At 59.0% G+C, this 113,601-nt stretch carries 107 protein-coding genes, 2 tRNA genes, 2 pseudogenes and 1 riboswitch (1 of these 112 only partly in view); of the genes and pseudogenes, 52 read left to right on the forward strand and 59 right to left on the reverse strand.

All coding sequences use genetic code 11. From position 1 onward, the window contains the following. Nucleotides 1-2 precede the first annotated feature (2 nt). Nucleotides 3-77, forward strand: a tRNA-Glu gene (locus tag AC2FFD_RS16935). 61 nt (nt 78-138) lie between these two features. Here AC2FFD_RS16935 and AC2FFD_RS16940 read toward each other — a convergent pair. The 9 genes from AC2FFD_RS16940 to AC2FFD_RS16980 form a co-directional block, all read right to left on the reverse strand. After that, entirely contained in the window at nt 139-291 is a 153-nt protein-coding gene (locus AC2FFD_RS16940) for a hypothetical protein (protein ID WP_368040370.1), read from the reverse strand. Between the two features lie 60 nt (nt 292-351). Continuing rightward, nucleotides 352-714 (reverse strand): DeoR family transcriptional regulator, encoded by a 363-nt coding sequence (locus tag AC2FFD_RS16945; protein ID WP_496873620.1) that lies wholly within the window; start codon nt 712-714, stop codon nt 352-354. 131 nt (nt 715-845) lie between these two features. Beyond that, nucleotides 846-2,687: a V-type ATP synthase subunit A gene (locus tag AC2FFD_RS16950; RefSeq protein ID WP_496873621.1), complete on the reverse strand. Its 1,842-nt coding sequence runs from the start codon at nt 2,685-2,687 to the stop codon at nt 846-848. Continuing rightward, on the reverse strand, nt 2,684-3,376 hold the full coding sequence (locus AC2FFD_RS16955; RefSeq protein ID WP_257600421.1) for a hypothetical protein: 693 nt from the start codon (nt 3,374-3,376) through the stop codon (nt 2,684-2,686). Before AC2FFD_RS16955 ends, AC2FFD_RS16950 begins: the two co-directional genes overlap by 4 nt. 1 nt (nt 3,377) lies before the next feature. After that, nucleotides 3,378-4,055: a hypothetical protein gene (locus AC2FFD_RS16960; protein WP_496873622.1), complete on the reverse strand. Its 678-nt coding sequence runs from the start codon at nt 4,053-4,055 to the stop codon at nt 3,378-3,380. Continuing rightward, nucleotides 4,055-4,498, reverse strand: a complete 444-nt coding sequence (locus AC2FFD_RS16965; protein WP_152457528.1) for an ATP synthase subunit C — start codon at nt 4,496-4,498, stop codon at nt 4,055-4,057. Before AC2FFD_RS16965 ends, AC2FFD_RS16960 begins: the two co-directional genes overlap by 1 nt. After that, on the reverse strand, nt 4,495-6,291 hold the full coding sequence (locus tag AC2FFD_RS16970; protein WP_496873623.1) for a V-type ATP synthase subunit I: 1,797 nt from the start codon (nt 6,289-6,291) through the stop codon (nt 4,495-4,497). The genes AC2FFD_RS16965 and AC2FFD_RS16970 overlap by 4 nt, the downstream gene beginning before the upstream one ends. Further along, nucleotides 6,288-6,893, reverse strand: coding sequence for a V-type ATP synthase subunit D (locus tag AC2FFD_RS16975; protein WP_170346518.1), 606 nt, complete (start codon nt 6,891-6,893; stop codon nt 6,288-6,290). The genes AC2FFD_RS16970 and AC2FFD_RS16975 overlap by 4 nt, the downstream gene beginning before the upstream one ends. Then, a complete protein-coding gene (locus AC2FFD_RS16980; RefSeq protein ID WP_496873624.1) occupies nt 6,871-8,232 on the reverse strand; it encodes a V-type ATP synthase subunit B in 1,362 nt (453 codons plus the stop codon). The genes AC2FFD_RS16975 and AC2FFD_RS16980 overlap by 23 nt, the downstream gene beginning before the upstream one ends. A 243-nt stretch (nt 8,233-8,475) precedes the next feature. Between AC2FFD_RS16980 and AC2FFD_RS16985 the strand changes: the two genes are divergently transcribed. The 8 genes from AC2FFD_RS16985 (at nt 8,476) to AC2FFD_RS17020 (ending at nt 16,035) form a co-directional block, all read left to right on the forward strand. Further along, nucleotides 8,476-10,215, forward strand: a complete 1,740-nt coding sequence (locus AC2FFD_RS16985; RefSeq protein ID WP_170346516.1) for an ABC transporter substrate-binding protein — start codon at nt 8,476-8,478, stop codon at nt 10,213-10,215. A gap of 83 nt (nt 10,216-10,298) precedes the next feature. After that, complete coding sequence (locus AC2FFD_RS16990) at nt 10,299-11,348, forward strand: ABC transporter ATP-binding protein (RefSeq protein ID WP_170346515.1); 1,050 nt, start codon at nt 10,299-10,301, stop codon at nt 11,346-11,348. A 1-nt stretch (nt 11,349) separates the two neighbouring features. Further along, nucleotides 11,350-12,426, forward strand: a complete 1,077-nt coding sequence (locus tag AC2FFD_RS16995; protein WP_480684665.1) for an ABC transporter ATP-binding protein — start codon at nt 11,350-11,352, stop codon at nt 12,424-12,426. Continuing rightward, complete coding sequence (locus AC2FFD_RS17000; protein WP_257600416.1) at nt 12,423-13,286, forward strand: carbohydrate ABC transporter permease; 864 nt, start codon at nt 12,423-12,425, stop codon at nt 13,284-13,286. Before AC2FFD_RS16995 ends, AC2FFD_RS17000 begins: the two co-directional genes overlap by 4 nt. Beyond that, entirely contained in the window at nt 13,283-14,080 is a 798-nt protein-coding gene (locus AC2FFD_RS17005; protein WP_170346512.1) for a carbohydrate ABC transporter permease, read from the forward strand. Before AC2FFD_RS17000 ends, AC2FFD_RS17005 begins: the two co-directional genes overlap by 4 nt. Nucleotides 14,081-14,088: 8 nt before the next feature. Further along, entirely contained in the window at nt 14,089-14,490 is a 402-nt protein-coding gene (locus tag AC2FFD_RS17010; RefSeq protein ID WP_496873625.1) for a DUF2160 domain-containing protein, read from the forward strand. A gap of 65 nt (nt 14,491-14,555) precedes the next feature. Then, entirely contained in the window at nt 14,556-14,951 is a 396-nt protein-coding gene (locus AC2FFD_RS17015; protein WP_170346648.1) for a BlaI/MecI/CopY family transcriptional regulator, read from the forward strand. After that, nucleotides 14,938-16,035: a M56 family metallopeptidase gene (locus AC2FFD_RS17020; RefSeq protein ID WP_496873626.1), complete on the forward strand. Its 1,098-nt coding sequence runs from the start codon at nt 14,938-14,940 to the stop codon at nt 16,033-16,035. Before AC2FFD_RS17015 ends, AC2FFD_RS17020 begins: the two co-directional genes overlap by 14 nt. A gap of 10 nt (nt 16,036-16,045) precedes the next feature. Here the strand turns inward: AC2FFD_RS17020 and AC2FFD_RS17025 are convergent, their stop codons facing one another. The 5 genes from AC2FFD_RS17025 to xylF all read right to left on the reverse strand — a co-directional run bounded on the left by AC2FFD_RS17025 (nt 16,046) and on the right by xylF (nt 22,108). Beyond that, nucleotides 16,046-17,401, reverse strand: coding sequence for an MATE family efflux transporter (locus AC2FFD_RS17025; protein WP_170346647.1), 1,356 nt, complete (start codon nt 17,399-17,401; stop codon nt 16,046-16,048). Nucleotides 17,402-17,599: 198 nt separating this feature from the next. Next, complete coding sequence (gene xylA / locus AC2FFD_RS17030; protein ID WP_496873627.1) at nt 17,600-18,907, reverse strand: xylose isomerase; 1,308 nt, start codon at nt 18,905-18,907, stop codon at nt 17,600-17,602. Nucleotides 18,908-18,917: 10 nt separating this feature from the next. Further along, the gene (locus AC2FFD_RS17035; protein WP_171614469.1) at nt 18,918-19,715 is read right to left on the reverse strand and encodes an ATP-binding cassette domain-containing protein; all 798 of its coding nucleotides are present in this window, start codon (nt 19,713-19,715) and stop codon (nt 18,918-18,920) included. Continuing rightward, entirely contained in the window at nt 19,715-21,013 is a 1,299-nt protein-coding gene (locus AC2FFD_RS17040; RefSeq protein ID WP_496873715.1) for a sugar ABC transporter permease, read from the reverse strand. Before AC2FFD_RS17040 ends, AC2FFD_RS17035 begins: the two co-directional genes overlap by 1 nt. Before the next feature lie 75 nt (nt 21,014-21,088). Beyond that, a complete protein-coding gene (gene xylF / locus AC2FFD_RS17045; protein WP_170346506.1) occupies nt 21,089-22,108 on the reverse strand; it encodes a D-xylose ABC transporter substrate-binding protein in 1,020 nt (339 codons plus the stop codon). 153 nt (nt 22,109-22,261) lie between these two features. On the opposite strand from xylF, the gene AC2FFD_RS17050 reads away from it, so the two are divergent. Then, the gene (locus tag AC2FFD_RS17050) at nt 22,262-23,479 is read left to right on the forward strand and encodes an ROK family transcriptional regulator (RefSeq protein ID WP_496873628.1); all 1,218 of its coding nucleotides are present in this window, start codon (nt 22,262-22,264) and stop codon (nt 23,477-23,479) included. 1 nt (nt 23,480) lies between these two features. Next, the gene (locus tag AC2FFD_RS17055; RefSeq protein WP_496873629.1) at nt 23,481-24,980 is read left to right on the forward strand and encodes a CRTAC1 family protein; all 1,500 of its coding nucleotides are present in this window, start codon (nt 23,481-23,483) and stop codon (nt 24,978-24,980) included. Here AC2FFD_RS17055 and AC2FFD_RS17060 read toward each other — a convergent pair whose 3' ends face one another. Genes AC2FFD_RS17060 through xylB form a run of 3 tightly spaced genes read right to left on the reverse strand, consistent with a single transcriptional unit; the run spans nt 24,981 to nt 28,680 of the window. After that, nucleotides 24,981-26,279, reverse strand: a complete 1,299-nt coding sequence (locus AC2FFD_RS17060) for a cytochrome-c peroxidase (RefSeq protein ID WP_496873630.1) — start codon at nt 26,277-26,279, stop codon at nt 24,981-24,983. Continuing rightward, on the reverse strand, nt 26,276-27,223 hold the full coding sequence (locus AC2FFD_RS17065; protein ID WP_496873631.1) for an aldose epimerase family protein: 948 nt from the start codon (nt 27,221-27,223) through the stop codon (nt 26,276-26,278). The genes AC2FFD_RS17060 and AC2FFD_RS17065 overlap by 4 nt, the downstream gene beginning before the upstream one ends. Next, nucleotides 27,223-28,680, reverse strand: coding sequence for a xylulokinase (xylB, locus tag AC2FFD_RS17070; protein ID WP_496873632.1), 1,458 nt, complete (start codon nt 28,678-28,680; stop codon nt 27,223-27,225). The genes AC2FFD_RS17065 and xylB overlap by 1 nt, the downstream gene beginning before the upstream one ends. A gap of 318 nt (nt 28,681-28,998) precedes the next feature. Between xylB and AC2FFD_RS17075 the strand changes: the two genes are divergently transcribed. Beyond that, nucleotides 28,999-31,428, forward strand: a complete 2,430-nt coding sequence (locus tag AC2FFD_RS17075; protein WP_496873633.1) for a GcvT family protein — start codon at nt 28,999-29,001, stop codon at nt 31,426-31,428. A 31-nt stretch (nt 31,429-31,459) separates the two neighbouring features. Next, nucleotides 31,460-32,464, forward strand: a complete 1,005-nt coding sequence (locus AC2FFD_RS17080) for an Ldh family oxidoreductase (RefSeq protein WP_496873634.1) — start codon at nt 31,460-31,462, stop codon at nt 32,462-32,464. A 62-nt stretch (nt 32,465-32,526) separates the two neighbouring features. Here the strand turns inward: AC2FFD_RS17080 and AC2FFD_RS17085 are convergent, their stop codons facing one another. The 13 genes from AC2FFD_RS17085 to AC2FFD_RS17145 form a co-directional block, all read right to left on the reverse strand. Next, nucleotides 32,527-33,234 (reverse strand): ABC transporter ATP-binding protein, encoded by a 708-nt coding sequence (locus AC2FFD_RS17085; protein ID WP_496873635.1) that lies wholly within the window; start codon nt 33,232-33,234, stop codon nt 32,527-32,529. Further along, nucleotides 33,234-33,965: an ABC transporter ATP-binding protein gene (locus tag AC2FFD_RS17090; protein WP_496873636.1), complete on the reverse strand. Its 732-nt coding sequence runs from the start codon at nt 33,963-33,965 to the stop codon at nt 33,234-33,236. The genes AC2FFD_RS17085 and AC2FFD_RS17090 overlap by 1 nt, the downstream gene beginning before the upstream one ends. Next, entirely contained in the window at nt 33,962-34,909 is a 948-nt protein-coding gene (locus tag AC2FFD_RS17095; RefSeq protein ID WP_496873637.1) for a branched-chain amino acid ABC transporter permease, read from the reverse strand. The genes AC2FFD_RS17090 and AC2FFD_RS17095 overlap by 4 nt, the downstream gene beginning before the upstream one ends. A 1-nt stretch (nt 34,910) precedes the next feature. Beyond that, nucleotides 34,911-35,762 (reverse strand): branched-chain amino acid ABC transporter permease, encoded by an 852-nt coding sequence (locus tag AC2FFD_RS17100; RefSeq protein WP_496873638.1) that lies wholly within the window; start codon nt 35,760-35,762, stop codon nt 34,911-34,913. A 65-nt stretch (nt 35,763-35,827) separates the two neighbouring features. Then, a complete protein-coding gene (locus tag AC2FFD_RS17105) occupies nt 35,828-37,108 on the reverse strand; it encodes an ABC transporter substrate-binding protein (protein WP_171170476.1) in 1,281 nt (426 codons plus the stop codon). Between the two features lie 96 nt (nt 37,109-37,204). After that, nucleotides 37,205-37,615, reverse strand: a complete 411-nt coding sequence (locus tag AC2FFD_RS17110; RefSeq protein ID WP_496873639.1) for a Rid family hydrolase — start codon at nt 37,613-37,615, stop codon at nt 37,205-37,207. After that, complete coding sequence (locus tag AC2FFD_RS17115; RefSeq protein WP_496873640.1) at nt 37,612-38,793, reverse strand: malate dehydrogenase; 1,182 nt, start codon at nt 38,791-38,793, stop codon at nt 37,612-37,614. The genes AC2FFD_RS17110 and AC2FFD_RS17115 overlap by 4 nt, the downstream gene beginning before the upstream one ends. Beyond that, nucleotides 38,793-39,416: a BMC domain-containing protein gene (locus tag AC2FFD_RS17120; RefSeq protein WP_496873641.1), complete on the reverse strand. Its 624-nt coding sequence runs from the start codon at nt 39,414-39,416 to the stop codon at nt 38,793-38,795. The genes AC2FFD_RS17115 and AC2FFD_RS17120 overlap by 1 nt, the downstream gene beginning before the upstream one ends. Then, nucleotides 39,413-40,792: an aldehyde dehydrogenase family protein gene (locus tag AC2FFD_RS17125; RefSeq protein WP_496873642.1), complete on the reverse strand. Its 1,380-nt coding sequence runs from the start codon at nt 40,790-40,792 to the stop codon at nt 39,413-39,415. Before AC2FFD_RS17125 ends, AC2FFD_RS17120 begins: the two co-directional genes overlap by 4 nt. Next, nucleotides 40,792-41,976, reverse strand: a complete 1,185-nt coding sequence (locus tag AC2FFD_RS17130; RefSeq protein WP_496873643.1) for a hypothetical protein — start codon at nt 41,974-41,976, stop codon at nt 40,792-40,794. The genes AC2FFD_RS17125 and AC2FFD_RS17130 overlap by 1 nt, the downstream gene beginning before the upstream one ends. 22 nt (nt 41,977-41,998) lie before the next feature. After that, the gene (locus AC2FFD_RS17135; protein ID WP_298846428.1) at nt 41,999-42,307 is read right to left on the reverse strand and encodes a BMC domain-containing protein; all 309 of its coding nucleotides are present in this window, start codon (nt 42,305-42,307) and stop codon (nt 41,999-42,001) included. A 40-nt stretch (nt 42,308-42,347) separates the two neighbouring features. Further along, nucleotides 42,348-42,614, reverse strand: a complete 267-nt coding sequence (locus AC2FFD_RS17140) for a EutN/CcmL family microcompartment protein (protein WP_171228436.1) — start codon at nt 42,612-42,614, stop codon at nt 42,348-42,350. Next, on the reverse strand, nt 42,614-43,906 hold the full coding sequence (locus AC2FFD_RS17145) for a glutamine synthetase family protein (RefSeq protein WP_496873644.1): 1,293 nt from the start codon (nt 43,904-43,906) through the stop codon (nt 42,614-42,616). Before AC2FFD_RS17145 ends, AC2FFD_RS17140 begins: the two co-directional genes overlap by 1 nt. 91 nt (nt 43,907-43,997) lie before the next feature. Between AC2FFD_RS17145 and AC2FFD_RS17150 the strand changes: the two genes are divergently transcribed. Next, on the forward strand, nt 43,998-45,137 hold the full coding sequence (locus tag AC2FFD_RS17150; protein WP_496873645.1) for an FAD-dependent oxidoreductase: 1,140 nt from the start codon (nt 43,998-44,000) through the stop codon (nt 45,135-45,137). Here AC2FFD_RS17150 and AC2FFD_RS17155 read toward each other — a convergent pair. The 5 genes from AC2FFD_RS17155 to AC2FFD_RS17175 all read right to left on the reverse strand — a co-directional run bounded on the left by AC2FFD_RS17155 (nt 45,134) and on the right by AC2FFD_RS17175 (nt 49,327). Next, complete coding sequence (locus AC2FFD_RS17155; RefSeq protein ID WP_496873646.1) at nt 45,134-45,484, reverse strand: YjiS-like domain-containing protein; 351 nt, start codon at nt 45,482-45,484, stop codon at nt 45,134-45,136. The genes AC2FFD_RS17150 and AC2FFD_RS17155 overlap by 4 nt on opposite strands. Nucleotides 45,485-45,571: 87 nt before the next feature. Continuing rightward, complete coding sequence (locus AC2FFD_RS17160) at nt 45,572-46,267, reverse strand: type 1 glutamine amidotransferase (protein WP_496873647.1); 696 nt, start codon at nt 46,265-46,267, stop codon at nt 45,572-45,574. Beyond that, nucleotides 46,264-47,688: an FMN-binding glutamate synthase family protein gene (locus AC2FFD_RS17165; RefSeq protein WP_496873648.1), complete on the reverse strand. Its 1,425-nt coding sequence runs from the start codon at nt 47,686-47,688 to the stop codon at nt 46,264-46,266. Before AC2FFD_RS17165 ends, AC2FFD_RS17160 begins: the two co-directional genes overlap by 4 nt. Then, complete coding sequence (locus AC2FFD_RS17170) at nt 47,673-48,386, reverse strand: GltB/FmdC/FwdC-like GXGXG domain-containing protein (RefSeq protein WP_496873649.1); 714 nt, start codon at nt 48,384-48,386, stop codon at nt 47,673-47,675. Before AC2FFD_RS17170 ends, AC2FFD_RS17165 begins: the two co-directional genes overlap by 16 nt. After that, complete coding sequence (locus tag AC2FFD_RS17175; protein ID WP_496873650.1) at nt 48,383-49,327, reverse strand: class II glutamine amidotransferase domain-containing protein; 945 nt, start codon at nt 49,325-49,327, stop codon at nt 48,383-48,385. Before AC2FFD_RS17175 ends, AC2FFD_RS17170 begins: the two co-directional genes overlap by 4 nt. 128 nt (nt 49,328-49,455) lie before the next feature. Here AC2FFD_RS17175 and AC2FFD_RS17180 point away from each other — a divergent pair, with 128 nt between their 5' ends. The 3 genes from AC2FFD_RS17180 (at nt 49,456) to AC2FFD_RS17190 (ending at nt 55,145) form a co-directional block, all read left to right on the forward strand. Next, nucleotides 49,456-50,127: a GntR family transcriptional regulator gene (locus tag AC2FFD_RS17180; RefSeq protein ID WP_496873651.1), complete on the forward strand. Its 672-nt coding sequence runs from the start codon at nt 49,456-49,458 to the stop codon at nt 50,125-50,127. A 252-nt stretch (nt 50,128-50,379) separates the two neighbouring features. After that, on the forward strand, nt 50,380-50,772 hold the full coding sequence (locus AC2FFD_RS17185; RefSeq protein WP_496873652.1) for a hypothetical protein: 393 nt from the start codon (nt 50,380-50,382) through the stop codon (nt 50,770-50,772). Nucleotides 50,773-50,810: 38 nt separating this feature from the next. Then, a complete protein-coding gene (locus AC2FFD_RS17190) occupies nt 50,811-55,145 on the forward strand; it encodes a thiopeptide-type bacteriocin biosynthesis protein (protein ID WP_496873653.1) in 4,335 nt (1,444 codons plus the stop codon). Nucleotides 55,146-55,263: 118 nt separating this feature from the next. Here AC2FFD_RS17190 and AC2FFD_RS17195 read toward each other — a convergent pair whose 3' ends face one another. The 6 genes from AC2FFD_RS17195 to AC2FFD_RS17220 are packed head-to-tail and all read right to left on the reverse strand — an operon-like array spanning nt 55,264 to nt 65,295. Beyond that, nucleotides 55,264-57,486, reverse strand: a complete 2,223-nt coding sequence (locus AC2FFD_RS17195; RefSeq protein WP_496873654.1) for a geranylgeranyl reductase family protein — start codon at nt 57,484-57,486, stop codon at nt 55,264-55,266. A gap of 1 nt (nt 57,487) precedes the next feature. Continuing rightward, entirely contained in the window at nt 57,488-58,462 is a 975-nt protein-coding gene (locus AC2FFD_RS17200; protein ID WP_496873655.1) for a polyprenyl synthetase family protein, read from the reverse strand. Continuing rightward, nucleotides 58,455-58,910 (reverse strand): hypothetical protein, encoded by a 456-nt coding sequence (locus AC2FFD_RS17205; protein WP_425077979.1) that lies wholly within the window; start codon nt 58,908-58,910, stop codon nt 58,455-58,457. Before AC2FFD_RS17205 ends, AC2FFD_RS17200 begins: the two co-directional genes overlap by 8 nt. Before the next feature lie 30 nt (nt 58,911-58,940). Then, nucleotides 58,941-60,338, reverse strand: coding sequence for a S8 family peptidase (locus AC2FFD_RS17210; RefSeq protein WP_496873656.1), 1,398 nt, complete (start codon nt 60,336-60,338; stop codon nt 58,941-58,943). Nucleotides 60,339-60,354: 16 nt separating this feature from the next. After that, nucleotides 60,355-64,584, reverse strand: coding sequence for a PKD domain-containing protein (locus AC2FFD_RS17215; RefSeq protein WP_496873657.1), 4,230 nt, complete (start codon nt 64,582-64,584; stop codon nt 60,355-60,357). 48 nt (nt 64,585-64,632) lie between these two features. Further along, nucleotides 64,633-65,295 carry a hypothetical protein gene (locus AC2FFD_RS17220; RefSeq protein WP_496873658.1) on the reverse strand — a complete coding sequence of 221 codons (663 nt, stop codon included), beginning with the start codon at nt 65,293-65,295 and terminating at the stop codon, nt 64,633-64,635. Between the two features lie 433 nt (nt 65,296-65,728). Between AC2FFD_RS17220 and parE the strand changes: the two genes are divergently transcribed. Then, nucleotides 65,729-67,687 carry a DNA topoisomerase IV subunit B gene (gene parE, locus AC2FFD_RS17225; protein WP_496873659.1) on the forward strand — a complete coding sequence of 653 codons (1,959 nt, stop codon included), beginning with the start codon at nt 65,729-65,731 and terminating at the stop codon, nt 67,685-67,687. Between the two features lie 35 nt (nt 67,688-67,722). On the opposite strand, the gene AC2FFD_RS17230 is transcribed toward parE, so the two are convergent. Then, the gene (locus tag AC2FFD_RS17230; RefSeq protein WP_480684687.1) at nt 67,723-68,367 is read right to left on the reverse strand and encodes a hypothetical protein; all 645 of its coding nucleotides are present in this window, start codon (nt 68,365-68,367) and stop codon (nt 67,723-67,725) included. 399 nt (nt 68,368-68,766) lie between these two features. Here AC2FFD_RS17230 and AC2FFD_RS17235 point away from each other — a divergent pair, with 399 nt between their 5' ends. Then, nucleotides 68,767-69,735: a UDP-glucuronic acid decarboxylase family protein gene (locus AC2FFD_RS17235; protein ID WP_170346487.1), complete on the forward strand. Its 969-nt coding sequence runs from the start codon at nt 68,767-68,769 to the stop codon at nt 69,733-69,735. Nucleotides 69,736-69,818: 83 nt separating this feature from the next. Here the strand turns inward: AC2FFD_RS17235 and AC2FFD_RS17240 are convergent, their stop codons facing one another. After that, complete coding sequence (locus AC2FFD_RS17240; RefSeq protein ID WP_170346486.1) at nt 69,819-70,430, reverse strand: hypothetical protein; 612 nt, start codon at nt 70,428-70,430, stop codon at nt 69,819-69,821. A 210-nt stretch (nt 70,431-70,640) separates the two neighbouring features. Here AC2FFD_RS17240 and AC2FFD_RS17245 point away from each other — a divergent pair, with 210 nt between their 5' ends. Further along, nucleotides 70,641-70,922, forward strand: a complete 282-nt coding sequence (locus tag AC2FFD_RS17245; protein WP_170346485.1) for a hypothetical protein — start codon at nt 70,641-70,643, stop codon at nt 70,920-70,922. A gap of 39 nt (nt 70,923-70,961) precedes the next feature. Here the strand turns inward: AC2FFD_RS17245 and AC2FFD_RS17250 are convergent, their stop codons facing one another. Together AC2FFD_RS17250 and AC2FFD_RS17255 are read right to left on the reverse strand one after the other, a co-directional pair. Beyond that, entirely contained in the window at nt 70,962-71,801 is an 840-nt protein-coding gene (locus AC2FFD_RS17250; RefSeq protein ID WP_480684689.1) for an EamA family transporter, read from the reverse strand. 98 nt (nt 71,802-71,899) lie between these two features. Further along, complete coding sequence (locus AC2FFD_RS17255) at nt 71,900-72,670, reverse strand: alpha/beta hydrolase (RefSeq protein ID WP_496873660.1); 771 nt, start codon at nt 72,668-72,670, stop codon at nt 71,900-71,902. Between the two features lie 103 nt (nt 72,671-72,773). Here AC2FFD_RS17255 and AC2FFD_RS17260 point away from each other — a divergent pair. Further along, nucleotides 72,774-73,529: pseudogene (locus AC2FFD_RS17260) on the forward strand (hypothetical protein); the annotation flags it as partial. A gap of 7 nt (nt 73,530-73,536) precedes the next feature. Here the strand turns inward: AC2FFD_RS17260 and AC2FFD_RS17265 are convergent. Further along, nucleotides 73,537-74,211, reverse strand: a complete 675-nt coding sequence (locus AC2FFD_RS17265) for a TIGR04283 family arsenosugar biosynthesis glycosyltransferase (RefSeq protein ID WP_496873661.1) — start codon at nt 74,209-74,211, stop codon at nt 73,537-73,539. 73 nt (nt 74,212-74,284) lie between these two features. On the opposite strand from AC2FFD_RS17265, the gene ygfZ reads away from it, so the two are divergent. Beyond that, nucleotides 74,285-75,022 carry a CAF17-like 4Fe-4S cluster assembly/insertion protein YgfZ gene (gene ygfZ / locus AC2FFD_RS17270; RefSeq protein WP_496873662.1) on the forward strand — a complete coding sequence of 246 codons (738 nt, stop codon included), beginning with the start codon at nt 74,285-74,287 and terminating at the stop codon, nt 75,020-75,022. Between the two features lie 113 nt (nt 75,023-75,135). Continuing rightward, complete coding sequence (locus AC2FFD_RS17275) at nt 75,136-76,077, forward strand: ABC transporter transmembrane domain-containing protein (RefSeq protein WP_257600394.1); 942 nt, start codon at nt 75,136-75,138, stop codon at nt 76,075-76,077. Nucleotides 76,078-76,131: 54 nt separating this feature from the next. On the opposite strand, the gene efp is transcribed toward AC2FFD_RS17275, so the two are convergent. Further along, on the reverse strand, nt 76,132-76,695 hold the full coding sequence (gene efp, locus AC2FFD_RS17280) for an elongation factor P (protein ID WP_170346480.1): 564 nt from the start codon (nt 76,693-76,695) through the stop codon (nt 76,132-76,134). 218 nt (nt 76,696-76,913) lie between these two features. Between efp and AC2FFD_RS17285 the strand changes: the two genes are divergently transcribed. Further along, nucleotides 76,914-77,234, forward strand: coding sequence for a DUF6280 family protein (locus AC2FFD_RS17285; protein WP_037310273.1), 321 nt, complete (start codon nt 76,914-76,916; stop codon nt 77,232-77,234). Nucleotides 77,235-77,321: 87 nt separating this feature from the next. On the opposite strand, the gene AC2FFD_RS17290 is transcribed toward AC2FFD_RS17285, so the two are convergent. Next, nucleotides 77,322-77,891, reverse strand: a complete 570-nt coding sequence (locus AC2FFD_RS17290; protein ID WP_496873663.1) for a cobalamin biosynthesis protein CobQ — start codon at nt 77,889-77,891, stop codon at nt 77,322-77,324. Between the two features lie 62 nt (nt 77,892-77,953). On the opposite strand from AC2FFD_RS17290, the gene AC2FFD_RS17295 reads away from it, so the two are divergent. Then, the gene (locus tag AC2FFD_RS17295; protein WP_496873664.1) at nt 77,954-79,411 is read left to right on the forward strand and encodes a cobyric acid synthase; all 1,458 of its coding nucleotides are present in this window, start codon (nt 77,954-77,956) and stop codon (nt 79,409-79,411) included. A gap of 3 nt (nt 79,412-79,414) precedes the next feature. On the opposite strand, the gene AC2FFD_RS17300 is transcribed toward AC2FFD_RS17295, so the two are convergent. The 3 genes from AC2FFD_RS17300 to AC2FFD_RS17310 all read right to left on the reverse strand — a co-directional run bounded on the left by AC2FFD_RS17300 (nt 79,415) and on the right by AC2FFD_RS17310 (nt 82,428). Further along, entirely contained in the window at nt 79,415-80,188 is a 774-nt protein-coding gene (locus tag AC2FFD_RS17300; RefSeq protein ID WP_496873665.1) for a hypothetical protein, read from the reverse strand. Between the two features lie 73 nt (nt 80,189-80,261). Beyond that, entirely contained in the window at nt 80,262-81,680 is a 1,419-nt protein-coding gene (locus tag AC2FFD_RS17305; protein WP_496873666.1) for a TolC family outer membrane protein, read from the reverse strand. A 94-nt stretch (nt 81,681-81,774) separates the two neighbouring features. Beyond that, nucleotides 81,775-82,428, reverse strand: coding sequence for a protein-L-isoaspartate O-methyltransferase family protein (locus tag AC2FFD_RS17310; RefSeq protein WP_170346475.1), 654 nt, complete (start codon nt 82,426-82,428; stop codon nt 81,775-81,777). Nucleotides 82,429-82,653: 225 nt separating this feature from the next. On the opposite strand from AC2FFD_RS17310, the gene AC2FFD_RS17315 reads away from it, so the two are divergent. Both AC2FFD_RS17315 and AC2FFD_RS17320 read left to right on the forward strand, forming a co-directional pair. Then, nucleotides 82,654-82,727, forward strand: a tRNA-Cys gene (locus AC2FFD_RS17315). An 83-nt stretch (nt 82,728-82,810) separates the two neighbouring features. Next, a pseudogene (locus AC2FFD_RS17320) lies at nt 82,811-83,351 on the forward strand (DUF6650 family protein). A gap of 57 nt (nt 83,352-83,408) precedes the next feature. On the opposite strand, the gene AC2FFD_RS17325 reads toward AC2FFD_RS17320, so the two are convergent. The 5 genes from AC2FFD_RS17325 to AC2FFD_RS17345 form a co-directional block, all read right to left on the reverse strand. Next, a complete protein-coding gene (locus AC2FFD_RS17325; protein ID WP_496873667.1) occupies nt 83,409-84,788 on the reverse strand; it encodes a Do family serine endopeptidase in 1,380 nt (459 codons plus the stop codon). A gap of 64 nt (nt 84,789-84,852) precedes the next feature. Beyond that, the gene (locus AC2FFD_RS17330) at nt 84,853-85,779 is read right to left on the reverse strand and encodes a YfdX family protein (RefSeq protein ID WP_496873668.1); all 927 of its coding nucleotides are present in this window, start codon (nt 85,777-85,779) and stop codon (nt 84,853-84,855) included. Nucleotides 85,780-85,851: 72 nt separating this feature from the next. Beyond that, complete coding sequence (locus tag AC2FFD_RS17335; RefSeq protein ID WP_496873669.1) at nt 85,852-86,343, reverse strand: Hsp20/alpha crystallin family protein; 492 nt, start codon at nt 86,341-86,343, stop codon at nt 85,852-85,854. 20 nt (nt 86,344-86,363) lie between these two features. Beyond that, nucleotides 86,364-86,762, reverse strand: coding sequence for an Hsp20/alpha crystallin family protein (locus AC2FFD_RS17340; protein ID WP_496873670.1), 399 nt, complete (start codon nt 86,760-86,762; stop codon nt 86,364-86,366). Between the two features lie 15 nt (nt 86,763-86,777). After that, nucleotides 86,778-87,206 carry an Hsp20/alpha crystallin family protein gene (locus AC2FFD_RS17345; protein WP_496873671.1) on the reverse strand — a complete coding sequence of 143 codons (429 nt, stop codon included), beginning with the start codon at nt 87,204-87,206 and terminating at the stop codon, nt 86,778-86,780. Between the two features lie 1,142 nt (nt 87,207-88,348). On the opposite strand from AC2FFD_RS17345, the gene AC2FFD_RS17350 reads away from it, so the two are divergent. The 4 genes from AC2FFD_RS17350 to AC2FFD_RS17365 are packed head-to-tail and all read left to right on the forward strand — an operon-like array spanning nt 88,349 to nt 91,662. Continuing rightward, nucleotides 88,349-89,503, forward strand: a complete 1,155-nt coding sequence (locus tag AC2FFD_RS17350) for a hypothetical protein (protein WP_496873672.1) — start codon at nt 88,349-88,351, stop codon at nt 89,501-89,503. A gap of 25 nt (nt 89,504-89,528) precedes the next feature. Then, nucleotides 89,529-89,855 carry a hypothetical protein gene (locus tag AC2FFD_RS17355; protein ID WP_496873673.1) on the forward strand — a complete coding sequence of 109 codons (327 nt, stop codon included), beginning with the start codon at nt 89,529-89,531 and terminating at the stop codon, nt 89,853-89,855. A 23-nt stretch (nt 89,856-89,878) separates the two neighbouring features. Continuing rightward, complete coding sequence (locus AC2FFD_RS17360) at nt 89,879-90,472, forward strand: NADH dehydrogenase ubiquinone Fe-S protein 4 (RefSeq protein WP_496873674.1); 594 nt, start codon at nt 89,879-89,881, stop codon at nt 90,470-90,472. Continuing rightward, nucleotides 90,430-91,662, forward strand: coding sequence for an Aq_097 family APC-type transporter (locus AC2FFD_RS17365; protein ID WP_496873675.1), 1,233 nt, complete (start codon nt 90,430-90,432; stop codon nt 91,660-91,662). Before AC2FFD_RS17360 ends, AC2FFD_RS17365 begins: the two co-directional genes overlap by 43 nt. A gap of 219 nt (nt 91,663-91,881) precedes the next feature. Here the strand turns inward: AC2FFD_RS17365 and AC2FFD_RS17370 are convergent, their stop codons facing one another. Together AC2FFD_RS17370 and AC2FFD_RS17375 are read right to left on the reverse strand one after the other, a co-directional pair. Continuing rightward, the gene (locus AC2FFD_RS17370) at nt 91,882-92,067 is read right to left on the reverse strand and encodes a hypothetical protein (protein ID WP_496873719.1); all 186 of its coding nucleotides are present in this window, start codon (nt 92,065-92,067) and stop codon (nt 91,882-91,884) included. Next, nucleotides 92,045-92,473 carry a MerR family transcriptional regulator gene (locus AC2FFD_RS17375; protein ID WP_496873676.1) on the reverse strand — a complete coding sequence of 143 codons (429 nt, stop codon included), beginning with the start codon at nt 92,471-92,473 and terminating at the stop codon, nt 92,045-92,047. Before AC2FFD_RS17375 ends, AC2FFD_RS17370 begins: the two co-directional genes overlap by 23 nt. A gap of 74 nt (nt 92,474-92,547) precedes the next feature. Between AC2FFD_RS17375 and AC2FFD_RS17380 the strand changes: the two genes are divergently transcribed. The 13 genes from AC2FFD_RS17380 (at nt 92,548) to cobJ (ending at nt 105,910) form a co-directional block, all read left to right on the forward strand. Next, a complete protein-coding gene (locus AC2FFD_RS17380) occupies nt 92,548-92,952 on the forward strand; it encodes a mercuric transporter MerT family protein (protein WP_496873677.1) in 405 nt (134 codons plus the stop codon). An 11-nt stretch (nt 92,953-92,963) separates the two neighbouring features. Further along, nucleotides 92,964-93,260, forward strand: coding sequence for a heavy-metal-associated domain-containing protein (locus tag AC2FFD_RS17385; RefSeq protein WP_496873678.1), 297 nt, complete (start codon nt 92,964-92,966; stop codon nt 93,258-93,260). A gap of 9 nt (nt 93,261-93,269) precedes the next feature. After that, nucleotides 93,270-93,524, forward strand: coding sequence for a hypothetical protein (locus AC2FFD_RS17390; RefSeq protein WP_425077959.1), 255 nt, complete (start codon nt 93,270-93,272; stop codon nt 93,522-93,524). Then, a complete protein-coding gene (gene merF / locus AC2FFD_RS17395; protein ID WP_425077958.1) occupies nt 93,521-93,730 on the forward strand; it encodes a mercury resistance system transport protein MerF in 210 nt (69 codons plus the stop codon). The genes AC2FFD_RS17390 and merF overlap by 4 nt, the downstream gene beginning before the upstream one ends. An 11-nt stretch (nt 93,731-93,741) precedes the next feature. Further along, a complete protein-coding gene (merA, locus tag AC2FFD_RS17400; RefSeq protein ID WP_496873679.1) occupies nt 93,742-95,175 on the forward strand; it encodes a mercury(II) reductase in 1,434 nt (477 codons plus the stop codon). Nucleotides 95,176-95,564: 389 nt separating this feature from the next. Further along, entirely contained in the window at nt 95,565-97,421 is a 1,857-nt protein-coding gene (locus tag AC2FFD_RS17405) for an SLC13 family permease (RefSeq protein WP_496873716.1), read from the forward strand. A gap of 226 nt (nt 97,422-97,647) precedes the next feature. After that, nucleotides 97,648-97,854: riboswitch (cobalamin riboswitch) on the forward strand. Nucleotides 97,855-97,946: 92 nt separating this feature from the next. Next, complete coding sequence (locus tag AC2FFD_RS17410) at nt 97,947-98,321, forward strand: DUF1636 family protein (RefSeq protein WP_170347195.1); 375 nt, start codon at nt 97,947-97,949, stop codon at nt 98,319-98,321. A 1-nt stretch (nt 98,322) separates the two neighbouring features. Then, nucleotides 98,323-99,378, forward strand: a complete 1,056-nt coding sequence (cobW, locus tag AC2FFD_RS17415; protein WP_496873680.1) for a cobalamin biosynthesis protein CobW — start codon at nt 98,323-98,325, stop codon at nt 99,376-99,378. Nucleotides 99,379-99,383: 5 nt separating this feature from the next. Then, the gene (cobN, locus tag AC2FFD_RS17420; protein WP_496873681.1) at nt 99,384-102,677 is read left to right on the forward strand and encodes a cobaltochelatase subunit CobN; all 3,294 of its coding nucleotides are present in this window, start codon (nt 99,384-99,386) and stop codon (nt 102,675-102,677) included. Further along, entirely contained in the window at nt 102,674-103,795 is a 1,122-nt protein-coding gene (locus AC2FFD_RS17425) for a ferredoxin-like domain-containing protein (protein ID WP_496873682.1), read from the forward strand. The genes cobN and AC2FFD_RS17425 overlap by 4 nt, the downstream gene beginning before the upstream one ends. Further along, complete coding sequence (locus tag AC2FFD_RS17430) at nt 103,795-104,424, forward strand: precorrin-8X methylmutase (protein WP_170347199.1); 630 nt, start codon at nt 103,795-103,797, stop codon at nt 104,422-104,424. The genes AC2FFD_RS17425 and AC2FFD_RS17430 overlap by 1 nt, the downstream gene beginning before the upstream one ends. Continuing rightward, nucleotides 104,421-105,149 carry a precorrin-2 C(20)-methyltransferase gene (locus AC2FFD_RS17435; RefSeq protein WP_496873683.1) on the forward strand — a complete coding sequence of 243 codons (729 nt, stop codon included), beginning with the start codon at nt 104,421-104,423 and terminating at the stop codon, nt 105,147-105,149. The genes AC2FFD_RS17430 and AC2FFD_RS17435 overlap by 4 nt, the downstream gene beginning before the upstream one ends. Beyond that, nucleotides 105,146-105,910: a precorrin-3B C(17)-methyltransferase gene (gene cobJ, locus AC2FFD_RS17440; RefSeq protein WP_496873684.1), complete on the forward strand. Its 765-nt coding sequence runs from the start codon at nt 105,146-105,148 to the stop codon at nt 105,908-105,910. Before AC2FFD_RS17435 ends, cobJ begins: the two co-directional genes overlap by 4 nt. On the opposite strand, the gene AC2FFD_RS17445 is transcribed toward cobJ, so the two are convergent. After that, nucleotides 105,901-106,632, reverse strand: a complete 732-nt coding sequence (locus AC2FFD_RS17445) for a cobalt-precorrin-6A reductase (RefSeq protein ID WP_496873685.1) — start codon at nt 106,630-106,632, stop codon at nt 105,901-105,903. The genes cobJ and AC2FFD_RS17445 overlap by 10 nt on opposite strands. Here AC2FFD_RS17445 and cbiE point away from each other — a divergent pair. The 8 genes from cbiE to AC2FFD_RS17485 all read left to right on the forward strand — a co-directional run. After that, nucleotides 106,631-107,830, forward strand: a complete 1,200-nt coding sequence (cbiE, locus tag AC2FFD_RS17450; protein ID WP_496873686.1) for a precorrin-6y C5,15-methyltransferase (decarboxylating) subunit CbiE — start codon at nt 106,631-106,633, stop codon at nt 107,828-107,830. The genes AC2FFD_RS17445 and cbiE overlap by 2 nt on opposite strands. Then, a complete protein-coding gene (locus AC2FFD_RS17455) occupies nt 107,827-108,207 on the forward strand; it encodes a cobalamin biosynthesis protein (protein WP_496873717.1) in 381 nt (126 codons plus the stop codon). The genes cbiE and AC2FFD_RS17455 overlap by 4 nt, the downstream gene beginning before the upstream one ends. Continuing rightward, nucleotides 108,204-108,998, forward strand: coding sequence for a precorrin-4 C(11)-methyltransferase (gene cobM / locus AC2FFD_RS17460; protein ID WP_496873687.1), 795 nt, complete (start codon nt 108,204-108,206; stop codon nt 108,996-108,998). Before AC2FFD_RS17455 ends, cobM begins: the two co-directional genes overlap by 4 nt. After that, entirely contained in the window at nt 108,985-110,307 is a 1,323-nt protein-coding gene (locus AC2FFD_RS17465) for a cobyrinic acid a,c-diamide synthase CobB (RefSeq protein WP_496873688.1), read from the forward strand. Before cobM ends, AC2FFD_RS17465 begins: the two co-directional genes overlap by 14 nt. After that, on the forward strand, nt 110,304-111,032 hold the full coding sequence (cobA, locus tag AC2FFD_RS17470; RefSeq protein ID WP_496873689.1) for a uroporphyrinogen-III C-methyltransferase: 729 nt from the start codon (nt 110,304-110,306) through the stop codon (nt 111,030-111,032). The genes AC2FFD_RS17465 and cobA overlap by 4 nt, the downstream gene beginning before the upstream one ends. Then, a complete protein-coding gene (cobF, locus tag AC2FFD_RS17475) occupies nt 111,025-111,795 on the forward strand; it encodes a precorrin-6A synthase (deacetylating) (RefSeq protein ID WP_496873690.1) in 771 nt (256 codons plus the stop codon). Before cobA ends, cobF begins: the two co-directional genes overlap by 8 nt. A gap of 58 nt (nt 111,796-111,853) precedes the next feature. Beyond that, on the forward strand, nt 111,854-112,312 hold the full coding sequence (locus tag AC2FFD_RS17480; RefSeq protein WP_496873691.1) for a DUF302 domain-containing protein: 459 nt from the start codon (nt 111,854-111,856) through the stop codon (nt 112,310-112,312). Between the two features lie 78 nt (nt 112,313-112,390). Further along, on the forward strand, nt 112,391-113,601 hold the 5' portion of the coding sequence (locus AC2FFD_RS17485; protein ID WP_480684712.1) for a thiamine pyrophosphate-binding protein. Its footprint extends 409 nt past the window's final position; only the first 1,211 of its 1,620 coding nucleotides appear in the window; it begins with the start codon at nt 112,391-112,393; its stop codon lies beyond the right edge, outside the window.

The raw sequence follows: 113,601 nt of genomic DNA on the forward strand, positions 1-113,601 counted from the left end.
GTGGCCCGTTCGTCTATCGGTTAGGACGCCAGGTTTTCAACCTGGAAAGAGGGGTTCGATTCCCCTACGGGCTACCATTTTCCTGCATCTTCAGCCTTTGACTTCTGATCTGACGATTGGTCTTTTCCAGCGCGTGATTTATGTCACGCTGCATGAGGTTCCCCTGCTGTCCGAGATCGCATCCGTGCTGAGGATCGCAAGATCAAACGCATATCGTTGCAACTGCCTTTGGGTGACGTGGCCGAAGGTGCCCCGCTCATCGCTTTGCAGTTCTCCGCCCAGCAAATGCACACGGTTTCCGTTGATCCCCGCCAATGTCTAGTACAACGCCGATGGAATTGCTGACAACCGTCAGACGGTTGGCCCGGCGCAATTCCTCCGCGACAAAGGCCGTGGTCGAGCCGACATCCAGGAGACCGTCATGTGATCCCACACCATTTTGACCGTACGCACAGCGATCAGACGCTTTTCGTCGGCATGTTGCGAAATACGGCGAAAGAAACCGGGATCACCTTGTGCCCCGGCAAGGTAGGCGCCGCCATGAACGCCTTCGATCATGCCCGCCTTGGACAAGGACTTGATCGTACGTCGCACCGTTTCTTCGGACACACCCAGCACATTCACCAGATCAGAGTTTCGCGCTGCCCCGCCCAGACGCCGCAATGCGTCAAGCAGTTCCAGTTCACGATGGGTGTTTGGGGCTTTTTTCTTCACTGTCGGCTCCGAATACTCGGTTTCGCATCATAAGGGCATGGATCGCTGCATGCGACAAGCCGGTGCAACCTCTGCAACGCGCGGTATTTCCAGCCTTCGGGGATCACCGGAACAATTCGGCGCGACCTGTCTCAGACCCCAAGCTTTTCTCGGCACAGGTTTTCGATCTTTTGCCAGGTGGATTTGTATTCGGGTGTGTTTTCTGCCGCGTAGTGAAAGTTTTTAATCAGCCCGGTCAGTTGCGTGAACACCTGCCTTACCTCGGTCTTGTCGACAAAGACCGCCTTGGATTGCGTCACATCGTACACAAGCTTGAACGTCTTTATCTGCCGTTCAAGCGGCACCGTCGCATCGACTGTGTCAAATGCGTCCTGCTGCAAGTAGACCATATCGACGAACAACGCTTTCTGTTGGGTTACAAAGTCGTCAATTGTGACGCCCTCTTCCCCGGTGACCTGCATCATCTGATCGACCTGTTCGCCTTTTTCGATCAGGGCCAAAAGGGTGCGCACTTTGGCTGTCCACCCCGGCTCGGCGTTCCTGTCATACCAGTCGGACAATTGGTCAGCATACCGGGACCAGCTGAGCATCGGATCGACCGCTGGATAGAACCGCTTGTAGGCGCGTTCGGATGACAACCCGAGGAAACACTTGACCGTCGACAAGGTTGACTGGGTTACCGGCTCGTCAAAATTGCCGCCAGCAGGCGAAACCGTTCCGATCAGCGTCAGGCTGCCAAGATCCCCATCATTCGTTTTCAGCGCCCCGGCGCGTTCGTACAAACCCTTGATCGAGCTTTCCAGATAGGCCGGGAACCCTTCTTCGCCCGGAATTTCCTCGAGCTTGCCAGAGGTCTCGCGCATGGCTTGCGCCCACCGGCTGGTGCTGTCGGCAATCAACAAGACATCGTGGCCCATCTGGCGATAATACTCGCCCAACGTAATGCCGGTGAAGATCGACGCCTCGCGCGCGGCAACCGGCATGGATGACGTGTTACAGATGATGATCGTCCGATCCATCAGGCTGCCGCCGGTGGTTGGGTCGGTCATTTTCGGAAATTCCTCGATGGTCTCGACCACCTCACCTGCACGTTCGCCGCAGGCCACGACGATCACGATATCAACCTTTGCGTTCCGTGCGATCAGGTTTTGCAGCACGGTCTTGCCCGCTCCGAACGGACCGGGAATACAGGCGGTGCCGCCGCGCGCAATCGGAAAGAACGTGTCGATCAGTCGTTGCGACGTCAGAACCGGTTCCGTCGGATACAACCGTTCGGACAGCGCGCGCTTCAGTACATTTTCCGGCAGTGGCCGCCGAACCGGCCATTTCTGCGAAAGCGTCAGCGTATGCTCGCCACCGTCTTCGTCTTCCAGACGGGCCACGATGTCATGGATCGTGGCCGCGCCTTTTTGCACCCAGACCACCTTGTACGCGCCGGTCCAGTTGAACGGCAGCATGATCTTGTGGCTGAGATGGCCTTCGGGTACTGTTCCGATGCTGTCCCCGGCAGTGACCGTATCGCCCACCGTCACCGACGGCGTAAAGGACCATTTCGCATGTTCATCCAAGGGCGCAACATCTGCGCCCCGCGGCAAGAAGGTTCCAAATTCGGCGGCCACCTTGGGCAAAGGCGATTGCAACCCGTCAAACACCTGCCCCAGCAGCCCCGGACCAAGCTCTACCGACAAGAGCTGACCTGATTGCTCCACCGGGTCGTCAACCGCCACCCCATCAGTGCTTTCATAGACCTGAACGTCCGCCATATCCCCACGTACGCGCAGCACTTCGCCCTTGAGCCTTTCCTGACGCCCACCGGGGCCGGAACGCGAAGGCAATATGTAAACCACTTCGTTTTTGACCAGTTGACCGGGGTGGCCGGTCGTGTCCGAATTGGCTTGTATCCGCACAAGCCCTTCCTGAACCAGGACGACACGTGCGGTCGATGAGTGTTTGGCTGAGATTGGGGCTGTCATGCGCTTGCTCCCTCAAAATCGACTTCAGCGAAATCGGCCATGGCCTGTTGTGCCAGTTTCTCAAATCTCTTGGCGGCTTCCGCAGCGCTGCTTTGCGCCCAGCGGTCGAAGATGTTCCAGATCAGAACGTAAATGGCGACCGCCTCGAAATCGAACATGTGACGAGCCGCGTGCCGCTTGAGCTGCTTGTGGCTTATCGACAAAAGCAGACGTTCCAGACCCAGCGGATCTTCGTTTTCCAGCAATTGGGTTGCCTCTTTGATCCAGGGCATGAGCCGTTCCAGCCGAAAGCTGGGATCACTCCAATTGGCGGGAATGTGGCGGCTCCATCGTCCGACCCCGAAAGGGCCTGATGGCGCTGGTTCTCCGCGTTTTCTCAATCGCAATGCCGCGACCGCCGAGCGCAGTTCCATGCGTTCCATGAAAAGCTTGCGCAAGGTGGGCTGAGGGATGTCCAGCATCGCTTGTTTGCAGCGCTGGATCGCCTGAGCGTCGGTGACATCCATGTCGTAGGCGCTCCAGCTCAACGCATGCTCGAGGATCTTCAGAACTTTGCTGTCCTCCGGTGTCAAAGCCGTCAATCGACGGTCCAGCCTGATACGTGACAGGGGCGGCTGCCTGGCAACGAACAGCCGTTCCGAACCCGGAAGGCTGCACATCAACGCGATATAGGCGTCCTGCTTTGACATCTCAGCGGATGACCCCTTCCAGCACGGCGCGGAACCGGGGCTGCAAATGCTCCATCAACAGCGACGCCACCGCCTTATCCGTCAGGTCCAGAACTACACCCTGATCTTCTGCGCGGACTCGGATGCCTTCCTGCACGTCATCGGCTGCGTGCAGTTCGACATTCTCGCGCAGCATCTTCGCGGTCAGCCCAAGAACATATTTCGTCAGCTTGCCGGATTGAATGTCATCGGCATTTTGCTTGATGTCTTCCTGCGTGGCGACCCTGGCAGGCAGGATAACGGAAACCTTGCCGTCCAGGTTTGCACCTGCCCCGGCCCGGCCTACCACCTCGAGGATCATCTGCCTGAGAAGCTCGGGATCGGACATCTCTTTGGTTACAAGGCGTTCGACATCTGCCTTGAAGCGATCCGTCAGACCTGCCTTCATGGTCAGCACGGCATCCCGCATCGCCGTGTTCAATGCTTCTTCCCCGGCAGCCCTGTAACTGTCGGTCTCTGTGCGGGCTTTCTTTTTCAACTCCTCGGCTTCGCGCTTTGCCTCTGCCACGATGCGCGCGGCTTCGGCTTTTGCTTCTGCGCGCAGCTTTTCGGCTTCGGCCTGACCTGCGGCAACCCCATCGTTGCGCAATTTGTCGATCAGGGCATCCACGCCGTGCGAAATCGTTCCGTTCTGTGCCATCAGCTGATCCCCGCACTAATGACCAGTGCAAACACGAAGGCAAAAACACCAAACCCTTCGATGATTGCGGCGGGGGCCAGGGCAAGGCCAAAAATCTCGGGCTTTTCCTTGGTCGCGTTGATCGCAGCCGCACAGGCCCGACCCTGCCAGATGCCGCAATACATCAGCGCAATGCCCGACAGGATGCCGATGCCGAACAGACCGCCCGCGTTTTCAGGCGTCACGTCGCGGTTCAGGGTAAACATGATGACGATCCCATAGATGACCATCGTTGAGGGAAACGCGGATACACCCACGAAACGGCCATAGCCGCCCTCGGTTTCCGTCATGGCCCCGATACTGGCCATCCCGGCGATCGAACACCCTATGGCGCTGGCCGCAGCCCCCAATGCCATTGGCGCATAAATACCCAGCCAACCCAGTGTAAGAACAAGCTCATTCATTCCTGAACCTCCTTGCGGGCAAACGGACGAAAGATGATGCCTTCATCCGGCAGACCCCATTTAAAGAATTCGATGTAATTGAGACGCAAACCGTGCACGACGCCGCTCATCATCGCGAGCGCGAAGTTCAAAACATGACCTATGATCAGGATCAGCAACCCAAACAGAATGCCCGGCCCCTTAAGGGCCTGCATGACCGACACCGCCAGATCATTGAACGTGATCGCCAGCGAGGCCGAAGCAAGGCCCAGCGCAAAAAGGCGCATATAGCTGAGAACATCCCCAAACGCGCCCATCGCCCCGGCAAGGCTTTGAAACCCTTCGATCAAACGCCAGATCCAGTCCATCGGCCTCTGGATGACCCGCTCGCTGGAAAACAGCACAATCGCCACGATGCCGGCGGTCAGAATAGCCGCGCCCGGCACCGGCGATTTGCCGTTCATGTAGCCGAGCCAAAGGACAAACCCGCCGATCAGGGCCGCAATCCAGCCCAGATTGGCAACCGCCTTGCGTTGCCCCCACGCCGCGCGGGCCGCAAGTGCGTTGGCCAGGACAAGGTGTATAACGCCAACGACGATCGAGACCATCATCATCGCGCCGAAATCGTTCAAATCCAGCACCTTGAGCCTTGCCCAAATCGAGCCGGCAGCCGGTGATACCCCAAAATAGCTGCCCACCATGACGCCGTAAAACATCGTAACAGCCGAGATGATCAGACCGAACAGACGCCAGGATCTTTGACCTGCCGTGCCATCCATCCGTCTCCAAAAGGCCAGCACAGCCAGCAGGATGACAGCACCGTACCCGGCATCCGCCACGATCATGGCAAAGAAGATCGCGAAGGACGCCGAGACGATGACGCTGGGGTCCCAGTCCTGATATCCTGGCACCTGATAGAACAGCGCCAGATCGACAGCGGCCCTGCGATTTTCAGGCTGCTCCAGCAAGGTCGGGGGCGTGTCGCCCGGCCCCGGATCTTCAATCAGGACGGCCGAGCCCTTGGCGTTTGCCATGGCAAGAACAGTCTCCACCTGATCCACGGGAACCCACCCCTGCAAAGCAAACACTGCCTCTTCGTCGCGCACTTTCTGCGTTGCATGGGCAAGCTCAGCGGCACTTTCAGCGACGGACAGGTTCCGGCGCATCAATGTCAGATAGCGCGTCAGCGCAACGCGTTCGGCTTCCAACGCCTCGAGGGCGATCTCGGCCTCTTCCAACTGGGCCTCAAGCTCGTGCACAGGCAGCGAGCCAACATGCGTTCGCGGAACAGGAAGAACGCCATCATCGGGTTCGTCAGGTGAAATCAGAACGGCATACAGGTACCGGTGGTCTTCCGCCAATATTGCCCATGGGAATCTGACCTCGGACAGGGCATCCCGGTGCTTCAGCGGCAGCTGATAGAACCACAGCCTGTTGCCAGCCAGCGCATCGGTCGGCGGGAAATCCAAATCACCCCAGGGTCGCACCTGGGCGATGCGATGGGCCAGAAAGTCACGCCGGTCCATCGTATCCCGAATGCGCTGCATGAGGTCGGTCACCTCGCGCACGAAACGGTCCATGTCGAAATCCGGGGCGCGCTTGATCTGACGGCGTGGTTCAGGCACTTCTGCAAGGAAACGCAACGCCTTATACGCATCTCTTGCACCTCGATCGCTGATCTTTTCCGGTTCGTTTGGCGGCGGTACAAGCGGCAAAACATGCATGCAGCCAAGGGTCTGAAGCGCCTCAAGCGTGTCCGCCTTTTTTGCAGCCGGCCCTATCAGGGACATCTTTTTCAAACGCGCAACGCTCATGTCACAGCTTCCTGCGCGTGCTTGCGTTTCGAGATCTTTGACCGCACGACAGCCTGCATCTGTTCGTCGCTCAGGTAGATGCGGATTTTTTTGATGTTGGCCTTGGCGCGCGGGATCAGAACCTTTTCGAACAAGTTGACCCGCTGGGTAATGGTGGCCACCGCCCTTTCGAAGATGCGAACCCGTTCTTCGGCAATTTTCACCCGCACCCGCGCTTCGATAACGTCGTGCAGCAAAAGCGCAGCAGCATCGACCCAATGGGGCTTGGCCAAAACGGAATACGGGCGCACCACCACATCGATCCGATCAAGGTCAGGCAGTTTGACCCCCACCACATTGACCTCTTTGACCTTGTAGTCCCTGAGCGTGACCAGCCCATCCAGAACGACACCCTGCTGGGCCAGCATCGGAAGCCTTTCACCAACCTGTTGCACCAGTGCCTGCACCTTTTGCTCAAGACGGTCGACCTCTTCCCGGGCCCGGGCCCGTTCAGCCATCAACTGTTGCCGCTTCAGGTCCAGCGACGGCAGGAACCGCTCATAGCTTTTCAGCTGTGTCTGTTCGCGTGCAAGCGACGATTTATTCAGCTGCAACCGCGCCATTGGCATCCTTCGGGAAATACTTGTCGATCAGTGCCTGCTTCATCAGCAACTGTTCAGGCGCAAAGCACTCTGCCAGAGTCTTCCAACCCAGATCCAGCGCCTCTTCCAGCGGGATCGAAACATTGATGTCCAAGAACCGAGACCGGAACAGGCCGCCGAATTTCAGCAACTGGTGATCATAGTCTGACAGGTCGAAGGCCATCGCCTGTTTCTGCGCGGCATCGCGGCTTTCAGAATAGAAACGGATCATCGTGTTCATGATCTGCCCGTGATCTTCGCGAGTGGTCTTGCCGATCACGTTCTGCTTGAGGCGCGACAGGCTGCCGAACGGATCGATCACACCGGAATGCAGATAGAACTGCCCTTCGGTGATATAGCCGGTGTTATCAGGCACCGGGTGGGTTACGTCATTTCCGGGCATGGTCGTGACGGTCAGAACCGTGACCGACCCGCCTTTGGCATAGTCACAGGCCTTCTCGTATCGGCGCGCAAGCTGCGAATACAGGTCCCCCATATAGCCGCGCTGAGATGGCACCCTCTCCTGACTGATGCCAACCTCTTTCATCGCGTCAGCATAGGCGGTCATGTCGGTCAGCAGGACCAGCACGCGCTTGCCCTCTTCCACAGCAAACTTCTCGGCCACCGCCAGCGCCATGTCCGGCACCAGCAGACGTTCGACCAAAGGATCCATCGCCTGGTTGACGAACATGACGGTGCGCGAAAACACGCCCGCATCTTCGAACGAGGTGCGAAACGTGTGGTAGTCGTCAAAAATCAATCCCAGCCCGCCAAAGACCACGATATCTGCGTCTGCCTGGATACCGATTCGGCTGAGGAACGCGTTGAATGGCTCTCCTGAAACCGAGAAGATCGGGATTTTCTGGCTCTCGACCAATGTGTTGAACACGTCGATCATCGGCACATCCGTGCGGATCATTCTGTTTGGAACCGCGCGTTCCGCCGGATTGACGGTCGGTCCGCCAATATCGATATGCGGTTCCGCAGACAGGTCGGGACCTCCATCTATTGCCACACCGGCGCCATCAAAGACGCGGCCCAGAATATTGTCCGAATAAGGTGTCTGCATCGGGTGACCGAGGAAGGTCGCCGTTGCTTCGGTCGATATGCCCTTGGTGCCGGAAAACACCTGCAACGTGACGACATCCCGGTCGATGAAGATCGTCTGGGCCAGTGATTTTCGGCCATCCACCGTCTCGATCACAGCGAGGTCGTTGAACCGGACAGTCGGTTCACGAGTGCCCCCGATTGGCACTCGAACCTTGATTGTGTCCCCGACGATTTCCAGAACACGCGTGTACTTCAACAGACTTCGGGACATTGCTTATCCTCACTGTTCCAAGTCGTTTTTCGTAATTCGCGCTGCACGGTTCAGCGGTAATTTTTGTATTAACAATGCCAGCTTACAGCGAATTCAAAAATTGGCAAATGAGTTCAGCCCCCCTCTTTCGGGATGCCTGAACGTCAATTACTAAATTTTTAGTTTGACACATACGCAAGAAATCGCTGATGCTGTCCGGCATCCGGTTTCTGCCGGAGAACCATAATTTTTGGGAGGAGACAGATGCGGAGACATCTACTTTCCGCAGTGGCGGCGGCTGCCGTCATTGCGGGGCACGGTCCTGCTTGGGCCGACGAAGCCGCAGCACAACGTTGGATCGACGACGAATTCCAGCCATCGACATTGTCGAAAGACGAACAGATGGCCGAGATGCAGTGGTTCATCGAAGCTGCACAGCCTTACGCAGGTATGGAAATCAACGTCCTGTCCGAAGGTATCCCGACACATTCCTACGAATCCGAGGTGCTGACCAAGGCGTTCGAGGAAATCACCGGTATCAAGGTCAACCACCAGATTCTGGGTGAAGGTGAAGTGGTTCAGGCCGTTCAGACCCAGATGCAAACGGGTCGGAACCTGTATGACGGCTATGTCAACGACAGTGACCTGATCGGCACCCATTCGCGTTTGCAGCTCGCCTATGCGCTGACGGACATGATGAACGGTGACTGGGCGGCGACAACTTCGCCGACGCTGGATCTGGATGACTTCATGGGCATTCAGTTCACCACCGGCCCGGACGGCAAGCTGTATCAGCTGCCCGACCAGCAGTTTGCGAACCTTTACTGGTTCCGCAAGGACTGGTTCGATGATGAGGCCAACAAAGCCGCGTTCAAGGAAAAATACGGCTATGATCTGGGTGTCCCGGTCAACTGGTCCGCATATGAGGACATCGCCGAGTTCTTCACCAATGACGTGAAAGAAATCGATGGCACCACGATCTACGGGCACATGGATTACGGCAAGCGCGCGCCCGACCTCGGTTGGCGCATGACCGATGCCTGGCTGTCGATGGCCGGTGCCGGCGACAAGGGCGAACCCAACGGTGTGCCTGTCGACGAATGGGGCATCCGCATGGAAGCGGGCACCTGCAACCCTGTTGGCGCTTCGGTGTCGCGTGGTGGTGCTGCAAACGGTCCGGCTGCGGTCTATGCGATCCGGAAATGGGACGAATGGCTGCGGGCCTATGCGCCTCCGGGTGCCGCGTCTTATGACTTCTACCAGTCGCTGCCGGCACTGAGCCAGGGTAACGTGGCCCAGCAGATCTTCTGGTACACAGCCTTCACTGCCGACATGGTGAAGCCGAAGTCCGAAGGCAACAACACCGTGGATGACGAAGGCACGCCGCTGTGGCGGATGGCGCCCAGCCCGCACGGCCCCTACTGGGAAGAAGGCCAGAAGGTTGGGTATCAGGACGTGGGTTCCTGGACCTTCCTGAAATCGACCCCTGCGGATCGTGCTCAGGCAGCCTGGCTTTATGCCCAGTTCGTGACCTCCAAAACTGTCGACGTGAAGAAGTCCCATGTGGGTCTGACCTTCATCCGCGACAGCTCGGTCAACCACGAGTCGTTCACCGAACGCGCACCCAAGCTGGGTGGTCTGGTCGAGTTCTATCGCTCGCCTGATCGTGTGGCATGGTCGCCGACCGGCATCAACGTGCCGGACTATCCGAAGCTGGCCCAGATCTGGTGGCAGCAGATCGGTGACGTGAACTCGGGCGCCTTCACCCCGCAAGAGGCGATGGACCGTCTGGCCGAAGAGATGGACATCACCATGGCCCGTATGCAGGCCGCGGATGAAAGCGCCGGTGTCTACGGCGGCTGTGGTCCACGCCTGAACGAGCCGCAGGACCCGTCTTTCTGGCTGGAAAAGCCGGGTTCGCCCAAGGCCAAGCTCGAGAACGAAAAGCCGCAAGGCCAGACCGTCAACTATGACGAACTGGTTCAGCGCTGGCAGTCTCAGTAAGCCGTTGAAACCCAGGGGGTGCCGCATCAGGCACCCCCACTTCAAGACCAGTGCATTGCACTGAAGGACCGGAACCCACGGACATGATCGAACTTCAAGACGCGACCAAAAGGGTCGGCAACGTCATCCATATCAAGCCCACAAACCTGACCCTTCAAACAGGCCACTTCAACGTGCTGCTGGGCGCGACGGGCTCGGGCAAGACCTCTCTGATCAAGATGATGGCCGGGCTGGACCCGATCGCCTCGGGCAAGGTCCTGATGGATGGGCAGGACGTCACACGGCTGAACACGCAGAAGCGGAAAATCAGCCTCGTGCACCAGTTCTTCGTGAACTACCCACATATGACCGTATTCGACAACATCGCCTCGCCCCTGCGCGTGGCAGGCATGGCGCAGTCCGAGATCGAGGGCCGCGTGGAAGAGGCCGCCGACCTGCTGCAACTGCGCCCGATGCTGCACCGCCGCCCGCACGAGCTGTCGGGTGGCCAACAGCAGCGTACCGCGCTGGCGCGTGCCATCGCCAAGGACAGCCGCGCGGTATTCCTGGACGAACCGCTGGCCAACCTGGACTACAAGCTGCGCGAGGAATTGCGCGAGCAACTGCCCGAGCTGTTCGCCGGGCGCGGGGCCGTGGTGGTCTATGCCACGTCCGAGCCCGAAGAGGCGCTGCTGCTGGGCGGCTACACCGCCCTGATGGAAGATGGCCGCGTGACCCAGTTCGGGCCAACCGCTGACATCTATCGCAACCCCGAGAACATCGCCGCCGCGCGGGTCTTTTCAGACCCCCCGATCAATGTCGCACGCATCACCGTTTCCGCTGCGCAGGCGCAACTGGCCGGTGGAGGTGGCTGGGCCGTCACCGACATGGCCGACGGAGATTACATGGTCGCGGTGCGGCCGCATCGTGTGACGCCGTTCCGTACGTCTGACGCGGACGTGGAACTGACCGGCCGCGTGATCGTGACCGAGCTTTCGGGCTCGGATTCCAGCGCGCATTTCCAGCATGGCGAGGACGCCTGGGTGTCGCTGGCCGCCGGTGTCCATCCCTATCAGGTGGGCGAGGATCACACATTCTTCATGAACCCGGCCCATTGCCGGTATTTCGGCCAAGACGGCAAAAGGGTGGCCTGACATGGCACAGATCAAACTTTCGAACCTCCGCCACAGCTACATGCCGTCGCCAAAAGGCCCCGAGGACTATGCGCTGAAGGAAATCGACGTGACCTGGCGTGATGGCGGGGCCTATGCGCTGTTGGGGCCGTCGGGCTGCGGCAAGTCCACGCTGCTCAACATCATCTCGGGCCTGCTGACCCCGTCCGAGGGGCAGATCCTGTTCGGTGACCGTGACGTGACCGCCCTGCCCCCCGATCAGCGCAACATCGCACAGGTGTTCCAGTTTCCGGTGATCTACGACACGATGACCGTGGGCGAAAACCTGGCTTTTCCGCTGAAGAACCGCGGCGTCGATCCGGCGACGATCAAGCGCCGCGTCGACGAGATTGCCGAGATGCTGGATGTCACCGACATGCTGAACACCCGTGCCAGCGGCCTCAGCCCCGACAACAAGCAGAAGATCTCGATGGGTCGCGGTCTGGTCCGCGACGACGTGAACGCGGTGATGTTCGATGAACCCCTGACCGTGATCGACCCGCATCTGAAATGGAAGCTGCGGTCCAAGCTGAAAGAACTGCACCAGCGCGTCAAGGCGACGATGATCTATGTCACCCACGACCAGACCGAGGCCCTGACCTTCGCCGACGAGGTGGTTGTGATGCAGGAAGGCGAAGTTGTGCAGATCGGAACGCCGGTCGAACTGTTCGAGCGCCCGCAGCACACGTTCGTTGGCCATTTCATCGGCTCGCCCGGCATGAATGTTCTGCCCTGCGAGGCGCGCGGCGACCGCGCCCTGTTCGAAGGGCACGAAGTCATACTGGAAGGTCCCATTCACGGTGATGGCGGCCGCACCGATCTGGGTATTCGCCCGGAATATGTGGGATTTGGCGAGACCGGCATCCCGGCGCATGTGACCAAGGTTTCCGACATCGGTCGCCACTTTGTGGTCAGCGCGATGGTCGGCAATACCGCTCTCAAGGCCGTGACCGAACACAGCGTGCCCGAACCCGGATCACAGGTTTTCCTTCAATTCAAACCCGAACAATCCCGCGTCTATCGGGACGGCTGGATCGCAACCGAGGAGCGGGCCCAATGAGAACAGAAAACCAAAAGGCGTGGTTCTTCGTCCTTCCGGTCCTGGCACTGGTCGCGTTCAACGCGCTGGTGCCGATGATGACGGTGGTCAACTATTCGGTGCAGGAAACCTTTGGCAACAACCAGTTTTTCTGGGAAGGCCTGGGTTGGTTCGAACAGATCCTGCGGTCGGACCGGTTTCAAGCCGCACTTGGCCGACAGTTCCTGTTTACCTTCCTGATCCTGATCATCGAGGTGCCGCTTGGCATCATCGTTGCCCTGTCGATGCCGCGCAAAGGTTTCTGGGTTCCGGTCTGCCTGGTGCTGATGGCCCTGCCGATGCTGATCCCGTGGAACGTCGTTGGGTCGATGTGGAACATCTTTACCCTGCCCCAGATCGGTCTGTTGGGATATTTCCTGAATGACGTTCTGGGCATCAACTATGACATGACGCAACAGCCGCTTTCGGCCTGGATCACCGTCATCGTCATGGATGTCTGGCACTGGACGTCGCTGGTCGTGTTGCTGTGCTACGCGGGCCTCGTGTCGATCCCGGATGCCTACTATCAGGCGGCCAAGATCGACGGCGCAAGCCCATGGTCGGTCTTTCGGTACATCCAGCTGCCCAAGATGAAAACGGTTCTGACCATCGCGGTTCTGCTGCGGTTCATGGACAGTTTCAACATTTACACCGAGCCTTTCGTACTGACCGGGGGCGGCCCCGGCAACTCGACCACCCTGCTGTCGATCGACCTGGTGAAGATCGCGCTGGGACAGTTCGACCTTGGCCCTGCGGCGGCGATGAGCCTGATCTACTTCGCCATCACGCTGCTGGTCTCATGGCTCTTCTACACTCTGATGACAAAGGATGACGCGCAATGAAGAAGCGGTCTCTTATCCCGATCCTCTATATCGCGTTCCTGATGCTGCCGATCTATTGGCTGGTGGCGATGTCCTTCAAGACAACGAACGAGATCCTGTCGGGCTTTTCCCTGTTCCCGCAGACCTTTACGCTGGAGAATTACATCACCATCTTCACCGATCCGACGTGGTATTGGGGCTATATCAACTCGATCACCTATGTGACGTTGAACACGGTACTTTCGGTTTGTGTCGCTCTGCCTGCTGCCTATGCGTTCTCTCGCTACAGGTTCCTAGGTGACAAACAGCTGTTTTTCTGGCTGCTGACCAACCGGATGGCTCCGGCTGCGGTATTTGCGCTGCCATTCTTTCAGCTCTACTCTTCCATCGGTCTGTTCGACACGTATCTGGCCGTGGCGCTAGCCCACACACTGTTCAACGTGCCGCTGGCAGTTTGGATTCTGGAAGGCTTCATGCGGGGAATTCCGAAGGAGCTGGATGAAACCGCCTATGTCGACGGCTATTCCTTCCCGCGTTTCTTCGTGACGATCTTCCTGCCCAATATCAAAGCCGGTGTCGGCGTCGCGGCCTTCTTCTGCTTCATGTTCTCGTGGGTGGAAATGCTGCTGGCCAAGACCCTGACCGCGGTCGAGGCCAAACCCATCGCCGCCGTGATGACCCGCACCGCATCCAGCGCGGGGTACGAATTGGGCCTGCTGGCCGCCGCTGGCACCCTGACCATCATCCCCGGCGCCATCGTCATCTGGTTTGTCCGCAACTACATCGCGCGTGGTTTCGCGATGGGACGTGTGTGAGGTTCGATATGCGCAAACTTCTTCTCACCCTCTTTTTCCTGCCTTCCACCACTTTTGCCCAGCAGGCCGGATGGGGCAGCGTCGGCCAGCCAGAGGAAAAAGGCTTTTCCTGGACGGCCCCACTGTGGCCCGATTTCTGGATGGCCTGGACCCCGGCGACACTGGCCGTATTCATCGGAATCTTTTCGGCCATCGCTGTGATAGGCGTTCTTGAGGGCTTCAAGTATCGCGACGGGATAGAACGGCGCGGCGTATTGGGGCTGACAACCACATTGGGCGACCGGCTTTTCATCACCCTTCTGGGGTCCGCCTATATCTTCCTCGCCTGGCTGGGTCTTGTCGGGCAACCGGTCTGGATACCTCTTTTCCTGTCTATCGGCTGGGGCGTTTTTGTGTTCTGGAAAGTTTAGACTTTGAGAAATCGCGAAAGGATGCTTGTCTGTCAGGCATACTAAACATGACAACACCGAGATCGATGCGAAAGAAAAAGACAACAAATCTGCTGACCGAGGTTGAACTGGAGTTCATGAACGAGCTCTGGGCCCTCGGGCAAGGCTCGGTGCGCGATGTCCTTGACCGCCTGCCTTCGGAACGCAATCTGGCCTACACATCCGGCGCCACGATCCTGCGTATTCTGGACGAGAAGGGTTTTGTGGAAAGCCGCAAGACAGGAAAGACCCTGATCTATACGCCACTTCTGGAAAAGGACAGATATCAGGCCCGTTCTCTGCAAAACCTGTCCCGCACTCTGTTCGACGATACACCCGCCACATTGGTGGCCCGGCTTGTCGATGATGCGGGGCTGAGCGAAGCCGATCTTGAGGAAATTCGAGCGCTGGTAGAAAGGAGACTGCAAAATGACAGCGGTTAGACCGGTTCTCGACACGTTTATCGAACTCAACATCGTGCTGGCCTTGTCAGCCGTCATCTGGCTGGCGGCCCGCGCAGCCCTGACCCGAACAGCCCTGCGCCACAGCTATGTCGCGCAGTTGCGTGCGCTCAAGGCGCTGTGCGTTTGCGTACTGATCAGCCCGTTTCTTGCGTTCGGCGTGTCATCATTCGCCTCTTACGCATGGCCGGGCAGCGCCATGGCGCTTGGTGACATCGCCGTTGCCGCCTATCTGCGCGGCGAAATCGCCATGCCTGCCACGCAGTTCGAGGCCCTGTTGAATACCCGCGAAAGGTGGGTTGATCTTGCATTGTCAGGGCAACAGCCGGTGATCACTGCCCTTGCAACCCTGCTTGTTATGGTCGCAGCGGTGTTTGCGGCCCGCGCGCTGCGGGATGCGATGATGATCCGCCAGACAGTCAAGTCCAGCTTTCTTTGGCGGCAGTCGGCCAAGGTTGACATCCGTCTTTCTGATCGCATCACCGTACCGTTCGCCGTGCGCGGATTGCGCCGTCGCCATGTCGTTCTGCCAAGCCACCTGCTGGATACCCCGCACGAACTGCGCTTTGCGTTGGCGCACGAGCTTCAGCATGTTCGGGCCGGTGACGTGGAATGGGAACTGGGCTTTGAAATGCTGCGCCCGCTGTTGTTCTGGAACCCTGCCTATCTGATGCTCAAGTATCAGTTCGGCCGCTTGCGTGAACTGGCATGCGACCAGTCCGTGGTGGCCCGCAAACGGATCGATGCGCGCGAGTATACCGCGTGCCTACTGGATTATTGCGCACGTACGATCTCGGTTAACAATCCCCGCGTTCTGAATGTTGCCTTTGTGACGGGCGGCAAGGCCAAGCGTGTGCTGCGCCAGCGCGTGCTTGCATTGACCGATGCGCAACCGACGGTGCCCACCCTGCCCGCTCTGTTTCTGGGGATGGCATTGACCTTCGCCACCCTTCTTGCATTGGGGTCTGCTTCGATCCAGCAAACACAGGATTGGAGCCATGATCGCCTGATGCTGTCGACCGTGGTCAACCTGGAACGGCTGGAAGCGCGCAATCAGGGGAACTGATCCGACCTGATCACCATCCGCGACGCCCGAACAGTGAATGGAGTCGACCTTGATCGGAAAAAGGCTCCAGCGCTTGTGAGCGCTCCAACCGTGCCACAACCCGCGCGACCAGAACCCATCCAACACCTGCAAAGATGACGCCTCCGAAAGCCTGACCCAGCAGAACGCCGGAAGCTCCGGCGATCTGTGAACCAATCGTTGCGAAAACCCATGTTCCAATTGTGTGGCGACCCCAGTTTATCCATGTGGAATACACCGGGTGCCCCAAGTTGTTGAAGCTGGCATTGGTCACGAAAATCACACCATTGAAGAACGAAGCCAATGCCAGCGGGCCACAAAACAGATATATCAGACTTCGGGTTTCGCCCTCGGCTGCGAACAGGTCCGCAATCGGTGCGCGCAGCAAAAACAAAATGGCCGACATGCAAAGTACATAAATGGCCGTAAACTTGATTCCAGCCAAAAAGGCAGCACGCACGCGATCGAACTTTTCGGCCCCGAAATTCTGCCCGATGATTGGCCCTATCGCGCCAGACAGCGCGAAGATGACCGAAAACGCCACTGGCAACAGACGCCCAATCACAGCCATGCCCGCAACCGCATCCGTACCATATTGCGCGATCTCCCGCACCACGATGGCATTCCCGATCGGCGTGGCGACATTCGTCAGAACAGCTGGAATTGCTATTGCCCGCACGGGGCGCAAATCCTGTCCCACTTGCTTCAGTGAAGGGCGTGCAAATCCCCGATGCACCCGCAGCGCGGGCCACAATGCCGCCCCCAACATGCACAGCCGCGCCAGGACCGAGGCTATCGCGGCCCCGTCCAGCCCCAACCCGACAGCAAAGATCAAAATCGGATCCAGAACAGCATTCACCACACCGCCATAAATCGTTGCCATCATCGACCGTCGCGCATCGCCGTGGGCGCGCAGCACCGCCATTGCCGCCATCGCAATCGACATCACGCACATGGTGGGAAGGATGATAGACACATATCGCGTCGCCAGCCTCAGAACCTCACCTTCTGCGCCAAGCAAGGACAGCAGGTAACTGAGATTCAACAAGACCAGGCCCGATGTCATCAGCCCGGCAATCAGCCCGATAACGGCCACGCTGGACGCGTAATGCCTTGCCTGTTCAGCCCGCCCGGCCCCGAGTTCGCGCGCAACCAGCGCCCCGGCCGAAATCGACAATCCGATATTGATCGCGTTGGTGAAAAACAGCAGCGTACCGGCATAGCCCACTGCCGCCGCAAGGGCGTCTTTGCCCAACATCGAGATGAAGATCATATCGACAAAGTCGACGGCAAAAATGGCCATCAGGCCAATGCTGGTGGTCAGCGACATGCGGGTCACATGCAGCATCAGGCTGCCGCTCAAAAACACCGCTTTGCCTGCCGATCGATCCGCCAAAACCCAGTTCGCCCCACCTGTTCGACCCGGACGGGCCTCTGATTCCGTTGCGCTCGGCCAGGAAAAACCCCGGCCAACGCTGAAGCAAACTCACGCGTTTCCGGGGCATTGTACACAAGTTATTTTACGGACCGGCGTAACCCACAGGGATCAGACAAAACGGTTCACGTAGTTCTCGAGGATTTCCTGACGCCCCGAGCGCGGTTTTGGATTGAGATCCTCGGCCAGAACCCGTGCGGTGATCTCGTCAAGACCAGAGGTCAGCATCGCCTGCGCCTCGGGCGTATTCCAGCCCGCGTACCGATCAGCCAGCGCCTGTTCCAGTCCGCCATCTTCCATCATCGCTGCCGCTGCTTTCAGGCCCCGGGCACAGATATCCATACCGCCCACATGCGCGGCGATCAGCTCTTCGGCATCAATCGACTGCCTGCGCAGCTTGGCATCGAAATTGGTGCCGCCGGTTGTGAACCCGCCCGCTTTCAGGATGTGGTAATAGGCCAACGCAACCTCGGGCGTGTTGTTGGGGAACTGATCCGTATCCCATCCTGACTGATAGTCGTTCCGGTTCATGTCGATGGATCCCAGCATCCCCTCGGCCGCAGCCACAGCGATTTCGTGTTCGAAGCTGTGACCTGCCAGGATCGCGTGCCCCTGTTCAAGGTTCAGCTTGACCTCATCCTCAAGCCCATATTTGCGCAGGAAACCGATGCAGGTGGCGGCGTCGAAATCATATTGATGTTTCGATGGCTCCTGCGGCTTGGGTTCGACAAGGATCGCGCCCTTGAATCCGATCTTGTGCTTGTACTCGACCACCATGTTCAGGAACCGGCCCATGTGATCCAGTTCGGTTTTCATATCGGTGTTGAGCAACGTCTCGTACCCTTCACGCCCGCCCCAAAGCACATAGTTTTCGCCCCCCAGCTTGTGAGTGGCATCCATGCAGGATTTCACCGTGGCGGCGGCAAAGGCAAAGACATCCGGGTCAGGGTTCGTGCTGGCCCCTCCCATCCAGCGACGATGGCTGAACATATTGGCCGTGCCCCACAGCAGCTTGGTACCGGACGCCTGCATCTTTTCACCGATATAGTCGGCGATCTCGTTCAGAGTGCGTAGATTGTCGGCAAAGTTCCCCTGCTCGGGGCGGATATCGGCATCATGCCAGCAGAAATAGGGCTGTCCCAGAATCTGGAACATCTCGAACGCGATATCGGCCTTCATCTTGGCGCGGCCCATATCATCTTGTGGGTGCCAAGGGCGCTCGAAAGTGGGGCCGCCAAACGGATCTCCACCCTCCCACGCGAAGGAATGCCACCACGCCACGGCAAACCGCAGGTGATCCTCCATGCGCTTGCCCAAGATGATCTCGTCCGGGTTGTAGTGACGGAACGCGAGCGGGTTCTTGCTGTCCTCGCCTTCAAATTGGACTTTTTCAATTCCCTGAAAAAAACCGCTCGTCATTTCATTTACCTCATTCCGTCTTTTCGCCGGGCTTTTTGCCCAGAATGATCATCGACAACAGATCGTCATCGGTGACGTCTGCAATATCAACCGTTCCAACCAGTTGTCCGTTCTTCATGACCGAGGCCCGGTCACATAATTCCATCACCGCGTGCACATCGTGGTCGATCAGGAAAATCCCGATTCCCTGCGCCTTGAGCTGTTGGATCAGGTCCGCCACCATCTGTGTTTCGTGCGGGCCAAGCGCAGCCGTTGGCTCGTCCATGATCAGGATACGGGCGTTGAAGTACACCGCACGCGCGATGGCCACCGATTGACGCTGACCACCCGAAAGGGCCGAGACCGGATCGTTGAACTTCTGAAAGTTCGGGTTCAGCTGTGCCATGATCTTGCGGCATTCCGCCTCCATCGCGGCGTCGTTGACCAGACCAAAGGGCGTGACCATTTCGCGGCCCAGAAACAGGTTCGAACTGGCATCCAGGTTGTCCGCCAGCGCCAGCGTCTGATAGATCGTCTCGATATTGTTGGCGCGCGCGTCGCGGGGATTGTTGATCTCGACCTTGTTGCCGTCGATCAGGATTTCGCCGTGGTCCATCTGATAGGCACCCGAAAGCACCTTGATCAGGGTGGATTTGCCGGCCCCGTTGTGCCCCAGAAGGCCCACGACCTCGCCCGGATAGAGATCAACCGACACATGATCTACCGCCTTGATGCCCCCGAAGGAAATCGAGATATCGCGCATTTCCACCAGCGGAGGCTGGCCCGATCCGCGACCCGAAGCCCGGTTTTGTGTTTCTTGTGCTTGCATCATTTCGCCCCCAGACGTTTGCGATAGACGATGTCGATATAGACGGCCAGAACTAGGACGGTGCCGACGACGATGTTCTGAAACGGCGCATCCACGCCGACCATGGCCATGCCCGATTGCAGCGCCTGCATGATCAGCGCGCCAAGGATTGCGCCGTAGATCGTTCCGATGCCGCCGGACAGCGCCGTTCCACCGATCACGGCAGCGGCAATCACGCGCAGCTCATCCAGCGTTCCGATATCGTTCGAGTGATTGGCCAGACGGGCCGAGGCCACAACCGCCGACAGCGCGCACAGGAACCCCATCAGGGCAAAGATCTTGACGGTCATCAAACGGGTGTTGATGCCCGACAATTCGGCTGCATCCGGGTTGCCGCCAGTTGCAAAGATATAGCGTCCAAAGCGGGTTTTGCGGGCCACAACGGTCAGCGTCACCGCCACAATGATCAGGATCAGGACCGAAATCGGGATGCCGTATCCCACAACCAGCCCTTCCGGCATGGTCTCGCCGCGCGCTTCGAACATGCGTTCAAGCCGACGTGTCGGGATGGCATAACTGTTGACGATAAAGACATAGCCCATGATGGCAATGCCAACGATCCCGGCAAGTGTCGCTTCGGCCCAGACTGGCTTGACAGGGAATCCATGAGCCGCTTTGGACCGGCGACCGCTCCACAACGCCCAGATCGCGATAGCGGTGGCGGCAAGGCCGAACAGGAGGCTGACGGTTGTTCCCAAGGTTCCGTTGGTGCCGCCAAACATCAGAAACGTGCTGTCCAGCGGGCCGATTGTCTGGCCGTCAGTCATGTACCAGGCAACGTTGCGCCAGACCAGAAACCCGCCAAGCGTTACGATGAAAGCCGGAATGGTCAGATACCCCACCATCCAACCGTGGAACGCGCCGATCAATGTGCCAACCACAAGGCCCACCACCAACGTGATCGCCCAAGTCGCCGGGTGGTTCAAACCCATGCCCAGAACATTCGGCAACAGCTCGGTCTGTGTCATCGCCATCACAGCAGATGTGGTCGCCAGAAGTGCGCCGACCGACAGATCGATGTGGCGCATGACGATGATGAACACCATGCCACAGGCCATGATGGCGACCGAGACGGTCTGGATCGACAGGTTGAACAGGTTTCTGGGCGTCAGAAAGCGGCCATCCGTAAAGATGTTGAAGCCGATGCACAGGATGATGAAGGCGCCGATCATGCCCAATAGCCGCATATCCAGTTCCAGTTGCTGAAACAGGTTGGACTTTGCTTTTTGGGGTACCGGCTGAGACGAAGTTTCGGTCATATCCGATCTTTCATGTTCAGCTATGATCTCTGGCCCACCCTTGCGGGCCAGAGATATCATGGTTTGGAACTTGGATTAGTTACAGGGTGCAGGGCCGTTTTCGACGCCCTGACACAGGTCTTCCAACGGAATCCAGCCAGCATCGACCACAACGGACAGGTTGTCTTTGGTGATCGGTACAGGCGCAAGGAAGACCGAGTTCATCTCGGTTCCGCCGGGCGAAGTCCATTTGATGGCGCCTTCAATGTCCTCGGGGCTGGTTCCGTTGCTCAACGCAACTGCAATTTCACCGGCAGCTTTGCCCAGCTCACGCGCATCTTTCCAGACAGAAACGGTTTGCGTGCCCTTGGCGACCCGGTTCAGCGCCGCGTGATCGCCATCCTGACCCGAGACCGGAATGCCTTCCATGCCCTGCGCGGTCAGCGCGGCGACAACGCCGCCGGCAGTACCGTCATTCGAGGCCACGACGGCATCAACGTTGTTTTCGTTCGCAGTCAGGATCTGTTCCATGTTGCGCTGCGCGTTCGCAGGCAGCCAGCCGTCGGTATAAGCTTCACCCACGATGACGATATCGCCGCTGTCAACGGCGGCCTGAATGATCTCTTGCTGACCGCCGCGCAGGAAATCCGCGTTCGGATCCGTGGGCGAGCCCTTGATCATCACATAGTTGCCTTTGGGCATCGCTTCGAACACCGCGCGCGCCTGCATCCGGCCAACTTCAACGTTATCGAATGTCAGATAGAACGCACGGTCATCTTCGATCAGACGGTCATACGCGATGACCGGAATGCCTTCGTCTGCTGCCGCCTGCACTGCCGGGCCGATGGCCTGGGAATCCTGCGCCAGAATGATCAGCGCATCAACGCCCTGGGCGATCAGACTTTCAATATCCGACAATTGCTTGGCAGAAGAAGATTGGGCATCAGACGAGATGTATTCCGCACCGCCCGCTTCCAGTGCAGCCTTGATCGCCGCTTCGTCGGTCTTCCAACGCTCTTCCTGGAAATTCGACCAGCTTACACCGACCGTGGGCTCTGCGAATGCAACTGTCCCCATCAGGACCGCCACAGCAGAGGCGCTGAGAATTCGTTTCATGATTTCCTCCCGGTTTCAATGAGCCATCGTTTCATGATTCGTGGCCCCGACAATTCTGAGTAGCATATTTATTTCAGTCGGTAAAATATTTATGCTATCGGTAACAGAAAAAACCACCTAGGTTGAAACAGAGATTAGATTCGCGAGGGCAAGATGCTGAAAAGCAAAGCTTCTTCAAATGCCACGGACCAAAGGAACATCACTCGCCTGCGCGTTCTGGAAAAAATCCGGGCCAGGGGGGCCATTTCACGAATCGACATCGCCAGCGCGTTGGAGACCAGCCCAGCGACCATCACGTCCGCCACTGCCGATCTGCTGTCCGCTGGTCTGATTGAGGAAATAGAAAGCGAAACACCTTCCAAATCAGCGCGCCGCGGCAGGCCGCGTGTACAGCTGAAACTGAATGGCGCGTCACATCTGATCGCGGGCGTGAAAGTCGCCCGCCAGCAGGTTTCAGTCATTCTCGTGGACTTCGAAGGAACCGAAATCACTTCGCACACGCATCCGCTGGACCAAGCCCGCATGGCCCCGGATGCGTTTGCCGCGAAGATCCGCGCCGTGCTTGATCAGGCCTGCGCCTCGGCAAACCGATCCCTTGCCGATTTGTCCGGTGTCTGCATCGGCATCGCCGGCCTTATTGATGCAAATCAGAACTTCGTGCATTGGTCATCTTCCCTGACGGAACGAAATGTGGATTTGAGCCCGCTGTTGTCCAAGGTGCTCCCCTGCCCTGCCTTCATCGAAAACGACGCCAATCTGGTCGCAAAAGCGGAACAGCTTTTCGGATTGGGAAAGGGGCTGAAGAACTTCTTGGTTGTTACGATCGAGCACGGCATCGGCCTGGGCATCGTTCTTGACGGCAAGCTCTATCGCGGCGAACGCGGATGCGGAGCAGAATTCGGGCACCTCAAAGTTCAGTTGGACGGTGCGTTGTGCCAGTGCGGGCAGCGCGGATGCCTCGAGGCCTATGTGGGCGAATACGCCCTGATCCGCGAAGCGACGATCGCCAGTGAAGCGACGGACCCCCGCACTCTTGTCGATATACTCGCAGCAGCAAAAGCCGGCGACGCCCGATCCATTTCCGTTCTGGCCCGCGCTGGCCAAATGTTCGGCATGGGGGTTTCGAACCTGATCAATCTGTTCGACCCCGAATGCATTATCCTGTCCGGCGCCAGAGGCCGCTTTGACTACCTGCATTCAGACGAGGTGATGGCACGTGTCCAAAACGGTGTCGTCAGCGTCGACGCGCCTTTGCCCGAAATCAAGGTCAACCACTGGGGTGATTCAATGTGGGCAAAGGGGGCAGCGGCTTATGGAATTGAACAGGTCTCTATCCTCAAGGTCAGGGAACTGGCGGCTCATGCGAATTAAGATGACAGTCTTGCTTGCGGTGGCTTCCGCTGCTGCTGCGGAAACCGTTCCTCCAAGCTTTCAAAAGGTGGAAACCCCCAGCCATGTTTACGATGGCGGCTGGGAACATTTCGTCGGCGGGGGGGGCGCGGTCTTCGACTGCAATGATGACGACCGCCCTGAATTGTTCGTGGCAGGCGGATCAAACCCAGCGCAATTGTTCATCAACACATCCGACACAAAAGTCAGTTTTCTTCCGGATACGCCCGGCCCCTTATCCTTGACCGGTGTGACCGGCGCATACCCGGTGGACATTGATGGCGATGGGATCCTGGACCTTGCGGTTTTGCGCGTAGGCAAAGACCTGTTGCTGGGCGGCAAACCGAACTGCGCGTTTGAGCCTTTCACGGCACTGAGTTTTCAATCTCAGGACCATTGGACCACCGGCTTTTCCGCCACTTGGGAAAGCGGGCAAACCCTGCCAACGCTGGCCTTTGGGACCTATGTCGACCGAAGCAATCCGGATGGTCCTTTCGAGGCTTGCGGGCCGACGCTTCTGTACCGCCCGGAAGGGAGCGAATATGGCGATCCTATCCGTTTGGAACCCGGTCATTGTTCCTTGTCCATCCTGTTTTCCGACTGGGCCCGCACGGGTCGCGCGGATCTGCGCGTCAGCAATGACCGCCACTACTATGTGCGTGGCGGACAAGAGCAACTGTGGGCCATGGAAGACCCCCCGCGCCTGTACAGCGAGGACGATGGATGGCTGCCCTACTCGATCTGGGGCATGGGGATTGCCTCGCGGGATTTGACCGGTGATGGGTTTCCCGATGTTTATCTGACGTCCATGGGGGACCAGAAATTCCAGGTTTTCGATCCCGCAAAGGATGGGCCGACATGGCGGGATGCAACCTATGACCGAGGCACTACCGCACACAGGCCACACGCAGGAGGAGACGGCCGCCCCTCGACCGGTTGGCATGCTCAGTTCGGGGACGTCAACAATGACGGGCTGGACGACATTTTTGTCGCCAAAGGCAATGTTGAGCAGATGCCCGACGCGGCGCAGGACGACCCCAACAACCTGTTGATGCAGACCGCCGACGGTCGGTTTGTCGAAACAGCGTCACAAGCCGGTGTCGCGTCCATGGCAAAATCCCGCGGCGGGGCCCTCGCGGATTTCAACGGGGATGGATGGTTGGATTTGGTGGTGGTCAATCGTGGCTCGGACCTTGAGGTTTTTCAGAATGAACCGAAGACCGGCAACTGGCTCATGATTGATCTCGGCCAGAGCCATCCCAACAGACAGGCAGTCGGCAGTTTTATCGAAGTCAGGACGACCGAGGGCATTCAAACCCGTGAAGTGACCATTGGCGGGGGGCACGCCAGCGGAATTGCCGGGTTCCACCACTTTGGGCTAGGAGACTTCGAAACCGCAGAAGTACGGGTGATCTGGCCTGATGGAGAACATGGAGATTGGCAGAAGGTAGATGCCAATCAGGTAATCCACCTCGGCCGTTGATCACTGATCGACGGGCAATCCGCTGGGAACCGATTGAGGAACACCCAGCCGCACTGACGGATCTTCCAGCGTGCCCAGAAAACTCAGGATGGCATCGACCTCGCCCTCACTCAGATTGATGGGCGCCAGATCATTTGACGCTGCTATGGCTTCGACATGCCGGGGGTCCAGCAAAGCCTTTTGATCCTCTGCCCCGTCAAACTCTGGCAGATCAGCCAGTTCGATGGCGTAGTTCCGCAATGCGGAAACCGGATCCAGATGATGGCGCACGACATCCTCAAGCCGTGTGTAGGCACCGCTGTGGCCATATGGCGCCGTCAGGGTCACGTTGCGCAGCGAAGGCGTGCGAAATGCGAACGCATCATCCTTGTCACCGGTGACGCGCAGTCGCCCGTCATCCCGCACATGATTTTCGAAACGGGCTGTTTTTCCGGGACCGATCTGAGGCATGGCGATGGAATGGAATCCGTGATCGGTCTGGAACCAGCCGGAATGGCAGGTGCTGCATCCAGCCTTTCCGTAGAACAGCTCCATCCCCAGCTGCGCTTGTTCGGGCAGCGCGTCTTCGCCTCGCATCGCTCGGTCAAAGAGGCTGTTGTCAGCCCGCCATTCAAACGCGATGAAATCGGCAATGACATTGGCGATTGCGGTAAAGGTGATGTCTTCTCCGGGCGCAATGTCATCAAATCGCCTTTGATACTCTGGTATCGCCGCCACACGCGCGGCAATCAGATCCCAGGCGCCACCCTCTTGGGTCAGCAAGCCGAGACGCACGGCCTTGCTGACTTCGTTTTCAGAATAGTGCCCCGCCATTTCGTCAGGTGACAGCACCGGGAACATCGCCTGCGCCGCCAAAGCCGATTTGAACCCCGGCCTCATATGCACCCCCAACGGGGTTCTGATGCCATTGGGCTGTGACGTATCCGTCTCGAGGCGGCCGTCATGGAAAAACGTCGTGAATTCCAGCGCTCCGAGGTTCCACATCGCGGGTGAGTTTCGGGGAATGCGCTGCTCGGGCTTGTTCTCTTGAGTGAGCTTGCGGTTTCCCCCCAAGCCGACCCCACCTTCGCCGATACCCAGCGAAAGACCGTCGGACGTTCCCAGTTTCGGATGATGACAGGTTGCGCAACTGATGTTCCTGTTCCCCGACAGGATCGGATCATAAAACAGCAGTTGCCCCAACTCTACGCTGGAAAGGTCAGGTTCGATGAATTCAGGGCGCGAACCAAGGTCTTGCGCCTGGGCAACTGAAAGAGACATCCAGATGCCCACGGCAGTTGCTGCGATCTGAAATCTCATGATCGTCCCTCGGAAATCTCAAGTGTCAGTGTTTGTCGATACGGGTTGTCCGGCGTATAGATGACGGATGGGAACGCAGGGATATTCACGGCGTTTGGATATCCTGACGGTTCAATACACAGCCCCGCACCCGGGCTAAATCGGCCTGACAGATGTACCCCGGTATAGACCTGCGCCCCGGGTTGATCTGAATACACATTCATCCTCAATCCCGAAGGTGCCCTGACCTCTGCGACTGGATGGTCATGGTTTCCACTTTCCTCAAATATAAAATAATGGTCCAGCTCGCGCCCCTCTGCCCCGACGGTGCGGGACAACGCGAAATCTGGCACGTTTTCGCCGGCAGCGGAGATATCTCCGGAAGGAACGGAACGCGCGTCCAACTCCAGCACCCGGTTCGATCTTAGCCTGAGCCGACAGCCCAGGATATCCCCTGGACAGCCCAAAGAGTAATAATTGTGCTGTGCGATGCTGATCGGCGTGGGGCGATCCGGTCGCGCCGTGATCGTGTAAGTCAGGCACGGATAGGTCAGTTTGACATGCACCTCGAATTCGACTTCTCCGGGAAAACCACCTTCACCGTCAGGCGAAGTCAAAGACAGAACCGCCTGATTCAGAGTGGTTTTCACGATTTCCCAGTGTTTGCGCGACAGCCCGCTCGGACCACCATGCAGCGTGGTTGGTCCTTCATTTTCTGTCAGATGATGAACGTGCCCTTGCAACGCAAACTGCGCCCCGCCGATGCGGTTGGCCACTCGCCCAACTATCGCGCCGAGGTAAAACGGGTCCGACAGGTAATCCTGCGGATTATCGTAGCCCAATATCAAAGGCGTTTTGCCAAGCCACCATCCTTGCGTGATTGCGCCATAACTCAACAGGGAAACGGACATGTTGCCGTCTTCCAGAAGGACCTGCTCGACAGGCATGGATTTGGGATCAGCCATCAGCGCGCGGCCAGAGGGGACAAAGCAGCATAGTACTCGCGATACCGCTGGTATTCCGCCTCATATGCGCTGGACAGCTCGACCCGAGGTTCGACACGCTCAGCGACTTCCGGGGAAAGCATGACATCCCCGGGGTCGGCGCCCTGCACAGCACAGGCAGCAAGACGGGCCGCGCCGATGGCGGCACCGAACTCACTTCCCTTGGGCAAAGCAAGCGGTGTGTTCAGAACTGTGGCCAATGTCTCCAGCCAAAATCGCGACCGCGCCCCGCCACCGACGACCAGCAGACTTTCGGGCTTGGTGCCCGTACTCTTGAGTGCTTCCAGACAATCGCGCATCGCAAAGGAAACTCCCTCCATCACGGACTGGGTCAGATCAGCGGGTTCCGATGCAATATCCAGGCCCAGGAATGCTCCGCGTATGGCGCTGTCGTTATGCGGCGTCCGTTCACCGGACAGGTACGGAAGGAAGGTGATCTTTGATGGCCCCTTCACCGGATCCGGCAGGTCCGATGCCAGCGTGCCGACGGGTTGACCGAGGTGACGGGACAGCCAGTTGAGACTGTTGGTGGCCGACAGGATCACACCCATTTGAATCCAGCGATCCGGCACCGCATGGCAAAAACAATGAACGGCTGTTTCCGGCGCGGGCGCATAGCTTTCCTTTGCGACAAGCAACACACCCGACGTGCCCAATGAAAGAAATCCGCTGCCCTCACCGATGCTTCCGATGCCGCAGGCCGCTGCCGCGTTGTCACCGGCCCCGCCGGCAACCACGACCGGCCCGATCAGGCCCCATTGCTGAAGGATCTCTGATCGCAGTTCTCCGCCTGCCGAACTGCCTTCAACCAGCTCTGGCATTTGATCCCGGCGCATATGGCTTTGATCCAGCGCAGTGTCTGACCATTCACGTTTTCCGACGTCCAGCCACGCCGTACCGGCGCTGTCGGACATGTCGCTGACATAGGAACCGGTGAGCCAGAAACGCAGATAATCTTTCGGAAGCAACACTTTGGATGTCTTTTCAAACATGTCAGGCTCATGCCCGCGCACCCATTCCAGCTTGGGTGCGGTGAAACCCGGAAAAACGATATTCCCGGTGATCGCGCGCATCGATGGCAGACCATCCAGCTCCGCAGCTTCCTGCGCTGATCTCGTGTCGTTCCAAAGGATACAGGGCCTCAGCACATTGCCATCCCGATCCAGCAACGTGGCACCGTGCATGTGGCCGCTCAGACCGACGCCGCGCACCGCGGAAAATGCGGAACCGTTCAACGCACGTAATTGGGCAACGACGTTTTGACAGGCTTCTACCCAATCGGACGGATCTTGTTCTGACCAACCGGGGCGCGGCGTAGATGTCACGACACCTGCTTCGGCTTCGGCAACGACGTTACCCTCTTCGCTGACCACAATTCCCCGAAGACCTGACGTCCCCAAATCCAGACCGAGATACACGCGTTTTCCCCCTAAATGCAGCACAGGCTGATGGTGCCACTAAGCACTTTGAACCCATGTCAGACCTTATCAGCACAGTTTGCGCTAACATAACAAGGCCTAGCAAGAGATGGCACTTAATTTTATGAAAACCCTCACAGAACGCGTGGAATCATCAGAACACACGACCAAGGTTTAATTCAACTAAGCTGGGCCCGAAAATTTTTCGAATTGTCTGACGCTGACTTTACGTAAACAGTTCAAGCAGTTCTGGGTTTACTGATTTCATGCTGACGGTCCGTCTGAAAACGAAATCAGTCGCAAGAAGGAATTCAGCGAATGCAGTCACATGCCAAGGTTGTCGTCGTTGGCGGCGGATGCGTCGGGGCTTCGGTTCTTTATGGATTGACGCAGCACGGCTGCACCGATGCGGTCATGTTTGAGAGAACCACGTTGACCTCCGGCTCCACCTGGCATGCGGCAGGTCTGCTGGTCACCTTTGTGCGGTCCCACAACGTTTCGAAGATGACGATGGAGACCATCCGCATCTATTCCGAAGTCGAAAAGAAGATCGGCGCTTCGGTCGGGCTGCGCCAGGTGGGTCAGTTGCGCGTCGCCAATACGCAGGAACGCTGGGACGAGTTCCTGTCCTATGTCTCGATTGCCGAAGCTGCCGGTGTACCCTGCAAACTGCTGACACCAGAGGAAATCGCCGAACTGCACCCTCTGCTCAACCAATCGGAACATATTCGCGGTGGCATCCTGCATACCGAGGACGGCTATGTGAACCCGGCCGACATCACCATGGCAATGGCCAGGCTGGCGCGCGAGAAAGGCGCCAAAGTGTTTCAGAACACCGAAGCGCTGGCTTATGAAAAACTGGAAAACGGTCATTGGAAGGTGACAACCAATCAGGGTGAGATCACTTGCGAACATCTTGTCTTCGCGACCGGAAACTATGCCCGCGAAAACGCGCGCCGTGTTGGCCTGGATCTGCCTTGCATTCCAATCGTTCACCAATACTGGACAACGGACACCGTTCCGCTGCTGAAAGAACGCCGTGCACAAGGGTTGCCCGAGTTCCCGATCCTGCGGGATGAAGATTACGGCGCCTATCTGCGCGAAGATGTGGGCGGCATTCAGTTCGGCCCTTATGAGTTCACCAAAGACCTCAAGCTATTCGCCGAAGATCACGTGCCGCCTGACTTTGGCGCCGACCTCTTGCCCGAAGATTTCGACGCGGTCCAAACGCAGTGGGAGCGTGCCATCGAGCGGGTTCCAACACTTGGTGAGGTGGGTATCAAGGCCAACACCCGAGGTCCGTTCCAGATGACACCGGACGAGTTGCCGCTTGCGGGACCCGCACCGGGGCATGAAAACCTGTGGCTGGCCGAAGGCATGCCCGGCGGCATATTGTGGGGTGGAACCGTTGGTGAACGTCTGGCCCGCTGGATTGTCGATGGGGATCCGGGCATGGACATGTCCGAACTCGACCCCCGCCGTTTTTCGGATTACGCGTCCAAACGGTGGACCATGGACAAGGTGCGCGAAACGTGGGGCACCCACATGAACGCGCACATCCCCGGAGAAGATTTTCCCGGCGCGCGCCCGATGAAAACGATGGGGTCCTACGACCTGCTGAGCGCGCATGGCGCCGTCTGGACCAGCTTCAACGGATATGAGTTTCCGCGCTGGTTCGCCAAATCGCGCAAGGAAGCTGTTCCGGAGCATTCCTTCCGTCGCACCAACCACATGGAACGCGTTCAGGAAGAAGTGCGCACCACCCGTGACGTGGCCGGGTTCATCGAGATGTCACCGATGACCAAGTTCACCGTGCGTGGACCGGGGGCCGCCAAATGGCTGGATGGCCTTATGGCGAACAGGCTGCCCAAAGTGGGGCGAATGACCCTGTCGCTTTTGTTGAATCAAAAGGGCGGCATGGATGCGGAATACACGGTCGCCCGCTACGCCGAGAATGATTTTTTCCTGGTCTCCACCCCGAACTGGCGCGCCTACAACTGGGATCAACTGCAACGTTTGCTGCCCGATGACAGCTCTGTCATTCTTGAAGATGTTTCAGAACAACTGGGCGTGATCGCTCTGGCAGGCCCCATGGCACGAGAGATCCTGCAACCGCTGACCGACAATGATCTGTCGAACGGAACCTTTCCCTGGCTTTCTGCGCAAATGGGTGAAGTGGGATACGCCAAGGGCGTTCATCTGCTTCGCGTGTCCTATACCGGCGAGCTGGGGTGGGAACTTCATCATCCGGTCGGTTACAACCGCCATCTTGTCGACCTGCTGTTGAAGGCCGGTGTAAAACCTTTCGGGCTTGAGGCACTGGAATCCATGCGCCTTGAAAAATCATATCGTGCCATCAATCGCGAGATTTGCACGGACATGACCCCATACGAGGCCGGCCTTGATCGGTTCGTGGTAACCGAAGGTCGCGACTTCACAGGCAAGGCCGCTCTTTTGAAACAGAAAAAGGAAGGCACGTACCGGCGGCTGGTCACGCTGAAACTGCCCTTTGGCGAAACATCGGTGATGTTTGACGAGGGTGTCTACGCTCGGGGCAAGCTGATCGGCCGTGTCACCTCGGGCGGGTTCTCTTATTATTGCAACCACGACATTGCGATGGCACTAGTGCCACAGAACATGACGGCGCCCGGAACGAAAATGCAGGTGCTGGTCCACAATGAGATGCGCGACGCCGTGGTCATCGACACATGTGCTGTCGATCCCGCAAACACACGCCCGCGCGCTTGAGTGCGAAAACAGAAAGACTGGACTCGAACGGATGACCGAACAACCGACAAAAACGCTTTCTCTTGCCGAAGTTCGGGACTTGGCCAAATCGGTTCTTGTTTCTGCCGGAGCGGACTCGCGCAGCAGTGATGTACTTGCTGATATCGTCACCCGGTCTGAACGGGACGGACCGCGCAGCCACGGGTTGCGCATGTTGCCGGTCTATGTCCAAAGCTTCACGTCCGGCTATGCCAACGGGCACGCGACGCCCAAGACCGAAAAGGTTGCCCCGGGCGTTTTGCGCTGTGACGCCGACAACGGGTATTATCAGGTTGCAGCGGCAGCAGCCCGCGAGGATCTGATCGCGATGGCCCGGGAAAACGGCATTGCCGCGTTCACCTGTGCGAACTGCCACCATCTGGGTGCCTTGCGGTTTGACACCGAACCCTTGGCCGAAGCTGGATTGGTGGCTTTTGCCGTGATCAACTCATTGTCCATGGTGGTTCCGCAAGGTGGGGTTCGCCCGGTTTTTGGCACCAACCCGATGTCTTTTGCCTGCCCGCGTGACGGCGACGCGCCCGTGGTCTGGGATCAGGCCTCGTCCATGGTGGCCCTTATGGATATCCGCATGGCCGCTGCCGAGGGGCACGACCTGCCCCGCCCTGCCGGTCTTGACCCCCGGGGCGAGCCCTCAACAGACCCGAATGCCATCCTTGAAACCCGCAGCCTATTGCCATTCGGAGAGCATAAGGGGGCCGCGATCGCTTTCATGGTTGAGGTGTTGGGCGCAGCACTGGCCGGTGGAACCCTGTCCGTGGACAACGAAGAACGCGAGTCCTTCGGCGCCCTGAACATCAAAGGAGGAGCGACCCTGATTGCAATTGATCCCAGCCGGTTCGGCAACGCGGCCTTCAACGAATATGTCGCCCGCATCTGCGCCGAGATTTCCGGAAACGGTTCCGCCCGGGTTCCGGGCGACGGTCGCCTTGCAAAACGGGCAGCCGCCGAAGCCCATGGCATCGAAGTGAGCGCCGAGGTTCTGGACGCGCTTGGCTGAAACTGAATTCACCCGCCATCGAATGGCCGGACAGCACCTGCCCGGCTTGCCAACCGCACCGCTCAATGGCCGCCGAAATAGGCCTCGAGCAAGCGTTTGTCATTCCGCAATTCGTCAGCCGTGCCCGACGTCTGCATCCGCCCGGACTCCAGCACATAAATGCGGCTGGCAAGCGACAGGGCAAAATTGGCATTCTGTTCGGTGATCACAACGGTCAGCCCGTATTCCTTGTTCAGCTGACGCACGACCTCGGCAATCTCGTGACAGATTTTCGGGGCCAGGCCAATTGTGGGCTCATCGACAAGCAGCAGTTCCGGGCTGGTCATCAAGGCCCGGCCAAAGGACACCATCTGCCTTTCCCCGCCGGATTGGGTCGATGTCTCCTGTCCTTCCCGTTCTTGCAGTCGCGGGAAAAGCTTGTGCACCATCTCAAGGTTGCTTTCGATGTCGTCTCGTGCGGTGAATGCGCCCACCATCAGGTTGTCGCGCACTGACATATAGGGAAACAGGTTGAACCGCTCGGGCGCATATCCCACCCCGTGGCGCACGATTTCCGAAGGGGAACGACCAGCAAGGCTGTGCCCGCGCAACCGGATGTCCCCTTCGATTTTCACAAGGCCCATGATGCTGTCCAACAGGGTGGATTTACCTGCGCCGTTCGGGCCGACCACGGCGACGATCTCGCCGGGCTGCACCGTGATCGAAATATCGGTCAACGCCTGCGCCTTGCCGTAAAACGCGGACAGGTTCTCGATTTCCAGATAGGACATCAGACGCTCCCCAAGTACGAGGCCTGAACGGCCGTGTCGTTCATCACGTCGCTGAACGCGCCTTCGGCAATCATGGTGCCCCGCTCGATGGCGATGGCGCGGTCGATCAGCGGTTCCAGCGCCGGCAAGTCATGGCTGACGATCAAAAAGGTCATCCCGTCCTTGCGCATGGATTGTATGAGATCGGAAATCTGCGCGATTTCACCTACTGTCAGACCTGCAAACACCTCGTCCAGCAACATGACACGCGGTGCCGTGGCCATGGTTCGGGCCATTTCGAGCTTGCGCAAATCACCCATGGCCAATTCGGACGGTGAGCGGTTCAAATCCGTTTCCGTGAACCCGACACTCAGCGCGAGCTCTTTTTCCCTGTCCGTATCCGGCGGCGAAACGATCATGCGCCAGATATCGTCCGGCATCAGGCCCACCCTGATGTTTTCTGCAACACTCATGTCGCCGAACGGCCGAGGTATCTGATAGGTCCTACTGACCCCGGCCCGAATACGTTGCGGCGTCGACAGCGCCGAGATTTCTTGCCCGAACAGCTCGATCGTACCGCTGTTCTGCCGCAGCTCACCCATGATCTGGCTGAAAACCGTCGTCTTTCCCGCGCCATTCGGTCCGATCAGGCCCAGCGACTCTCCTTCTTGCAGAGAAAAGGACAGATCGTTCGTGGCCACCAGCCCGCCGAACCGTTTGACGAGACCAGACACTTTCAGCGCAACGGTCATGTCAGCCCCCCTTTCCGCAGCCGTTGAAAGCCGCGTTGAGCAAGTTCAACCAATCCCTTTGGCTGATACATGTAGAGAAGCAGTGCGATGGCGCCGTAGACGAAATACCGTTCAGCCCCGGGAAGCACGGGACGCAGGTATTCCAGAAGGAACGTCATGAAGAACGCACCGACCATGGGGCCGATGATGGTCGATGTTCCGCCCAGCAATGCCGCCACGATGATGGTGAAAAGAAAGTTGATGTCGAACAGCGCGCGGGGCGCAAGTGAGCCCAGGTAATGGACATAAAATGCCCCGCCCAAACCTGCGATGAAGGCGCTGGTCAGAAACGCAAAGGCCTTCAACCGCGTGGTGCTGAGCCCCGAACCGCGCACGCTTTCTTCATTCATTCCGATGGCGGCCAGTGCAGTGCCCAGCCGGGTTTTCATCAGCAGCCACATGCTGACCGCCACGCCCAGCATCAAGGCCGTGGACAGGTAGTAGCCGTTGGCCGCGCCGCGTGTCAGAGTTTGAATTCCCGACATCCCGCGTGTGCCGCCGGTCAGATCCGGGCGGATCACCTGAACCAGCTGATAGAGCAGTTCCATGAAAGCCAGTGTGACCAGCGCAAAATAGCTGCCGCGAATGCGCAGGGCGGGCAACAACACAATAAGACCCGCGATCATTGTGACCAACACGGCCACAGGGATTGAGATTTCGACCGACACGTCAAACCGTTTGGTCAGTATGGCAGTCGTATAAGCTCCGATACCGATCAGGAAAGGGTGGCCGAAACTCACATACCCGGTCCTGCCCGACAGCACATCCCAGCTGATGGCGAAGATGGCCAGATAGTTGGCAAAGATCATCGTGCGCAGCGTCCCGTTCGAAACGATCTGGGGCAGCAGCAGCATCCCCGCAATCAGGCCGCCCCAGAGGACAAAGTGAAACCAGCGCAGGCCCATGTTACAACTCCTCACGGCCAAACAGGCCCTGCGGTCGCGTCACCAGCACGCCGATGATCAGCAGCATGGTGAAGACACCGCGCAGTTCAGGCGCCAGGGTAGCGACAACGATGACTTCGAGAAAGCCGACAATATGGGCAACGACCAGCGTGCCGATGATCGATCCGATGCCACCCACAATGACGACGGCCACCGAAATGATCAGGGGCGCGACCCACATTGATGGCGAGAGCTGGGTATAGCTGGCGAAAAACACGCCGCCCAAGGCCCCCAGGGCACCCGAGATACCCCATGTGATCAGGTTGATCCGGTCCGGGTCGATCCCGGAAATCGCGGCCCCCTTGGCGTCCATCGAAACCGCCTGCATCGCCCGCCCTGTATGCGTCAGACGCACAAAGGCATAAAGCCCCAACAGAATTGCCCAACTGATCAGCGTTGCGATCAGGATGTTATAGGTGACGGATGCCCCGGCCACGTTGATCACGCCCGGTACGATCGGCAGCAGGATCTTGCTGCTGTCACCAAAAACCAGAACGATCCCCGCCTGTATCACGACCGCAAGGATCAGCGTCGAAATCTCGACCGCTACGTGATCCCCTTTCAGGGTCTTGACGATCAGGCGGTATTTCAGAACCCCCATCAGAACGCCCAGAACCACGGCCACCGCAACGCCCATCAGCTTTGGCATTCCCAGCGTCTGGGACACCCAGAAATACATGTACCCGCCGACCATCAGATAGGCTCCGTAAGCCAGGTTCAGGACCCGACCGATGCTGAAGATCAGCGTGAAACCCATTGCGATAAGCGCATAGAGACCGCTGAGCAAAAGCCCCTGGATCAGTATTTGCAACATGTAAGGATCCCTGGCTGCGGGTGCGCGCACCCGCGCACCCATTTCAAGCTAAGCGAACGGACAGGTTACTGCTTGACCCAGCTTGGCAAAGTGAATTCACCCGTCGCGTATTTCTCGGGGTATACAACGGCGGCGGTGCCGTCCTCGTACCATTGGACCACGACCATTGACGGCGCGGCATCGTCGAACGGCTCGGACAGGTCAAAACGGATATTGTGCGGGTACGTCCGGCCGGTCACGGGCTCTACCTCGTCATCACCCCAGAAGGCATAGCGCAGCCACAACTGGCCATCCAGCTCAAGAACCAGATCCTGTTTCTTCATCGCATCGGCCCAGCCTTCGACATTGTCGAAACCACCGGCCTCTTCGGCAGCGGCCATGGCCTGTTTCAGCCCATGATAGGCATTGAACCCGTTGAAATGCGGCAGCAACGGGCGGCTGTCATACTTCGCCTGATAGGTATCGACAAATTCCTGGCTGGCCGGATCGAGCCGAAACCCAACCGAAGGAATTGGCGACAAGGTCGAGATACCGCCGCCAGCACCGCCCGTATCTTCCCAATACTCCATCCCCAGTGCAGCGACGTTCACACCCGTCATCGCCATCGGCACCTGAAGCTTCACATATTGCGATGACACAACCTGCGAATTCACCGACGAGACCTGATAGATGAAGTCCGCCCCGGTATCCTGCGCACGGCTGAAGATCGGAGCGAAATCTACGGTGGCAACGTCATAGGTGATGATGTCCTTGACCTCGATGCCGGCAACCGGTGCAAGCGCTTCGGTGACAAGGCCGGTGATCGCCTCGCCAAAGGCCGTATCTTCCGCCAGAATGACAACGGAATCCCACCCCATCTTTTCCTTCAGAACATCCGCGCCAAAGTTGATGTACAACGTGGCCAGCGCCTCATCCGAGGCGATGTTCATGAAATAGGGCGCCATGCTTTCAGGGTCTTCTACCACCATGTCGATGATGCCGATATAGGATGTCCAGGTGTCCAGCGTCGGAATCCGGTACTCCTGCATGCGGGGCAGCCATCCCAGCGACACATCGTCAATCGAGCCCGAGATGATGAAATCAACCTCTTCCGTTTCCGCAAGGTATTCATAGGCCCGGATGCCCTCGGTCGGGTCCTGTCCGGTATCAGCCGAGACCAGAGTGATCTGTTCGCCCATCACGCCGCCATTTGCGTTGAGCTCTTCAATCGCAATCTCGGCCCCGCGCAGCGTTGACAATCCGGTGTCCGAGGAAAGCGACCCAATGAATCCTACCTTGATTTCCGCTCCGGCCGCCGAGGCCATGAGCGCAATGCATGTTCCGCTGAGCAGCGCTGTCTTGATCATCACATTAGCTCCCTGTGTCTCATTATGCCCTTCTTGTATTCTGTATACAGTACACAAGAAGATGGTTCGATCAAATCCTTTCTTGAAGACTCATGTTCAGAATCCGCTGATTTCGCCGTTTTCACCGTGGATCACCGCATCCACGTCGATTTCCACCATCAGTCCGGGCTGGGTAAGCCCTGCCTGAACGGCGGTCAGAACCGGATCGATCCCCTTGAAAACTTCGCCATGCGCCTGCGCGAACGCGCCCGCTTGGGACAGATCGGTCAGATAGGCGCGCACCCGCCCCACATGTCGCAATTCGGCGCCAACCTCTTTCAGCGCGTCCTCGATACGTGACAGGATATAGAAGGTCTGCGCGCCAACATTTCCCGGCGCGTGAATGCGGCCCGTCGGCTCGATGGCCGTTGTTCCGGCAACCCAGACAAAGGGGCCGATGCGTTTGGCCCGAGAGTACGAGGCCACTTCTTCAAACCGCCCGCCGGATTTCCAAAAGCGCAGGGTCACAAGCCCAGCCTCACCCGGATCGCTTCGGCCGCGTTTTGCAATGCCGCGTTTTCTTCGGCGGTTAGCCGCAGTTCCTCGACCTCAACCAATCCGCCTGCACCAAGATGGGCTGGCACGCCCAGCACGACGCCGTCGATGCCGTATTCCCCGTGCAGCATGACCGAAACCGGAACCGGACCCGTTCGCGCGCCCCGAACGTGATCAATCAATTCGATCGTGGCATGAGCCGGAGCTACCGTTGCAGAACCTGATTTCCTGAGCGCGACCACCTGGCCGCCTCCGGTGATCGCATCCTGAACACAGGCATCGATCTGTTCGCGGGTCAGAAATACATCCAGCGGACGGCCCTTTATCCTGGCGCGGCTGGGGATCGGGGCCATTTCGTCCCCATGGCTGCCAAGCGTGAACGCTTCGACGTCCGCAGGTGTGACACCTGCGGCCATCGCCAGCGCGTTGCGAAACCGGCTGCTGTCCAGCGTTCCTGCCATACCCAAGACCTGTTCGCGGGGGAAACCTGTTGCACGCAGCATCTCGACGGTCATTTCGTCCAGGGGGTTGGTCACCACGATCACTATTGCATCAGGCGCGGCCGACCGGATCGCTTCGGCTGATTGTCGGATCACGCGGGCATTCACATCGATCAGATCTGCACGTGTCATGCCCGGACGGCGGGCTCGTCCGGCCGTGACGACAACCACGTCCGCCCCGGCTACCGGATCCATCGCTTCGCCACCGACACATCGGGCCCGCGCACCGGTGATCCCGGACGCATGATTGAGGTCCAGCGCAGTCGAAGCCGCCAGTCCCGGAGTGATGTCGATCAGCGCGATTTCATCCGCCATGTCCGACATCGCCGCCAGATGCGCGACATTGCCGCCAACACCCCCCGCCCCGATCAAGGCAAGCTTGCCCAGCCTGCGGGCTTTGCGCGGCGCACGCGAAGGGGCAACCCATTTGGGTGAGCGACGATACAGCACCCGGCGCATTGAAACAGCACCATCCGTACGCGGCGGTTTCGGTCGCTCCAGCGGGCCGTCCACCAATGAGATACCAACACGCTCGGCGGTTTCACGCGCAAGCGCCGTCACGATATCACCCGGCAAAACCTCGAATACGATCCTGCCCCGGCGGCGCGCATCTTCGACCGCATCCGAGCCTATGACGCGAGGGGTTGCCATCAGCCTTCCTGCCCGTCCACCGCCTCGACTGCACGCGTCGCGGCCTCGACGGCGGTTTTGACCGAATTTTCAGACCCCGAGATGAACAAGCGACCAAACCGCCCCACCGCGCGCACCTCGACGATGTCAATCTCGGCAGCTTTCTCGGCCTCATTCGCGGCAATCGAGATATAAGCGGCGGGCGCGCATTCCACGATCCCCAACGTCTGCCCCGGCACGATCAACGCGCCCTTGCGCCATTTGTTCAAAAGCTGCGCCTGATAGGGTTCGACACTGGTAATGATCTGTGTGGAACTGATCGCAGGCTTCAACCGGTCTGTCATGGAAGCCCCAAGCTCGGCCAGCATCGCGTCCCGTGCCGCGGACACTTCGGCGTTTGAAGGCGAGCGGAGGATGAAGAATCCGAACTCGCGCTCGACCATCTGCGTCGTCGCTTCGACCGAGGACGCCTTGAGCGCCCGGTCGATCAGCGAGAATACCCCATTGCCCGGCGCGAACTCTCCGATCAGCACGGTGTCACCGGACAAAGGTACTGACCCTTGCACCGTCGCACCGTTATAGGCGGCGAATTTCGGTTGCAGGTTGTCGATCTGCATCAGCGCCCGGATCGTGATCTCGCTCATGCGCCATACTCCTCGTAAATGTCGCGCCAGGGTCTGCTTTCATACGCGACCCGCTTGATGTTGATGAGATGCAGGGCGGTGACGTTGTCCGAGGTGATCGACCCCGACCACGTGCCGGTACCCAGCATGAAGGATGGTTCAAGGTCCGTAGAATAGCCCATGCCGCCCATGATCCCCGGCGTGTTCACCAGCACCCGCCCCGTGGGCACGGTGGAAAATCGAGCGACCACTTCAGGATCATCGGAATGGATGACCGAGGAATGCCCCCAACCTTCGAATTTGGCAATGGATTGCGCCAGTTCGATGCCGTGATCGGTGGACTTCGCCTCGTAAAAGGCCAGTACCGGGTTCAGCTTTTCGGCCGAAAGCGGGCGTTGCCACCCCACTTCGGTCTCTTCCGACACCAGACAGCGCGTGCGCGGCGGAATCGAGAATCCCGCAGCATCGGCCAGCGCCTGAGGGCTTTGGCCGACGCGTTCGGGATCCATTGCCTGCACATCCTTGAAGATGACCCGCGCCAGCCGATCAGCCTCGGCCGGGGTACAGAAATAAGCGCCTTTGAGTTTCAGTTCATGGCGCAGATCGCGTGCGATTTCAGGATCGGCGACCACTGCCTGTTCACTGACACAGGCCGTGCCATAGTCGAAGCTTTTTGACGTCACGATCATCTCGGCAACTTCGGACAGATCGCGGGCCTTGGACTTGTGCACGTAACACGGCACGTTCCCCGCCCCGACTGCGAGCGTCGGCTTACCGCTGGAATAGGCGGCCTTGACCATGGCAGGGCCACCTGTCGCCATGACAACCGACGTGCGGCGATGCTTCATCAACTCGGCTGTGCCCTGAATGGTCACGGCGTCCAGGCATTGTATCAACCCTTTGGGCGCGCCCATCTGTTCGGCAACGCGCGCCATGATGCGGACGGTTTCCTTCCCGCAGTCCACGCCGCGCGGATGCGGGGCACAGACAACGGCATTTCCCGCCTTCACCGCAGACAGAACCTTATAGATGATCGTGGATGTTGGATTTGTCACCGGAATAAGTGCCGCGACCACACCCATCGGCTCTCCGAAGGCTGCGATCTTTGTCGCGTCGTCCCGCCACAACAGGCCCAGCGTCGTGACATCCCTCAGGTAGTCAGCGACCGACAATGCGTTGAACAGATTCTTGACCCGTTTGTCTGGTACGTTGCCGTACCCGGTTTCCTCGACCGCCAATTGCCCCAACCGTTCGGCTTCAGGTTCGATCGCCCGAGCCATGGCATCGACGATGGCATCCACCTGTGCCGGGTCGGTGCCAAGGAAGGCGCGATAGGCTTCGAAAGCCGTTTCAGCAGCGCGCCGCGCGGCGGCGATGGATTTCAGATCAGCGTCCATCACGAAGCTCCGGTGGCAATGGTGTCAAAGATGCGGCGGGCCTGATCTACATCGCCTGCGGAAATTCCGATGGTTTCCAACCTGCGCCCGGACGCGGCCACGTCAGCGCCCAGGATGCGGTCTGTCATGCAGATCAGGCTTTCCGTCAGAGGCGCAGTCAAACCAGCGAGTTGTGCGGCGGAAACAAGGGGCACCAATGACCCCAATACGCCGTCGCGCATCAACTGGCGCGCGGCCTGCCGATCCGGGACCGGACGCGCACCCGACCCCCGCTCGGCTCCGGCATAGGTCGCGATCCAGTCATCGGTCTCGGGCAGGTTTCGAACGCCAAAGGCCTGTGCGACCTGTCGCCTTTCGTCAGCCAACCCATGGATCACCTCACGCTGATCCCTTCCCATGAGCGCGGCAAATGTCCGGTTGTCCACGAGAGGCACCCCGCCCATCGGCACATCCGGTCCGCCGGACCCCAACCCCGCGCCACCAAGGATCAACGCCGGTATCTCGACCGCTGCGGAAAGATCGGCAAAGCCTGAGGCCAGAACCGAATCCAGCGGCAGGATGTTTGAAAGATAGGGTCGCAGCGCCTCAAGAACGTCGGCGCGGCCTCGGGGCAAAGTCGCAGCAGCCATCGGCGCCGCCTGCGTCAGGGTCAGGCCCGCACCTTCGGCCTGGTACCAGTACGGCAGGCCCTGCGCCTCGACCAGAGTGACGTCGGCGGTGCAGCCGCCTATTCGCAGCATCCAGACCGCTTCGACCGCGCCCAGAGAGCGACCGGGCGCCAGAACAAGCACCTGACCATCGTGCAAATGATCGGCCAGCACCATGGCATAGGTGCGCTGTTTGTGGATCGGTCCGGTCAGAAAGATCGCCTGTGCGTCCCGCACTGCTGCATCCAACTCTGCCGTGGTGCGGATTGAAGGCCCGTCGCGATCCACCTGATACGTGCCCACAGGCCCTTCGCCGCGAATGCCGATGCCCGAGGATTGGGCAAGCAGTGACAGTTCCGCCCCATAGGCCGAAAACAGCGTAACCTCAGCCCCTTCCGCCAGACACAGCGCCGCCAGAAGACGGGCATCCGGGCCGCCACCCAATACAGCAATGCGCTCGAACCTTCGGGCAACGGGTGCATCCCGTGTCGCGCCACGTGTCACCGCGCGCGTGAAATCCTCGAAACCGGCTGACATGGTACCTCCTCAAAGGGGTTGATCAGGCCGACGACCCGGCACCCAGCCCGTCGATGATTGCCTCAAGCTCGTCATGCGGTCGTGCGATCACGTGAACCGAGACCACCTCACCCACCTTGTTGGCCGCTGTCGCGCCTGCGTCGGTGGCGGCCTTGACCGCGCCGACCTCGCCGCGCACAAGCGTCGTCACCAGCCCGCCGCCAGCTTTTGTCTGACCCACAATGGCAACGCTGGCTGCCTTGACCATCGCATCCGCGGCTTCAATCGCGCCGACCAGGCCGCGTGTTTCGATCATGCCCAGGGCCATCTGCCCCGCCAATGGTTTCGCCATTTTCTGTTCCTCCAAAATTAGATGTTTCGCGTATTGTGATTCAGGTCGTCGAGACGCGGTCGATCACCGCGATGATGGCCATGTCTACGGGGGCCGTGGACAACCCGGCCGCCATGCGGGCCGCAGACCCGCTGACAACCAGAACCATGTCCCCAACCCCAGCGCCGCAGGTATCGACCGCAACCCGCGCGGGATCGATCAAGCTGCCCTTGCTGTCGACCAGATCCGTCACCAACAGCTTTGCTCCGACCAGCCTGGCATCCTTGGCAGTTGCCGTGACAGTTCCAGCGACCTTGCCCAAGTGCATCAGAACGCCCTCAGGTAGCGGTCCAGTTCGACCTGGGTGACCTGTTGATTGAAGAATTCCAGCTCTCGCTCGGCCTGTTGCAGGACCAGTTCCCACTGCATTTCGCCCATGACATCGCGCAGCCATTCTGATCCGCGCGCCAGTTTGATGGCGGTTGGCAAATCGGTGGGAATTGGATCTCCGATCCCTTCCTCATACCCGTTGCCTGTCGTCGGCTCAGAAGGGGACAGCCCCTGTTCGATCCCGTCAAGCCCGGCGGCAATCTCGGCCGCAAGCAACAGATACGGGTTGGCGTCTGCACCAGCGTCGCGCTTTTCCACCCGCACGGCGCTGTCCGATCCTTCGATGACCCGAATGCCGACTGTCCGGTTGTCATAGCCCCAGCTCGTGTTGATCGGGCAGAACGTATAGGGCTGGCGACGGCGATATCCGTTGACCGTGCCGCTGCCGCAAATCGCCGTCTCGCACATGCGCTGTTGCAGACCTGCGATGAAGGATTTGCCGATGTCGTTGATCTTGCCCTTTTCGGCAAAGACGTTCTTGCCGTCCTTCCACAGCGAGTAATGCGTATGAAACCCGTTGCCCGATTGATCAAAAAACGGCTTGGGCATGAACGTCGCCAGATAGTCATGCGCAATGCCCAATTGGCGGATCAGGGATTTGAACAGAACGACACGATCCGCAGCTGCCAGAGCTTCACCATAACGAATGTTCACCTCGATCTGGCCGGCTGCGTATTCCGGGTTGGACTGTTCGATGGGAATGCCACATTCATTGATCTGCTGACGGATCGGGCCAACGATGTGTTCCATCCGGGCGGCGCGGCCTAGGCCATAGACCTGGATGCCCGTGTCGCGCGGTTGGCAGGTTTCCGGGTCCAGAAGGTAGAATTCCAGTTCCGTGCCGACATTCACTTCGAACCCCATATCGCGGGCCCGGTCCACCTGCCGCACCAAAGCCTGACGCGGATCGATCGGCACCGGTTTGTGATCCATGCCCTCTGCGCGGCCAAAACAGACGGCCACGCCCGGTTCCCACGGGACGGCGACAGGCTTTGTCATCGGGAAGACATGCATGTCGGGATAACCGTTGTCGAAATTGACATAAGGCGTATCCCAGACGTCGCAGGTCATATCGATCGCCAGCAGCGCAATCGACAGAGCATTGCCGCTTTTGCAGACATGATCCCAATGGCTGGCCGGAATGCGCTTGCCACGCATGATGCCGTTGAGATCCCCGACACCAAGAATGACGGTATGCGTGCCCTCGGGCAGATCAAACCCCGAACTCATTTGCGCGTGCTCCCTGTTTTTAGCTTTATAATTGTTGTATTCTGTATACAGTATTCACAAAGCCGGTCAGGAAACAAGGAAAATCTGCGCCATGTCCAAAAGCTCGGTTATCGTTGTCGGAGGCGGCATAGTTGGCGTCATGACGGCGCTTACACTGCAACGGCGCGGCGAGACCGTGACACTGATCGACAGGTGGGAACCGGGACATTCCCGTGCATCTTCAACAGATTACAACAGAGTGTTCCGTGCCATATCCGGGCGGGACGAGTTCTATACGCGGTGGGCGCGCGAAAGCCGCCTGCGCTGGCTGGAACTGCAGGCCGAAAGCGGCCAGAACCTGATGTACGAATGCGGCGCGTTGATTCTGGCGACTGCGGGACATTGCGATTGGGAAGACGCAACCGCACAAACTTTCGACCGGGTCGGGGTGCCCTACTACAAATTCGGTCAGCAGGATATCGAATCGCGGTTCCCTCAGTTCAAGGTCACCGACATCGAATATGCGCTGTTCGAACCCGAAGCCGGAATGCTGATGGCGCATCGATGCGTTCTGACCGGTTTGGATCTGTTCCGAAAGGCAGGAGGCAAAATACAACGTGGTCGCGTCACCACGGATGGATCGGAACGTCCGATGCTTGACGGCAAACCGCTCGAGGCCGATCTGATCATCATGGCGACCGGCCCATGGATGGCCGACATGTTTCCCAGAACGATCAAGCCGATCTCGACCGTGGTTGGCGTCAATGTCCTCTACACTTCGACACCCGACGGGTCGGAGGATTTCGACATGAGCCGGATGCCCTGCTGGATCGATCACGGGCAAGGGTCATTTGGTCTGCCCTCGTCCGAAGGATCCGGCGTGAAGGCGGCGGTTGTCATCCCGGACAAGATCGATCTGGACAATGATGAACGGCTGATCCGCCAGGAAACGCTGGGCCGCACACGCAGCTATATCCGCCACCGGCTTCCGGGTTTAGAGGGGCAACGTGTCGTGGATTCCAAGTTCAACCAGATCATTCTGACCCCGGACACACATTTCATTGTCGACTGGCACCCCGAGCGTGAAAACGTGCTGTTCGCGGGCGGATGCTCTGGCCATTTGTTCAAGCACGCCCCGGTGTTTGCAGAATTTGCGGCAGGTGTCGGGTTGAAGGATTTTGGGACCGCGGACCGGTTCAAGATCAGCGGCCGCAGAAAGCTGAGCCCGAAGGAAAGCCCCAGCGGACGCTAACCATCCAAGAGGGCGCGATAAATTCCAGCATTTGGGCACTTGCTTTGGGGAAGAACCGCGCCTGCCCGAATGGCCTCGCGGCAGGTTTCAGCCTGAAGGCAATGCCCGCATTTTTCCGCCAATTCCAACCCCAACTCCGGGTGCGCGTTCAGGTCTGCCTCGGTCAGTCCGAATTGTCCGGCCATGGCAAGTATACGCTCTCGTGCCTGCGGTGCGCCCGATCGCAACATGGCCAGATCCGCGCGGGACAACCCAAGGTCTGAAAGCTCCCTGTCACTCAGGTTTTCATCCCGGGGCGAGCTGACGATGCGCGTTATTTTATGAAAGAAATCTGTGTATCCCGACATCTCACGGCCTCCTCCACCACGTTGTGGATACAGTATACACAGTACTTCAGAGCCGGAATTGATCAGGATCAAGCGGGTTCTAAGGTCTCACGGCCCACCGCTGGCATTGTGAAACAATTCAACCGCCTGCGCGGCGGCCAGATCCTTCGGCACATGTGCCGTTTCAAGCGAGGCCAACCCCTCGTCCGCCTCGCGCGTGGTAAGAAACACATCGCGCCCGCGCGCAAATAATTCACGCAGATGGCTTGCCCGGTATTCGGGATGGAACTGCACGGAACGGGCCGAGAAATCATAATCCAAGGCCCCCACCGGGCAGTGATCTGCCGACCCCGTCACCTGCGCCGAAGGCGGAACACGCGTGACCTGATCCTGATGCCAGACAAAGGCATCAACACTGGCTCCGCCATAGTCAAAGCCTCGTGCGCCGACGACGTTGCCGATCTCAGCCTTCCCGGCCTTGCCCCCATAAACGTCCGCCATGATCTGATGGCCAAAGCAGATGCCGAAGACCGGCTTGGCATGGTCCCGACACACCTCCAGGAAAGCGCGAAGGGGCCGCATCCATTCCGTGTCATCATAGACGCCGAACTCGGACCCCCCGACAACAACCCCATCAAAATCCCCGAGCTGTGGCAATGGCACGCCATCGACCACATCCACCGTGGAAAATCGGGCTTCGGGCAGATGCGGTTCAAGCCATGCGCGGATCTGCTGAGCCGTACGCGGCAGACCCTCAAGCAGCGGCAATGGATGGAGGGTCAATTCAAGAAGCGCGATCCTCACCAGTCGAAGGCCCGGTCGATGCCCGCCATCTTGACGCCGGTAAAGGCCGAGGCCTGAAAACTGAGCGCGCGCAGATCTTCGGTTTCCAGATTGTGCACCGAGGATTTGCCGCAGGCCTTGGCAAGCGCCGTGATCTCCATTGTCATCGCGGTCAGGTACCGCGCGACACGCTCTGCACCCGCATGCGGGTTCATACGCGCTTCAAGGTCAGGGTCCTGCGTTGCGATTCCGACCGGGCAGCGGCCCGTATGGCAGTGATGGCACGCCCCCGGCGATGTGCCAAGCGCCTTATAGTCGTCCAGATATCTGGGAGTGTTGCATCCCAGCGCGACCATCGCGGCGTTCCCGATCATGACCGCGTCTGCCCCAAGCGCCAGACATTTGGCCGCGTCCACACCTGATCGAATACCCCCTGCGGCGACAAGCGAGACCTTGCCGCTCATCCCACACTCATCCAACGCTTCACGTGCCGCGCGTATGGCGCTCATGGTCGGTATGCCCGTGTGATTCAGCAGCAACTCGGGTGACGCACCGGTGCCGCCTTCGGCCCCGTCAACCACAACCACATCTGCTCCCGCTTTTGCAGCCACGGCCACGTCGAACCGCGGCCGCGTGGCCCCCATCTTGATGAAGATCGGCACCTGATAGTTCGTGGCGATCCGCAATTCCTCGATCTTGACCGCCAGATCGTCGGCCCCAAGAAAATCCGGATGCCGGATGGTGGATCGCTGATCGACCCCTTCGGGCAAAGTACGCATCTCGCTGACGCGCGGGCTGACTTTCATACCCAGCAGCAGACCGCCGGTGCCCGGCTTGGCCCCCTGCCCCACAACAATCTCCAAGGCATCGGCGCGGCGCAGGTGATCCAGATCGACCCCATAGCGGGCGGGCGACATCTGGTAGAGCAGGCGTTGGGAGGCTTCGCGCTCCTCTTCCAGCATGCCGCCTTCGCCGGTACAGGTCATGGTGCCCACCTTCGAGGCCCCATAGCCAAGCGACGCTTTGGCCGAGGCCGAAAGCGCGCCGAAAGACATCGATGCGATATAGATCGGGATTTTCAGTTCCAGTGGCCGTTCCACCAATCCGCGCCCGCCGCCCAGAACTGTCGTTGTATCGCAGCTCTCGCGGTATCCTTCCAGCGGCAGGCGGGTCATTGTCGCCGGGACAAATGTCAAATCGTCGAATGTCGGCAACTGCTTGTTGAACGTGTTGTAGCCACGAACCTGATACCGCCCAAGCTGCGCCAAAGCGTGAACTTCCGATATCGCCTCGGGCGTCCAGCGGGTCGATCCCCCCTCATCATAAGACGAAGGCACACCGGCCGGTCGTCCATCGACCGCGCCTGCGTCGCGGAACCTTATTTCTTCCTCGGGCGCGACTTCGAATGGATACTCATAGGGTTTACTCAGATCATGAGCCATGCGCTTGCGTCCCTGCTTTCAAAATACCAAAGACGCTGGCCAGAAACCATTTTGCGCCAGTTACGAGAGCTGTCGACCAGCCCCAAAGGGTCAAGGATCGCATCGACCTCGGCCACCTCTTCGGCAGTGGGTTCGATCACGTCGACGTCCACGCCCAGACTGTCAACTTCGCCTGCGACCCAAACCTCGCCTTCCCACAACGCGTCAGCACAGGATTCACCCGCACCGCCCAGTGCAATGATACGTCCCGCATGCGCCATGAAACCGGATTGGTATCCGATCCTGCCCTCGACCACGATGTTGCCGCCCTTCATGGCAACACCGACACGTGGCCCGGCATCACCTTTGATATGGATGGTGCCGCCAATCATCGCCGCCCCGCAGGACATGCCCGCATAGCCGCCGACAGTGATGTGCCCCTTGGCCATCCCCTCGCCCACGGCCCACCCGCAATTGCGTTCGATGGAGATGTTGGCGCCAGTGTTCAGACCGCCGCAATAGTATCCCACCGAACCTTCGAAAGTGATGTCCACATTGTCCGGCAGACCCACGCCCAGATTGTGCCGCGACAGCGTATCGACAACCCGGATCGGCCGTCCCGATGCGCAGGCGGCCATGATATCCCGGTTCACCTCACGAATATGCCGCTTGCCAACTTCGATGACGATCTCATCCATCTGTCTTGCCACCTCACTCATACTGCCATGCTCCGATTGCCGACGCCCCAGATGCCGGTCAGCGACGGGCCATCATAGTTGATCACGTCGCATTCCTCGGTCATCACGCGACGAACAGCCTGTTCCTCGGTCGCGGCGGCCAGATCCCCATTGCGATTGACCACAACCAGTGGCTTCATCGCGAACCGATCCTTGGCAAAGCCGATCCCGTCCGGCGTTGCGATCATGTATGTAAATACACCGTCGATAGAGGTAATCGACTTCTTCAGCGCCTGCTCCATCGTCAGGCCAGCTTTCATCTGGTCGCTGACCCAGACCGCAATCAGCTCGCTGTCATTCTCGGTCAAAAAGCGATAGCCCTTCCGGCTCAGCTTGTCGCGCCAGGTGAAATAGTCAGTGATCTGGCCGTTATGCACGATCGCCACATCCGAGAAGGGTCGTGCCCAGAACGGATGCGAAGCGTTGGGAAGGACCGAGCTTTCCGTCGCAAGCCGCGCATGACCCAGACCATGGGTGCCGATGATGTCACGTACGCCATGTTTTTCGGCAACTGCTTCGGCCCCGCCGATATCCTTGATGATCTCAAGGCTCCGGCCGCAGGACTGCACTTCGAACCGGTCCGTCAGTTCATCTGCATCCCGCACCCAGGCCTGCAAATCAGTCGGGTCCGAGATTTCCGCCCGGAAGCAATAATGCCGGTTCTCATCAGCTACGATCTTCGGGTCAGACAGAAAGCCAGAGCCGTGATCTTTCAAAACCGCCTCAAACGCATTCAGGTCAGCATCCTGCCGGGATTTATCAAAACCCATCCCCCGCAAAACGTATCCGGTGTCTCGTGGTGGTCCATAAACTGCAAACCCGGTGCTGTCTGCGCCACGGTGTTCCTGCGCGTCCATAAGATCCACCAGATCTGCTCCGACCTGCCCGGGTGCGGTAAGAATCCTTCCAGCAATACCACACATGAAGTGCTCCCTGTTCAATTGCTCCTGTATACTGTATACAGTACACGAGCAATAGCAAGCCCATTCGCCTTGGCACCAGATGCTTTTTTGAATACAGAATTCACAAAACACGGAAAGAGAGGCTCCGAGTGGCTCTGAAACAGATAAAGACACAGCGCAGACGGCTGGCGGACGAGGTTTATGATCAACTGGTCGAAGCCATAATGAGCCGCGAAATCTCTACCGAAGATCGATTGGTTCAGGAAAAGCTGGCAGCAGAGCTGAATATCAGCCGTACTCCGGTTCGCGAGGCCCTGATGCGGCTGGAAACCGAAGGGGTTCTGGAAGTCGCCGCAAGCGGTGGATTCCGGCTGGCACGCATGGATCAAACCGAAGTCCGGCAACTGTATCAGGCCCGCGCCGCAATCGAAGGTCAGGCCGCCCGGATACTTGCGGCCCACGCAGACCCCAAGGTTCTGGACGGTCTGCGCGAATTGATTCGTCGTGAAGAAAACCTGACCAACCCTACGACGCGCGACTATTTCATTGCCAACCGACGCATTCACCGCGCCTTCATGGTTGAAGCGGGAAACAAATTCCTGCTGGACATGTTCGACATGATATGGGGCAAGGCCATGGCCTTTCACCTGTTTTCCGCCATCGAAAATGTCGATATCTCACAGTCTCTGGGTGATCATCAGGCGCTTGTCGACGCGATTGAAACCGGAGACGTGACAGAAGCATTGGAAACCTTCACCGCCCATATTCAGGCCGGGTTCGATTTGCAGATCGAGGGGCTGAAAGAGGCGGACAACGGGTGATGCACGCACCCACTGGCAAGATTGGCCGTGCCGGTTCGCATGGCTGACACCAGCTCATGGTCGCTGACGATACCACGGGGCAACTGTGCGCTGCTCTGCCTGCTCCATGACAAAATGATCATTTTCGTCTATTATTGAAATCTCTCATTGCAAAGACCCTCCGATTCCATCGGAGTTGATATTTGAACGACACGTTTTTCCACAGGCGGTCCCAAGTCGACTATTCGACCACCTCAGATTCCGGAGAGAGAAATGAGTGCTGACGAAAACGACAATCGCAAAGAACACGATTACACCGAAAGCGAGAAGACAGATCCGGAATGCCGGTCTGTCGATGACAGGCTGACCGCGATCGAGCAACGCCTCGACCAGTTGATGCGTGTCATGGAACCCGGCCCGGAAGACAGGCTGGAAACCGTCGAACATCGCGTGGACGCGCTTTTGACATCCATCGAATCCCTGGGCGAACTGGGGGATCATTCTTCTGGTTTCAATCCTAAGTCCACCGGTCCTGCCTTTGGCTTCGTTGACGCCGGCAGCGTTGGCGCTCCGACGCGCCGCACTTTCAGCTGGGCCAAAAATTGCTGCAAGAATTGGTGCAGCATCCGTGCCAGCAGCAAAGGGTGCCATCCAAACGCCTGCTGAATGGCAAACCTCGCTTGGCCGGGAAGCTGTTTTGTTCAATGTCTATTTTATCAACGCGGATTGATGCGGCAATATGGTCCATTGCAGGGTCGATTGTTGCGGCTCCGATCAGAACTGATGCAATCGGGCTTGGAAGCGCTGTCGCCGGAGAGGCGCTGGCATTGCTGGCGGCAGACAGGTTTCTCGATGACGATCGGGTGCGATCCGCTGCGTCACGTCGCCTTTCGACCATCTGGGCGCGCGACCGAGAACTGCGCGGAGCCCCTGTTTCACTGTTCGATGGCCGCGCCGGTCTTGGGTTGCTGGCCTGTCAGGCCCTGGACGCCAATCCGAACGATCCCGATGCGCAACTGGCGCTCGACCGTGCCCTGCGTTCGGTTGCGCAACGCCTTCTCGAAGCTCCGTGGATGGGACATTTCGATCACGTTTCCGGGCTTGCAGGCATATCCGTATTTCTTTGCGAACCGAAATCCCAAACGGCCCGTCTTGGGGGAAAGACGCTGTGTTTGCGTTTGGCAGAGGAGCTTTGGAGGCACTCGGCCCGAACAGAGCGGGGATTGGCGTGGACAGAACCCTTTTCCTCTCCGGAAGACGAGGCCGGCTCCCAGAAGACAACGCGGTACCTCGTCAACATGGGGCTGGCGCATGGTTCTCCCGGCGCTGTTCTGGCTCTGACCCGTTTGGGTCGGCGGCACGCGTTCACGCCACGACACATCGAAGACCTCAAAGACGCGGTCCTGTTTCTTCTTTCGCATCGGGGCGCGTTTTCGGACAGCGGTCTGTCATCCTGTTTCCCCTGCATGTCAGCGCTCAGTCACGCGTGGGAGGTACCGTCACGACTTGCGTGGTGTTACGGCGACCTTGGGATCATCTATACCGCACTCGCGGCGGCGGCGCTGGTGGGGATGGAAGACGAAATACGCGACATCACATCGCGGGTTCTGATATCCTGCGTCGACAGACCTTTTCCTGAGACGGGTATCAATGATGGCGGGCTGTGCCATGGCGATGCCGGAATTGTGGTGATGGCCCTTGCCATTCGATCGCTTTATCCCGAAGCAGACGTCGATCCCCTGATCGAAAAGCACGCCGAACGGCTTCTGACCCTCGTTGAGCGCGAATTGAGCCCGGACGGGCTTCCCGCGATCGGCGCAGGCTGGAAGACGTTTCAATCGACGGACCTTCTGACCGGGTCGAGCGGCGTTTTGTTGGCACTGCTTGCCCTACGGGACGCGGGTTACCTCGGATATCTGAAGTTCATGGGGCTGGATGTTGAACAGAATGTGCACCGTCCCTCCCAACCAGAACCGCGCAGCGCTCGTCCTTTCCTCGGAATTCGTGTTTGTTTGCGTTCGCCGCAGCACGATCTTGGCGGAGTCACAAAAAGCACCCGAAAAAAGGATCTGGAAAGGCGTGCATCAGATTTAGTTCGCGATCCGGCCTTTGCCATGTCGTTGCACATTGCACGACCCGGTTTCTTTTCGAAGGTCATGCGGGAAATCGAAAAAGGCGAAGGCCTCTCCCCCGCAGTCCTCGGCACATTGTTTCGGTTTGTTTACAGAATGTGTTTTCGCCCGACGCCGTTTGGTGCATTCGCGGCAGTAGGCGCGGCAGTGCCTGTTGCAGGCAAGGATATCATCACCGTGGCAGACCACCATCTGGATATGGATCTGGACTGTGGATTTTTGACACATATTGCCGCCGGACTCGCCGAGACGCAAAGAACGAGTGTGCGATGCAATCCATCGGCCTGGTGGGAACAGGACGTTCTGCACTGGATAACCAACGGTGATCTCGACGGGCCCTGGAACCACGAACAGATCATTGCAGCGGCGGATTCCGATCTGGCAGAGTTCATCTTTGACGTAGATTCCGTCCCGGTTTCCGATCTGGAAACGGCCCTCGACGACCGCCCTTTCAAATCTGCCGTGACGATCTCGGATCTCTGTCGGTCCGAGGCTCTGATACCACAGAAAGATCCAATACTTCTGGGGCATGACGCAACCGGCAGAACACTGAAGCGGCTGGAAAGAGATATGGCCGCGCCACAAAAGAGAGGCGTGGCGGCGCTCGGGCATGTTCTTGATGCCGCACGTGAAAACCCTTCAATGAGCGCGTTGAAGCAACTGGGGCGAACTGCGGACTCTCTTGCGCCGGGTTGGACCGGTGATTTTCTTCATGTCGATGCGCATTGCGTCGGCATGTTGGAAGTACCAAACCGCGCGGTGCAAGCGCTGGCCAACGCATGGAACTTATTGGAAAAGGTTGGCTTTCGCGTGCCAAAGCCAAACCGTTTTCTGGAATTTGAACGGCGTTTCCTTGACCGGTATGGTGACCGCGCCGTGTTGCTGGGTCAGGCCGTGGATGCCGAAAGCGGGCTTGCATATCTCGGCATGCCGTTGCGAATGGATTTCGTTACGGGTACGGGGTCGTCAAGTGATGCCCCCATGCACAACCATCCGGAATTTCCGCTGGAAACCGATTGGGAGGCGCGCGAATGGGGGCTTTCCGCGCAGGATATCGAGATCCTGCATGCCCACAACCATGCCCACAACACAGGTCAGGCCCCACTCGCAATTCAGGATGGCGTTCTCTTGGGCAAGGTAGGGCGCAGTTCCGGGCACAAGCCAGTCTGGACAGCCTATCCCGAGGGAATTTTTCCGGGCGGGCCAAAGGCGATTTTCGGCCGTTTCTCAAGGCGAAATCAGTTGATCGCAGACGTGTTGATGCAACACAGCCCCACGCGTGAAGAGGATTCGACAATTGTCGAAGCAGACATCCTGTGTGCCACCGACCCTCGGTCATCAAACATCCTGAGACGCGCCAGCCTTTCCCGGTTTGTTATCGAGATCCTCGGCGACAGCGGGTTGCCGCCGGAAAGGAGGATTCCGCTTCACGATCTGTGGATCCGTCACGATGGCAGTCGGTTCCGACTGTTCTGGGGCGGCCAAAACGTCGAGGTCATTCCACAGCTGCATGCTGCCCACCAAAGCCCTCCCGGGGCTCCGGCGGTCTATCTTCTGCTCATCGACATCGCGATGCACATGAGGCAAACGACGGTGATCTGGTCATGGCAATCGCAAAGCAATCGGAACCGGCTGCCCAGAGTCTGTGCTGGAAACGTGATCCTTGCGCCGCAACGGTGGCGGCTTTGTGTTCCGACAGAGGTGATCAGATCGGGCAAAGAGGAAAGCTGGCTGGAAACAACGCGGCAAAAACTGGAATTGCCGCGATATATAGCCCCCACGGATGAGGCCAGCGACATGGCCACGCCATGGGATCTGGACAACCCCTTTTCCACTGCGAACCTGATCAAGACGTTGAAAAAAGGGCCTCTTTCGATCTGCGAGTGCCCTCCAACGCCCAAGGATTGGTGGATCGACTCGCCGCAAGGTCGATTGGCCTCTGAACTGGTTTTTGCCCCTGCAAAGCCAGTTGATGCGCCCTATGTCGAATACGATGTCAACCCGGCCGCATGGCAACCGTTGGGACACGGCGCTGAAGAGGCTGGATCATGGTTGTATCTGCGGCTTTTCGGGGATGCCATGAAGCTGGAACAGTTCCTGAAACTGCAATCTAACAGGTTGGCGCTGTGGCAGAATCGCAACCTGATCGAGAATTGGTTCTTCGTTAGATACGCAGACCCAGAGCTTGAACTGCGCCTCCGCCTCAAGTTCCCAAACGACCATGACAGAGCTCTGAGGAACAGGGTGCTTGTTCACTTGCAGAAGACGGCCGGAGGATTGGTAGACAGATTTCTTGTTGATGAGTACCTGCCTGAAACGGCGCGGTACGGCGGAGAACTGGGGCTCGGCGCCTGCGAGAGGATATTCGGCGCCGACTCGATCGCTGCGCTTGACGTGCTTAACGATCCGAAGATCAGCCGATCCCGGCGATGGATGGCGTCAGTCGCCAGTATCGATGCCCTGTTTGAGGATTTGGAACTGCCCACAGGTGTTCGGCTGGCGATCTCCGAGCGCTGTTCACAATACTACGGCGGCGGCCCGGCGTCGCGCCGGATTGCGCGGCGGGCCACTGGAAAGGAATGGAAAAGTGCATGCGTTGTTCTGAGTGAACTTGGTGTGGGCAAGGGCATTCATTCGCGGCCATCGCGCTGGAACGCACGTGCGGCCAGGCTTCATCCGGATCTCGGACGTCTCCAACGAGAAGAACAGGATGGCCGGTTGGGAAGCAGCTTGGCCGACATTCTGGGAAGCCTCGCTCATATGTCCATCAACCGGATCCTTCACTGGGGAACTGCCGCAGAAGAGGCGGTTATCCTTGAGGCGCTGTGTCGGCACTATCGAACCAAATTGTACCACGGCTGGAAATCGTCACAGGCGGAATTCAAACGGCATCAGAACAGGACCTGAACTGCCCCTCTGAAGTGTGTGCAATCGACGGATACCTCGCCCCCCGAATGAAGTGCCCAACAAGGACTGGATCGCGCTTCGGACCAAGACGGGACACCTCGGAACCTGCATCACACCTTTACAGCACGCGGCGTTTCGGAACCTGCCGACTGACCGCGTAGCCTGCGAGCGCCGAAAGCGATTTTGCCACGCCGCCCCGTGGCACGGGGCTGAGTGCTGCGATTGCCTGATCGCGGTATTCTTCAGGCAATTGCTGCCTCTTGATATGGCGCGTGGCCGGGGAAAGCTCTGCCAAAAACCGCGCGGGGTCGCGGTGGCTAAGGAAAGCACGGGCTGCCGCGCCCCCTGTTTGCCCCCGCGTCGCCTCGAGAATAGGCACGCTGAATAGCCCGCTGGAAAGGTCTGACGCAAAAGGTGTGCTGCCCGCAGGGCGGTCCAGGGCAAGTTCATCCTCGGTCAGCAGGTAAGCCAGGCCAAGATTTTCGCCATAATCGCGAAGGGCGGCTGACAGATCGTTTTGTTCGGCAAGCATCGCACCGAGTTCGCAAGGCAGTCGAAAAAATGCAGCCATACATTGCCGCATCTGCGCGATGCGCATTTCGACCGCCAGATCCGGTTGCCATGCGGTCCGAAGCTCGGACACTCGGCCTTCACATGCCGATGCCATGGCGCTCAGAATTGATGGCACCAGATCCGGGCAGCTTCGTGCGCCGACTTCGTGCGCCTTCGCCAACAAATAGTCGCCTGTCAGTATCCCAAGCTTGTCGCCCCAGTTGGCCTTGGCGTCGGCTGTTGCTGCGGCAGCGTCGATCCCTCGAATGCCGCTTTGGGCAAGAAATCCCAAATACGCGAGTTCCAGCGCCGTGGCCGCGGCCCGACGTCTTTTTGCCTCGACATCACCCAGATAGGACGTCAGCAAAAGCAACAGCGAAGGTCGAAAGGCAACCATGTCAGCCCGCTTGCCCGCGAAGGACATGCGCGTCAGAAACGGCCAATCGGTGCGCACGATGTGATTGAGGCGCGCGCCCACATCGCGCAGGTCGTCCCCAAGCGGCATCTCGGGCACTCGCACAAGGGGCGATACGTCATCCAACATGGCGCTTTCCACATCACCGCCAGTGCCTTCAGGCACCAAAACGGCACGGCGCAGCATGTTGTGAACCGGCTTTTCGCTTTCGAACGTATCGTCCAACACGCGCCAGATGAACTCGTATCGGCGGCTTGCGCGGTTCCCGAGCGTGAAGTACCCGGCAAAGCGATCCCCCAGCAGAAGCGCATAGTCTTCCGCTGCCACCCAGGGGCCTGCCCCGGTGCGGAGGCACCGATCAGTGGTTTGCGCCGCAAGCGCACCGGATTCCAGCGCAAAGCTGATTCCTTCGCCTGTAAACGGGCTGATAAGACCGGCGGCGTCCCCAACCAGCAACAGACCCGAGTTGGCGGCACGTTCCGGTGCGAAATCGAACCTCAGCGGTGCCCCCAAGGTCATACCGGACAATTGAATGCCCGAATATTCTGGATAATCCTTGCGGAGCACGTCCAGAAATTGATCGAAAAGGGTCCTGACATTGGTGTCAAACGCCCGACAGAACAGTCCGACACCGACATTTGCAGTTCCCTTCCCCGTTGGGAACGCCCAGCCATAGGACGGCAACAAATACCGGTCCGTAACATCAGTCAACGGCAGCATTATTTCGAGCAGTGGCGGAGTATCACCGCAGCCATCGACATAACCGCGAAGCGCCGTGCCGTAGCCTTGCTCGGGTGTTTCCCGCAATCCCGCCGCTTTCGCCAATCGAGACGCGGCACCGTCTGCGGCGATGACCGTATACCCGGTCAGAACCATTGTCGTGCCATCCTGCATGTGCGCACTGACGCCTGTGACAGTCCCGCTTTCATCCGTTACCAGATCGTCGGCGCGGCATTTCGGCAAGAAAGCTGCACCTTCCGCACGGGCCTGACGCAAAAGACAGTCATCCAGTATCAAACGGGGCACAACCAGCCCATAGTCGTCTTCGCCCTCGTATCGAAAATCCCGGTGGCCCCTGTTGCGCATATGGACGCGCACACCTTCGACCTCCTGCTGATCGGTTAGCGCGGACAGAATGCCGAGGCGTTTCAACTGAGAGATGCCGGACCGGGTGATTCCGTCTCCACAGCTTTTGTCCCGAGGGAAATCCTCACGGTCGACCAGAATGACCTTTCGACCTCTGCGTGCCAGTTCGATGGCGGCAGCGCTGCCGCCGGGCCCCGCACCGACAATGATGGCGTCCCAAGTCTCGGCCGCGGCCTCCTTGGGCGTCGCAAGCGGCAGATCGTCGGCAAAAGGGCCGTAGCCGTCCATGTCAGGCCCGCCTTTCGACAGAAAGCCGGGCGAGGTTTGCCAGCGAGTCGCGCAGCACATGATCGTCAAGCCCGGCAATGACCTTGACGGCCGCTTCAGATTTGTGCCGCGCCAACTGTTCCGTAGCTTCGACCGCGCCCGAATTGCGAATGATCTCTACAGCACGCGAAATATCCGCATCCTGCATGTCGGCCAGCCTCAACCTGGCCCGCAATTCATCGGCGGCCTGTCCGTTCTGACCCAGGCACAGGAGCACCGGCATCGTATACGCCCCTTCGCGCAGATCAGAGGCGGACCCTTTCCCAAGTTCCGCACTGCTTGCAATGTAGTCCAGAACATCGTCGCGAAGCTGAAACGCCAGGCCAAGGCACTTTGAATAGGTGATCAGTGCGTCTCGATCCTGATCACTTACGTCAGCCAACAGCGCCCCCAGCGATGCGGCGAGGACAAACAGTTCGGCCGTCTTGCCCTCAAGCATTTCAAGATGCTCTTCAATGGTCCAATCGGCGTTGTAGGCGTTTTCTGCTTCGCGCAACTGCCCAAGACACAGCGCGGTACAGTGTTTGCCGGCCAGCTCGGAGGCTGTGGGGCTGACGGAATCCAACAGGTTTATTGCACGGGCCAGAATGAATGTTCCGGCGAAGCTGGCGATGGGCGAAGACCAGCGACGGTTCACGCTTTCCGCTCCACGCCGAAGTTCGGCCCGGTCCATGACATCGTCATGATAGAGCGACGCCACATGGATCATTTCGACAGCCGCCGCCGCCTGAATTGCGCGCTTGCGGCCTTCTGTGTCGGTGAGGCTTCGTGCTGTAAGCAGCAGAAGAATTGGCCGCAACCGTTTTCCGCCGGCCCCGATAAGCCAGTGTGCAATCTCTTCGAACCCCGGCTGGTCCGAGGCGACGGCATCCAACATGGATGCTTCAACCTGGGGTATCGTGGCCCGGACCTGTTCGTCTTGCAACCAGTCAGACATCCGCGATCTTGCGGAACTGCGCCAGCGTCTTCTGCAAACGCTTCGACCTGAGCGCCGCTTCGGAGTTCCTGATGAAACTGTCATAGCCTTCGTGCAACGCTGCGGACTCGGCGCGAACAACAATCTCTCCACGGTGGAAGGCGTCGATCACAGTCATCCTGCCTTCGGAAATGGCTACAAGTGCTTCCGGTGAGATCGCGCCGACGCCCCGACCCTTCCCTTTGTGTTTTTGGTTCGGGTTGATGTGAACTTCACCGCTCATCACCGAAACTTCGACCGACCCCATACCAAAAACACCAACCGTTGCACTGGCGCCCTCGTACTGCTTGACCAGTTCAGCATATTCCTTCTTGGCGTCCGCCTTGAAACCCGCCAAAGCATCTTCGGCCAGTTTTTCGACTGCCTTTGCACCCTCTTCCGGCTGCATCCGCTGTTCATAGTCTGCCACGTTCGTATCCTCCGTTCCAAAATATCCAAATCAGACCGAGCCGACCGCCGCCCGAGCATCCACACGCCCGGCACCCTGCTGCGTGGTCGGTGCGCCGATATCGACGGCGGTGGCCATGAGAACTGCCTTGATGTCAGCCGGCAGCAGCGTCGGGTTTCGCTGCAACATCAGCGCCGCGACCCCGGCGACATGGGGGCAAGCCATGGAGGTGCCGCTGGCCTCGAGATGAAGCGGATCTATCACCGTCGCGCCGCCATTCATGTCATTGCCGGTCGCCGATCGCGACGCAACGATATCCACGCCAGGGGCGGTGACATCCGGTTTGTCGCGCCCATCCGGCGTTGGTCCGGGACTGGAGAAGCCGGCCATTTTGTCACTGTCGTCACTTGCGCCGACGGTAATCACGCTCTGCGCAATACCCGGACAGCGAATGCGCGTGTCATAGGTGCCGCAACTGTCATTGCCCTCGTTGCCCGCGGCCACCACGAAGGTCACCCCGGCGGTCGAAGCCGCATCAGCGGCGACACATAAAACGCATGTCCCGTCCGGATCGACCCAATTGCCGTTTCTGTGGGAAAAGCCCCAGGAATTGGAAAGAACATCCATCCCGTCCGCCACGGCCTGTTGAATTGCCGCAACGCAGTTGGGAGCGTTGCCGCTGCCGAATTGGTTCAAAAGCTTGTAATCGTGAATGACCGCCCCCGTGGCGATACCACGGAACGTCGCGCCATTGCTGGCAACAACGCCCGCGCAATGGGTCCCGTGCCCATTCAGGTCTCCCAGCCCCTCGCCGGTAAAATCCTGTTGCGTGCCGAAATTCCCGGCAAGTTCAGGATGCGTCTGGTCCACGCCCGTATCCAGAACGGCAACATCCACTTCGCCTCCGTTGATCCCGCTGGCCTCCACGACATCGGCATTGATCAGCGGACGGCTGTTATCCAGATCAATCAGGATTTGATTCTTGCAATGAGCCACCTTCAGAACATCGGCGCGCCCGGCAATATCTGTCAGGCGCTGATCATCGGCCCAGACCACTAGGCTGTGGTTCAGCCAAAAGGTCTGCTCGACCTCGATTTCACGCTCGCCAAAGCTCTTGGCAATCTTTCCCACCACGTCTTCGCCATGGCGGCGATGTTGCATGATCGAACGGCGGCGTTGGCGTCGGTCGAACGCTCGGGGCGCGCGATCAGGTGATGTCCTGCCGCTGCGCAGCAAGACCAGCACACGATGCCGGGGAAGCTGGGCTGTTTCCGTTTGGCCAAGCAGGGCGTTCAGGCGCGCCTCTTTTCGGTTGGCCAAGAGGTCGCGCAGAACAATGCTGTCCATTTTGGAGATGGACTCGCTGCCAAACTCGCTACGAAGCTTCTCGATTTCACGACGTTCCGCTCTTTCGAAGCGATCAACGTGTTCCCGGCTTAACTCGGTCATTTCGTGCTCCTTTGGATCATGGTCTTATGGGGTTTTCAGGAATGGCCTGGCGCTCGGTGGAGTGGGTGATCATCACCACGGAAGGATCGTTGGCCATTGTCGCGATGGCCCCGGGCGAAAGTTCAACGGCAACACTGTCGATCAGCCACAGTTCGGTAATCCCGGCACCGCCCAGGTTTTCCAGAGTACCGACCAGGGGCCGTGTGCGTCGGCGGAAGTAATCTTCGCGTGCCTTTGTTTCGGCGCGCCGGAAAGAGGGCGCATTGCCTTCCGTGTCTGGCGCCAAGCGCAATATGACCTGCACCGAGTGCCCATCACCACCGTCTGTTACGGCCTTCGCCAATTCCGATTGCAGCTGCGTGTCCAGCTTGCCCCACGCCGCCTCGGACAAACCAAACGGACGGTTGCTGTTGGTTCCGGTCACGGTGCCATCCTCCTCGATCGCCGCCACGCTGAACATAGCCGGGGCGACGGCACGATCGAAGCGCGGGTTAACGACAATGCCTGGCCCCGGTTCAGGCTCTGCCGAAGGCGTACTGCGCGGGTGTTCCGGCCGGAAACACAGTTCGATCAACGCTGCTTCCTGCGCGCGCATGGCGATTGTAACCATGCCGCTTGCCTGAATCTCGATGACCTGCACCCCCTGCTGCTGCGTTCCTGTCTGGGTCGTCAGGACATTGCCCGCCGCATCAAGTGCGATGATCGTTATGGGCTTTCCGCCAGCAAAGCTCAGCTTGAGGCGGGCCCAGTCAGCGACGACCGGCAGATGGGCAAAAACACCGGCGATGGAAAGCAACAGTTTGGGTGTGCCTTGCGGCTGGAACCCGCCAATGATCTGAAGAAGGCTGCCTTTGGTCGGCAGGAACCGCACTCCGCCAACGTTCAATACCGGATGGCGGGAAGGCAGTTTCTGGCCGCGAAAATCAATGCAACGTTCACGCGGGGGAATTTCCGGATCGGGCTTCGGCTGGTCAGGGCAATGCGGTTGAATCGCGATGAACGCACAATCATCAATGTACCCAAGCACATCGTTGCGCGGATCATCTCCGCTGAGTTCAAGAAATACCGTTACGGCTTCGGCTTCCGCCGTCACGCGGCCCCGCAATTGCCGCCAAGAACCGTCAAGGTCGCCAGTCCACCATTCCACCCAGGGTGCCCGCGGATCATCACCTCCGCGCGGATCCAACCCCAGAGCATAGCTGCCTGCACTGCGGGCTTCTGTTGTGAACCAACACGAGAACTCATAATCCCATCCCGGGTTTGAACCCAGCGATTGCCACAGGCCAACACGAAGACCGCGCTGCGCGATGACCCGTTGGGATCTGTCGCCGGTCCGGACGATGCAAACTTCGCAGTCAAAGGCATCGGCGGGGATCGGGGCCAATTGCGGAACGGGATTTCCCTTTCCGGCGTGAAAGGCTGCCAAGTCGGTCAGCCATGCATAGGGTGTCCAGAACCGACCGACATTGCCCGCCGGAAGCGAACGGAAACCATCTTCGAAACCGGGATTCAGCAGATGCACGACCCGGACGGTCAGGTCATCCTGACCAAAGGCGCCATCGTCATCCATGACGGTACAGATGGCCCGGAAGTCACCACAGTTTTCATAGATATGTGAGGCGGTCGCCGTGCCTTCGGCTGCCGGTGGCTCGTTCGTTTCCTCGATCAGGGCGGTGCGGGGTTCGCTGCAATCGCCGAAATCCCACTTGGCTGTATGCGTGTCACACCAGCCGGGATCCCGGAAATCGGCGACAAGCGTGATCGGTGTGCAGACATACGCATAAAGATCCGGGCCAGCTTCGACTTTGGGCGGAACATTGGTAACGGTGACACGCAGGGTGTCGATGGCCTCGCCCCCATTGACGTCGCGAATACGCACCGTGACCGTGTATTCGCCATTATCGCACCAGGCATGGGTCACGGTCGACGTGCCTGTCGCCGCAGGAGGAGCATTGGTTTCGGAAATCACACCGGGTTTCGGCGCGTGGTGATCACCGAAATACCACATGGATTCGTGGGTGTCGGGGTATTCGACGTCTCGGAACCGCGCGACCAGAGTGACCTCTTCGCCCTCCTGCACCGTCAGATCCGGTCCGGCATCCACTGTCGGCGGCACGTTTTCGACGGTAACAAGCGAGAAACTGCGACTGCGCGCGCCGCCCGGCTGGTTCATCGTCAGCGCATGTTTTGCGGTATAGACGCCACTCGCCGCATAGACATGCTGAATCGAGGGCAAGACCGCGGCCGGTGTCCCGTCACCCGGCATCCATTCGTACCCCGCGTCAGGATGTTCATTCACAGCCGCAAGCGACATGGCCGATGCGGCCGCACCCGACCGTGCCCCACCCGAATCCGCCGGGACGACATCCGTTGCTTCGCAACTGCTTATGACAGTGAAATCTCCGGCGATTTCAAGACCGTCGGTATCAATCACGATCGGGTCCGAGAATACCGCTTCGACCCGCCCGATCCTGGCAAGGTTTTCCGGCCAGCCGGTGATGCCCGTAACCGTATTCGTAACTTCATCTGACAGGATTTCGCTGCCCATGCTTTCGGCAATACCGCGGACGACAAGGGCCACGATCACAACGATCAGTGCGCCCAGAATTCCGAAAGCGCCGAACGACAGTATCGCGGCGATTGCCGTCAGCACCCAAAGCAGCACGGATTCTTCGGGATCGACATCGCTGTCGATTTCAAAGTGATCCATTTGCTGCCCGCCGTCTGGGCCCAGCGAACCGTTCGGCTGCCAGCGCAAACCGACGTCGTTGAAAAAGTCGGCATCCACATCAATGCTGCCCAGGATCGCATCCACGACCGTCACTTTGCCCGATATTCTGATCGCCCCCGCCCTGAGGCTCACGTCCAGATCGGTCAGCCGGACTTCGCGCCCGTCAGGTGTAAACGTCTTCGGAAGGTCATCATCCGACAACTCGGCTTCGATGCGCGCCGTTTCAATCGATGCTTCGACCTGGGCCGCGCTGATGGCAATTGCAAAATCCCTGTCGGCCGGAATGAAATTGGCAAGCCCGCCCACGTCACCGCCACCATCATCGTTCAAGGCGATGGCCAGAAACTCGTTTGTCACTCCGACGGTGATACTGTCGACTTCAAACTCTTCGTCCGTTGCCTCCGGTCCCCAGATGTAAACGAAGTCGCGTGCTTCCAGATCCCGGTGAAAGAAGTCGCCGATGAATTCTTCGATCTCGGCCACGGTCGGGGCAGCAATGGAAATCTCGCCCAGGCCACTGGCCAGTTCCTGCCCGCGCGACACCAGTTCGCTGGAAATCTGGGCGTCGAGGTCAATCGCGACCAACGGGATTGCCGCAAGCTGATCGCGGTTATCGATATAGTTGTCACCCTCTGGCCCATATTCCGGACCGGCCGGATTGATCGCGTCCACGGTGACGATGGCCGCATTCAAATCCGTGCGGAACTCTGAACCGACCCGGCTGAAAGGTGCCGTGATGTTGATCCGCGTTTCGATCCCCATGGGATCCTGCGGATTGAAAAAGAGCTGTACGGCCGGACCGACAACAATGTTGAACATCCGCAGATAGACCGGCAGCGAAATGGTTATGTCACCGCCGGACACGGTGGTTTCAATATCGTGCGCCGCAACCGAGTCGTCGTTGAAGATTTCCGCATGGACATCCGTCGTCAACGCTCCCAAGGCAAATGGCAGCGCGGTCTCATCGATGACATGGGGAATGGATGGGAAGGCCGGGTCAATCGGTCCGCCGGGGCCACCGTTCTCATAGGCTTTGTCCACGAATTCACTTGCGAACAATTCGATGTTGGACGCAATCGGATCGCCGCTGGTCAGCGTTGCGGACACCTGGCTGCGAGGCAGACCGTCCAACAGCCATCCCACATCCTGCCGCCCGGGGATCAGACCGATCGGCGCAGCCGCAGCAAGATCGGCCGTCATCGTCAGCATTTGCGCGGAAGGAACCGGGGGATTTTCGATTTCGATCTGGATCAGGACACCAAGTTGAATTTCGGCACCGGTGATGTCCGGGCGCAGGCTGGCGTCCAACTGGTCTTCGGGAATCTGAACCGAACCGTCAGCTACGACGAAACCGCCAAAGGTTTCACCTGCGGCAACATCCATGAATTCGGGAATGCGGCCTTCATCGCCGGGATCATCGTCGCATTCCGCGGACTTCCACGCCCCCCGAATGACCTTTCGCAGGACCTCTTCCGAGGCTTCGACGACAACTTCATATCCTCTTGTATTTGCCATCCTGACGTCCTCGGTGTGACGGCGCGAGGGAATCGCGCCCGGGTGTCTTCAAGCAGTGCCGGTGACAACGGCGCGGGGCGTGATATTGACCAGCCTGCGTTTCCCGGTTCGCACGGCACGATACAGCGCCTCGGTCGCAAAACGCGGTGTCGACGCATCAAGTTGCCGGTAGGCAAGCAGCGGAGAGATGATTTTGTGCGCCTTGCCCAGTGCTTCCAGCGGGTCGGGAATCTTCGCGGGCTCGATCAGACTTGGATCGAGCCCGGCGACGGATTTGCCCTTGGCTTTCCCGGGAAACCGGCGCGCGATTTCCGATGCCTTGACCCTTGCCACCTTCACTTTGGAGGTGGAAGAACGCACTTTTCGCGTCGGCAAGGACAACGGAGACAGGTCAGGGCGTTTTGAAGCATCATCGACCAGCTTCAACTCGTCGAAAAGCACCACAGCCAGATCCTGTTCCTGCCCGGGGTCAAATTCATGCCCGGACGCGGCGAAAATCTTTTTCCGCAAGCTTTTACGTTCGACGATCTGTTTCTTGGAAAACCGCGCCCTGTCCTCCAGCTCGAGCCGACCTGAAAGATCCAGATCGAACCCAAGTTCCTCAAGCGCCAACACGGGGTTAATCAGCGCAGCACGAGCAAGCTCTGGGGTGACATTCAAACGGGCAGCAATATCATGCACTGCTGCCTGAACGTCCTGAAACGTAGCCATAGCAGCCTTCCAATTACGAATAAACGTAACTCTTGAACGCTTGGAACCAATAGAAAGATAATTTGGGAGTCTGCCTTCACGATATATTTTTAATGCGATTCCGTCAATGAGCCCGAGGCGTCGCAAGGCTGACTTGCATCCGATCGCATAACGGTATCTGACATGTCGCTGGTTGTATCGGACGGGTTTGCCGTGAAAAATGCAAAGGGAATACAGGCCCCGACCATCTAGCGATAACAGCAGTACAGAACCTTCCCGCGCCATGGCCGGGGGTGGTGATTTCAAGCAAAGCCGCCGATCGTGACGTCCGCCAAATTGTGCAAGCAAACCGCGGCCCCGCGCCTTTAAACCACCCACAACACCTCGCGCCCCTCTTCCCCCGGACCACATCACCTGCCATAATGGGGGAAACTCAAAAACAAGAGCAGCACCCATGCCCGACGATCTGTTGACGCCAGAAGCGACCACAACTTATGACGCCTCCTCGATCGAGGTGCTCGAAGGTTTGGAACCGGTCCGCAAGCGACCCGGCATGTATATCGGCGGCACGGATGAGCGCGCTTTGCACCATATGGTGGCCGAGATCCTCGACAACTCGATGGACGAGGCCGTGGCCGGCCACGCCAACCGCATCGAGGTGGAACTGCACGCCGATTACGCCCTGACCGTGCGCGACAATGGGCGCGGCATTCCGATCGATCCGCACCCCAAGTTTCCTGACAAATCCGCGCTCGAGGTGATCCTGTGTACTCTGCACGCGGGCGGCAAGTTCTCGGGCAAAGCGTATCAGACCTCGGGCGGGTTGCACGGCGTGGGCGCCTCGGTGGTGAACGCGCTGTCGGATTCGATGGTCGTTCAGGTCGCCCGCGACAAGCAACTGTACGAACAACGTTTCTCGCGCGGTGTCCCACTGGGACCTGTCGAAAAGGTCGGCGCCGCCCCCAACCGGCGCGGCACCACAGTCACCTTCCACGCTGACGACCAGATATTCGGACACCACCGGTTCAAACCCGCGCGCCTGTTCAAGTCGATCCGCTCCAAAGCCTACCTGTTCTCGGGCGTGGAAATCCGCTGGAAATCCGCCATCGACGACGGCGAAACCCCCACCGAGGCCACCTTCCACTTCCCGGGCGGGCTGTCGGACTACCTGAAAGAAACGATGAACGGATCGTCGACCTATGCCGAGCAGCCCTTTGCCGGCACCGTGGACTTTCAGGAGAAATTCGGAACCCCAGGCAAGGTGGAATGGGCGATCAACTGGACGCCCTCGCGCGACGGCTTCATCCAGTCCTACTGCAACACCGTTCCGACGCCCGAGGGCGGCACCCATGTGGCCGGGTTCTGGGCCGCGATCCTCAAGGGGATCAAGGCTTATGGCGAGTTGATCAACAACAAGAAAGCCGCGCAGATCACGCGTGAAGACCTGATCACCGGGGGCTGCGCGCTGGTGTCATGCTTCATCCGCGAACCCGAATTCGTGGGCCAGACCAAAGACCGCCTTGCCACGGTCGAGGCGCAGCGGCTGGTCGAAAACGCGGTCCGCGACCATTTCGACAACTGGCTGGCCGCCGACACGAAATCCGCCGGCGCGATCCTCGACTTCCTGATCCTGCGGGCCGAAGAACGCCTGCGCCGACGGGCCGAGAAGGAAACACAACGCAAGTCCGCCACTAAGAAACTTCGTCTTCCCGGCAAGCTGGTGGACTGTTCCAGTTCAACACGCGAAGGCACCGAACTATTCATCGTCGAGGGCGACTCGGCGGGCGGCTCGGCCAAAATGGGGCGCGACCGCAAAACGCAGGCCCTGCTGCCCTTGCGCGGCAAGATCCTCAACGTGCTGGGCGCAGCCAGTTCAAAACTGGGCACCAATGCCGAGATCAACGACCTGACGCAGGCGCTGGGCGTTGGGCTGGGCAGCAAGTTCAACCTCGACGACCTGCGCTATGACAAGGTCATCATCATGACCGACGCCGACGTGGACGGCGCGCATATCGCGTCCTTGCTGATGACATTCTTCTTCACCCAGATGCGCCCGATGATTGACGCGGGCCACCTGTACCTGGCCTGCCCGCCTCTGTATCGTCTGACCCAAGGCGCCAAGCGGGTTTACTGTCTGGACGAGGCCGAGCGGGACGAATGGCTGAAAAAAGGTCTGGGCGGCAAGGGCAAGATCGACGTGTCCCGCTTCAAGGGTCTTGGTGAGATGGACGCCAAGGACCTGAAAGAGACCACGATGGACCCCGCGTCCCGGAAATTGATCCGGGTCACCATTGACGAGGACGAACCCGGCGAGACCGGCGATCTTGTCGAGCGTCTGATGGGCAAGAAGCCCGAACTGCGGTTCCAATACATTCAGGAGAACGCGCGGTTTGTGGAGGAGCTGGATGTTTGAGGATTGTCAAGATCGTATAGTGACGAAAAACCGATCTATGTATTTGGGCGATCACGTGCTTCCAACGTCCAACCCAGACCACGGAGCAACATCATTATCGAAGCAACTACCGTCGCAGTAAAAACAAGCGCGAAGACTAGTGTGTAGATATTAGATCCGAACAGCTCAATCTGAACAAGTTGCAACAAAGCGACATAAGGAACTGATACTAATACTATTTCTATTGCCGGCCTAAGGATAGCAGTCATCATGTTCTTATGCTTGGACGAAAGAACGGAAAAAACAGGGTAAACTCGATCAATCGAAGACGCATGCAATCGGTGCATCACGTCAGCTCGGGTAAATGATTTGTTGTTTGAAGGATGCCTGAACAGTACTTCCGAAGGACTGTTCGCACGAATGAATGCAAAATATGCATCAGCAGCATCGATCATAAGAACTCTGTTCATGGCATAATTAACGTTGACGATCATCACTATGAACACGACGTACTTTCGAACAAGCGGCTCTTGAACTTTTAAACCAAATAAGGAGATTACTTCCTTATCCACGTGCCCAAAGGAAACCAAAATGGTGAGCGAAACCATCAAGAAAAAGACTCTGTTTGCCGCTCGTGCGTGTAAAGAAACACTGTCAGCTAAGACCTGCGTTCCCTCTGGAAGAAGCTTTCTGTCGCTCATTTAGATTTATGTGCTCGCCTACTCTGATACTTCGTTTTTACGATGAACTCTGAAGTTGCCAACCCCAGCAATTTTCACCTTAAAGCGCATGTCAAAATTCATGTCGAGACCGTAAATCTTAGTGCTTGTACCCAAATCTGAGAGAACCACTGCATTTAATCTGACTGCGGCCTCAACCTACAGTTCTGTATGGTCTCACTACCCTCGCGCCCATGCGCGTGTTGACCGCTTTCATAAACCCTCGCATCAGCTTTTGGCTATTTGATTGGCGCAGCGAAACAACAGGTGCCTCAAGAAACCACAGGATACTGCAAAACAAGCCACTTTAGTTTGCAAATCGGATCAATAACCGGCTTGTTTATGGCCAGCAGACTCGGATTTAACGATTAAGGATTTGCAATGGCCCGCCTTTATGACAGTCGAAAACGTGTTCTCGTAACCGGTGGGGCCGGGTTTTTGGGCTCGCATCTGTGCGACCGGCTTCTGGATCAGGGGCACGAGGTTCTGTGCGTCGACAACCTGTTCACCGGCACCAAGCGCAATATCGACCATCTGCACAACAACCCGCGTTTCGAGTTCATGCGCCACGATGTGACCTTCCCGCTTTTCGTGGAAGTGGACGAGATCTATAACCTCGCCTGTCCGGCCTCGCCCGTGCATTACCAGCACGATCCGGTGCAGACGACCAAGACCAGCGTGCATGGTGCGATCAACATGTTGGGTCTGGCGAAACGCTTGAAATGCAAGATATTTCAGGCCTCGACCTCCGAGGTCTATGGCGACCCGACCATCCATCCGCAGACCGAAGATTATTGGGGCAACGTCAACCCGGTTGGCCCGCGCTCGTGCTATGACGAGGGCAAGCGCTGCGCCGAGACCTTGTTCTTCGATTACCACCGGCAGATGGGGCTTGAGATCAAGGTGGCCCGCATCTTCAACACCTACGGGCCCAGAATGCACCCCGCCGATGGGCGCGTCGTGTCGAACTTCATCATGCAGGCCCTGACCGGCGAGCCGATCACGATTTTTGGCGACGGTACGCAAACCCGGTCATTCTGCTACGTGGATGATCTGATCGAAGGATTCATCCGTCTGATGGAGACCGGCCCGGACGTCACCGGCCCCGTCAATCTGGGCAATCCCAACGAATTCTCGATGAACGAACTGGCCCACGAAGTGCAGGCCCTTGTGGGGGCAGAAACCCCTGTCAGTTTCAAGGAATTGCCAGAGGATGACCCGAAACAGCGCCAGCCCGATATCACTCTGGCGCGGACCCTTCTGGGCTGGGAACCCAAAGTGCAACTGAAAGAAGGGCTGCACGCAACCATCCGGTATTTCCGAGACCTTCAGGCCGAAGTCGAGACCTAGGGCCAAGGCCCGGTTTGGGGTCCGGGCACGACCAAAGCCCCAGACCTGCCCCGGCGCTTGCAGAACCTTCGCAAAGCATCGCCTTATTCGAAATCTGCCTGATCCAGCAGCGTATAGGTGAACTTGTTGCCAAACGCGTCGCGCCCGGCTTCGCATTTCAGCAGAAACTCGGCAAAGTGACGCTGATCTGCGAATACCTGACACCCGGCGGAATAGATCGAATTCGCAGTGTCATCGTCACCGTTGTTTGGCCCCTTGTGCAGATTAATGCCGAACATCCCACTTTGAGGATTAACAAGGTTCAGGTTTCCATCCCTGTTGTTGTCCCGAAACACGGTAACGTTTCCCAGCCTTTGACACAGCGCCTTGTGGCCTCCGGGCCGCCCTCGTTTATGAATATCGATCTTGTAACAGGACCGATATTGCCCTGGCGCCAGAATGGCCGTCCCATCCGGGTTTATCGGGTTCTTCAGGTAGTGATCGCTGGGATCGGCCGTCATCGGGTAATAGGCAATATCCCAAACGCCAAGAAACCGGTGGAACACCGTCATGACATCATCGAATTTCTTGGGTGAAACCGGGTGGGCGCGAATGCCCACTATGTTCAGGTTCCAATCGACAGTTGGGGTGTCGAATACCACGTAATCCTTTTGGGACATGACATCCATAATCGCTTCCACAGAGGGTCTGAACATCTCTCAATTCTCCTGAAACAATGCGGCCATGTTACCACAGAAATGACCGATCGAAAAAATCGGCCCCTGAGGTTGTCACTGTTCTTGTAGGATTTTCGTTGCCTAACCCGTTGATCCCGTTCAAACTTGCTGAAACAAAAAACCATGATTGAGGTCCGGGCGTCCAAACCCTTTTTGATCGAAAACAGATTTGCAGGACGAGAGGACGACATGAAAACACTGACTATTGGGCTGGCCTTTGCCATGCTGGCAACCCAGGCCCCGGCGCAACAGACGCTCAGCCTGGCATCTCCGATCCCGGACGGGGCGGAAACGCGATTTTGCTATTACAAGGGGCTGGCTTATTCCCCGGATTCCTTCATCGTGATCTTTGGCGACAACACCGTCACAGAAACGATCAACACGCGCGAGGAACGCTTGCTGCGATGCGTGAGCAGCGACAAGGGCACCATGCACTGGAAGCCACAAAGCACGTTTCAGGTCGGCCGCTAAGCCAGAGACATCACTGTCGCCCAAGGCTTTTCAGCCGGATCAGACAGCCAATCCGATCAGGGCGACGCCCACGGCCATGAGCACCGCGGCACCCAACCGTCGCGCCCAGTTGCCTTCCTTGAGGAATACGAACCCGATCAGTGCGGCAAAGATGACCGAAGTTTCCCGCAGCGCCGAAACCGCGCCCAGCGGTGCGAAATTCTTGGCGTACAGCACCAGACCATAAGCCGTCATCGATACCAGCCCTCCAAGAATACCGATCATCCAAACTTTGGCTGGCAGGTCTTTGAGGGTCGCACGTTTCCGAACCCCGACAAACCCGGCAATGAACAGGTGCAGAAACGCCCCCCACGCCCAATAGCTGAGCGTGTTGCCCGACAGCCGAACGCCGATCCCGTCGACGACCGAATAGATCGAAATGCAGAACCCGGTGCCCAGCGCAAACATCAGTGCGCTGCGCCCAACGCCCGAGCGCAGAGCTTTCCAATTGCTCAGCTGGATGCCCGCGGCAATCAGGGCGATACCGGTCCAGGCCTGAAATGGCAGCACTTCTCCGACCAGGAACATTGCCCAAAGCGAAACCAGCGCCGGGACAATTCCACGGGCAATGGGGTAGACCACACTCAGATCACCATGCTGATAGGCTTTACCCAGCATGAAGTAATAGCCGAAATGCACAATGGTCGAGAGCAGGATGTAGATAAAGCTCTCTGGGTTCGGCAGCGGCAGCACCATCACCATGACTGCCGCAGGCAGCACTTGACCCAAAGCGACCAAACCCAGCATGGTGGTTCGATCCGCCGCTGTCTTCACGATTGCATTCCACACCGCGTGCAGCAAAGCAGCCGAAAGAATAACAAGGACAACGAACAGGGTCATGTCCGGACCTTTCCCGCATAAGTTTCGCGCCAAAAGGGTCAACTGCCCCATTCACTCGGCGCCATGTCTGCAAAGGGTGGATTGTTGTCAAGCCCGTTTCAGGTCACCTGGGTTGTCAGCCAGGTCTCGATTTTCGAGGCCGGCCCTTCCCAACCCGGTTCCATGAACAGAAAATGCGCATGTTCTTCGACCAGCAAAAAGGTTCCGCGATTCCCATAGCGCGTTGCCAGTGCGCGGCAGGTATCGGGGTTGACAGCCCTGTCTTCGGCACCCGAGACCACCAGAACCGGGCAGTCAACCTTGTCGAAATCAACCTTGATTGCGTGATGGTCATCGAACATCCAAAAGAACATTTCAAACATCACGCGCCCGCTTTCCGCGCCCAATCGGTCGAATACAGCGTGTTGCTGCGCCTCATCCATCTTGTTCAGAGCAAACGGGGCCATCAAATCGAACCCGACCCGCATCGGCTGCTTCCAGAACGGGCCGCCTTCCATCAAGGTGCGCGGTACAGCCCGTTCGTCATCGGTTTCGGGCAAGGTGCCCCAGGGCGCATTGGGATTGATCAGAACGATGGCACTGGCCAAACCACGAGACGCCACTTGCTGTGCCACCACCCCGGCAATGGCATGCCCCAAAATGACAGGTTTGCGGTCCAGCCCCTGAACAAAACCGGCGATGTCATTGGTGTAGTCCATGACACTGGTATCGGTCAGACCCGGGTCGGGGTCTGCTTTTGGATCACCGTCATGGTAACGCAAGGCAGGAACGTGAACCGTCCAACCTCGGTCACGCAAAAAGGCCGCGTAATCCTGCATGCACCAAGGTCCGGCAAATGCTCCGTGGATAAGAACGATTTCCTTGGTCATCGAAGTCCCCCCTGCGCTGTTTCCAGTATGGGGATATGGAAAGACGTTACAACAGCCCGTGATCCCTGTTGCAGGACGGGTCACAGGTCCTAAGATCGGACCCATGAGTTTTGTGACCGACAATCAATTGCCCCTGCTGATCCTGTTCTTTGTCATCGGCTCAATCGGCACTGCCTTTCTGTTTCGCAAACCGGCAGGGCACCGGGCGTGGAAGTTGGCTGATCTGGTATGGGTTGTGCTGGGTGGCATCGGGGCGTTGGTCGCTGTCTTGGCCGGACTTTATTCGTCGGACAGCTCGCGTCTGGACCGACAGATCGACGTGGCCTATGCCGCAACGCTGGCATTTGACAGGGATGCGGCCCGGTTCCGCCTGCGGTTCTGTGATCCGGCCTATGATCCGGACACCGCCGTTTTATGCGAAAAGGTTGAATTCCTTTCAGCTTCGACCGCCAGCAACTCGGAACTGCCCCTGTTCATTGCGGTTACGAACGAAGTGGCGCCCTTGCAGGGGCTTCACTTCCTGGTTGGGGGTCAGTCCAAGGATGAAATGGACGACATACGTGACATGGCCGCCAAGGCCGATGCCTTTGACATCGACCAGTTCCTTGTCTTCACTTCACTGGACGAAAGCACACAGACCGCCATTGACAACATGCGTCGCAAGGTTCCCGCGATTGCGGGCGACTATCTGATACTTGCGCAGAGCTACGACGACCTGATCGCGCAGGTCGGGAAGTTGAAAGAAGAATGGGAATACCTACAGGACAATGCTCATATTCTTGTCCTGCAAATCGTGGCCCTATGCCTTGTCAGTTTTGCGGCACCGTTTCGGCTTGGCAAATCCGTGGTCGAACTGCGCACCACGTTCAACGTCGATAAGCCTGCGCCAGAACCTGCGGATCAGCCCCCAGAAAGTAACGCAGAAGAGTCCACAGGTTCCGAGCACCACGCCGAATCCACCCCGCCCGCTCATACCGCTCCGCACTCGTAAAGGCGCGAGTATTCAGCACCGTTACCTTTGGCAACGCGCGCACCAAAGCCACATCTTCCATCAACGGCTGGTCCGGAAACCCGCCTGCCGTTTGATACGCGTGACGCGGAACCAGCAATCCCTGATCTCCGTAGGGCAGTCCCAGCAGCCTGCTGCGCAGATTGGCCCAGCCAGCCACCCAGGCCGGCGCGATCCCGCGCGCGCGGAACGCCAGCCGAAAAGCAGCCGGTTTGCCCGAAGGCAGGTGGGCGCTCACGGTCTCGCTCCATCCCTGTTGCAGCACAGTGTCCGCATGAAGGATCAGCAACCAATCCCCTTTGGCCTGCGCGCAGCCCCGGCGCAGCTGACCACCTCGGGAGGGCGGGCCGGTCACAACCTTCGCGCCGGCCTCTTCCGCTATATCCAGCGTGTGATCGGTTGAGCATGCGTCGCTGACGATCAACTCTCGGATCAATCCGCCATGCAGCCCTTCCATCAGGGCCTCGAGGCAGGCCGGCAAGGCGTCAGCGGCATCAAAGGTCGGAATCACAACGGAAATGGGTGCGGGCACGTCTGATAACCTCTGGTCTTGGCATCGGAACTTCCTATATCACGAGGCCTGAGGAAATGACGAGGACCAAGCCATGCCCACCCGCCGCATACTGCGCCTGTCCGGCTCGGATACCGAAAGCTTTTTGCAGGATCTGATTACAAACGACATTAAAGGGTTGGACAACGGGCTGGTCTACGCCGCTCTGCTTACACCGCAGGGCAAGTACCTGGCGGATTTCTTCCTGAAACGAGATGGCGATGGCGTTCTTCTGGATGTGGCCGAACATCTTGCGGATGATCTGGTCAAACGTCTGACGATGTACAAGCTGCGTGCGGATGTGACGATCGAGGGAACCGATCTGAACCTGCAACGCGGCACCAAGGCTGCGCCGGAAACCGCCCTGCCCGATCCCCGCCACCCGGACATGGGCTGGCGCACCTATTCCACCGAACCCGAGGGCGATGACGGATCCGACTGGGATGCGCTGCGCGTCCGGCACTGCATTCCCGAGTCAGGCATTGAGCTGACCCCGGACAGTTATATCCTGGAATCCGGGTTCGAAGCACTGAATGGCGTGGATTTCAAAAAGGGCTGCTACGTCGGACAGGAAGTAACTGCGCGCATGAAGCACAAAACCGAATTGCGCAAAGGTCTGCGACGTGTCGCCGTTCAGGGCTCTGCTCCGGCAGGGACCGAAATCACGGCAAATGGCAAACCCGTCGGAACTTTGTACACACAGTCAGGCGGGCACGGGATTGCGTACCTGCGATTTGATCGCGCAAGCGGAGAGATGCAGGCCGGTGATGCCACCGTTCGCCTTGAGGGCTAAACCAACCTTGTTGCCTAAACGGCACGTCCGGCACAGCAGCTTGTATCGTAAAGTTTGAACCCGTTGTCCTGCACTGCCACAGTGCAGGCAAACAGGGCAAACCGGATACCCGCATGTTTCGACTTTACTCCGCGATCTGGCGCGCCAGTGCCGGGCGGCAAATCATACTCATCCTGCTGTCCATTGCCATTGCAGGCCTTGCCGCCGTGCCACTGGAGTTTCAGCGCGACATCATCAACCACCTGACCTCCGATGATGTCGGGATCGAGAAACTGATCCAGTTGGGCATTGGCATGATGGCGGTCATCCTGCTGAGCCTGGCACTGAAATGGGTGCTGGGGTTTCGCGCCGGAACCTTGGGTGAAGATATGATACGCCTGATCCGCCAGCGCTTGCTTTGGCGCTCGACCGACCTGAAGGAAACCGGCGAAGACCTTCGCAAGGGCACCATGACCACAGCCATCTCGGCTGAGGCTGAAGAATTGGGGAAATTTGCGGGCGGCGCTTTCTCGGATCCGGTCGTTCAGATCGGAACGCTGATCAGCGTCATCGGCTATATCTCATCCACGCAACCAGGTCTGGGGCTGATTGCGTTGTCGATGATCGTTCCGCAGATCATCATCGTACTGGCCTCGCAGCGCAAAGTGAACGCGTTCGTGGCGGAACGCGTTCGCATTCTGCGCAGTGCCACGGACCGGCTTACGACCGAGGATATCGAAGCCGTCGAGCGGGACATCAACACCATGTTCGATGACATTTACGACACGCGTCGGCGGATGTTCCTGTGGAAGCTGTCGGCAAAGTTCCTGCTGAGCGTTATCAACGGGGCCGGCACCGTCGGCATCCTGATGCTGGGGGGATATCTGGTCCTGCAAGGGAAAACGGATGTCGGCACCGTGGTTGCCGCCACCAGTGGGCTCAGCCGCATTCAGGGGCCCACTGCCTTTCTGATCGCATTCTATCGTCAGGTCAGTGCCAATCGTATCAAGTACGAACTGATGCTGGAATTGTTCGGCCCGGATCCAACCCGCTATCGCCATCGACCCAACGCATAAGAAAAGACCGCGCGGCGGGTGCCTGCGCGGTCTGATGCGTAACGTGACGAAACGTCACGCGCGTTCGGAATATTCCATAGTTTCAGTGTTCACGACGATCATTTCGTCCTGGCCGATGAAGGGCGGAACCATGACTTTCACGCCATTGTCCAGCAGCGCGGGCTTGAACGAATTCGCCGCGGTCTGACCTTTCACCACCGGTTCGGTCTCGACGATCTTGCAGGTCACTTTCTGCGGCAGCGTCGCGTTCAGCGCCTCACTTTCGTAGAATTCGACAACAATGGTCATGCCATCTTGCAGAAACGGACGGCGGTCACCCAGCAATTCTGCTGGCAATTCAATCTGTTCGTAGGTTTCAGAATCCATGAACACCAGCATCCCGTCGGATTCGTACAGGAATTGCTGATCCTTTTGTTCCAGACGCACGCGTTCAACCTTGTCCGCCGAGCGGAAGCGTTCGTTCAGCTTCGAGCCATTGCGCAGGTTGCGCAGTTCCACCTGTGCAAAAGCCCCGCCTTTGCCCGGCTTTACATGGTCAACCTTGACCGCTGCCCACAGGCCACCGTTATGCTCAAGCACATTGCCGGGGCGAATTTCGTTCCCATTTATCTTGGGCATTACATAAATCCTTCACAAACGGTTGATGCATCAGTTGCGGTCCCTATATCTGGCGGGATCACACCTGACAAGACAACGACACCTAGTGCTGCACTTGCAGCAAGCCATGCAAGTGACGCAACGCAACTATGCATTTTAGCTGTATCCGAATCGCACCTAATAGGTCATAAGGACCCTCACGCCGAAAATGCAAGAGCAAGAACAACAAGGAAGACGAGATGAGAGATTTCGTTGACGGCACTGCCTTTAACAATGAGCAAGGCAATCGTGCGCGCAAACTTTTCGCGGCCGTTGTCCTGGCTGCGCTTGATGATGCTATCGCCGATGACAAGAAATACGGCAACGGCCCCGAACAAATCGCCCGCTGGGCGCGTTCGCGCGATGGGCGCGAAGTGCTGTCCTGCGCAGGAATTGACCCGAACGAACGGGTTGTCAGCGGATTGATGGAATTCGTTGGACGCGGTGTCCGCACCTCGGTTGCCCTGTCGCGTGAAGAAAGCGAACGCCGCAACGCTGCACAGCAAGCCGAAGCTGCCTGAATCAGGGCGGATTTGGATTGAACAAACGCGCTCTGCCTATCAGAGCGCGTTTTTCTATGCCTGATCGTCAGGCATGAAGCCAAAGGCTCAAAAGAACAACAGCCATTGCCGCACCACCCAGAACTCAGCCGCCAGCATGGTTGCGAACAGGGCTTTGCCCCAGACCGGCAATCCACGCTGCCACAGCAAAGCATATGCGGCCAGACAGACAAAGGCTGACACCGGCGCCACCCACAAGGCATGATGGTCGCTGTCCCAATAGCTGACAGGGCTGTGGAACACCCAGTCGCTGACGGGCCAGAACTGTGGCCGTCCGTCGCCCGCATGAAGCAGGAAATCTGTCGCAAGATGCAACAGACCCGCCGCTGCACCGACAGCCAGAACCTGCCAACCTCTCCAGAGTGCCAGCAGGAATGCCAGCCCCCAGAGGATAAAGGAATTGTCTATGGCGAATACGGTCTGCCACGCCGGGGAATAGTAAAGCTGCCCGAAGACCACCTGTTCGGGAACGCCCAGAACAAAGAGGGACACGCCCGCCATCACGTATAGGGACAGATCCGGCAATAACGCTCCCAGGAGCGCAGCCCAGAGGATACGTCCTTGCGGCGGCCGGGCAAACACGGCAGCCCCGATCAAAAGATGCGCTGGCGTATTCATCCGGGGCTTTCCCTTTCGGCTCAAATCAGATCATCTGCGCCCAGACTTATAGGAGACAAAACATGGTTCGCGCCATCATGATTCAAGGCACCGGCAGCAATGTCGGAAAATCGGTTCTGGTGGCCGGGCTGGCGCGCGCCTACACGCGTCGGGGGCTTCGGGTCGCGCCGTTCAAACCGCAAAACATGTCGAACAATGCTGCCGTCACCGAAAACGGCGGCGAAATTGGCCGCGCACAGGCCCTTCAGGCCCGTGCGGCAAAGCGGGCACCCCACACGGACATGAACCCTATTCTGCTGAAACCTGAAACCGATACCGGCGCGCAGATCATCGTTCAGGGGCAGCGCGCTGGCACGATGAAGGCCGGTGACTATCGCAGGGACAAATCCAAGCTGCTGGGCGCAGCGCTGGAAAGCTTTGACAGGCTCTGCGCCGACGCTGATCTGGTTCTGATCGAGGGCGCTGGCAGCCCGGCTGAGACCAACCTGCGCAAAGGTGACATCGCCAATATGGGATTTGCCCGTGCAGCGGACATACCTGTTGTGCTGGTCGGGGACATTCATCGTGGCGGGGTGATTGCGCAGATCGTTGGCACTCAGGCCGTGCTGGACGAAGGCGACGTGGCGCAGATCAGTGGTTTTGCCATCAATCGTTTCAAGGGCGACGTGTCCCTGTTCGACGAAGGCCGTGATGATATCTCGACCCGAACTGGCTGGCCCTGCCTTGGGGTCGTGCCATGGTTTCACGACGCCTGGAAACTGCCGGCCGAAGACATGATGGACATCCGTTCCCATACAGGCGGCGCGTGCAAGGTCGTTGTGCCTCAGCTGGAACGTATGGCGAATTTCGACGATCTCGATCCGTTGTCCGCCGAACCCGGCGTGAGCGTCGAGGTCATTCCCGGCGGACGTCCCCTGCCCGGCGATGCGGATCTTGTTCTGCTGCCCGGAAGCAAATCCACGATCGGAGACCTGAGCTATTTCCGCGCACAGGGCTGGGATATCGACCTCTATGCCCATGTTCGCCGGGGCGGCCATGTCCTGGGATTGTGCGGCGGCTATCAGATGCTGGGCAAAACCATTTCCGATCCCGATGGCGTGGATGGCCGACCGGGCAAGGTTGATGGATTGGGATTGTTGAACGTCGATACCGTCATGGGCGGCCAGAAACAGGTCATCCTGCGTTCGGCCCATGCCCTGCCCGACCGGGAACCGGTCAGCGGGTACGAAATCCACATGGGCCATACCGACGGCCCGGACCGCGCCCGCGCATGGCTTGAGATCGAAGGCAGACCAGAAGGCGCCGCCAGCAGCAACGGCCGGGTCAAGGGCAGCTATCTGCATGGCATTTTCTCGTCAGACGCATTTCGCGCCCGCTATTTGTCAACGCTGGGCGTGACGTCGGACATTGCCTACGAAGACGGTGTAGAGCAGGCGCTGGATGATCTGGCCGATCATCTGGAGCGCCACATGAATCTTGACCTGATGCTGAGCCTGGCGCAGCCACCACAGCGTGGCTGAATCTTATCCCAGATCTTTCGCGGCGAGCGCGCGGGCGATTTCCCGCCGCACCATTTTGCGCACGTTTCGCGTGATCCTCTCGCCCATCGCGCCTTGCAACTCCTGACGGACAACTTCCGCGATCATGTCGCGCAATGTCTCTTCGTCCAAGTCGGTTGTCGCGACGTTTTCCACCACTTCAGTGTCACGACCGGTTTCAGCCGGTTGCGCTGCCCGGATGAACTCTGCGTTTTGTGCCGAATCGGCCTCAGGCTGCGAATCCTCCGGTTCTTCCCGGTCAGTCAGAACGACGGTCCTCGCGGCCGCGAATTCCTCTTCGACATTCCACGGCAGGGATTGCGTCGGTGTGCCGGAATAGGCGTCTGCGCTGTCGCCATCCGGCTCCCATTGGTCCTCGGTTTGCGCGATCGCCGCTTCCAGCGCTTCGATCTTGGCACTCAGGCTGATCGCGCGATCATCAGTCGATCCGGATTCCGCGGCATTTGCCTCGGTCGCGTCATCCGCTGTGTTGGCCGGATCACCTGCCCTGACAATATCGCAGGCCCGCAGCAGCATCGGCTTGGCCGACCCGGCAACATCGGTTGACGGCTTGGCGGGCATGACCTTGGGCTGTGCGGGTTTGCTGATGCGCAGCGCGTCCGTCAGCACCAAACGCCCCGGCTTGCGCGTTGCACCCTGTTGATCCGAGGAGGATTTACCGCGACTGTCTTCACTGACCAGACGTTTGACCGAAGACAGAACGTCTTCGATCCCTGCTTTCACGACATTATCAGACATTGTTCTCTACCGCTCTATCGTTGGATCGAGTGTAGCCAAACAATCCGAGCCCTACAACAAATAGTATTGCCGGTTAATCCCGACGCAACGCTTTGAGGACTCGATCCAGATCCTTGCTCTGTTTGCTGACACGCGCGGGGGCTTTCTTGACCAGGTTGTAATACAAAGTCGGGTCATAGATCTGAACCGCCAGGCCCAGACGTTCCGCCGTCAAAAGGCCCTGCGCCTGCAACAGCTGAAACGCTGCGCGGGATCGTTCCGTGCGGGATGCCACTTCTGCCAACTGCGCGTCCAGCAAATCCTGCTGAGCATTCAGAACATCCAAGGTGGTCCGGGCACCCAAGGTCGCTTCTTCCCGGATGCCGTCAAATGCGACTTGCGAGGCGCGAACCCGTTCCGTAGATGCCCTGAGGCTGGCACTGGCCGCCTGAAAAGCCGCATACCGGTCCGTTACACCCTGCGTGATGTTCTTCTGTACATTGAGTAGGTTCGCACGAGACGCATCCCGGTTTGCCATAGCGCGCCGCACATTGGCGGCCAACCGGCCACCGGCGTAAATCGGCTGTGTAAAGTCCAGCGAAACGGTTGCGTCATTCACATAGTCGTTGTTGTCATAGCTTTCCCGCACGCCCGCATCCGCGTTCAGGCTGACATTCGGCCCAAGGTTGGCCCGCTGTTGCTGCACAATCAGATCAAAGGCCCGGACCTGATGCTGCGCCGCCAGAATCGCCGGGTGGTTGCGTTGCGCGAGGCTGATCGCCTCTGCCTCGCTCCGCGGCAGATTGGGCAGACTTGGTTGACCAGCCGTCCGCCCTGGCGCCTTGCCAACCGCGTTGACATATTCAGCTTGCGCAATGCTCAATTCACCGCGTGCAACCGCAAGATCCGCCTGCGAGCTTGCCAACTGCGCCTCGGAAAGCGCAACGTCCGTGCGCGTCACTTCGCCGACTTCGAAGCGGTCATTCGATGCGCGAAGTTCTTCCGCCGAAACATCCACGTTGTTCTGGCGAATTGCGACTGTTTCTTCCTGAAGCAGCACGCCTAGGTAAGCATTCACAGCGCGGATAAGCACCTGTTGTTCAATATCGATCAGGGTTTGCCGTGTCGACAGAACCGTTTCCTGCGCCGATTGCTTGCCCAGAACCGAGGCACCACCATCATACAGAAGCTGGGTCAGCCCCAGCCCGGTAAAAAATCGGGATGGCTCGGTCGTCGTGACCACATTGTTGGTCCGAGACCGGGTATAGTCCTGGCTGACCTGCACGGTCCAGTTGATGATCGGCCGCAATGCGGCAAGCGCGATCGCCACGTCTTCATCTGCCGCGCGCAGAAGCGCCCGGTTCTGCTCCAGCAAGCCGCTTGTGTTGTAAGCGCCGATGAAGGCGTCTGTTATGTTGTCAGCCCACGCCGGACGCCCTGGCATAACGCTGATGGCAAGTCCTGCGGTCACTGCGAATGCCTTGACCAGCTTGCCTGTCGCTGAACCACGCATACCGAAATCCTCTCAAACGAAATTACACTGCCCTGAAGGCAGTTTGCGGTCTTCTTTTCAACTAATCAAGGCGCCAGCCGAATCTATCGGCGAACTATAGCGAAAATGCACACTCCGCCGAAAAGCTCTCTAGTATCGGTGCACTGGCGTTGAAGGCATCCCGCCAGCTGACCCGGCCTCCGGTCTTTCGACCGATCCGCACGGTCCCAAGATTTCCTTCAACAAACAGGCAGGCGATCCGGCCATGTTCCTTGAGCTGATCCAAAAGAGCATCGGGAACCCGTTCAACACCGCCCTGCACCATGATCGCATCGTAAGGACCGTGTTCAGCCGCACCCTGGTCCAAAGGACCGACGTGGATGATGGCGTTGTCCACATCCGCCTCAGCCAACAGGCTTTGCGCCTCGGACGCCAGCGAGTCGTCGCTTTCCACACCAACAACCAACTGGGCCATACGCGCGGCAACCGCAGTGGAATACCCTGTCGCCGGAGCGATATCGAGAATCATCTCGTCGTTCGAAATGTTGAGCGCATCCAGCATTTTAGCGAGCGTTCTCGGCTCGAGCATACAGCGCCCGTTGCCCAGATCGATCACAGTGTCGGCATAGGCCGCCTCACGCTGTGCGTCAGGTACGAAGTTTTCGCGCGGGACATTCAGCATCGCCTCAATGATCGGGAACTTTGTAACATCCGAAGGTCGGATTTGCGTATCAACCATAGTGCGGCGCCGGGCAGCGAAATCTGTCATAGGATCTCTCGAGTCATTCCCAAAGTTAACCGGCTTGTGCCACATCCTGAACCGCCCAGCAACGGCCCTGTTGACGCAACCCCCCTGCGCCTGAGCGTTTTCGGTTGCGGGCTTCGGCAAATTTCAATCTCGTCGTCAAAATTGCGCGCAATCCTCTGGACGCCCCTTGGGAAAGCTGCTAAAAACCCACGCACACCACGGCAAGTATTTGATATTACTTGAAAAGGCGAGTTGGCGGAGTGGTGACGCAGCGGATTGCAAATCCGTGTACACCGGTTCGATTCCGGTACTCGCCTCCAATACATCCACTGACTTGCGGTTCAACAAGCATTCCCGGGCACATCCCAGACATCAAAATCCGTCCCGAAAGTTGGACCAAGTGATGAAGTTTAGGAAAGTGTTATCACGAGCCAATGGTCTTAGCAGCCCGATTTTCGGGGTCTCCTGGAATCCGCCGGAACGTCAGATCGAAGTGGCTAAGCGGGTGATCGTCTACCTCGAAGACCGCAGAGTTCTATATGTTCCAGGTGAAATGGAAGTTCCGTCGCTACTTGACTGAGGAGTTGCAAGGGCTGGATGGCGACAGCGAACTAGCTGAAGGCATCCGCGCTTTGAGGGCGGCTTGTAGAAAATTTCAGAACACAGTTGAGCGCGACGAAGCGTTACGCGCGCATGGTGCCAGCGCGGGACATTGGGCAAGTTGGGTGTTCAATGGAGCGGTAGGAGAGTTGCGCGGCGTGTTCGGTGTTCATATTGCTCGGATGGCCGCGTCATTTGGATTGGACGTTGAGGACGACTTGGCGACCATTTTGCCCGAGGCCACGTCTGACGACTGGGTCGGCAATATTGCTTTGCCAACAACCGAGAGCCAGGACAACGTGGCATCATCGGGGGTGGCGCGAACGGTTGGAGCCAACCCATAAGGAAGGCCCGAACGCTTTTGAAAGCGTTCGGGCCCCTTGCTTTTGTCAGGCCGCTGATCACGACCTCAGCACGATCAGCATCGTTCGTCCGTCGCGCCAGATCGTCAGGGCGACGGCGCCGGGGGCGTCTTCGAGCGCCCGATCGATCTCGCGGATCGTATCGACCGGCTGCCGGTTCACCGCGGTGATCACGTCACCGGCTTCAAGGCCGGCACGCGCCGCACGACTTGTGGCGGCGACCTCGTCCACGACGACGCCATCGACCTCGCCCCACGCGGGGTGAGCACGGTCAAGCGCGGACAGACGGACACCCGCCAAGGCGTCGTGCGCCCCCTGATCGCGAGCGGCAATCCGCCATCCGCCACCATCAGCAAGGCTGACTTGCGTGGTTTTGCGATCACCATCGCGCAGATAGACGATTTCGACCTCGTCGCCCGGACGGCGCAAACCGATCTTTTGACGCAGATCCGATGAACCCTCGACTGTTTCGTCGTCGACGGCCACGATCACATCCCCCGCGGTAAGACCCGCCTGATCCGCCGGTGTGTCAGGTTCAACGGAAATCACGATTGCACCGGTCAACTCATCAACGGCAAGCGCCTCGGCAAGATCGGGTGTCAAATCCTGGATCGTGACACCAAGCCGACCCCGCTGAACCTCGCCGAACTCGATCAGTTGGTCCATGATACCGAGGGCCATGTTGACCGGCACGGCAAACCCGATCCCGACATTGCCGCCACCGTTAGGCGCAATGATCGCCGTATTGATGCCGACCAGTTTGCCGTCCAGCGTGATCAGCGCACCACCGGAATTGCCTGGGTTGATCGAGGCGTCTGTCTGGATGAAGTCCTCATAGCCTTCTGGGTTGATTCCAGACCGGCCAAGCGCTGACACGATCCCGCTTGTCACGGTTTGACCCAGACCGAACGGGTTGCCGATCGCCACGACAAAATCGCCAACCAGAAGGTCTTCGGAATTGCCAAGGGGCACGTCTTTCAAATCGTCGGCGTCGATCCGCAGGACCGCGATATCCGTTGCCGGGTCGCGCCCTATCAGTTCAGCTTCAAGGCTTCGGTTGTCACGCAGCGTGACCCGGATATCCTCGGCGTTCTCAATTACATGATTGTTGGTCAGGATATACCCTTCTTCAGCGTCCACGATCACGCCCGATCCTGCGCTCATCTGCCTTTGTGGCGGCATTTGCTCCAACGGAGGCAGGAAGGGTTGAAAGAACGGGTCGCGCAACAGCGGCGTCATCTGCGCAGGCCGTTCAGACGTCACGGCGATGTTGACGACCGCATCGTCCACGGCGTCAATCACGGGGGCGATGGTTGGAATGCCGCGCGCATCCGCCCCCACGGAAGCCAGCTGAGCCATCGCGGGTGCCGACAAGCCAGCCGCCAGTACGAGCACGAAAACTTTAAGAGATTTCAACATGGTTCAAGTCTCCGGATTCGGTCCCGCCGAGTAGTACCCGGCTGGGCACCTCACTGTTTGCATGTCAATTGAAGATGCGTTCGCGCAACTGGTCGAATCGGCCAGAGATGGCGTCCAGAATACCGCCGGTATCCTTTTGCGCCTCGATCTGTTCCTCGAGCGCGTCGAGGTCGTCATGGATATCTTCGAAGTCGCGTTCGCGCCCATAACCCAGCGCCTCGGCTATCTCGAGTTCCTGCCGCGCGGCCCGCACATAGTCGCTGGGCGTCAGGTCGGCATGGGCGTCATCGCCGTCTTTCTCAGCTTCGCCTTGCAGGATGTCTTCTGCGGCCTCAATCATGGCCTCTGCACGCAGCGGTGGCAGAGGAACGGCCGTTTCCTCGATGACCTGCGTACCCAAGGCCGTGTTCAGAACGGTCAACGCCTCTTCGGTTTTGCCATCGTCAAGCAGCGCCGTGGCCTCGAGAATAGCATCAGGATAGGTGGCCAGAGGCAGGCTTGTCGTTTGAATCACCACTTCCGATGCGAAGTTGCTCAGCAGCCTGCGCGCCTTCTGGAACTCACCATCGTCGACAAGATCCTCGATCCGGTTTCCGGTATCCTTGATGGATTGAAGCGACCCGAGGACATCGTAGGTGATGTAATTGACATCCACCGGCGCCAAGGCCAGACCGGGTTCACGAGCGACCACCGTTTCAAGCTTGCCGGTTGCCGCCGCAAGAGCAGCCAAGGCGGCTTCGGTGTCGCCTTCTTCAATTGCCGTGATCGCCCGGTGCGTTTCATCCAGTGCGCTGATGGCTTCTTCGATAAGAGCCGTCCGCTTGTCAGAGAGTTGGGCGTCGGTCTCATCGGTGACGCTGTCTTCGACCTGCGTGCGTCCTTCAAGATCAAAAGCTGCTTCGGGATCTGCGGTGTCCTGTGCCCAAGAGACGGAGCTCATGGCCATAACCGCTGCCAGAGCTGTACTGGCGAGAATAGATTTTCTGGTCATTTTTGTCTCCTTTCTTCTGCATGGGGTTTGGTGATGCCCGGCGGCCCGAGTGCCGCCGGGCTGTTCTTGAAGTCAGGCCTTTTTGACCTCGATCTGTTTGACCTTGGCCTTGGCTTCGGGCGTTTGCGGCAACTTGATGGTCAGCACACCATTCTTGAAGCTGGCATCGGCCTTTTCGCCATCCACCCCCGGTGGCAGCGGGATCGTGCGGTAGATCGCGCCATAGCTGCGCTCGGAGAGGTAATAGCCCTTCTTCTCCTCTTGCCGTTCGATCCGTTTCTCGCCCTTCACCGTCAGCATGTCCTCAGTGACCGAGACCTCGATGTCCTTCATGTCCATGCCGGGCAGTTCGATCGAGACTTCGATTGTGTCATTGGTTTCGACCACGTCGGATTTGGCTTCGCCGTGGCCCCAGGGCCAGTCGAAATCGCCAAAGCGGTTCTGGAAGCCCTCGAAAACCCGGTTCATCTCGTGTTGAAGGGCGGCAATCGGGTTGTGCTCTTCCGATTTTGGCTCGGGCGCATGGTCCTTGCGCGCCCATGGGATCAGGTCCTTGATTTGCATAGGTCTTCTCCTTTTGTTGATCAAACGCCTTTCACTGCGATCTTCTTGGGCTGGGCCTCGGCTGCGCGCGGCAGCGTCAGTGTCAGCACACCGTTGACAACCGATGCGTCGATCTTGTCGGGGTCGAAATCGTCTGACAGGGTAAAGCTGCGTTCGAAATCGCCTTCGCCATATTCCGCATAGGCCAGTTGCAGCGTTTCGGGCGCGGTCGGTTGTACCTTGCCGCGGATCGTGAGCACGCGTTTTTCCAGCGTGACGTCCACGTTTTTGGCGGCCACCCCCGGCATCTCGAGCATCAGCGTCACGCCATCGGGCGTCTCCATGATGTCCGCCAGTGGCCGGTAGATACGAGCACCGCTGGTGGTTTCCGGCGCTTCGGTCGGGGTTTTTTCGGCGGTTTGAGTGACTTCATTGGTCATTGTCTCATCCTCCTCTTATGCGGCCTTGATTTCGATTTTCTTCGGCTTGTCCTCTTCGGGTCGCCCGATCACGACATGCAGAACGCCGTCGGCCATCCTGGCCTCGACATTGTCTTCGGTGGCCGCGAACGGCAGCTTGATGGAGCGTGTGAACTTGCCGTAGCCACGCTCGCTGCGATGCCACTTCGCACCTTCGGGCAAGGTTGGCACCTTGCGTTCCCCCGACAATGTAAGGACGTTGTTTTTGACCGAGATGTCGATGTCCGCAGCGTCAACACCGGGCAGTTCCGCAGTGATCGCGATGGCGTCATCACCCTGCCAGACGTTCACGGCCGGAAAAACGGATTGTGCCGTCCGGTTCGGTATGAAGCGATCAACATCGCGCATCATGGAACGCATGAGCGCAAACGGATCGTTACGACGGATATAGGATGGGTAGTACATGTCTCGCCTCCTTCGCTTCCAATCGATGACGTGACGAAGGTCACGCCGGATCGAAACGCCCACGGAGGACGGCCATGAGAAAAGGGACGCCGTGCCAAGCGGCGGTCGGTGTCAATCGCGTTGCCCAATCGTTCCCGTACAGGCGAACGAGCGGCGGTCCGCTGTCTCAGCCGAACCTTTTCTGCGTATCCGTGAAACCCCAAACTGGGCGTTTCGAGTCATAGAAAGGGAAGGTTTTTTTTCAACTTCAAGAGCCCGACAGGAAAAAATTTTCAGGCAAAAATTTCTCGGGCAAAAACCGGACCGTCCGGCACTTCGGGCCGCATCGGAAACGGCCGCACGAACGAAAGCTTGGCTTGCCCACCGTCAAGGGGCCTGGGGCGCATGCTACCTTGATTGGGGGAGTTGTACTGATCAGAGAGGGACTGGAAATACCGCAGCGGTGCAGAACCATGTTCGAGTCAGCCGAGCCGCCAGACCAGGCCAAAGGCTTGATGGCGCGAAATTCATCCTGCGCCAACGCGTTGGAATCATGAAGAACAACTGCGGTCACAGCGTCAATCTGAGACGCGTGAAAATCAAAGCCCGGTATTGACAGAACCCTTCTTCATTCACACATCTCGGGCGCAAGCCATATGCTATCAATTCCTACACTGGCAGAAGGTATGCTTACCGATGATGCACAAGACGGATGATCTGGTCAGCACTCTGTTTCACGACCTTGCAGACTTGATCCGAAATTGGATCTGCGCTGCCACTTTCGGCCTGAATTTGGCGCATGTACGCTGCGACGTCTCAACCGGGCCGAACTTGAAACAGCGCTGGCCCGCGAACTGCCGGCCGGGTTTGTCGCGGGCGGTGACCGGGTCGAAGTGACTTGGTCGGCGGACGCACAGAAGACCGCCCAACGCACGATAGCCCGAGAACGCCCGAGAGGGCGCCTGACACGACCGCGCAAAAGCCCGAAAGGCGAAGCGGTTGACGCCGAGCCGAAGGCGAACAGCGACGGTGAGGTCGTATTGAACGCCGACGACGACGCTGTGACGTCAGTTTGGAAGAAAAACCGGATTGGGTGCGGATTCGCCCTCAGTCCGCACACCTGGCAAAGCCACTGGAATCACCCGTGATTGATGGAGTGTGCGATGAAGATCAAAATCAGATACGACAACCTGCAAGAAGCGGACCGCAACTGTGCCGAGGATGAAATCGGCAGAATCCGTGATGCGGTTGCACGCGTTTTGCCGCGAATGGAACCAGGCCTTCAACGCCTCGAAGGTCATATCCGCAAGGCCGCGAAAGGCCACCGCTATGCCGTAAGCCTGCGCCTGCATCTGCCGTCCGCAACCCTGGTTTTCAGGAAAGAGACAACCGACTTTGCCGCCCTGCTGGCAGAGTCTCGCGAAGCCTTGATACGACAGGTTCGCAGGCATCTGGCCCATTTGCGCCACTTCCATACATGGCGCAGACAGGTGCGCCGGGACATCCTGGCCAAACACAAGGCGATCGAAGAGGACACGCAACGTCGCGAGCACCGCGACCTCTTCTTTGAAATGATCGAGCACCATCTTGACCTTGTTTGGAACTACGCATCGCGCGAGCTGGCCTATCGCGAAGCAAACGGGGACCTTCCGGCAGGTGCGTTGTCCTTGCAGGATGCGGTCGATGCCATTCTGCTCAACGGGGTGGAAGCGTTTGAAAAACGCCCGCCGAATATGGGCATAAAGGACTGGCTGCTTCAACTGAGCATTCGGACGCTGGATGCTCAATCGCGTCAAATCAGGAATACCAAGTTGGCGGACGCCGTCGCTCTGGATGACAATCCTCCGTCATCCTCAACAGACCCGACGGAAGCAGACCAGGAATTCTACGAATTCTTTCAACCCGACGACGCGCCGACGCTTGAAACCCTGATCCCGTATCCCGAAACGGGATCAACCGAGGATCACTACGCCGAGCGTGAAACGGCACTTGCCTTGCACGCTGCGGTCGCCGAACTGCCGTCACTCTGGCGTCATGCGCTGGCCCTGGTGCACATCGACGAGTTGCCGGAAGACGTCGTGGTTGAAATCCTGGGAATCTCACCGGTGGAACTCACCGACATTCTTGTGGATGCCCGGCGCTACCTCAAGGCGCGCCTGGCGGATCGGCCGGATGCGAATAAGCTGCAAAGCGACACGGCCCTGGACGCGGCACTTCGCGGGAACAGTTTAAGGGAACCGAACGCAGATGCTCAGCACCTGATTGCGTCCCGATATCGCGGGACTTGCACGACAAGCTCCAACCCGCAAGCTGTTTGATGGCACTTCAAAAAGAGGCACGGCAATGACTGACGCCGCTCTGACTGAAGCACGTCAAAACTGTTCGCTTTCGAAGAACCGGATGGCCTTTCCATGGCGAGGGATTATCGCTTGGGTTCTTGCCGTCCTTGCACGGCTGATGCCAGCCCAAGGCGTACTGTTCCTGACGGTCCTGTTCGGGTGCGCCCTCATATGGATCTTGTTCTCAACACCTGTCGGCAGCGTTCTGGCCCTGGGCTGGTTGCCTGGAACCCACGCAGCGATCTTTGGTGCCGCCATGATCCTTCTGGCGTTGAAACCGGGGATCCTTGATACATCGGATGACGCGCCCGGCGCCGCAGTTTCGGCCTGATGGACGAAAAGGGAATGATTGTGATGACAGGACAGCATTGGCACAACCGACCGCCATTTGACCCCAGGATACCGGGCACCGATCTGCGCTGGAAAGAGGTGCCGAGGGTCCGGATCTACCGGCCCGCGAAATCGGCGACACAATCGGCGCCACGCAAACACGACTGGATTCTCGAGTTCGAACCGTTTCGCGCAAAAGCATTGGACTCACTGACGGAATCGACACTCGGCAGGGATCCGTTCCGGCAAATCCGGTTGACCTTCCCAGACCGTGAAAGCGCAATTGCCCATGCCGAGAACAACGATTGGCGCTATGACCTGCGTGATGATCCGGCCACCAGACGCAGCCTCGGGCCTCGGCGGTTCTGGTGGGAGGAGGTTCCGGCCAGCAAGGGGTCCGATGCGCCCGGCTCGTGGAGCATCGACACCGGGCGCCACCCAAAGAGCGCGCACAGGCTCTTTCGTGGCGTGGACGCACCCGGCACGTTCGACGCTTCTGGTGGCACACTCAACGGCCCCATGGACCCCGTGCCAAAGACAAGTCTCGCGTCCTTTCCCGCCTCGGACGCGCCCGAGTGGACCGGTACGACACCGGCAACCGGGGCGTCCAAACCGTGATTGATCTGGCTGTCGTCTCCGTCGTTTTACTTGTCACTGCGGCACTCGTTCACCCCAGGGTCAGCAAATCGATCGGGTGGCGTGCGATCGTCACGCCGCTCGCGTCAATCATCGGAAGCGGGTTTCTGGTCATCGGCCCCATACTCGACACGTCTTTTGGTTACCTTGCGCCGGTGGCGATGGCCCTTCTGTGTGTGGTCGCATACGCCTTTGGCGCCGCCATTCGCCGCAACATACTGCGTCTAGAGCAGACCCCGGATCGTTCCCGGGCCGAGAACATCCTTGATGCGTCCGCTTCGTGGGTTCTGGCAGGTGCATATACAATCTCGGTCGCTTATTATCTCAACCTGCTGGGCGCGTTCTCGGTAAGCTTGACGCCTTATGACGAGCCCAACGCAGCGCGTCTGATCACGACCGCAACATTGATCCTTATTGCCTATGTTGGATGGACACGCGGCTTTGCAGCCCTTGAGGGGATGGAAAAGTTCACCGTCACTTTGAAACTGGCGATCATCGCCGGGCTTCTGGTCGGGCTTGGCGTCCATTTCGGACGGACCGCAGCAGCAGGCGAACTTCTGATCAACACGCCTCTGACGACTGGTTGGTCAGGCCTGGCGTTGCTTTTCGGTCTGATCGTCACGGTTCAGGGGTTTGAAACATCCCGATACCTGGGCAAGGAGTACGACGCAGCAACCCGCGTCGCGTCCATGAAACGGGCCCAGTGGATCGCAACCGCAATCTACATGATCTATATCGGGATGCTGAGCTATGTGTTCGCCGCCGGGACGATACCGTTCAGCGAGACCGCAATAATCGACCTGATGCAGATCGTCGCACCGATCCTTCCGGCCCTGCTTGTTGGGGCCGCAATTGCCGCGCAGTTCAGTGCGGCGGTAGCCGATACCGCCGGGTCAGGTGGTCTTCTGTCAGAGCTGACCAGAAACCGGATCACCGCACGAGCAGGATATATTTTGCTTGCAGGCGTCGGTGTGGCCCTGACATGGACAGCGAACGTGTTCGAGATCATCACAATCGCGTCGCGCGCCTTCGCCTTGTACTATGCCATACAGGCGGCCATCGCGGCTTTGGGTTGTTGGAAGCGCGAACAAAACACCAAGGCGATCTGCTTTTTGGGATTGGCTGTCCTGGGGCTTGTCATCGTGGTCGCCGGGACACCTGTTGCGGTGTGAATTGCTTGGGGCATCCAGCTTCGCTCCGGCCCCGGCACGGCACACAATGCGGAAACGGCAGACAGGCAACCGTGCCCGCCCCGCCCGGCTCATGCGTTATGTTTACCGCCGGCTGAGATTCGAACCTTGCCCAAGATCGGTCAGCGCTGTGCGCATCCCAAAGCAATGCAGGGAAAGCCTACCTTGCCGCAGTGTCAGGGCGAGGTTTCTTCATTCGCTTCACTCTCTGGTCCGCAACAAGCGCATCATAGGCTTGGAACAGGCGGCGATCGCACCGCAATTTGCGACCAGTTCGACGGTAAGCGGACTGTCTTTGGACCAGCCATCTTCAATCAAAGCGCAGGACCGAACAATCGGTCGCTCAACGCCCGTTCCGGTGAACTCATCCTGTTTCAGAAACGTCAAAAAGCGTATCCAGGATCGGACAGTCGGGAACATCACCTCGGCTGCATTCTGCCGCCATCGCTTCCAGCGCGTCCTCCAACCGATGCAGGGCCTGTATCTTCTCTTTGACCGACGCGAGGTGATTGACCGTCATGGAGTGAACCTCGCCACATGTAAAGTCGCGTCGATCCACCATTTCCAGCAGTGCGCGGATTTCTTCGATGCTGAATCCGATGTCCCGTGAACGCTTGATGAAAGACAGGCGCTTGAGCTGGTCGTGGTTGTATTGCCGGTTGCCCCCCGCCGTTCTGTCGGGTTTCGGCATGATCCCAATGCGTTCGTAATATCTGATCGTTTCAATATTGACGCCTGTGTGCTTCGACATCGCGCCTATTGGATAGCCTCGCGCGTTCGTGAACTCAGCCATCGAAAAACCCTCTTGCTTCTGTAGCTGCTACAGATCCTATCTTGCATCTCGAAACTTGAAAAGCGGGTTCTCGAATGACTGATGCACTTGATGTCGATCTCAAACAGGTCGGCCCCGAAACGAAAAAGGCGCGCATGATTGCGGCTGGCGGTGTTCTTGGCGCCCTTGCGGCGTCAACCTGCTGCGTCGTTCCCCTGATCCTGTTCAGCCTTGGTATCTCCGGCGCGTGGATCGGCAATTTGACCGCGCTCGAGCCCTACAAGCCGATCTTCATTGCAGTCACACTTGGCTTCCTCGGCTACGGCTTCTGGATGGTTTATCGCAAACCCAGGGCCTGCGCAGAAGGCGAAGCCTGCGCGCGCCCTCTCCCCAATCGGCTGGTGAAATCCGCGCTTTGGGTATCGACAGTTCTCATCATGATTGCGTTGTTCTGGAATTGGATCGCGCCGATCGTCGCCCCCATTCTTCTTGGTCTGTGAAAGGAACCAAAATGAAACTTTACACGCCTGTCTTGACCCTCGTCGGCCTGTTGACCGCGGCTCCAGTACTTGCAGCAGAGCAAACCGTGACATTTTCGGTGCCTGGTATGCATTGCCCCAGTTGCCCCTTTATCGTTGAATCGGCAATGGGCAGCGTCGAAGGCGTCACACAGGTGACGGCGAATTCTGACACGTTGACGGCGGAAGTCGTCTTTGATGATGCCGTTGCGAGTGTTGAGGACATTGAATTTGCATCAGCCGCGGCCGGGTATGAAGCCCAGCTTGTCACCGCTCCGTCCGATTCCTGATCGCAGCCCATGAAGGACAGATCCGCAGGTGGCATTCTTGCCTTCATCGTTGCAGCCCCGGTGATCGTGATTTGCTGTGGCGGACATGCCGCCGTGGTGATGTCCCTGCTGAGCGGAGCAATCGGAACGGCGACCGGCCTTGATGTTCTTACTACCCTGCTGATCGCCGTTGGAACTGGCGTGGTCGTTCTTTCGGTTCGAACAATCCTTCGAAGCCGCCGGGATCATGACGCCGAAGATCGAAATGCCAAGGAAACCTCGTGACCAACAAACTTCTCAAAACGGGTATCATCGGCACTGTCATCGCCGCACTTTGCTGCTTTACACCCTTGCTGGTTGGTCTTCTCGGCATCGTCGGTCTGTCCGCTGTCGCTGGATATCTTGACTACGTTTTCATGCCTGCCCTCGCGATATTCATTCTGATTACAATCTACGCGCTGATCCGTCGCGCGCGAAACACGACTTCCTGAAAGGCCATTCCATGTCTGACTGTTGCAAACCCGAAAAATCCGGCTCTGACCGGTTTGACCTTGTCGTCATCGGCGCAGGGTCTGCCGGTTTTTCTGCCGCCATCACGGCTGCGGAAGAAGGCGCGCGTGTCGCGCTGGTCGGATATGACACGATTGGCGGCACATGTGTGAACGTCGGTTGTGTCCCGTCCAAGGCCATGATCCGCGCGGTCGAAACGCTGCACGTTGCGAAAGCGGCCCGCCGCTTTGACGGGGTGGAAGCATCCGCCAAAATCTCTGACTGGAAGGCGCTGATTGCTCAGAAACAAGCCCTGGTAGATGATCTTCGGGCTGCAAAATACGTCGATGTGCTGCCAAACTATGAGGCTGTGACTTACATTGAAGGTCAGGCAGTGTTTCAGGAAAATGGTTCCATTCAGGTTGGCGACCGCAACCTGAAAACCGCGAAAGTCATCATTGCAACCGGATCAACTCAGCACGTGCCCGACATTCCCGGCCTGGCCGAGATCGAATGGCTGGACAGCACGTCCGCCTTGCAGCTCGATAAACGGCCCGCGTCCCTGATGGTTATGGGTGGGGGTTACATCGGTGTCGAGATTGCACAGGTCTTTGCACGCGCCGGTGCGGACGTCACGATTGTATCACGCAGGGGGCTGTTGCCCGAAGCCGAACCCGAGATCAGTGCGGCACTCACCGACGCCTTCACAGCGGAAGGCATCACGGTGCTTGATGGCCTGTCCTACGACCGGTTGGAAGCCATGGATGGCGTAGTTCGGTTGCACGCCACCCGAAACGGCCAGCCGGTGACAGTGGATGCAGAAAAACTGATGCTGGCGACAGGGCGCGTCCCGAACACCGGATCCCTCGCGCTTGATGTCGCAGGGATTGCGACGGACGAAAGAGGCGGAGTAATCGTCGATCCTGCGATGAACAGTTCCCGCGAGGGTGTATATGCCGCTGGTGACGTAACCGGCAATGATCAGTTCGTCTATATGGCTGCCTATGGCGCAAAGCTGGCGGCAAAGAATGCCATGAACGGAAACTCGCTGAGCTATGACAATAGCGTCATGCCTTCTGTGGTCTTTTCAGATCCTCAAGTCGCCAGCGTCGGTGCAACTGAAGCGCAGGCTGCTGCTCAGGGCCATGACGTCATCACATCCGTATTGGGCCTGGAGCACGTCCCACGCGCGCTTGCGGCCCGCGATACGCGCGGCCTGATCAAGCTGGTGGCGGACAAACAAAGCAAGAAACTGCTTGGTGCCCATATCATCGCGCCCGAAGGATCAGACACAATCCAGACCGCTGCGATGGCTCTGAAAATGGGTATGACCTACGACGACTTGGGTGACATGATCTTTCCATACCTCACGACGGTCGAGGGCCTGAAACTGGCCGCGCAGACATTTGAGAAAGACGTTGGCAAGCTGTCCTGCTGCGCGGGCTGACAGCCGCTTTTGCTCGCAGCTCTGGTCTTGTTCGGGCAACCGCAAAAGACCCTTGGGCAAGTCGTGTGCTGCGGGCTTTCACATTTCCGGATCGTCTGTTGTCCGGGTCGTGTTTCAACCCCTTCCGTTTGCTCTGCTTCGACCATGTGAGGACTGCACCTCTCATGCCAGGTTCGGGGGCTGCCTCATGCGAATTGGCAAACGCCTCTATCTGACAGGTTCGTCAAACAAGGTCTTTACCATTACTCAAACCGCTATTCCTTGAGAAATATAATGTCCCCAGGCGATCGAAAAACGAAACTTCATGACAAGCAGGGAAGGATGAACTAGGAATCTAACAAAGAAAAAGTTCTGGACGTATTGTGGAACACATTGCCTTTACCTTCGAGATGGGGGTCGTTTGCACCCTTCTGGCTTTCACCGTTTTCTTGTTCGTTTCCGAGATCATCAGGATCGACCTTTCCGCCATATTGGTTCTGGTTCTCATAGGTTTGCTCAGCTACGCGCCCGGGCTGGGAAATCTGGCGGATGTCACCCTTCTGTTCGACGGCTTCGCATCCAATGCCGTAATCTCGATCATAGCGGTCATGATCGTCGGGGCTGGTCTGGACAAGACGGGGATCATGAACAAGGTGGCTGCCGTCATCCTCAAATACGGCGGCAAATCGGAAGGCAGGGTCGTTCCCATCATCTCCGGAACCGTTGGCGTCATTTCCTCGTTCATGCAGAATGTCGGCGCCGCTGCTCTGTTTCTTCCCGTTGTCAGCCGAATATCTTCACGGTCAGGTATACCGCTGTCGCGCCTGCTGATGCCGATGGGATTCTGCGCCATTCTGGGCGGCACAATGACAATGGTCGGGTCGTCTCCTCTTATCCTGCTGAACGATCTGATCCTGACGGCAAATGACAGTCTGCCGACCTCTCAGAAAATGGAGCCCTTCGGCCTGTTTTCGGTCACGCCGATCGGTGCGGTTCTGATCCTGACCGGAATTGGTTACTTTTTGCTGTTGGGACGCTGGGTTTTGCCCGAGGCTGAAGAGCCTGACAATACGGGTACCGGACAAGGGACACAGGAATACCTGCAAAGGGTCTATGGCCTCAAAGCCGATGTGTTCGAAGTCGTGGTGCCCGAGGACAGCCCCCTGGTCGGCGAGATTCTGGCCGACATCAACCACGAAAACCACCTGTACATCATTTCCACCTTCTATCGCGGCAAAACCTCGATGGTTCAGGTTTTGACAGCGGAAATTGCAGCGCCGTGTCGGCTGGCCATCGTCGGCCGCCGTTGGGAGGTCGAGAAATTCGCCGAGAAATACGGGCTGACCGTTCTTCCCGACTTGGACGTTTTCGTCGAAGAGTTCGCCCCAACCAATGCAGGCGTGGCCGAGGTGGTCATCACGCCCGACAGCAAGCTGATCGGCAAATGCCCCCGCGAGCTTTTGTTTCGCAAGACCTACGGGATGTCACTGCTGGCCATTCACCGCGGCGAAGAGACGCTGAGCCATGTCGAGACCGAGGATCACGAATCCACTCAGATCGGGCTCGAAAAGTTTCAGGCGGGCGACATGCTCGTGGCGCATACCAGATGGGACAACCTAATGCGGATCAAACGAGATCCGGATTTCGTCGTTGTGACAACGGACTTTCCACAGGACGAGCTGAGGCCGCAAAAAGTCGGCTGGGCCCTGGCATTTTTCGCCATTTCGCTGTCATTGATCCTGTTCACGGATGTCCGGCTTTCACTCTGTCTTCTTACCGGCGCGGTGGGCATGATGTTGACCCGTGTGCTCAGCGTGGATGAGGCATACCGCGCGGTCGGCTGGAACACCGTATTCCTGCTCGCCTGCCTTATACCGTTGGGACAAGCCGTACAGAACACAGGCACCGCTGCGTGGATCGCCCAGCAGATCATGATAATTCTGGACGGCTGGCCGATCTGGTCGCTGCAAACCGGCATCGCCATTCTGGCGACGGCCTTTTCTTTGGTCATGTCAAATGTGGGGGCCACGGTTCTGCTGGTGCCTCTGGCGGTATCGATTGCGATAGCGGCTGGCGGGAATCCGGCCGTCTTTGCCCTGACCGTCGCCATTTCAACATCGAACAGCTTCATCATCCCAACCCATCAGGTAAATGCCTTGATCATGGGGCCGGCAGGATACAAGGTGATGGATTTCGTGCGGTCCGGAGGGATCATGACTGTGCTGTTTCTGGTCGTCTCGCTGCTCATGATCAACGTCATTTATTAGCGCGAGAGGATCCGGGGTATTAGGTGGTCTTTTCCCATCATCGGGACAGGTTCCCTTGAGCCACCCGCTCACCACAGTGTACGACCCTAGCAGAGATACCGTTGGTCGCCGGGCTCATCTCAAGCTGAACCCCGCACGACATGCCGCCCATCGACGCCCACAGGTCGCTTTCTACTCCTCTGCATCATTGTTGCGCGCGACTCGCTTGACAAGCAGGCCAGCGGTGCCGCATGTCCCTTTCGTTGGTGTCGGTGACAGCCGATGAAAAGGGAATGCGTCAACGGTCATGCCGCCAAACGCAGCCGCCCCCGCGACCGTGAACGGAGAGGATGCCCAATGCCACTGGCCCAAAGGCCGGGAAGGCGGGACATCCGACAGAGGCCCGCCTCTGGCATCCGCAAGCCGGGAGACCTGCCAACAACCGAAGTTGAAACCGGGCGGGGTGTTCCGGTGTCGGGTCCGTGACCAATCGTGGCCCGCATGAAACCCCGTCCCCCGCGAAGAGGATTTGGGGGGATGAGAGACATGACCGAGACCACACCAGTCGAGCTGCTGGTCTGTACCACCTGCCGTCGCGGCCTGCCTGTCGAAGATGACGCGCAACGCCCGGGCGCTTTGTTGCACAAGGCCCTGGAACAGGCGGACCTGCCCGACGGTGTCACCCTGAAAGCCGTTGAATGCCTGTCAAACTGCGATCAAGGCTGTTCGATCGTATTGCGCGGCGGGCCGGGCCGCTGGACCTTCGTGTACGAAAACCTGAGCGAAACAGATCATGTCGACGTCATTGTCGACGGTGCGACCAAGTATCTGGCCACTGAAGATGGCTTGGTGAAATGGCGCGAACGCCCCGAACATTTTCGCAAGAACTGTGCCTCGCGCATTCCCCCGATTGGAGCCTGACATGTCGAACCTCGAAAAACTCCCCGTCACAGTGATCACCGGCTTTCTTGGCTCGGGCAAAACCACTTTGGTGCGTCACCTGATGCAGAACCCGCAGGGCAAGCGCCTTGCTGTCGTGGTCAACGAGTTCGGCGATGTAGGCGTCGATGGCGACATCCTGAAATCCTGCGCCATCCCGGATTGCCCGGCGGAAAACATCATGGAACTGGCCAATGGCTGCATCTGCTGCACCGTGGCAGATGACTTCATTCCCACCATCGAGGCCCTGATGGCGCTGGAGCCGCGACCGGATCACATCCTGATCGAAACCTCGGGACTGGCGCTTCCCAAACCGTTGCTCAAGGCGTTCGACTGGCCCGATATCCGTTCCAAGATCACCGTGGACGGCGTTATTGCTCTGGCCGATGCCGAGGCCGTGGCCGCCGGTCGTTTCGCGCCCAATGTCGAAGCGGTGGACGCCCAGCGCATGGCCGATGACTCGATCGACCACGAAACGCCCCTGTCCGAAGTGTTCGAGGATCAGATCTCGTGCGCCGACATCATCCTGCTGACCAAGCCCGACCTCGCCGGCCCCGAAGGCGTGGCGAAGGCGCGCGAGATCATCGCCGCCGAGGCGCCGCGCCCCCTGCCCGTGGTCGAAGTGGCCGAAGGTGCCGTGGACGTTCGCGTCGTGTTGGGTCTGGAAGCCGCCGCCGAGGATGACATGGACGCCCGGCCCTCGCATCACGACGGCCACCATGATCACGAGCATGACGATTTCGAAAGCATCATCGTCGAGTTGCCCGAGCAAGCCGATCCGACCCAACTGGTGGCCAATATCGAGCGTCTGGCGAACGAGCTGAACATCCTGCGGGTCAAAGGGTATGCTGCCGTTCAGGGCAAACCCATGCGCCTGCTGGTTCAGGCGGTCGGTGCGCGGGTACGGCACCAGTATGACCGTCCGTGGGAACCCGGCGAAGAACGCCGTTCGCGTCTGGTCGTCATCGCCGAGCATGACGATATCAAAGAAGCGGAAATCCGCGAAATCCTCGTGGGTGTGCGTGAGGCTGCCGAGTAAGACCCATGCACGTCGTCTTCCGCGAAAGCCACGGGCTCGAGGAAACCGAGACCCCGACCGATCTGGGCCAGAGCCCGGCGGATCTGGTGGTGCTGTCCTTTTCGGACAGCGACCTGGGTGCGTTCGCGGCGGGCTGGCATCGTGGTGGCGGGCCCGAGGGGCGGATGCCCTCGTTGCGGCTGGCCAACCTGACGGCGCTGAAACATCCCCTGTCGGTCGATACCTATGTCGAACAGACGTTGGAGGGCGCCAAGGGCATTCTGATCCGTCTGATCGGCGGGGTTCCCTACTGGTCCTACGGGTTGCAGCAGGTGCTGGCGCTGGCACAGGCCAAAGGCATCGCGCTGGCGGTGCTACCCGCCGACGGGCGCGAGGACACGCGGCTGGACGACTATTCCACCCTGCCCGATTCCACCCTGCGGCGGCTGGCGCATCTGTGCGATACCGGCGGCGAGGTCGCGGCACAGGCGGCGCTGGCGCAGATGGCGCTGGCGGCGGGGCTTTATGCCGGGCCGGTGATGGGCGCCAAGACCTTGCCCGAATGTGGCGCGTGGTGTCCGGATCGCGGCGTAATCCCGGTGGAAACCGCGTTCGAAGGTAACGCCAAACGCATCCTCGTCACCTTCTACCGCGCTTACCTGACCTCGGCGGACACCGCCCCGATCGCGGCCCTGATCCGCAGCCTGCACGCCCGTGGGTTCGAGGCGGTGGGCCTGTTTGCCCCGTCGCTCAAGGCGCCTGTAGCCGCCGACTGGTTGCGGGACCAGGTTGTTGCGCTGAACCCATCCGCCATTGTCAATGCCACTTCATTTTCGGGCAAAGGCGCGTCGGGAACATCGCCTCTGGACGCGGCAGGAGTGCCGGTGTTTCAAGTCGCTCTCGCCACCTCGCGCCGCAAAGCCTGGGCCGAGGCGGAACGCGGGCTGTCCCCCGCCGATCTGGCCATGCATGTGGTACTGCCCGAGGTGGATGGGCGGATTTCGGCGGGAATCGCGTCTTTCAAGGAACCAGGCAAACGTGATCCGCATCTGGAATACGCGCGCTTTGCACATCGGCCCGAACCGGACCGGATCGAAGCGATCATCGACCGTGTATCGGGCTGGCTTGCACTGAATGACAAACCCAAGGCAGATCAGATTCCCGCGCTGGTCCTGTCCACCTATCCCGGCAAAGACTGGCAGATGGCGCATGCGGTTGGCCTTGACGCGCTGGCTTCGGCCGAGGCGATGCTGTCGGATCTTGACGAAGAAGGCTATGACATCGCGACTGGCGAACCGATTGCCGACACTCTTCTGGACGCCCGGATTTCGTGGTCGCTCGGGGATTATCTGGATGCGCTTGCGGAATTGCCCGAGACCCTGCGCACCGATCTGCACACCGTATGGGGGGCGCCCCAAGATGATCCGGCCTGTGCCGATGGGGCCTTCCATTTCACCGCCATGCGACGCGGCAAGGCGCTGGTCGCGCTGCAACCCGAACGCGGCACGCCCGAGCTGCGGGATGACGACTATCATGACCTCTCGCGCACCCCGCGCCACGGGTATGTCGCCTTCTATTTGTGGCTGCGCAAAGGGTTGGGTGCGGATGCGCTGATCCATATCGGCGCACATGGAACGCTGGAATGGTTGCCCGGAAAATCGGTCGCCTTGTCTGCCGATTGCTGGCCCGAGGCGCTGATCGGCGATCTGCCGGTGATATACCCGTTTATCGTGAACGACCCGGGCGAAGCCGCGCAAGCCAAGCGCCGGATCGGAGCCGTCACGCTGGGCCACATCCCACCGCCGATGAAGGACAGCGGCACGCCGGATCGGATGGTGCGGCTTGAATCGCTGCTGGATGAGTTTTCCAACGCCGACGGGCTTGACCCCAAACGCCGTGACCGCTTGCAGGAAGATATCCGTGGTGAAGCGCAGGCCATTGGCTTGGAAAGCGATCTCGGCCTTGATCAGGCAACCTGCACCGCCGAAGCGATCACCCGCATCGACCGCTTTGTCTGTGACATCAAGGAAAGCCAGTTTGGCGACGGGCTGCACATCTTCGGGCGCGTGCCCGAGGTGACGGGCAATTTCGATCCGGCCCCGTCAGCCCATGCCGAACGCGACGCGCTGATCAAAGCGCTCGAAGGCAAACGGATCGATGCCGGGCCTTCGGGTTCACCCTATCGTGGTCGGTCAGATGTTCTGCCCACCGGGCGGAACCTTTACACCACCGATCCGCGGTCGGTCCCGACCCGTGCGGCCTATGCCCAAGGCGTGAAACTGGCCGAGGAACTGGTGCGACGCCATCTTCAGGAAGAAGGCGATTACCCAAAAGGGCTGATCGTCGATCTGTGGGGGTCAGCCACCATGCGCACGGCCGGCGAGGAATTTGCCATGGCCTTGCACCTGCTGGGCGTCAAACCCGTATGGGACAAAGGGTCCGAGCGGGTTTCCGGCATCGAGGTTCTGCCGATCACTGACCTGAGCCGCCCGCGCCTGGACGTGACCTTGCGGGTCTCGGGCCTGTTCCGGGATGTATTCCCGACGCTGTCCGCTTTGTTTGGCCAAGCGGTTCGCGCATTGGCCGCGCGCGATGAAGCGACGGACTGGAACCCCTATGCCGGGCAGGAGCCGGCAGCGCGTGTCTATGGACCTGCGCCCGGAAGCTATGGCGTCAACATGACCGAGCTTTCCGAGGTGTATACCGACGAGGCCCGTGCACAGGCCGGTGAGGCGTGGCTTGAGGCCAGTTCCTTTGCATTGGAAGGCGAACACATCGCGCAGGACAAGGACGGCATCACCCAACGCGTTGCAAATGCAGACAGTTTTGTCCACTTGCAGGACCTGACCGAAACCGATCTTCTTCTGGCCAACGATTATGCCACACACGAGGCGGGTTTTGCCGCCGCCAAGAAGATCGCCGGCGGAACCGCGCAGCTTTACCATCTGGACAACACCAACCCCGAAAATCCGCGTGCCCGTACTTTGCGCGAAGAAATCAGCCGTGTCGTCCACGCCCGGGCCGCAAATCCCGACTGGATCGCCGGGATGCAACGCCATGGTTTCCGGGGGGCGGCTGAAATCGCGGCAACGCTGGATCATATGGCCTCATTCGCGCATCTGTCCGGCACGGTCGCACCGCATCTTTTTGACCTCTACCATGATGCCACGCTGGGCAACGAAGAGGTGGACGCGTTCCTGCAAGAGGCCAATCCCAAAGCTCATCAAGCCATGCAGGACCGGTTCCGCGCGCTGCTTGAGGCCGGGCTTTGGAACACGCGCCGGAATTCCATCCGGGCTGATCTGGAGGGATTGAGATGAGTGCTCCGATTGTTCAGGGCTGGTGCCCGGGCGCCCATCGTCCGATGATGTCCGGTGACGGTCTGGTCGTCAGGGTCAGGCCCCGGTTGGCGCGTCTGGACGCCGATCAGGCTCTGGGACTGTGCGATCTGGCGGACCGTTTTGGCAACGGCTCGATCGATTTGACCAATCGCGCCAATCTGCAATTGCGGGGCGTGGAAGAGGAAGACCACCAGCCCCTGCTCAAAGAGCTTGCCGTGCTGAACCTGCTGGATGCGGAACCCGGTATCGAGATACGCCGGAATATTCTGGTTACACCGCTCTATCAGGCGGGCGATTTGACCGCTCGACTGACCCGTGACCTGATCGACCGGCTTGCGGAGCTGCCGGCCCTGCCCGCAAAGTTCGGCTTTGCCATCGACACGGGCCCCGAACGTCTGCTGGCGTCGGATTCGGCGGATATTCGTCTGGAAACAGGTGCAGACGGCCTGATCCTGCGCGCTGACGGGTGCGAAACCGGGCGGAGCGTGACCGAGACCGACGCCATTGACCACGCGATCGCGTTGGCAATGTGGTTTGCTGAAACCTACACGCCCGAGAGGCGCCGCATGGCGCGTGTCATCGACTCCCTTCCACAGGAATGGCAAGGCTGTGCGCCCGGATCAGTTGGCGCAAGGCTTCAACCCGGCCCCTGCGAACTGGGTGCTCTGTACGGCGCGGCTTTTGGGTCGCTGCCGGCGCGCAAGCTGTATGATCTGATCGAAGATAGCGGTGCTTGCGCCCTGCGCGTCACCCCGTGGCGGCTGATCCTGCTGGAAGGCGGGGCGGCGATACCTGCCCCGGCCTTTGTCGAAGATGGAACCGATCCGTTGATGACCACCGACGCCTGCCCCGGCGCGCCGTTCTGCCCGCAGGCGCAGGCAGAGACGCGCGACATCGCCCGGGCGTTGGCTTCGCGGGTTTCCGGACGCCTCCATGTTTCAGGCTGTAGCAAGGGATGTGCTCGCATGGGTACTGCGGACATCACATTGGTAGGCGATAACGGACGATTTGATCTTGTCAAACAGGGCCGCGCGGGGGATGAGCCCTGCCAGCGCGGGCTTGACCCCCAAACACTCATGACCATGGACTTCACCTGATGCCCTATACATACGAAACCGATGGCGCAGCGATCTACAAGGAAAGCTTTGCCACCATCCGGTCCGAGGCTGATCTGGCCCGGTTTGATGCCGATGAAGAGCAGGTTGCCGTTCGCATGATCCACGCCGCGGGTATGGTCGGGCTGGAAGAGTTCGTGCATTTCTCGCCCGGCTTCGTGCAAACGGCCCGTGCTGCTTTGGAAAACGGTGCACCGATCCTGTGTGATGCGCGCATGGTCAGCGAAGGCGTCACCCGCTTCCGCCTGCCCGCCGACAACGAAGTGATCTGTACCCTGCACGATGAACGCGTACGCCCGCTGGCCGCCGAGATGAGCAACACCCGTTCCGCCGCTGCGCTGGAGCTGTGGCGGCCGCATCTGGAGGGCGCGCTGGTCGCCATCGGCAATGCGCCCACCGCACTGTTCCATTTGCTGAACATGCTGGAAGACCCGGATTGCCCGCGCCCTGCCGCGATTATCGGCTGCCCGGTTGGCTTTGTCGGTGCGGTGGAATCCAAGGATGCGCTGTGGCAGGCGCAACCGGTGCCGTCCTGCATTGTCAAAGGTCGTCTGGGCGGCAGCGCCATCACGGTGGCGGCCGTCAACGCCATCGCAAGCCGGGCGGAATGAAGATGGGCACCATATACGGTGTGGGCCTTGGCCCCGGCGACCCGGATTTGATGAGCGTCCGGGCTGATCGCCTGCTGCGCAATGCAAAGCATGTGGCGTTCTTCCGCAAACCCGGTCGCAGCGGCCAGGCCCGCAAGATCGTCAACGGGATGATCCCCGAAGGTGCGATCGAGTTCCCTATGGAATATCCCGTGACCACCGAGATCCCGGTCACAGATCCGCGCTACAACGAATTGCTGGCGGCGTTCTACGAAGACTGCACCAAGCATCTCAAGGCCCTGTCCGAACAGGGTGAGGACGTGGTTGTTCTGTGCGAGGGTGATCCGTTCTTCTATGGCTCGTTCATGCATCTTTACAGTCGCCTGCGCGAAGACGCGCCGGTCGAAGTTGTACCCGCCATTACCGGCATGTCCGGAGCCTGGACAGCGACAGGAGACCCGATCACCTGGGGTGATGACGTTCTGACCGTGCTGGTTGGCACTCTGCCCGAAGACACGCTGGCTGAACGCATGGCTCAAACCGATGCACTGGTCGTGATGAAAATCGGGCGCAACATAGACAAGGTGAAACGCGCCCTGAAGACCGCTGGCCTGTATGACCGGGCATGGATCGTGGAATATGCGCAGATGCCAAACCAGACGGTGACCAAGCTGTCTGAAGCCTGCGAGAAGATTACCCCGTATTTCTCGATCATCGTCGTGCACGGTCAGGGGCGGCGACCATGAGCGGCTGGGTCAAAATTGCCGGTCTTGGGCCGGGTGACGAAGCGCTTGTAACGCCGGAAGTAACGGCCGCGCTAGCCGAAGCCACCGATGTTGTGGGCTATATCCCATATGTGGCGCGTATTGCCGAGCGCCCGGGCCTTACGCTGCATGCCAGTGACAACCGGGTCGAAATCGACCGTTCGCAACACGCGTTGCAAATGGCCGCAGAAGGCAAACGCGTGGTCGTTGTGTCCTCGGGTGATCCAGGCGTGTTTGCCATGGCAGCAGCCGTCTTCGAAGCGCTGGAATACGGCCCCGTGGAATGGCGCGATCTTCAGATCGATGTGCTGCCGGGGATCACGGCGATGTTGGCTGCATCCGCGCGCGCGGGCGCCCCGATGGGGCATGATTTCTGCGCCATCAACCTCAGCGACAACCTCAAACCATGGTCATTGATCGAAAAACGCCTGCGCCTTGCTGCACAGGCGGATTTCTCGATGGCCTTTTACAATCCACGCTCGAAGTCCCGCCCGGAAGGCTTTGTAAAGACGCTGGAAATCCTGCGTGAAGAGTGTGAGCCCGAACGTCTGATCCTGTTCGCCCGCGCCGTATCGCGGGCCGATGAACAGATGCGTATTTCGACACTGGCCGAAGCCACGCCCGACATGGCGGATATGCAGACCGTGGTGATCGTGGGGTCATCCCGCACCCGTGTGATCGAACGCAACGGCGCACCGATCGTCTACACGCCGCGCTTCACCCCTGATAAGGATCAGGGATGAAACAGCCAGTCCAGAACCTGTGCGACCTGCGAAAACTCGGTCCGCTGTGGCAGAACCGGGCGGTCGATCATCAGCACGGGAAGGCCCAGCGCCCGCGCCGCGTCCAGCTTGGCGCGCGCGCCCGTGCCGCCTGCGTTCTTGGATACGACCAACTGCGTGCCGTGGCGCTGCATCAGCGCCCGGTCGTCAGCTTCGGTAAACGGCCCTCGGGCAACGACAACCTCTGCGTTCGGCAAGGGCACAGTGTCGGGGTCATCCACAAGGCGCAGCAGGTAACTGTGTTGAGGCTGGGGCAAAAAGTCTTCAAGATGCATTCGGCCAACTGCAAGGAAGACACGCTGAGCATCGCCGGACAATGCGTCGACGGCGGCAGCGATGTCGGGCACGTGACGCCAGACATCGCCGGGCTGCGACACCCAGGCCGCGCGTGTCAACGCGGCCAATGGCGTCCGCGTCGCGGTGCATGCTTCAATCACGTTCCGGCTCATCCGGGCCGCAAATGGATGGGTCGCGTCCACGACATGGGTGATGGCATTCTCATGGATATAGGCGGCCAGACCTTCCGGACCGCCGAAACCGCCAACCCTTACCGGCAAGGGTTGCGGACGCGGGTTTTCGACCCGTCCAGCGTAGGAATACACAGCCGCAATCCCTTGTTCCGAAACAGCTTTGGCCAGCGCATTGGCCTCGGTCGTGCCGCCAAGGATCAGGAGGTTTGTCATGTCTGAATCTCCGTGGCTGACCGTTCTTGGATTGGGCGAAGGTGGGTTTGATGGCCTGTCGCCATCCGGCCGTCAAGTGCTGGACCGGGCCGAAGTGATCATGGGGCCGCCCCGTCACCTGTCGTTGCTGCCTGAAACAGGAGCGGAACGTGTCGAATGGCCTGCGCCGTTCTCGGATGGGCTGCCGATCCTGAAAGGATTGCGTGGCCGGCAGACCGTTGTTCTTGCCTCGGGCGATCCGTTCTGGTTTGGCGCAGGCTCTGTCATTGCGCGCAATTTCGATGCCGGTGAATGGACCGCCCTGCCCGGCCAATCCACCTTCTCGCTGGCCGCTGCCCGGCTCGGCTGGCCTTTGGAAAGCACACTGACCTTCGGCCTGCACGCCGCTCCACTGACCCGTTTGCGACCGCATCTGGCCCCGGGAGCGCACGCGATCCTGTTGCTGCGTGACGGAAAGGCGGTGGCGGAACTGGCACGGTATCTGACCGAGACAGGCTTTGCCGACTCGGCCCTGCATGTGATGCAGGCCCTAGGTGGTCCGCGCGAAACCACCCGAACAGTCACGCTGACCGAGGCGCTGTTGGGTACGTTCGACCATCCGGTCTGCGTCGGTCTGGAGGTTTCCGGTGCAGGACCTGCCCTGTCCAAGGCGTCTGGTAAACCGGACCACATCTTCGAGACGGACGGGCAGATCACCAAACGCCCGATCCGCGCGCTGACACTCTCGGCGCTTGCTCCGCAACGGGGCGAGCATCTGTGGGATATCGGAGGGGGCACCGGTTCGATCAGCATCGAATGGCTGATGTGCGATCCGACCCTGACCGCAACCAGCATAGAACCCCGTGCTGACAGGGTTGAGCGCATTCGTCGGAATGCCGATGCATTGGGTCAGGATCGGTTGAACGTCATTCATGGCACCGCGCCCGCTGCTTTGGACGGGCTGGAATTCCCCGACGTGGTGTTCATCGGAGGGGGGCTTGATCCAGACCTGCTGCACTGGCTGCACCAGAACCTGCCTTCCGGCACGCGCCTGGTTGCCAATGCAGTGACTTTGGAAAGCGAGGCCACGTTGGCCCATTGGCATGAGAAGCTGGGCGGAGAGCTTCTGCGGATCGAACTCGCGCAGTCGGCGCCGCTTGGACCGCGCCGCGGCTGGAAATCCGCCTATCCGGTGGTGCAGTGGAGCGTGACGCTATGATCGTTGCCGGTTTGGGATTCTCGTCCACCGCCACGGTTGACAGCTTGCGCGCCGTATTTGACACGGCGGCCGCAAACCACGATGTCGCCGCCCTGGCAACCGTTGCCGACAAGGAAGGTCATTCCGCCCTGACGGTTTTTGCCGAAGAACTGTCCCTTCCACTCCACTTCGTTGCCGCCGCCGATCTGGCCGGTCAACGCACACTCACCTGCTCGACCCGCAGCCGCGTCACCTATGGCACCGGGAGCGTGGCCGAAGCATCCGCATTGGCCGCCGCCGGAAAGCTTTTTGGCCCGGGCGCGCGGCTGCTTTCACCCAGACAGATTTCAGACGACCGGCTGGCGACCTGCGCCATTGCCATCGGAGGACAGACATGACCGTTCATTTCATCGGCGCCGGACCGGGCGCCGCCGACCTGTTGACACTGCGCGGGCGCGACATCATCGCATCCTGCCCCGTTTGCCTTTATGCGGGTTCCCTGGTTCCGGAAGAAATCCTCGGCCACTGCCCCGAAGGCGCAAAGATCGTGAATACCGCGCCAATGGACCTGGATCAGATCATGGCCGAGATCGAGGCCGCACATCAGGCCGGCCAGGACGTGGCCCGTCTGCATTCCGGCGACCTGTCGGTCTGGTCGGCGATGGGGGAACAGATCCGCCGCCTCAAGGAAATGGGCATCCCGGTCAGCGTAACTCCGGGCGTTCCGTCCTTTGCGGCGGCTGCGGCGGCTTTGGGAACCGAACTTACTCTGCCCGGGCTGGCGCAATCCGTGGTTCTGACTCGGACGCCGGGCCGTGCATCTTCCATGCCCGAAGGCGAGACGTTGGAAAATTTCGCACGCACAGGGGCGACACTTGCCATTCATCTGTCGATCGGCAATCTGGACAAGGTCATTGCCGATCTGACCCCGGCCTATGGGGCCGACTGTCCGGTCGCCGTGGTCTATCGCGCAAGCTGGCCGGATGAACGGATAATCCGCGCGACGCTGGGAACGCTCAAAGAGACGCTGGATGACAGCATCTCGCGGACTGCGTTGATCATGGTCGGTCCGGCCCTGGCGGGCGAAGGTTTCGACGAAAGCTGCCTGTATTCGAAAGATTACGACCGCCGCTATCGCCCGCAAAGCGCCGAGAGCCCCTGGTCAAGCTGGAGCCATGGTGATGATTAACCCTCCGGGCCTTCTGATCTCCGCACCGTCCTCGGGCACGGGCAAGACAACGGTCATGCTGGGCCTGCTGCGCGCGCTGGCCGAGGATGGCCTGACCGTTCAACCGTTCAAGAGCGGACCGGATTATATTGACCCCGCCTTCCACCGAGCAGCGGCTGGGCGGGCTTCGTTTAATCTTGACAGTTGGGCGATGGGCGATCCTTTGTTGAACGCGATCTCAGCTCAGGCCGAAGGTGCCGACATCGTGGTGGCAGAAGGTTCGATGGGTCTGTTCGATGGCGTGGCCAAGCCGGGTGAGTTGGGTCATGGGTCGAGCGCCGAGACCGCTGCGCGGATGGGTTGGCCGGTCGTACTGGTGCTGGATGTCGGCGGCCAGGCGCAATCTGCGGCGGCCACCGCGCTGGGGTTCAGGATGTACAACCCCGATCTGCCCTTTGCCGGCGTGATCCTGAACCGCTGCGCCAGCCCCCGGCACGAGCGCCTGACCCGGTTGGGGATGGAACGTGCAGGCCTGCCGGTTCTGGGTGTGCTGCCGCGCCGAGGCGATCTGACCCTCCCCGAGCGGCATCTGGGCCTGATCCAGGCCGTCGAACACCCGGATCTTGAAAGCGCCATCGTAGGCTATGCCGCATTTCTGCGCGAACATGTGGATCTCGAGGCGATCAAACGGGCGGCTTCCTCAGGCCCCATTGGGCCATCGTCAGACGCGCTGCCGCGCCCTCCGGCCCAGCGGATCGCACTGGCACGGGACGCGGCATTTTCCTTTACCTATCCACATTTGCTGGAAGGCTGGCGCGCAGCTGGGGCCGAGATCCTGCCCTTCTCGCCTCTGGCCGACGAAGCGCCGGCGGCGGATGCCGATCTGGTCTGGCTGCCCGGCGGCTATCCGGAACTGCATGCCGGGACGTTGGCTGCTGCCCAAACGTTCCTCGCTGGTCTGCGCAAGCACGCGGAAACAAGGCCTGTGCATGGCGAATGCGGTGGGTATATGGCGCTGGGTCATGCGCTGATCGACAAGGATGGCGTGCGGCATGAAATGGCTGGCCTGCTGGGGCTGGTGACGTCGTACCAAAAACGCAAATTCAACCTGGGCTATCGCAAAGCGGAACTCTTGGCCCCGATGCCGGGATTTGCACAGAATGCGGCGCTGCGCGGGCATGAGTTCCACTATTCCTCGATCGTGGATCAGCCTGACGCGCCGCTGGCCCGTGTGTTCGATGCCGAAGGCGCAGAAGGACCTCAGACCGGCTCCGTTCGCGGCAATGTCACCGGTACGTTCTTTCACCTGATTGCGGAGGCATCTGAATGACCGGATTTGTCTCTTTCGTCGGATCCGGCCCTGGTGATCCCGAATTGCTGACACTGAAGGCCGTGGATCGCCTGCAAAAGGCCGATGCGGTTTTGTTCGATGACCTCAGCAGCGGGCCGATATTGAGCCACGCGCGCGAAGACGCGGATCTTGTGGGCGTGGGCAAACGGGCTGGTCGACCGTCCCCCAAGCAGGACCATGTCAGCCGGTTGCTTGTGGACTACGCCCAGACCGGCCAGCATGTCGTGCGGCTGAAGTCCGGCGATGGCGGCATGTTTGGGCGCCTGGAAGAAGAGCTTGTTGCCCTTCGTGATGCAGGCATTGAATTCGAGATCATTCCCGGCATCCCGTCTGCGGTGGCCGCCGCAGCTGCCGCTGGCATTCCTCTGACGCGTCGTCTGACCGCACGGCGGGTGCAGTTCGTAACGGGACATGACGTCAGCGGCGCGTTGCCGGACGATCTGAACCTGACCGCACTGGCCGATTCTCAGGCCACCACCGTCGTATTCATGGGCAAACGAACTTTCCCGCTTCTGGCAGAAGCGCTGCATTCACACGGCCTGCCTTTGGATACGCCCGCCCTGATGGCTGAATCGGTTTCGGCCCCGGATCAGAAGCTGACGCGCGCCACCATCGGTGCCCTGGCCGAACAGCTGAAATCCGAGATCGGCACAGCTCCGGCCCTGATCCTTTACGGGCCGCTGGCGGAGTGCGAAGATGATTGACCTGAGCCTGATTGGCATCGGCACCGGCAACCCGGATCATGTGACCTTTCAGGGTGCACAGGCGATCAGGTCGGCCGATCTGATCCTGATCCCCCGCAAGGGCGAAAACAAGGCCGATCTGGCCGGGCTGCGAGAGGACATCATCGATCGGGTAACCGAGACACCGCCAAGGATAGCCTATTTTGACATTCCCAAGCGCCGGGCGGATGACGGCTATCTGCGCGGCGTAGACGAATGGCATGACGCCATTGCACTGCGCTGGCAGGAGGCCATCGCGGCCCACCCGGAGGCGCAGCACATTGCGCTGCTGATTTGGGGCGATCCGTCCCTGTATGACAGTTCGCTGCGAATCGCGGCGCGGCTGGACCCCAGGCCCAACACAAAGGTGATCCCGGGCATCACGGCCTTGCAGGCTTTGACCGCGGCTCATGCGATCCCGATCAATGATCTGGGCGCACCCTATGTCGTGACCACCGGACGCCGTATCCGGGATGACGGCTGGCCTGAAGCCGCTTCGAAAGTCGCCGTCATGCTGGACGGGGAATGCTCGTTCCAGTCCCTCAGGATGGCAGAGTATGACATCTGGTGGGGGGCCTATGTGGGCATGAAAGAAGAACTGCTGATCAGCGGCCCTTTGGACCAGGTCGCGCAGCGGATCCTTAACACGCGCGCCCGCGCCCGAGCCGACCATGGCTGGATCATGGATATCTACTTGCTGAAGAAACGCGGGGGGCAGCAGCGCGCGGTGAACACGGATTCGTGACTGCGCAGAACCCTCAAGTCTGGCACACAGGTCAAAGCAAGATACCGGAGACGCGTTGATGAAAGCTCTCATTCCCCTGTTCTGCCTGATCGCTTTACCTCTGTGGGCTCAGAATGTGCCCGAAGGCTGGGCCGTATACCCAACCCAGAAACCGTATGCAGAACTGGTTGACGCAACCAAAGCCGCGATCAAGGAAAACGGGTTGATCGTCGTGACACAGGCGGGCCCGACCAAAGCGGCGGCAGCACGTGGGATTTCGATTCCCGGAAATCGCGTGATCGGGGCCTTCAACAATGACTACGCCGTGCGGGTTCTGGAGACCTCGGTCCACGCGATGATCGAGGCTCCGATCCGGTTTTACGTAACCGAGAACCAGGACGGGACGGCGACCCTGTCTTACAAGACCCCCAGCTTTGTCTTTGCGCCTTACGCCCCGGAAGGTGGGCAAGACCTGCTGAATATTGCCGCCGAGCTTGACACGACGTTTCAATCGATCGCTGAACGCGCAGTCAAATAGTCACACTGCCGTGAACCGCCTTGCGTCCAGAGGCGTCCTCCGCAATCTGCTTCGAAACAGTTTCTCGGAGCATGACTGATGCAGGACCCCTCGCCCCGCGCTGCGGATCTTCTGGCCCAACGTCTTTATGAAGCGGGCTGTCGTCACGCCTTTGGGATGCCGGGGGGCGAGGTCCTGACGCTGGTCGATGCGCTGGAAAAGGCTGGGATCACCTTTCATCTGACCAAGCACGAAAACTCTGCCGGGTTCATGGCCGAAGCCGTTCATCATCGCGACGGAGCACCTGCGATTCTGGTGGCCACCCTGGGTCCGGGTGCAATGAACGGGATCAATGTGGTGGCGAACGCTTTGCAGGATCGTGTGCCGATGGTCGTTCTGACCGGATGCGTCGATGCCGACGAAGCGTTGACCTATACCCATCAGGTCATGGATCACAGCCGGGTTTATCGCTCGATCACCAAAGGCACTTATACGCTGACAGCCAAAGGCGCGGATGTCATTGCTGACAAGGCGGTGTCATTGGCCATGCAGCCACGACCGGGCCCGGTTCATATCGATGTCCCGATCTCGGTTGCCGACACGCCTGTTACCGGCGTGAAACGCCGCCGGCTGGCCAAGGTTGCGCCGGTCAGCCCCGGTGGCGAATGCCTGGAAAAGGCCCGCCGCTGGGTGGCCGAGGCCGAACGCCCCATTGCCATCATCGGCCTGGATGTCCTCTATGACGACTCGCGCAGTGTCGTGCAGGCGTTCCTGGAACATTTTGGTATTCCTTTCGTGACGACCTACAAGGCCAAGGGTGTCGTGCCCGAGGATCACCCACTGTGTCTGGGTGGCGCGGGGCTGTCGCCGCTGGCTGACAAGCATCTTGTGCCTCTGATCGAACAATCGGATCTGGTATTGTGTCTGGGATATGACCCGATCGAAATGCGCCCCGGCTGGCGTGAGATCTGGGATCCGGAAGAAAAGCGCGTCATCGATATCTCTGCCGTGGTCAACGACCACTACATGCATCAGGCTGGATTGAATCTTGTCGCCGACACGGGCGAGACATTGGAGGCAATTGCCAAAGGCAACCCGGCCCATGAAACATGGCCGGGCAACGAACCCGCGCAGGTCAAAGCCGCGCTGGCAAAGGCCTTCCCCACCGATGAAAACTGGGGGCCCGCTGCCGTCATTGCCGAAACCCGTGCCGTCCTGCCGCCTGAAACGTTGGCCACGGCCGACAGTGGCGCGCATCGCATTCTGCTGAGCCAGATGTGGGCGTGCAACGAAGAACGCGGGTTGATCCA

The sequence above is a fragment of the Ruegeria sp. YTSC002 genome (assembly GCF_059609845.1).

What these genes read in the sequence shown, in the direction of transcription:
- AC2FFD_RS17215 (WP_496873657.1), bottom strand. Translation starts at nt 64,584, where the DNA reads ATGGCAAATACAAGAGGATATGAAGTTGTCGTCGAAGCCTCGGAAGAG.
- AC2FFD_RS17080 (WP_496873634.1), top strand. Translation starts at nt 31,460, where the DNA reads ATGACCGAACAACCGACAAAAACGCTTTCTCTTGCCGAAGTTCGGGAC.
- AC2FFD_RS17150 (WP_496873645.1), top strand. Translation starts at nt 43,998, where the DNA reads ATGTCCAAAAGCTCGGTTATCGTTGTCGGAGGCGGCATAGTTGGCGTC.
- AC2FFD_RS17195 (WP_496873654.1), bottom strand. Translation starts at nt 57,486, where the DNA reads ATGGACGGCTACGGCCCTTTTGCCGACGATCTGCCGCTTGCGACGCCC.
- AC2FFD_RS17075 (WP_496873633.1), top strand. Translation starts at nt 28,999, where the DNA reads ATGCAGTCACATGCCAAGGTTGTCGTCGTTGGCGGCGGATGCGTCGGG.
- AC2FFD_RS17085 (WP_496873635.1), bottom strand. Translation starts at nt 33,234, where the DNA reads ATGTCCTATCTGGAAATCGAGAACCTGTCCGCGTTTTACGGCAAGGCG.
- AC2FFD_RS17060 (WP_496873630.1), bottom strand. Translation starts at nt 26,279, where the DNA reads ATGAGATTTCAGATCGCAGCAACTGCCGTGGGCATCTGGATGTCTCTT.
- cobJ (WP_496873684.1), top strand. Translation starts at nt 105,146, where the DNA reads ATGAGCGGCTGGGTCAAAATTGCCGGTCTTGGGCCGGGTGACGAAGCG.
- AC2FFD_RS17235 (WP_170346487.1), top strand. Translation starts at nt 68,767, where the DNA reads ATGGCCCGCCTTTATGACAGTCGAAAACGTGTTCTCGTAACCGGTGGG.
- AC2FFD_RS17100 (WP_496873638.1), bottom strand. Translation starts at nt 35,762, where the DNA reads ATGTTGCAAATACTGATCCAGGGGCTTTTGCTCAGCGGTCTCTATGCG.
- AC2FFD_RS17140 (WP_171228436.1), bottom strand. Translation starts at nt 42,614, where the DNA reads ATGCACTTGGGCAAGGTCGCTGGAACTGTCACGGCAACTGCCAAGGAT.
- AC2FFD_RS17050 (WP_496873628.1), top strand. Translation starts at nt 22,262, where the DNA reads ATGCTGAAAAGCAAAGCTTCTTCAAATGCCACGGACCAAAGGAACATC.
- AC2FFD_RS17465 (WP_496873688.1), top strand. Translation starts at nt 108,985, where the DNA reads ATGGTGATGATTAACCCTCCGGGCCTTCTGATCTCCGCACCGTCCTCG.
- AC2FFD_RS17165 (WP_496873648.1), bottom strand. Translation starts at nt 47,688, where the DNA reads ATGGCTCATGATCTGAGTAAACCCTATGAGTATCCATTCGAAGTCGCG.
- AC2FFD_RS17020 (WP_496873626.1), top strand. Translation starts at nt 14,938, where the DNA reads ATGACAGCGGTTAGACCGGTTCTCGACACGTTTATCGAACTCAACATC.
- AC2FFD_RS17210 (WP_496873656.1), bottom strand. Translation starts at nt 60,338, where the DNA reads ATGACCGAGTTAAGCCGGGAACACGTTGATCGCTTCGAAAGAGCGGAA.
- AC2FFD_RS17385 (WP_496873678.1), top strand. Translation starts at nt 92,964, where the DNA reads ATGAAACTTTACACGCCTGTCTTGACCCTCGTCGGCCTGTTGACCGCG.
- AC2FFD_RS17325 (WP_496873667.1), bottom strand. Translation starts at nt 84,788, where the DNA reads ATGTTGAAATCTCTTAAAGTTTTCGTGCTCGTACTGGCGGCTGGCTTG.
- AC2FFD_RS16975 (WP_170346518.1), bottom strand. Translation starts at nt 6,893, where the DNA reads ATGGCGCGGTTGCAGCTGAATAAATCGTCGCTTGCACGCGAACAGACA.
- efp (WP_170346480.1), bottom strand. Translation starts at nt 76,695, where the DNA reads ATGCCCAAGATAAATGGGAACGAAATTCGCCCCGGCAATGTGCTTGAG.
- AC2FFD_RS17305 (WP_496873666.1), bottom strand. Translation starts at nt 81,680, where the DNA reads ATGCGTGGTTCAGCGACAGGCAAGCTGGTCAAGGCATTCGCAGTGACC.
- cobN (WP_496873681.1), top strand. Translation starts at nt 99,384, where the DNA reads ATGCACGTCGTCTTCCGCGAAAGCCACGGGCTCGAGGAAACCGAGACC.
- merA (WP_496873679.1), top strand. Translation starts at nt 93,742, where the DNA reads ATGTCTGACTGTTGCAAACCCGAAAAATCCGGCTCTGACCGGTTTGAC.
- AC2FFD_RS17375 (WP_496873676.1), bottom strand. Translation starts at nt 92,473, where the DNA reads ATGGCTGAGTTCACGAACGCGCGAGGCTATCCAATAGGCGCGATGTCG.
- AC2FFD_RS17445 (WP_496873685.1), bottom strand. Translation starts at nt 106,632, where the DNA reads ATGACAAACCTCCTGATCCTTGGCGGCACGACCGAGGCCAATGCGCTG.
- cbiE (WP_496873686.1), top strand. Translation starts at nt 106,631, where the DNA reads ATGTCTGAATCTCCGTGGCTGACCGTTCTTGGATTGGGCGAAGGTGGG.
- AC2FFD_RS17135 (WP_298846428.1), bottom strand. Translation starts at nt 42,307, where the DNA reads ATGGCGAAACCATTGGCGGGGCAGATGGCCCTGGGCATGATCGAAACA.
- AC2FFD_RS17285 (WP_037310273.1), top strand. Translation starts at nt 76,914, where the DNA reads ATGAGAGATTTCGTTGACGGCACTGCCTTTAACAATGAGCAAGGCAAT.
- cobW (WP_496873680.1), top strand. Translation starts at nt 98,323, where the DNA reads ATGTCGAACCTCGAAAAACTCCCCGTCACAGTGATCACCGGCTTTCTT.
- ygfZ (WP_496873662.1), top strand. Translation starts at nt 74,285, where the DNA reads ATGCCCACCCGCCGCATACTGCGCCTGTCCGGCTCGGATACCGAAAGC.
- AC2FFD_RS17170 (WP_496873649.1), bottom strand. Translation starts at nt 48,386, where the DNA reads ATGAGTGAGGTGGCAAGACAGATGGATGAGATCGTCATCGAAGTTGGC.
- cobM (WP_496873687.1), top strand. Translation starts at nt 108,204, where the DNA reads ATGACCGTTCATTTCATCGGCGCCGGACCGGGCGCCGCCGACCTGTTG.
- AC2FFD_RS17300 (WP_496873665.1), bottom strand. Translation starts at nt 80,188, where the DNA reads ATGTCTGATAATGTCGTGAAAGCAGGGATCGAAGACGTTCTGTCTTCG.
- AC2FFD_RS17015 (WP_170346648.1), top strand. Translation starts at nt 14,556, where the DNA reads ATGCGAAAGAAAAAGACAACAAATCTGCTGACCGAGGTTGAACTGGAG.
- AC2FFD_RS17255 (WP_496873660.1), bottom strand. Translation starts at nt 72,670, where the DNA reads ATGACCAAGGAAATCGTTCTTATCCACGGAGCATTTGCCGGACCTTGG.
- AC2FFD_RS17425 (WP_496873682.1), top strand. Translation starts at nt 102,674, where the DNA reads ATGAGTGCTCCGATTGTTCAGGGCTGGTGCCCGGGCGCCCATCGTCCG.
- AC2FFD_RS16965 (WP_152457528.1), bottom strand. Translation starts at nt 4,498, where the DNA reads ATGAATGAGCTTGTTCTTACACTGGGTTGGCTGGGTATTTATGCGCCA.
- AC2FFD_RS17145 (WP_496873644.1), bottom strand. Translation starts at nt 43,906, where the DNA reads ATGAGTTCGGGGTTTGATCTGCCCGAGGGCACGCATACCGTCATTCTT.
- cobF (WP_496873690.1), top strand. Translation starts at nt 111,025, where the DNA reads ATGATTGACCTGAGCCTGATTGGCATCGGCACCGGCAACCCGGATCAT.
- AC2FFD_RS17025 (WP_170346647.1), bottom strand. Translation starts at nt 17,401, where the DNA reads ATGCTGCATGTGACCCGCATGTCGCTGACCACCAGCATTGGCCTGATG.
- AC2FFD_RS17455 (WP_496873717.1), top strand. Translation starts at nt 107,827, where the DNA reads ATGATCGTTGCCGGTTTGGGATTCTCGTCCACCGCCACGGTTGACAGC.
- xylF (WP_170346506.1), bottom strand. Translation starts at nt 22,108, where the DNA reads ATGAAACGAATTCTCAGCGCCTCTGCTGTGGCGGTCCTGATGGGGACA.
- AC2FFD_RS16980 (WP_496873624.1), bottom strand. Translation starts at nt 8,232, where the DNA reads ATGTCCCGAAGTCTGTTGAAGTACACGCGTGTTCTGGAAATCGTCGGG.
- AC2FFD_RS17355 (WP_496873673.1), top strand. Translation starts at nt 89,529, where the DNA reads ATGACTGACGCCGCTCTGACTGAAGCACGTCAAAACTGTTCGCTTTCG.
- AC2FFD_RS17330 (WP_496873668.1), bottom strand. Translation starts at nt 85,779, where the DNA reads ATGACCAGAAAATCTATTCTCGCCAGTACAGCTCTGGCAGCGGTTATG.
- AC2FFD_RS16995 (WP_480684665.1), top strand. Translation starts at nt 11,350, where the DNA reads ATGGCACAGATCAAACTTTCGAACCTCCGCCACAGCTACATGCCGTCG.
- AC2FFD_RS17390 (WP_425077959.1), top strand. Translation starts at nt 93,270, where the DNA reads ATGAAGGACAGATCCGCAGGTGGCATTCTTGCCTTCATCGTTGCAGCC.
- AC2FFD_RS17430 (WP_170347199.1), top strand. Translation starts at nt 103,795, where the DNA reads ATGCCCTATACATACGAAACCGATGGCGCAGCGATCTACAAGGAAAGC.
- AC2FFD_RS16950 (WP_496873621.1), bottom strand. Translation starts at nt 2,687, where the DNA reads ATGACAGCCCCAATCTCAGCCAAACACTCATCGACCGCACGTGTCGTC.
- AC2FFD_RS17200 (WP_496873655.1), bottom strand. Translation starts at nt 58,462, where the DNA reads ATGTCTGACTGGTTGCAAGACGAACAGGTCCGGGCCACGATACCCCAG.
- AC2FFD_RS17175 (WP_496873650.1), bottom strand. Translation starts at nt 49,327, where the DNA reads ATGTGTGGTATTGCTGGAAGGATTCTTACCGCACCCGGGCAGGTCGGA.
- AC2FFD_RS17275 (WP_257600394.1), top strand. Translation starts at nt 75,136, where the DNA reads ATGTTTCGACTTTACTCCGCGATCTGGCGCGCCAGTGCCGGGCGGCAA.
- AC2FFD_RS17435 (WP_496873683.1), top strand. Translation starts at nt 104,421, where the DNA reads ATGAAGATGGGCACCATATACGGTGTGGGCCTTGGCCCCGGCGACCCG.
- AC2FFD_RS17120 (WP_496873641.1), bottom strand. Translation starts at nt 39,416, where the DNA reads ATGAGCGAGATCACGATCCGGGCGCTGATGCAGATCGACAACCTGCAA.
- AC2FFD_RS17345 (WP_496873671.1), bottom strand. Translation starts at nt 87,206, where the DNA reads ATGTACTACCCATCCTATATCCGTCGTAACGATCCGTTTGCGCTCATG.
- AC2FFD_RS17095 (WP_496873637.1), bottom strand. Translation starts at nt 34,909, where the DNA reads ATGGGCCTGCGCTGGTTTCACTTTGTCCTCTGGGGCGGCCTGATTGCG.
- AC2FFD_RS16985 (WP_170346516.1), top strand. Translation starts at nt 8,476, where the DNA reads ATGCGGAGACATCTACTTTCCGCAGTGGCGGCGGCTGCCGTCATTGCG.
- AC2FFD_RS17035 (WP_171614469.1), bottom strand. Translation starts at nt 19,715, where the DNA reads ATGCAAGCACAAGAAACACAAAACCGGGCTTCGGGTCGCGGATCGGGC.
- AC2FFD_RS17350 (WP_496873672.1), top strand. Translation starts at nt 88,349, where the DNA reads ATGAAGATCAAAATCAGATACGACAACCTGCAAGAAGCGGACCGCAAC.
- AC2FFD_RS16990 (WP_170346515.1), top strand. Translation starts at nt 10,299, where the DNA reads ATGATCGAACTTCAAGACGCGACCAAAAGGGTCGGCAACGTCATCCAT.
- AC2FFD_RS17340 (WP_496873670.1), bottom strand. Translation starts at nt 86,762, where the DNA reads ATGACCAATGAAGTCACTCAAACCGCCGAAAAAACCCCGACCGAAGCG.
- AC2FFD_RS17240 (WP_170346486.1), bottom strand. Translation starts at nt 70,430, where the DNA reads ATGTTCAGACCCTCTGTGGAAGCGATTATGGATGTCATGTCCCAAAAG.
- AC2FFD_RS17295 (WP_496873664.1), top strand. Translation starts at nt 77,954, where the DNA reads ATGGTTCGCGCCATCATGATTCAAGGCACCGGCAGCAATGTCGGAAAA.
- AC2FFD_RS17010 (WP_496873625.1), top strand. Translation starts at nt 14,089, where the DNA reads ATGCGCAAACTTCTTCTCACCCTCTTTTTCCTGCCTTCCACCACTTTT.
- AC2FFD_RS17125 (WP_496873642.1), bottom strand. Translation starts at nt 40,792, where the DNA reads ATGGACGCTGATCTGAAATCCATCGCCGCCGCGCGGCGCGCTGCTGAA.
- AC2FFD_RS17130 (WP_496873643.1), bottom strand. Translation starts at nt 41,976, where the DNA reads ATGTCAGCCGGTTTCGAGGATTTCACGCGCGCGGTGACACGTGGCGCG.
- AC2FFD_RS17040 (WP_496873715.1), bottom strand. Translation starts at nt 21,013, where the DNA reads ATGACCGAAACTTCGTCTCAGCCGGTACCCCAAAAAGCAAAGTCCAAC.
- AC2FFD_RS17310 (WP_170346475.1), bottom strand. Translation starts at nt 82,428, where the DNA reads ATGACAGATTTCGCTGCCCGGCGCCGCACTATGGTTGATACGCAAATC.
- AC2FFD_RS17335 (WP_496873669.1), bottom strand. Translation starts at nt 86,343, where the DNA reads ATGCAAATCAAGGACCTGATCCCATGGGCGCGCAAGGACCATGCGCCC.
- AC2FFD_RS17480 (WP_496873691.1), top strand. Translation starts at nt 111,854, where the DNA reads ATGAAAGCTCTCATTCCCCTGTTCTGCCTGATCGCTTTACCTCTGTGG.
- parE (WP_496873659.1), top strand. Translation starts at nt 65,729, where the DNA reads ATGCCCGACGATCTGTTGACGCCAGAAGCGACCACAACTTATGACGCC.
- AC2FFD_RS17065 (WP_496873631.1), bottom strand. Translation starts at nt 27,223, where the DNA reads ATGGCTGATCCCAAATCCATGCCTGTCGAGCAGGTCCTTCTGGAAGAC.
- AC2FFD_RS17115 (WP_496873640.1), bottom strand. Translation starts at nt 38,793, where the DNA reads ATGGCAACCCCTCGCGTCATAGGCTCGGATGCGGTCGAAGATGCGCGC.
- AC2FFD_RS17105 (WP_171170476.1), bottom strand. Translation starts at nt 37,108, where the DNA reads ATGATCAAGACAGCGCTGCTCAGCGGAACATGCATTGCGCTCATGGCC.
- AC2FFD_RS17055 (WP_496873629.1), top strand. Translation starts at nt 23,481, where the DNA reads ATGACAGTCTTGCTTGCGGTGGCTTCCGCTGCTGCTGCGGAAACCGTT.
- xylA (WP_496873627.1), bottom strand. Translation starts at nt 18,907, where the DNA reads ATGACGAGCGGTTTTTTTCAGGGAATTGAAAAAGTCCAATTTGAAGGC.
- AC2FFD_RS17190 (WP_496873653.1), top strand. Translation starts at nt 50,811, where the DNA reads ATGTCTATTTTATCAACGCGGATTGATGCGGCAATATGGTCCATTGCA.
- AC2FFD_RS17005 (WP_170346512.1), top strand. Translation starts at nt 13,283, where the DNA reads ATGAAGAAGCGGTCTCTTATCCCGATCCTCTATATCGCGTTCCTGATG.
- AC2FFD_RS17090 (WP_496873636.1), bottom strand. Translation starts at nt 33,965, where the DNA reads ATGACCGTTGCGCTGAAAGTGTCTGGTCTCGTCAAACGGTTCGGCGGG.
- AC2FFD_RS17155 (WP_496873646.1), bottom strand. Translation starts at nt 45,484, where the DNA reads ATGTCGGGATACACAGATTTCTTTCATAAAATAACGCGCATCGTCAGC.
- AC2FFD_RS16970 (WP_496873623.1), bottom strand. Translation starts at nt 6,291, where the DNA reads ATGAGCGTTGCGCGTTTGAAAAAGATGTCCCTGATAGGGCCGGCTGCA.
- AC2FFD_RS16955 (WP_257600421.1), bottom strand. Translation starts at nt 3,376, where the DNA reads ATGTCAAAGCAGGACGCCTATATCGCGTTGATGTGCAGCCTTCCGGGT.
- AC2FFD_RS17220 (WP_496873658.1), bottom strand. Translation starts at nt 65,295, where the DNA reads ATGGCTACGTTTCAGGACGTTCAGGCAGCAGTGCATGATATTGCTGCC.
- AC2FFD_RS17360 (WP_496873674.1), top strand. Translation starts at nt 89,879, where the DNA reads ATGACAGGACAGCATTGGCACAACCGACCGCCATTTGACCCCAGGATA.
- AC2FFD_RS16960 (WP_496873622.1), bottom strand. Translation starts at nt 4,055, where the DNA reads ATGGCACAGAACGGAACGATTTCGCACGGCGTGGATGCCCTGATCGAC.
- AC2FFD_RS17185 (WP_496873652.1), top strand. Translation starts at nt 50,380, where the DNA reads ATGAGTGCTGACGAAAACGACAATCGCAAAGAACACGATTACACCGAA.
- AC2FFD_RS17410 (WP_170347195.1), top strand. Translation starts at nt 97,947, where the DNA reads ATGACCGAGACCACACCAGTCGAGCTGCTGGTCTGTACCACCTGCCGT.
- AC2FFD_RS17000 (WP_257600416.1), top strand. Translation starts at nt 12,423, where the DNA reads ATGAGAACAGAAAACCAAAAGGCGTGGTTCTTCGTCCTTCCGGTCCTG.
- AC2FFD_RS17250 (WP_480684689.1), bottom strand. Translation starts at nt 71,801, where the DNA reads ATGACCCTGTTCGTTGTCCTTGTTATTCTTTCGGCTGCTTTGCTGCAC.
- AC2FFD_RS17405 (WP_496873716.1), top strand. Translation starts at nt 95,565, where the DNA reads ATGGGGGTCGTTTGCACCCTTCTGGCTTTCACCGTTTTCTTGTTCGTT.
- AC2FFD_RS17380 (WP_496873677.1), top strand. Translation starts at nt 92,548, where the DNA reads ATGACTGATGCACTTGATGTCGATCTCAAACAGGTCGGCCCCGAAACG.
- AC2FFD_RS17230 (WP_480684687.1), bottom strand. Translation starts at nt 68,367, where the DNA reads ATGAGCGACAGAAAGCTTCTTCCAGAGGGAACGCAGGTCTTAGCTGAC.
- cobA (WP_496873689.1), top strand. Translation starts at nt 110,304, where the DNA reads ATGACCGGATTTGTCTCTTTCGTCGGATCCGGCCCTGGTGATCCCGAA.
- AC2FFD_RS17245 (WP_170346485.1), top strand. Translation starts at nt 70,641, where the DNA reads ATGAAAACACTGACTATTGGGCTGGCCTTTGCCATGCTGGCAACCCAG.
- AC2FFD_RS17290 (WP_496873663.1), bottom strand. Translation starts at nt 77,891, where the DNA reads ATGAATACGCCAGCGCATCTTTTGATCGGGGCTGCCGTGTTTGCCCGG.